General features: G+C 36.5%; 99 protein-coding genes, 1 tRNA gene and 1 pseudogene (2 of these 101 cut by a window edge). 53 read left to right on the top strand and 48 right to left on the bottom strand.

Features of this window, described 5'->3' with window-relative positions:
• On the bottom strand, positions 1 to 407 hold the 5' portion of the coding sequence (locus ACICP9_RS00775; RefSeq protein ID WP_395498059.1) for a riboflavin synthase subunit alpha. It extends 238 nt beyond the left edge of the window; the window shows 407 of its 645 coding nt (coding positions 1–407); the start codon lies at positions 405 to 407; its stop codon lies off the left edge, out of view.
• 7 nt (positions 408 to 414) lie between these two features.
• A complete protein-coding gene (waaA, locus tag ACICP9_RS00770) occupies positions 415 to 1683 on the bottom strand; it encodes a lipid IV(A) 3-deoxy-D-manno-octulosonic acid transferase (protein ID WP_395498057.1) in 1269 nt (422 codons plus the stop codon).
• 281 nt (positions 1684 to 1964) lie between these two features.
• Between waaA and djlA the strand changes: the two genes are divergently transcribed.
• The 5 genes from djlA to ACICP9_RS00745 all read left to right on the top strand — a co-directional run bounded on the left by djlA (position 1965) and on the right by ACICP9_RS00745 (position 7849).
• The gene (djlA, locus tag ACICP9_RS00765) at positions 1965 to 2789 is read left to right on the top strand and encodes a co-chaperone DjlA (protein ID WP_395498055.1); all 825 of its coding nucleotides are present in this window, start codon (positions 1965 to 1967) and stop codon (positions 2787 to 2789) included.
• Entirely contained in the window at positions 2789 to 3454 is a 666-nt protein-coding gene (gene rpe, locus ACICP9_RS00760) for a ribulose-phosphate 3-epimerase (protein WP_395498053.1), read from the top strand. Before djlA ends, rpe begins: the two co-directional genes overlap by 1 nt.
• 11 nt (positions 3455 to 3465) lie before the next feature.
• Positions 3466 to 3855 carry a hypothetical protein gene (locus ACICP9_RS00755; protein ID WP_395498051.1) on the top strand — a complete coding sequence of 130 codons (390 nt, stop codon included), beginning with the start codon at positions 3466 to 3468 and terminating at the stop codon, positions 3853 to 3855.
• A 232-nt stretch (positions 3856 to 4087) separates the two neighbouring features.
• Entirely contained in the window at positions 4088 to 6538 is a 2451-nt protein-coding gene (locus ACICP9_RS00750) for an LPS-assembly protein LptD (protein WP_395498049.1), read from the top strand.
• Between the two features lie 12 nt (positions 6539 to 6550).
• Entirely contained in the window at positions 6551 to 7849 is a 1299-nt protein-coding gene (locus ACICP9_RS00745) for a peptidylprolyl isomerase (protein ID WP_395498047.1), read from the top strand.
• A 59-nt stretch (positions 7850 to 7908) separates the two neighbouring features.
• Here ACICP9_RS00745 and ACICP9_RS00740 read toward each other — a convergent pair whose 3' ends face one another.
• The 3 genes from ACICP9_RS00740 to mnmG all read right to left on the bottom strand — a co-directional run bounded on the left by ACICP9_RS00740 (position 7909) and on the right by mnmG (position 14496).
• Positions 7909 to 8985 carry a hypothetical protein gene (locus tag ACICP9_RS00740; RefSeq protein WP_395498045.1) on the bottom strand — a complete coding sequence of 359 codons (1077 nt, stop codon included), beginning with the start codon at positions 8983 to 8985 and terminating at the stop codon, positions 7909 to 7911.
• A gap of 180 nt (positions 8986 to 9165) precedes the next feature.
• Positions 9166 to 12615, bottom strand: a complete 3450-nt coding sequence (gene mfd / locus ACICP9_RS00735) for a transcription-repair coupling factor (protein WP_395498043.1) — start codon at positions 12613 to 12615, stop codon at positions 9166 to 9168.
• Positions 12616 to 12630: 15 nt separating this feature from the next.
• Positions 12631 to 14496, bottom strand: coding sequence for a tRNA uridine-5-carboxymethylaminomethyl(34) synthesis enzyme MnmG (gene mnmG / locus ACICP9_RS00730; RefSeq protein ID WP_395498041.1), 1866 nt, complete (start codon positions 14494 to 14496; stop codon positions 12631 to 12633).
• 92 nt (positions 14497 to 14588) lie between these two features.
• Between mnmG and ACICP9_RS00725 the strand changes: the two genes are divergently transcribed.
• Positions 14589 to 15344, top strand: a complete 756-nt coding sequence (locus tag ACICP9_RS00725) for an FKBP-type peptidyl-prolyl cis-trans isomerase (protein WP_395498039.1) — start codon at positions 14589 to 14591, stop codon at positions 15342 to 15344.
• A gap of 212 nt (positions 15345 to 15556) precedes the next feature.
• Entirely contained in the window at positions 15557 to 15766 is a 210-nt protein-coding gene (locus ACICP9_RS00720; RefSeq protein WP_395498037.1) for a CsbD family protein, read from the top strand.
• 77 nt (positions 15767 to 15843) lie between these two features.
• On the opposite strand, the gene rsmA is transcribed toward ACICP9_RS00720, so the two are convergent.
• From rsmA to ACICP9_RS00675, 9 genes are all read right to left on the bottom strand, one after another.
• Positions 15844 to 16647, bottom strand: coding sequence for a 16S rRNA (adenine(1518)-N(6)/adenine(1519)-N(6))-dimethyltransferase RsmA (gene rsmA / locus ACICP9_RS00715; RefSeq protein ID WP_395498035.1), 804 nt, complete (start codon positions 16645 to 16647; stop codon positions 15844 to 15846).
• An 8-nt stretch (positions 16648 to 16655) separates the two neighbouring features.
• On the bottom strand, positions 16656 to 17816 hold the full coding sequence (locus ACICP9_RS00710; RefSeq protein ID WP_395498033.1) for a dihydrolipoamide acetyltransferase family protein: 1161 nt from the start codon (positions 17814 to 17816) through the stop codon (positions 16656 to 16658).
• The gene (locus ACICP9_RS00705; RefSeq protein WP_395498031.1) at positions 17813 to 18796 is read right to left on the bottom strand and encodes an alpha-ketoacid dehydrogenase subunit beta; all 984 of its coding nucleotides are present in this window, start codon (positions 18794 to 18796) and stop codon (positions 17813 to 17815) included. The genes ACICP9_RS00710 and ACICP9_RS00705 overlap by 4 nt, the downstream gene beginning before the upstream one ends.
• Positions 18789 to 19880, bottom strand: coding sequence for a pyruvate dehydrogenase (acetyl-transferring) E1 component subunit alpha (gene pdhA, locus ACICP9_RS00700; protein WP_395498029.1), 1092 nt, complete (start codon positions 19878 to 19880; stop codon positions 18789 to 18791). Before pdhA ends, ACICP9_RS00705 begins: the two co-directional genes overlap by 8 nt.
• Before the next feature lie 41 nt (positions 19881 to 19921).
• Positions 19922 to 20965, bottom strand: a complete 1044-nt coding sequence (locus tag ACICP9_RS00695) for a Leu/Phe/Val dehydrogenase (protein WP_395498955.1) — start codon at positions 20963 to 20965, stop codon at positions 19922 to 19924.
• A 118-nt stretch (positions 20966 to 21083) separates the two neighbouring features.
• On the bottom strand, positions 21084 to 22277 hold the full coding sequence (locus ACICP9_RS00690; protein WP_395498027.1) for a multifunctional CCA addition/repair protein: 1194 nt from the start codon (positions 22275 to 22277) through the stop codon (positions 21084 to 21086).
• A 220-nt stretch (positions 22278 to 22497) separates the two neighbouring features.
• A complete protein-coding gene (locus ACICP9_RS00685; protein WP_395498025.1) occupies positions 22498 to 24429 on the bottom strand; it encodes a hypothetical protein in 1932 nt (643 codons plus the stop codon).
• Positions 24430 to 24508: 79 nt separating this feature from the next.
• A complete protein-coding gene (locus ACICP9_RS00680; RefSeq protein WP_395498023.1) occupies positions 24509 to 26419 on the bottom strand; it encodes a glycoside hydrolase in 1911 nt (636 codons plus the stop codon).
• 137 nt (positions 26420 to 26556) lie between these two features.
• The gene (locus ACICP9_RS00675) at positions 26557 to 28137 is read right to left on the bottom strand and encodes an FAD-dependent monooxygenase (RefSeq protein ID WP_395498021.1); all 1581 of its coding nucleotides are present in this window, start codon (positions 28135 to 28137) and stop codon (positions 26557 to 26559) included.
• A gap of 91 nt (positions 28138 to 28228) precedes the next feature.
• Between ACICP9_RS00675 and asd the strand changes: the two genes are divergently transcribed.
• The 3 genes from asd to gloB all read left to right on the top strand — a co-directional run bounded on the left by asd (position 28229) and on the right by gloB (position 30479).
• Positions 28229 to 29065 carry an archaetidylserine decarboxylase gene (gene asd, locus ACICP9_RS00670; RefSeq protein WP_395498019.1) on the top strand — a complete coding sequence of 279 codons (837 nt, stop codon included), beginning with the start codon at positions 28229 to 28231 and terminating at the stop codon, positions 29063 to 29065.
• 66 nt (positions 29066 to 29131) lie between these two features.
• Positions 29132 to 29617 carry an acyl-CoA thioesterase gene (locus ACICP9_RS00665; protein WP_071662014.1) on the top strand — a complete coding sequence of 162 codons (486 nt, stop codon included), beginning with the start codon at positions 29132 to 29134 and terminating at the stop codon, positions 29615 to 29617.
• Between the two features lie 88 nt (positions 29618 to 29705).
• On the top strand, positions 29706 to 30479 hold the full coding sequence (gloB, locus tag ACICP9_RS00660) for a hydroxyacylglutathione hydrolase (RefSeq protein WP_395498017.1): 774 nt from the start codon (positions 29706 to 29708) through the stop codon (positions 30477 to 30479).
• A gap of 1 nt (position 30480) precedes the next feature.
• Here gloB and ACICP9_RS00655 read toward each other — a convergent pair whose 3' ends face one another.
• Positions 30481 to 30945 carry a PH domain-containing protein gene (locus tag ACICP9_RS00655; protein ID WP_395498015.1) on the bottom strand — a complete coding sequence of 155 codons (465 nt, stop codon included), beginning with the start codon at positions 30943 to 30945 and terminating at the stop codon, positions 30481 to 30483.
• A 93-nt stretch (positions 30946 to 31038) separates the two neighbouring features.
• Here ACICP9_RS00655 and ACICP9_RS00650 point away from each other — a divergent pair, with 93 nt between their 5' ends.
• The 3 genes from ACICP9_RS00650 to pssA all read left to right on the top strand — a co-directional run bounded on the left by ACICP9_RS00650 (position 31039) and on the right by pssA (position 35043).
• Positions 31039 to 31407, top strand: coding sequence for a dihydroneopterin aldolase (locus ACICP9_RS00650; protein WP_171910802.1), 369 nt, complete (start codon positions 31039 to 31041; stop codon positions 31405 to 31407).
• 212 nt (positions 31408 to 31619) lie between these two features.
• Positions 31620 to 34217 carry a DNA mismatch repair protein MutS gene (gene mutS / locus ACICP9_RS00645; protein ID WP_395498013.1) on the top strand — a complete coding sequence of 866 codons (2598 nt, stop codon included), beginning with the start codon at positions 31620 to 31622 and terminating at the stop codon, positions 34215 to 34217.
• Positions 34210 to 35043, top strand: coding sequence for a CDP-diacylglycerol--serine O-phosphatidyltransferase (gene pssA, locus ACICP9_RS00640; RefSeq protein WP_395498011.1), 834 nt, complete (start codon positions 34210 to 34212; stop codon positions 35041 to 35043). Before mutS ends, pssA begins: the two co-directional genes overlap by 8 nt.
• Positions 35044 to 35054: 11 nt before the next feature.
• Here the strand turns inward: pssA and ACICP9_RS00635 are convergent, their stop codons facing one another.
• The 8 genes from ACICP9_RS00635 to ACICP9_RS00600 all read right to left on the bottom strand — a co-directional run bounded on the left by ACICP9_RS00635 (position 35055) and on the right by ACICP9_RS00600 (position 45665).
• Complete coding sequence (locus ACICP9_RS00635) at positions 35055 to 36446, bottom strand: L-serine ammonia-lyase (RefSeq protein ID WP_395498009.1); 1392 nt, start codon at positions 36444 to 36446, stop codon at positions 35055 to 35057.
• Positions 36447 to 36520: 74 nt separating this feature from the next.
• Positions 36521 to 38590: a primosomal protein N' gene (locus tag ACICP9_RS00630; RefSeq protein ID WP_395498007.1), complete on the bottom strand. Its 2070-nt coding sequence runs from the start codon at positions 38588 to 38590 to the stop codon at positions 36521 to 36523.
• A gap of 93 nt (positions 38591 to 38683) precedes the next feature.
• Positions 38684 to 39637, bottom strand: coding sequence for a lipopolysaccharide heptosyltransferase I (gene waaC / locus ACICP9_RS00625; protein WP_395498005.1), 954 nt, complete (start codon positions 39635 to 39637; stop codon positions 38684 to 38686).
• A gap of 158 nt (positions 39638 to 39795) precedes the next feature.
• Positions 39796 to 40233: a transglycosylase SLT domain-containing protein gene (locus tag ACICP9_RS00620; protein WP_395498003.1), complete on the bottom strand. Its 438-nt coding sequence runs from the start codon at positions 40231 to 40233 to the stop codon at positions 39796 to 39798.
• A 27-nt stretch (positions 40234 to 40260) separates the two neighbouring features.
• Positions 40261 to 41688 carry an amino acid permease gene (locus ACICP9_RS00615; protein ID WP_395498001.1) on the bottom strand — a complete coding sequence of 476 codons (1428 nt, stop codon included), beginning with the start codon at positions 41686 to 41688 and terminating at the stop codon, positions 40261 to 40263.
• Positions 41688 to 42167 (bottom strand): signal peptidase II, encoded by a 480-nt coding sequence (gene lspA, locus ACICP9_RS00610; protein WP_071662006.1) that lies wholly within the window; start codon positions 42165 to 42167, stop codon positions 41688 to 41690. The genes ACICP9_RS00615 and lspA overlap by 1 nt, the downstream gene beginning before the upstream one ends.
• A 31-nt stretch (positions 42168 to 42198) precedes the next feature.
• On the bottom strand, positions 42199 to 45042 hold the full coding sequence (gene ileS / locus ACICP9_RS00605; RefSeq protein WP_395497999.1) for an isoleucine--tRNA ligase: 2844 nt from the start codon (positions 45040 to 45042) through the stop codon (positions 42199 to 42201).
• A gap of 173 nt (positions 45043 to 45215) precedes the next feature.
• Positions 45216 to 45665, bottom strand: coding sequence for a prepilin-type N-terminal cleavage/methylation domain-containing protein (locus ACICP9_RS00600; protein WP_071662004.1), 450 nt, complete (start codon positions 45663 to 45665; stop codon positions 45216 to 45218).
• Positions 45666 to 46072: 407 nt separating this feature from the next.
• On the opposite strand from ACICP9_RS00600, the gene ACICP9_RS00595 reads away from it, so the two are divergent.
• Both ACICP9_RS00595 and ACICP9_RS00590 read left to right on the top strand, forming a co-directional pair.
• Positions 46073 to 46148 (top strand) — tRNA-Thr (locus ACICP9_RS00595).
• A gap of 680 nt (positions 46149 to 46828) precedes the next feature.
• Positions 46829 to 47152 carry a hypothetical protein gene (locus tag ACICP9_RS00590; RefSeq protein ID WP_395497997.1) on the top strand — a complete coding sequence of 108 codons (324 nt, stop codon included), beginning with the start codon at positions 46829 to 46831 and terminating at the stop codon, positions 47150 to 47152.
• Positions 47153 to 47715: 563 nt separating this feature from the next.
• Here the strand turns inward: ACICP9_RS00590 and ACICP9_RS00585 are convergent.
• Both ACICP9_RS00585 and cdd read right to left on the bottom strand, forming a co-directional pair.
• Positions 47716 to 49818 (bottom strand): ATP-binding protein, encoded by a 2103-nt coding sequence (locus tag ACICP9_RS00585; RefSeq protein WP_395497995.1) that lies wholly within the window; start codon positions 49816 to 49818, stop codon positions 47716 to 47718.
• 41 nt (positions 49819 to 49859) lie between these two features.
• Positions 49860 to 50255: a cytidine deaminase gene (gene cdd, locus ACICP9_RS00580; RefSeq protein WP_071662001.1), complete on the bottom strand. Its 396-nt coding sequence runs from the start codon at positions 50253 to 50255 to the stop codon at positions 49860 to 49862.
• A 96-nt stretch (positions 50256 to 50351) separates the two neighbouring features.
• Here cdd and ACICP9_RS00575 point away from each other — a divergent pair, with 96 nt between their 5' ends.
• Positions 50352 to 51140 (top strand): class I SAM-dependent methyltransferase, encoded by a 789-nt coding sequence (locus ACICP9_RS00575; RefSeq protein WP_395497993.1) that lies wholly within the window; start codon positions 50352 to 50354, stop codon positions 51138 to 51140.
• A 20-nt stretch (positions 51141 to 51160) separates the two neighbouring features.
• Positions 51161 to 52174: an alpha/beta hydrolase fold domain-containing protein gene (locus tag ACICP9_RS00570; protein WP_395497991.1), complete on the top strand. Its 1014-nt coding sequence runs from the start codon at positions 51161 to 51163 to the stop codon at positions 52172 to 52174.
• 113 nt (positions 52175 to 52287) lie between these two features.
• Here ACICP9_RS00570 and ACICP9_RS00565 read toward each other — a convergent pair.
• From ACICP9_RS00565 to ACICP9_RS00550, 4 genes and pseudogenes are all read right to left on the bottom strand, one after another.
• A pseudogene (locus tag ACICP9_RS00565) lies at positions 52288 to 53168 on the bottom strand (bifunctional methionine sulfoxide reductase B/A protein).
• 140 nt (positions 53169 to 53308) lie between these two features.
• Positions 53309 to 53857 (bottom strand): peroxiredoxin, encoded by a 549-nt coding sequence (locus tag ACICP9_RS00560; RefSeq protein ID WP_395498953.1) that lies wholly within the window; start codon positions 53855 to 53857, stop codon positions 53309 to 53311.
• A gap of 176 nt (positions 53858 to 54033) precedes the next feature.
• Positions 54034 to 54906, bottom strand: a complete 873-nt coding sequence (locus ACICP9_RS00555; RefSeq protein WP_395497989.1) for a polyprenyl synthetase family protein — start codon at positions 54904 to 54906, stop codon at positions 54034 to 54036.
• The gene (locus ACICP9_RS00550; RefSeq protein WP_071661995.1) at positions 54906 to 55160 is read right to left on the bottom strand and encodes an exodeoxyribonuclease VII small subunit; all 255 of its coding nucleotides are present in this window, start codon (positions 55158 to 55160) and stop codon (positions 54906 to 54908) included. Before ACICP9_RS00550 ends, ACICP9_RS00555 begins: the two co-directional genes overlap by 1 nt.
• A 282-nt stretch (positions 55161 to 55442) precedes the next feature.
• Between ACICP9_RS00550 and ACICP9_RS00545 the strand changes: the two genes are divergently transcribed.
• Positions 55443 to 56816 carry a M16 family metallopeptidase gene (locus ACICP9_RS00545; protein WP_395497986.1) on the top strand — a complete coding sequence of 458 codons (1374 nt, stop codon included), beginning with the start codon at positions 55443 to 55445 and terminating at the stop codon, positions 56814 to 56816.
• Entirely contained in the window at positions 56806 to 58128 is a 1323-nt protein-coding gene (locus tag ACICP9_RS00540) for a M16 family metallopeptidase (RefSeq protein WP_395497984.1), read from the top strand. The genes ACICP9_RS00545 and ACICP9_RS00540 overlap by 11 nt, the downstream gene beginning before the upstream one ends.
• On the opposite strand, the gene ACICP9_RS00535 is transcribed toward ACICP9_RS00540, so the two are convergent.
• Positions 58129 to 61833 (bottom strand): hypothetical protein, encoded by a 3705-nt coding sequence (locus tag ACICP9_RS00535; RefSeq protein WP_395497982.1) that lies wholly within the window; start codon positions 61831 to 61833, stop codon positions 58129 to 58131.
• A gap of 134 nt (positions 61834 to 61967) precedes the next feature.
• A complete protein-coding gene (hemL, locus tag ACICP9_RS00530) occupies positions 61968 to 63272 on the bottom strand; it encodes a glutamate-1-semialdehyde 2,1-aminomutase (RefSeq protein WP_071661991.1) in 1305 nt (434 codons plus the stop codon).
• Between the two features lie 241 nt (positions 63273 to 63513).
• Between hemL and mrdA the strand changes: the two genes are divergently transcribed.
• Positions 63514 to 65613, top strand: coding sequence for a penicillin-binding protein 2 (gene mrdA / locus ACICP9_RS00525; protein ID WP_395497980.1), 2100 nt, complete (start codon positions 63514 to 63516; stop codon positions 65611 to 65613).
• Positions 65614 to 65738: 125 nt separating this feature from the next.
• Positions 65739 to 66017: a 30S ribosomal protein S20 gene (rpsT, locus tag ACICP9_RS00520; protein WP_071662027.1), complete on the top strand. Its 279-nt coding sequence runs from the start codon at positions 65739 to 65741 to the stop codon at positions 66015 to 66017.
• 9 nt (positions 66018 to 66026) lie between these two features.
• On the opposite strand, the gene ACICP9_RS00515 is transcribed toward rpsT, so the two are convergent.
• From ACICP9_RS00515 to coq7, 3 genes are read right to left on the bottom strand one after another with little or no spacing between them, the layout of a single operon-like run.
• Positions 66027 to 66890, bottom strand: a complete 864-nt coding sequence (locus tag ACICP9_RS00515) for a Rossmann-like and DUF2520 domain-containing protein (RefSeq protein WP_395497978.1) — start codon at positions 66888 to 66890, stop codon at positions 66027 to 66029.
• A gap of 18 nt (positions 66891 to 66908) precedes the next feature.
• Complete coding sequence (locus tag ACICP9_RS00510; RefSeq protein WP_395497976.1) at positions 66909 to 68030, bottom strand: mechanosensitive ion channel family protein; 1122 nt, start codon at positions 68028 to 68030, stop codon at positions 66909 to 66911.
• Positions 68031 to 68046: 16 nt separating this feature from the next.
• Entirely contained in the window at positions 68047 to 68688 is a 642-nt protein-coding gene (gene coq7 / locus ACICP9_RS00505; RefSeq protein ID WP_071661988.1) for a 2-polyprenyl-3-methyl-6-methoxy-1,4-benzoquinone monooxygenase, read from the bottom strand.
• 216 nt (positions 68689 to 68904) lie between these two features.
• Here coq7 and ACICP9_RS00500 point away from each other — a divergent pair, with 216 nt between their 5' ends.
• Positions 68905 to 70134, top strand: coding sequence for a Do family serine endopeptidase (locus ACICP9_RS00500; protein ID WP_395497974.1), 1230 nt, complete (start codon positions 68905 to 68907; stop codon positions 70132 to 70134).
• A 96-nt stretch (positions 70135 to 70230) separates the two neighbouring features.
• On the opposite strand, the gene tilS is transcribed toward ACICP9_RS00500, so the two are convergent.
• The 4 genes from tilS to ACICP9_RS00480 form a co-directional block, all read right to left on the bottom strand.
• Positions 70231 to 71568: a tRNA lysidine(34) synthetase TilS gene (tilS, locus tag ACICP9_RS00495; RefSeq protein ID WP_071661986.1), complete on the bottom strand. Its 1338-nt coding sequence runs from the start codon at positions 71566 to 71568 to the stop codon at positions 70231 to 70233.
• 91 nt (positions 71569 to 71659) lie between these two features.
• A complete protein-coding gene (gene pnuC, locus ACICP9_RS00490) occupies positions 71660 to 72259 on the bottom strand; it encodes a nicotinamide riboside transporter PnuC (RefSeq protein WP_395497971.1) in 600 nt (199 codons plus the stop codon).
• A 39-nt stretch (positions 72260 to 72298) separates the two neighbouring features.
• A complete protein-coding gene (locus ACICP9_RS00485) occupies positions 72299 to 73246 on the bottom strand; it encodes an acetyl-CoA carboxylase carboxyltransferase subunit alpha (protein ID WP_071661984.1) in 948 nt (315 codons plus the stop codon).
• A gap of 2 nt (positions 73247 to 73248) precedes the next feature.
• Positions 73249 to 73545 carry a PA3496 family putative envelope integrity protein gene (locus tag ACICP9_RS00480; protein ID WP_071661983.1) on the bottom strand — a complete coding sequence of 99 codons (297 nt, stop codon included), beginning with the start codon at positions 73543 to 73545 and terminating at the stop codon, positions 73249 to 73251.
• Between the two features lie 89 nt (positions 73546 to 73634).
• On the opposite strand from ACICP9_RS00480, the gene ACICP9_RS00475 reads away from it, so the two are divergent.
• On the top strand, positions 73635 to 74225 hold the full coding sequence (locus ACICP9_RS00475) for a uracil-DNA glycosylase family protein (protein WP_395497968.1): 591 nt from the start codon (positions 73635 to 73637) through the stop codon (positions 74223 to 74225).
• Positions 74226 to 74281: 56 nt separating this feature from the next.
• On the opposite strand, the gene ACICP9_RS00470 is transcribed toward ACICP9_RS00475, so the two are convergent.
• A complete protein-coding gene (locus tag ACICP9_RS00470) occupies positions 74282 to 74746 on the bottom strand; it encodes an Hsp20/alpha crystallin family protein (RefSeq protein ID WP_395497966.1) in 465 nt (154 codons plus the stop codon).
• Between the two features lie 192 nt (positions 74747 to 74938).
• On the opposite strand from ACICP9_RS00470, the gene ACICP9_RS00465 reads away from it, so the two are divergent.
• The 8 genes from ACICP9_RS00465 (at position 74939) to ACICP9_RS00430 (ending at position 84167) form a co-directional block, all read left to right on the top strand.
• Positions 74939 to 75241 (top strand): (2Fe-2S) ferredoxin domain-containing protein, encoded by a 303-nt coding sequence (locus tag ACICP9_RS00465; protein WP_395497964.1) that lies wholly within the window; start codon positions 74939 to 74941, stop codon positions 75239 to 75241.
• On the top strand, positions 75231 to 76139 hold the full coding sequence (lpxL, locus tag ACICP9_RS00460) for an LpxL/LpxP family Kdo(2)-lipid IV(A) lauroyl/palmitoleoyl acyltransferase (protein WP_395497962.1): 909 nt from the start codon (positions 75231 to 75233) through the stop codon (positions 76137 to 76139). The genes ACICP9_RS00465 and lpxL overlap by 11 nt, the downstream gene beginning before the upstream one ends.
• Before the next feature lie 8 nt (positions 76140 to 76147).
• Positions 76148 to 77344: an amino acid permease gene (locus tag ACICP9_RS00455; RefSeq protein ID WP_395497960.1), complete on the top strand. Its 1197-nt coding sequence runs from the start codon at positions 76148 to 76150 to the stop codon at positions 77342 to 77344.
• A gap of 7 nt (positions 77345 to 77351) precedes the next feature.
• Positions 77352 to 78539 (top strand): amino acid permease, encoded by a 1188-nt coding sequence (locus ACICP9_RS00450; protein WP_395497958.1) that lies wholly within the window; start codon positions 77352 to 77354, stop codon positions 78537 to 78539.
• A 57-nt stretch (positions 78540 to 78596) separates the two neighbouring features.
• On the top strand, positions 78597 to 80600 hold the full coding sequence (tkt, locus tag ACICP9_RS00445) for a transketolase (protein WP_395497956.1): 2004 nt from the start codon (positions 78597 to 78599) through the stop codon (positions 80598 to 80600).
• Positions 80601 to 80615: 15 nt separating this feature from the next.
• On the top strand, positions 80616 to 81632 hold the full coding sequence (gene gap, locus ACICP9_RS00440) for a type I glyceraldehyde-3-phosphate dehydrogenase (RefSeq protein WP_395497954.1): 1017 nt from the start codon (positions 80616 to 80618) through the stop codon (positions 81630 to 81632).
• Positions 81633 to 81791: 159 nt separating this feature from the next.
• Positions 81792 to 82031: a DNA-directed RNA polymerase subunit omega gene (rpoZ, locus tag ACICP9_RS00435; protein ID WP_071661975.1), complete on the top strand. Its 240-nt coding sequence runs from the start codon at positions 81792 to 81794 to the stop codon at positions 82029 to 82031.
• Between the two features lie 18 nt (positions 82032 to 82049).
• Positions 82050 to 84167 (top strand): RelA/SpoT family protein, encoded by a 2118-nt coding sequence (locus tag ACICP9_RS00430; protein ID WP_395497952.1) that lies wholly within the window; start codon positions 82050 to 82052, stop codon positions 84165 to 84167.
• Positions 84168 to 84183: 16 nt separating this feature from the next.
• Here the strand turns inward: ACICP9_RS00430 and panC are convergent, their stop codons facing one another.
• From panC to ACICP9_RS00395, 7 genes are all read right to left on the bottom strand, one after another.
• Entirely contained in the window at positions 84184 to 84948 is a 765-nt protein-coding gene (gene panC / locus ACICP9_RS00425) for a pantoate--beta-alanine ligase (protein WP_395497950.1), read from the bottom strand.
• A complete protein-coding gene (gene panB, locus ACICP9_RS00420) occupies positions 84926 to 85717 on the bottom strand; it encodes a 3-methyl-2-oxobutanoate hydroxymethyltransferase (protein ID WP_395497948.1) in 792 nt (263 codons plus the stop codon). The genes panC and panB overlap by 23 nt, the downstream gene beginning before the upstream one ends.
• A 191-nt stretch (positions 85718 to 85908) precedes the next feature.
• Positions 85909 to 87129, bottom strand: coding sequence for a bifunctional phosphopantothenoylcysteine decarboxylase/phosphopantothenate--cysteine ligase CoaBC (gene coaBC, locus ACICP9_RS00415; RefSeq protein WP_395497946.1), 1221 nt, complete (start codon positions 87127 to 87129; stop codon positions 85909 to 85911).
• A gap of 179 nt (positions 87130 to 87308) precedes the next feature.
• On the bottom strand, positions 87309 to 88826 hold the full coding sequence (locus tag ACICP9_RS00410) for an LbtU family siderophore porin (RefSeq protein WP_395497944.1): 1518 nt from the start codon (positions 88824 to 88826) through the stop codon (positions 87309 to 87311).
• A 138-nt stretch (positions 88827 to 88964) separates the two neighbouring features.
• Positions 88965 to 89693, bottom strand: coding sequence for a TerC family protein (locus ACICP9_RS00405; RefSeq protein ID WP_071661969.1), 729 nt, complete (start codon positions 89691 to 89693; stop codon positions 88965 to 88967).
• Between the two features lie 218 nt (positions 89694 to 89911).
• Positions 89912 to 91339 (bottom strand): LbtU family siderophore porin, encoded by a 1428-nt coding sequence (locus ACICP9_RS00400; RefSeq protein ID WP_395497942.1) that lies wholly within the window; start codon positions 91337 to 91339, stop codon positions 89912 to 89914.
• Positions 91340 to 91616: 277 nt separating this feature from the next.
• Entirely contained in the window at positions 91617 to 93044 is a 1428-nt protein-coding gene (locus ACICP9_RS00395; protein ID WP_395497940.1) for an LbtU family siderophore porin, read from the bottom strand.
• 423 nt (positions 93045 to 93467) lie between these two features.
• On the opposite strand from ACICP9_RS00395, the gene ACICP9_RS00390 reads away from it, so the two are divergent.
• The gene (locus tag ACICP9_RS00390; protein ID WP_395497938.1) at positions 93468 to 93635 is read left to right on the top strand and encodes a hypothetical protein; all 168 of its coding nucleotides are present in this window, start codon (positions 93468 to 93470) and stop codon (positions 93633 to 93635) included.
• An 18-nt stretch (positions 93636 to 93653) separates the two neighbouring features.
• On the opposite strand, the gene grxD is transcribed toward ACICP9_RS00390, so the two are convergent.
• Positions 93654 to 93962, bottom strand: a complete 309-nt coding sequence (gene grxD / locus ACICP9_RS00385) for a Grx4 family monothiol glutaredoxin (protein WP_395498950.1) — start codon at positions 93960 to 93962, stop codon at positions 93654 to 93656.
• A 227-nt stretch (positions 93963 to 94189) separates the two neighbouring features.
• Between grxD and ACICP9_RS00380 the strand changes: the two genes are divergently transcribed.
• The 11 genes from ACICP9_RS00380 (at position 94190) to ACICP9_RS00330 (ending at position 103710) form a co-directional block, all read left to right on the top strand.
• On the top strand, positions 94190 to 94777 hold the full coding sequence (locus ACICP9_RS00380) for a superoxide dismutase (RefSeq protein ID WP_395497936.1): 588 nt from the start codon (positions 94190 to 94192) through the stop codon (positions 94775 to 94777).
• 23 nt (positions 94778 to 94800) lie between these two features.
• Complete coding sequence (locus ACICP9_RS00375; RefSeq protein ID WP_395497934.1) at positions 94801 to 95994, top strand: aspartate aminotransferase family protein; 1194 nt, start codon at positions 94801 to 94803, stop codon at positions 95992 to 95994.
• Positions 95991 to 97160, top strand: a complete 1170-nt coding sequence (locus ACICP9_RS00370; protein ID WP_071662996.1) for a PLP-dependent aspartate aminotransferase family protein — start codon at positions 95991 to 95993, stop codon at positions 97158 to 97160. The genes ACICP9_RS00375 and ACICP9_RS00370 overlap by 4 nt, the downstream gene beginning before the upstream one ends.
• An 83-nt stretch (positions 97161 to 97243) precedes the next feature.
• Positions 97244 to 97528, top strand: coding sequence for a hypothetical protein (locus ACICP9_RS00365; protein ID WP_395497932.1), 285 nt, complete (start codon positions 97244 to 97246; stop codon positions 97526 to 97528).
• Between the two features lie 11 nt (positions 97529 to 97539).
• The gene (locus ACICP9_RS00360) at positions 97540 to 98580 is read left to right on the top strand and encodes a tRNA (5-methylaminomethyl-2-thiouridylate)-methyltransferase (RefSeq protein ID WP_395497930.1); all 1041 of its coding nucleotides are present in this window, start codon (positions 97540 to 97542) and stop codon (positions 98578 to 98580) included.
• A gap of 86 nt (positions 98581 to 98666) precedes the next feature.
• Positions 98667 to 98894, top strand: coding sequence for a sulfurtransferase TusA family protein (locus ACICP9_RS00355; protein WP_395497928.1), 228 nt, complete (start codon positions 98667 to 98669; stop codon positions 98892 to 98894).
• Entirely contained in the window at positions 98895 to 100019 is a 1125-nt protein-coding gene (locus ACICP9_RS00350; RefSeq protein WP_395497926.1) for a cation diffusion facilitator family transporter, read from the top strand.
• Entirely contained in the window at positions 100016 to 100801 is a 786-nt protein-coding gene (gene xth, locus ACICP9_RS00345) for an exodeoxyribonuclease III (protein ID WP_395497924.1), read from the top strand. The genes ACICP9_RS00350 and xth overlap by 4 nt, the downstream gene beginning before the upstream one ends.
• A gap of 10 nt (positions 100802 to 100811) precedes the next feature.
• Positions 100812 to 101132, top strand: a complete 321-nt coding sequence (gene hspQ, locus ACICP9_RS00340) for a heat shock protein HspQ (protein ID WP_395497922.1) — start codon at positions 100812 to 100814, stop codon at positions 101130 to 101132.
• A gap of 168 nt (positions 101133 to 101300) precedes the next feature.
• Positions 101301 to 101915 carry a SixA phosphatase family protein gene (locus ACICP9_RS00335; RefSeq protein ID WP_395497920.1) on the top strand — a complete coding sequence of 205 codons (615 nt, stop codon included), beginning with the start codon at positions 101301 to 101303 and terminating at the stop codon, positions 101913 to 101915.
• Complete coding sequence (locus ACICP9_RS00330) at positions 101908 to 103710, top strand: tetratricopeptide repeat protein (RefSeq protein WP_395497918.1); 1803 nt, start codon at positions 101908 to 101910, stop codon at positions 103708 to 103710. Before ACICP9_RS00335 ends, ACICP9_RS00330 begins: the two co-directional genes overlap by 8 nt.
• Positions 103711 to 103822: 112 nt before the next feature.
• On the opposite strand, the gene ACICP9_RS00325 is transcribed toward ACICP9_RS00330, so the two are convergent.
• Positions 103823 to 104446, bottom strand: coding sequence for a c-type cytochrome (locus ACICP9_RS00325; RefSeq protein WP_395497916.1), 624 nt, complete (start codon positions 104444 to 104446; stop codon positions 103823 to 103825).
• Positions 104447 to 104589: 143 nt separating this feature from the next.
• On the opposite strand from ACICP9_RS00325, the gene yihA reads away from it, so the two are divergent.
• The 10 genes from yihA to purB form a co-directional block, all read left to right on the top strand.
• The gene (gene yihA / locus ACICP9_RS00320; protein ID WP_395497914.1) at positions 104590 to 105189 is read left to right on the top strand and encodes a ribosome biogenesis GTP-binding protein YihA/YsxC; all 600 of its coding nucleotides are present in this window, start codon (positions 104590 to 104592) and stop codon (positions 105187 to 105189) included.
• Between the two features lie 118 nt (positions 105190 to 105307).
• The gene (locus ACICP9_RS00315) at positions 105308 to 107299 is read left to right on the top strand and encodes an OPT family oligopeptide transporter (protein WP_395497912.1); all 1992 of its coding nucleotides are present in this window, start codon (positions 105308 to 105310) and stop codon (positions 107297 to 107299) included.
• A gap of 324 nt (positions 107300 to 107623) precedes the next feature.
• Positions 107624 to 109360: an ABC transporter permease gene (locus ACICP9_RS00310; protein WP_395497910.1), complete on the top strand. Its 1737-nt coding sequence runs from the start codon at positions 107624 to 107626 to the stop codon at positions 109358 to 109360.
• 7 nt (positions 109361 to 109367) lie between these two features.
• Positions 109368 to 110681: an AAA-associated domain-containing protein gene (locus ACICP9_RS00305; RefSeq protein WP_395497908.1), complete on the top strand. Its 1314-nt coding sequence runs from the start codon at positions 109368 to 109370 to the stop codon at positions 110679 to 110681.
• A gap of 82 nt (positions 110682 to 110763) precedes the next feature.
• Positions 110764 to 111735, top strand: a complete 972-nt coding sequence (locus ACICP9_RS00300; RefSeq protein ID WP_395497906.1) for an SIS domain-containing protein — start codon at positions 110764 to 110766, stop codon at positions 111733 to 111735.
• Positions 111736 to 111814: 79 nt separating this feature from the next.
• Positions 111815 to 112384, top strand: a complete 570-nt coding sequence (gene lptC / locus ACICP9_RS00295; protein WP_395497904.1) for an LPS export ABC transporter periplasmic protein LptC — start codon at positions 111815 to 111817, stop codon at positions 112382 to 112384.
• Positions 112385 to 112396: 12 nt separating this feature from the next.
• Positions 112397 to 112942: a lipopolysaccharide transport periplasmic protein LptA gene (lptA, locus tag ACICP9_RS00290; RefSeq protein ID WP_395497902.1), complete on the top strand. Its 546-nt coding sequence runs from the start codon at positions 112397 to 112399 to the stop codon at positions 112940 to 112942.
• Positions 112939 to 113664, top strand: coding sequence for an LPS export ABC transporter ATP-binding protein (gene lptB / locus ACICP9_RS00285; RefSeq protein WP_071662980.1), 726 nt, complete (start codon positions 112939 to 112941; stop codon positions 113662 to 113664). The genes lptA and lptB overlap by 4 nt, the downstream gene beginning before the upstream one ends.
• A 177-nt stretch (positions 113665 to 113841) precedes the next feature.
• A complete protein-coding gene (gene hpf, locus ACICP9_RS00280; RefSeq protein ID WP_071662979.1) occupies positions 113842 to 114177 on the top strand; it encodes a ribosome hibernation-promoting factor, HPF/YfiA family in 336 nt (111 codons plus the stop codon).
• Between the two features lie 19 nt (positions 114178 to 114196).
• Positions 114197 to 115343 carry the 5' portion of an adenylosuccinate lyase gene (gene purB, locus ACICP9_RS00275; protein ID WP_395497900.1) on the top strand. 221 nt of this gene lie beyond the right edge of the window, so 1147 of the gene's 1368 nt are visible here — the first part of the coding sequence; it begins with the start codon at positions 114197 to 114199; its stop codon lies beyond the right edge, outside the window.

Genomic DNA, 115343 nt, shown 5'->3' with positions numbered 1-115343 from the left:
TTCGGTTTAACAAAAGCGAAACAAGCGACAGAACATCGAATAGACAAACATAAATTCTCTCCACTAATTTTTTTATCGATAACTTTTCCTGTCTCCAATACATGGCCACTCAGTTCATGTCCTCCTATTTCATCACCATAGACTAGACTCCTCTCCACACTGACTTTTCTTCCAACAAAAAGTTCATTTAAAGTAGTTTTGACTAAGGTTTCTTGCATTGCATCAAAACTGACTTCAATTCCATTCTTCGCAACGACGGTTTGACAAACGCCATCTATAGAAATACTCGCACCCGTTTTTAAATTTTTTACTAGTTCTTCATTTAATACGACACTATAATGGAATAATCCTGGTCGTTTAGTGAGTGACTTTACAACAAATAAACCTTGTGTAATTCCAGAGTACATAGAAAAATTAAATTATTAATAAACTTTCAATTAATTGCATTTGTTTTAACACCGATCCTTTATTTTCTTCCACAAACTTTTTAGCTTCCCGACCCATGTTCTGGCGTCGTACTGGATCAGACAACAAAGAAATAACCTGCTCTGCTAGCTCTGTCGCGTTATTTACCTGAATTGCTGCATTTCGCTGTTTCAGCTGTTCAGTAATGGTTGCAAAATTAAAAGTATAAGGGCCGGTTAATATAGGGAGGCCAACGGCAGCGGGCTCAAGAGGGTTTTGACCGCCTTTTTCAACGAGACTTCCACCCACAAAACCCAGATCCGCTGCCGCATAAAAAATAAGTAATTCACCCATCGTATCACCGATCAAAACATCGATATCGTTCAGATCGCGCTTATGATCGCTACGCTTGTTAATGTTATAGTTTTGACTGCGATATAGCTGTTCTAATTGAGAAGCTCGATGCACGTGTCGGGGTATCGAAACTAATAATAAGTCTGGGAAATAATGACGCACCTGCTTAAATACCTGAAGAATCAATTCTTCTTCACCAGGATGAGTGCTCGCCGCAATCCAAACAAGCCGATTTTCTCCCCAAATTTTCTGCCATTGCTGGGCCTGTTCCAGTAAATTTCTTGGCAACGTCACATCAAATTTAAGACTACCGGTAATGTGTATTCGCTCAGGCGAGAAACCAAGGTCAATAAAACGCTCCGCGTCAGCTTGAAACTGAGCTGAAATAACATTAATGCTCTTTAACATGGCTTGTGTTATCGGCAAAATACGCCGATAGGATAAAGCGGAGCGTTCAGATAAACGGGCATTGACAAGGGCTACCGGCACTTGATACAACTGACACGCGGCTAGAAGGTTGGGCCAAAGCTCCGTTTCTAACAAAATCAGTAATTTTGGTTGTAGTGCCTTAAAGAATTTCCTCAAGATTAAGGGTAAATCATAAGGAAAATAAAGCGGGGTTATACTGTTTCCCAATGCAACACGGATACGTTCGGCACCTGTTGCTGTCTCATTGGTCACAATAATAGGTAGCGATGGATAACGTTGCTGTATCCGCTTGATCAATGGTATGGCCGTCAAGGATTCGCCGACTGAAACGGCATGCACCCAAATCCCACCGGATGGCAAAGGATGTCGTAGGCCTAAGCCTAGACGCTCATGCCAAAATTGCAATCCATTAGGATTTTTACGATTTTTTATCCATAAACGCAATAAAATAAACGGCAAAAATAAATAAAAAATTATTGTATATAAGAATCGCATGACTTAATAAAATTATAATTAGTATTTAATGGTGAGCTTATCGCTTATTCAACTTTAAGACAAGATAATATCCTGTTAGTCTTATACCTCTTGGTAGAAGCATCCTATTGTTATTTTCCTTTATTCTTACCTATTTTCTCGAAATATGGAATCTCAGAGGAGATGAGGAATCACAAAAATGATGCCTTCTTGAAGTATCTACCTACGAGAAATATCTGGGTCATGGACAAAATTTAAGTAAAAAGACTATATAGTCGAATTTTTATGAGTTAGGTTTAATCATGAATATATGGGGCAAACTTGTTGGAGGTTTTTTTGGTTTTCTTTTTGCAGGACCATTTGGGCTTATATTAGGTGTCATTATTGGGCATCTCTTTGACCGTGGCCTTAGGGAAAACCAGGGCTGGACTTTTTCTTCTGTCAATCCAAACGTCGCACAACAAGTTTTTTTTAATAGCACGTTCTTGGTAATGGGACATATCGCAAAATTAGATGGGCGGATTTCTGAAGCAGAAATTCAAGCGGCTAGAGCCATCATGAATCGCTTAGGTCTTACCGAAACCATGCGTCAAAAGGCTATCGACCTTTTTAGTCAAGGTAAACAAGCCTCGTTTAATTTAGAAGAAACCTTAAAAAAGCTAGTCCAAGCCTGCCATCGCAATAAGGTATTACTTAAGCTTTTTGTAGAAATACAAATGCAAACGGCCCTGGCTGAAGGCCATCTCACAGCAGATAAGCAAAGAGTATTGCAGAAAATCTGTCAATATCTAGGGTTTGCGCCACTCAACTTTAGCTTTTTTGAGCATCTATTTAATTTTGAGCAAGCTTTCCGCCAACAATCTTCTGGTCAGAGACAACAAGGATACTATCAATCATCGCACTCATCTCATCAGCTGAATCTAAGAGATGCCTATGCTATCTTAGGTATCTCTGAACAAGCATCGCCCGCTGAAATAAAGAAAGCCTACCGAAAGCAAATGAGTCAACATCATCCTGATAAATTATTGGCGAAGGGTTTACCTGAAGAAATGATAAAAATAGCGACTGAGAAAACTCAAAATATCAAGGCTGCCTACGATCGTATCTGTGCGGCTAAGGGAATATAATGCGTAATTTAATTATTTCCGCCTCTATTTTATCTGCGGATATGGGTTGCTTAGCTAAGGAATCCTCTGCGGTATTGCAAGCGGGTGCCGATAGTTTGCATATTGATGTCATGGATAATCATTTCGTCCCTAATTTGACATTTGGACCCTTAGTCTGCGAGGCTTTACACAAACATCTACCTAAGACTTTTCTTGATGTACATTTAATGGTAAATCCAGTCGATCATTTAATTAATGCCTTTGCTAAAGCGGGTGCTGATCAAATCATCTTTCACCCTGAAGCCAGTAGCGATGTGCTTAAAAATTTAAAACAAATTCGTCATTTGGGTTGTAAAGCAGGATTAGCAATTAATCCTCAAACGTCATTAAATTGTTTAAATAACCTCTGGGATCACTTAGATTTTATATTAATGATGTCTGTTAATCCCGGTTTTGCTGAGCAACATTTTATTCCTGAGGTTTTAAACAAAATTTCCGCCACTAAACAGTTACTTTCCACACACAAACCTAGTATTCGTTTAGGTGTGGATGGCGGGATTAAAAAAAATAATATTAGGGAAATCGCTAAAATGGGTGCAGATACTTTTATTTTAGGATCGGGTATTTTTCATACCGAAAATTACGCCTTCACATTAACCGAACTACGATCACAATTAACTCTATAAGGAAAAATAATATGCGTCTTTTTTTAATGGGTTGTCTATTCTTTTTATTAAGTGCTTGTGCTAGCACAGCAAACTACCAAAAAAAAATTGATACATGGCAAGGAAAAAATATTCAAGCGCTCATTTCTAAATGGGGGGAACCTGACACAGGAATACAACTTCCCAATGGTCATAGAATCTATCAGTATACCCGAAAAACGATGTATTCTATCCCCGATCCTAAACGTTCTCCTTTGCGCACCGATAATGGAAATCTTTTCTCTAATTATGATGAGCCTTGGAATACACACCAAACTGTCATTCGTTCTTGTCAAACCTCATTTGAAACAACTGCTGACGGGCATATTATCCATATAAGCTTTAAAGGGAATAATTGTGTATCCAATAATTTTCTCCCTTAAGTTAGCCTATCAATTTGTATGAATAGTTTAGATTTTAATTTTCGAAAAATAGATCGTTTGCTTTCATAAAGACGAGATATTAGCTAAACCGCGCAAGAGAGCTAAAAAAATAATGATCCATAGAAAAAAAAGGAGCTCAATTCCTCAAAAAAAAGATTTCGTTATCATTCAATGGCTAATTTATTTTACTTTTTTGTGTTTTGTCTCACCGGGCTTGACGACAGAATTGACGATGGGACAACAACTTGGTTGGATACCTAGTCAACTGGGTATTTGCAAAGGACACTATTTAGATCCCTTACAAGCTTATTCTCAAACTTCTTTAAGTAAACTCAATCAAGCTTTTACTCATATTGATGCCGCACAATCTCATTTTTCATTTGAAGGGACTTCTACTTTAAGTGGTAATGTCGTTATTACTCAACCTGGCCGAATATTGTATGCCGATCAAGTTTATTTCTATCGTGATCCGAAAACAGGGAAAATCACTAATATGGATCTACTCGGTGGAATTAAACTTGAAGAGCCTAATCTTTTAATTAAAGCAAAAAAAGCCCATTTAAATTTAAACAATCAAAGCGGTTATCTTACGGATATTATTTATCGTATTTTATTAAGAAATAGCACGATATTAATGGGCACTAACAAAGGTATGCCGATTAATGCTTGGGGATCAGCCAGTGCGCTGGAACAGACTTACCCTGGATTAATGATTTTACATAATAGTACCTACTCGACTTGTTCACCCATTCATCCAACCTGGAAACTCTCCGCTAAAAAAATAATATTGAACCGTGATGATGGTCGCGGTAAAGCCTACAATACCTGGTTGGATTTTCGGGGAACACCTATTTTATACAGTCCTTATCTTGCTTTTCCTATTGATGATAGACGTGAATCAGGCTTCTTATTCCCAAACTTTGGAACTTCTTCACAATCGGGGATAAGTATTGGATTTCCTTATTATTGGAATATGGCTAGCAATTATGACTTTTTATTTACACCCACTATTTTAAGCAAGCGTGGCGTACAATTAGGTGGTCAATTTCGTTATTTAAGTCATGATAGTCAAGGAACGATCATTGCTAATTATCTTCCCTATGATCGAGCAGCGGCGCGGCTTGCTGATCAGATTCCTCTGCTTTACCCCAACACCAACCCACTGATTTATCCAAGCACTACTAGAAAATCTTTTACATGGCAAGAACAGCGTCTATGGGCTCCTCGTTGGACGAGCATAGTAAACTTTAATTGGGTTGGCGATGATTATTATTTGGAGGATTTTAACCAGCCCCCTACTATCGCTATTAATCAACTGGCACAACAAGCACAATTAAATTACACCGGTGATATTTGGAATTTTACGACGAGCATCAATCGCTATCAAACACTGCATCCTTTGAATCAAGCACCCGTGAATAACCCTTATAATAGTTTACCTGAGATTGATTTAAATAGTACCACACAAAATTTTCATGGATTTAAGGTTCAAATAAACAATCAATTGAGTTATTTTCAACGTTTAAATAACCCTGGTGAGTTAGTTAAACCGCCGCAAGCACTCCGACTTAATATTTTCCCTTCCATCAGTTATCCAATACGTAGTAAAGAAGCTTACCTCATTCCACGAGTTCAATTGAGTCTGACGCATTATAATATAATAAATCAAGTCAATGGTTATCAGCACGAAATCCAGCGCACGACGCCTCTGTTTAGTGTGGATAGTGGTTTGTATTTTGATCGGAAAACCCATTGGGGAGGACATTCTTTTTTACAAACTTTAGAGCCTCGACTATTTTATTTAAATGTTCCTTATCGTGATCAAAATAGTATTCCTATTTTTGATAGTGCACTTATTCCTTTTAGCTATGATAGTCTTTTTATGACTAACCGTTTTAGTGGTTTTGATCGTATCGGCGATGCCAATCAAATTAGTTTTGCGCTCACCACTCGATTATTGGATCAATTCACTGGCGAAGAAAAATTAAGAGCTAGTATCGGTGAAATCTATTATTTTAAAGATAGGCGCGTCTTTTTATGTAACCCATTAGAAAGGCAATTAAGTATACCCGGAACCTTGTGCGCCAACCCATTTACAATACCAGGCGCCACTTCGCCGACTGAAAAATTCTCTCCCATTGCCGGCCAGCTAAATTACAATATCAATCCACAATGGAGCACTACCGCGAATATTGCCTGGGATCCAACGAGTCACGACATTATTAATGCGGCTGCAAACATACAGTATCATCCACATCCTAATCAGCTGTTTAATATCAACTATGGGCGTATTCGTTTTGGCGATCTATTTGTCACAACACCTCCCACACCCCCCAATAGTCACCAAAATGATTTTAATCGGCTGGGCTTTTCTTTTGCAACGCCACTTAAGCATCAATGGAGCACAGTGGGCGGTTGGAATTATAATTTTAGTCATAATTACTCACAAAGCTTTTTCTATGGGTTGCAATATGATAGCTGTTGTTGGGCTTTTCGAATTGTGGCCGGGCGCACTTTTTTTGCCTTAAATCAAAATAGTAGCCCAATATTTAATAATGTTGTTTATTTCCAATTTCAACTCAAAGGCTTGAGTACCGTAGGCATCAGTGATATAACCAACTTTTTAACTAATAATATCCCTGGCTATACTGATAATTTTCAGTCTGGTGCAACCCATTTTTAGTAACGAGCGATTATGGACTTTCTTAAAAAAATCTTTCCATTTATTATTTTACTCACTAGCTTAGTATCTGCTAACCCCTTATATGCCGTTGAAACCTTGGATCGTATTGTTGCTGTGGTTAACAATAATGTCATTACGCAGCAACAGTTAAGTGAACAAATTGAAATAACGCGACAGCAATGGCTCTCTGAAAATAAACCTATCCCAGATGCAGCAATTTTTCGCAAACAAGTACTTAATAAGATGATAGACAATGAATTACAGCTTCAATTAGCGGCTAATTCAGGATTAAAAATTAACGAAGCCGCATTAGATAAAACCATTATGGGTATTGCGCAACGCAATGGTTTTACACTCGAGCAATTACGTGAAAAGTTGCAACAAGAAAATATACCTTATGCAAAATATCGACAACAAATCCGTCAACAACTGATTATAAATCGCCTACAACAAGATGAAGTCGCTGCAAAAATTACCGTAACAGATCAAGAAACGAAGGATATGTTAGCGCATATGCCTAAATCAACTCCGCAAAAAACAGCTTACCATGTTGAAGATTTACTTATCCCATTTCCAAATAATCCATCTACCGCTGATATTTCTCGCATAAAAGCTATTGCTTTATCCTTATTACAACAAGCAAAAAACGGATCTTCTTTTCAAAAATTGATAAGCCAAGCAAACAAATTTAACCCTCCATTAACGGGTGGGGATTTAGGTTGGCGTCCGCTTAATGATTTACCCGATATTTTTCAAATCCCTGTACAAAAACTTAAGCCAGGGGAAGTAACAGAACCCATCCAAGCTGGCAATGGTTTTCATCTCATTCGTCTTTTAGAAATACGGGGCGATAATTCAACCACAGCTCATTATGTGACATCCACACATACTCGACATATTTTAATTAAAACCTCTCCTTTGCTTAATAATACGCAAGCAGAAAGACGCCTTAACGAAATTCGCGCAGACATTCTGCGTGGTGGTGATTTTGCTACACTCGCTAAAAAGTACTCTCAGGATCCCGGCTCTGCCTATAAAGGAGGCGATCTCGGTTGGACTTTACCAGGCCTATTTGATCCCACTTTTGAAGCACAAATCAAAAAATTGGCCATCAATCAAATTAGCTTACCTTTCCAAACTCAGTTTGGCTGGCACATCGTACAAGTTTTAGGTCGAGCACAAAAATTACAAACGAAACAGAATGTTTCACGTGAACAAGCAGCGCAGCTAGTTTATCAACGTAAATTCCAGCAAGCATTAAAAAACTGGCTACGTCAAATACGTAACCAATCTTACGTAAAAATTATGTAGGCTTGTTAACTGTCCAGTTTACCTTCACTAATTTTGCAGGAAAACAGCTTCTTTTATTTTTATATACCAAAACGAAGAAAGGATGAAGCTTGATTCTTTAATTTTTCATCTTTTTTCGCAGCATTTTTTTCATGCTTTGCAGACTTAAATTCTGCTTGAGCTAATGATTCTTTAGGCTCACAAAATAATCTAGACTGTCCTAATCTGTGTGTCTCAGGCTTACTATACTGCGGCTCTTCTTCATATTCATTTTCTTCTTGTGTCCCAGAAGGATTATTATCCCTTTCCTCATAAGGAACATACTCTGGGTTTTCAAAATACTCTTCATATTGAGGTTCTTCGTATCCACTTACTGCTTGTGTCCCAGAAGGATTATTATCCCTTTCCTCATAAGGAACATACTCTGGGTTTTCAAAATACTCTTCTTGTTCATCATTGTAAGATTCCGGTTCCCCAAATTTAGATTCCGCTCCCGTATCCGTATGTCCTTTTTGTTTTACGAAGACATACGATGGATATCCAAGTTCAGCCGGTTCCCCAAATTCAGATTCTTCAGAATAATTTGCAACAGGAAAAGTAGATTTAGACTCTGCTTGAGCTAATGAGTTATCATGTCCATAAGAAAAATTGGGAAGGGAGCTATCAAAATTTTGCTGTGTCGCAGAAGTAGAAAAAGATTTGGAAAATGTAGGGTTAAGTGCAAAACAATCGCGAGTGCTTAGATTTTGCGTCTCGTTGCGCACTTTTAGCTTCATTGATTGCAACATTTCAGAAATTTTATCCGTTGGTAGTGGAGGTTTTTTAGGTTTTAAATGACGGTTAGGATTAGGTAAGCGAATATATCCAGGAGGAGTTGTTGATATTGCAGGTTTTTTAGGTTTTAAATGCCGTTTAGGATTAGGAGAGCGGGGAGACAGGGAAACAGAAGCTTCATGTTTAAGATTAGAAGAGCAAGGTACCGACGGAATTTGCCAATGTGATAAATTTCCTGTATTAATCACCTTCCCTGCATCAAGAGAACTTTGAGTTGGAAGCTTGTTCTCCTCTCGCCATTGATTAATTGATTCATTTTCTGAAATATTTTTTTCAAGTCCTGTAATTAATTTATTTTTTTTTATGTTTTTTTTATTTGGCATAATTTTTTTATCACATTTAAATTATTTAATTTCTATTATACTTTTCGTAATAAAAACATTCAAGACACTAAGTTTTAAAATTAAATTATTTAAAAAAAATATAACCCTAATAATTTTAAATGATTCATGAGTATAAATAAAGAAAGTATTTTATAAATCCTATAAAGATTACCGTGAATATCAAATAAATTTATGTAACACGCTATAAAGATTTTTTATTCTTAATTCAGGTGTGGGTTGTGCAAAGCTAAAGCGTAAGTGAGCAGGACCGTCAAGCTGATACAATGCCGGATTTTTCTGAATCAACTGAATGATAGCGGTGGGATTGATATTAGGCTTTTCATTGAATTCAATGCGACCTCCCTGAGGTCCAGACACAATCTTTGTAATACCAATTTTTTGCGCAAGTAATTTCAACTCGCTTAATTGAAATAGATTTTTCAGTGCCTGAGGCAATAAGCCAAAACGATCGATCATCTCTACCTGTAATTGCTCTAATTCTTGTTCATTTTTGGCATGGGCAATACGCTTATAAAGCACTAAACGAGTATGTACGTCAGGTAAATAGTTTTCTGGGATCAACGCGGAGATTTGCAAATCAATTTCGACAGCATGACTAACCGGTTTTAGTGCGGGCTCTTTACCCGATTTCAATGCAGCCACCGTTTGCTCGAGTAATTCCATATAGAGTGAAAATCCTATCGATTGCATATTACCACTCTGCTGTTCACCTAAAACTTCACCCGCACCTCGAATTTCTAAATCATGCATGGCTAAGGTAAAACCAGCGCCCAAATCTTCTAAAGAAGTAAAGACTTCTAAACGTTTCATCGCATCAGCCGTCATAATTTCTTTAGGAGGTGTCATTAAATACGCATAAGCTTGATGATGAGAACGTCCCACTCGGCCACGTAATTGATGTAGCTGTGCTAAACCAAACTTATCCGCTCGATCAATAATAATAGTATTAGCCGATGGCACATCAATACCGGTTTCGATGATGGTCGTACAAACCAATACATTAAAGCGTTGATGATAAAAATCTGCCATCACGCGTTCGAGTTGCGTTTCACGTAATTGGCCATGGGCCACCTGAACACGTGCTTCTGGTACTAATGTTTCTAATTCTCTTGCCGTTTTTTCAATGCTATCGACTTGATTATGTAAAAAATAAACCTGGCCCCCACGGAGTAATTCACGCAATATGGCTTCACGAATCAAACGGGCGTTACGCATCTGTACAAAGGTTTTGATCGATAACCGTCGTGCCGGTGGTGTAGCAATAATAGACAATTCACGTAAACCGGATAAAGCCATATTTAAGGTACGTGGGATAGGTGTTGCAGTTAAGCTTAAAATATCTACTTCAGCACGTAATGCTTTTAAACGTTCCTTTTGTTGTACACCAAAGCGGTGCTCTTCATCGATGATCAATAAACCCAACCGAGGAAATTGTAGCTCTTTACTTAATAATTTGTGTGTGCCTATCAAAATATCAATTTTCCCGATTTGCAAGCGTTCTAGAATTTTTTTCTGTAACGCAACACTTCGGAAACGTGAAATCATTTCAATCTGTATAGGCCATTCAGCAAAACGATCACTAAAATTTTGATAATGTTGTTGGGCTAATAAGGTGGTTGGAACAAGTATGGCGACTTGCTTATTGGATTGCACTGCTAAAAATGCAGCACGCATCGCAACTTCTGTTTTGCCAAAACCAACATCGCCACAAATTAATCTATCCATAGTGCGTTCTGAAATCATATCCTTAATAACTTGCTGGATAGCTTGTTCTTGATCCTGTGTTTCTGTAAAAGGAAATTGTGCAGCAAATACTTGATAATCATGCTCAGGCAGATGGAAAGCGTAACCCTTGTGCACAGCGCGTTGGGCATAAATATCGAGCAATTCAGCGGCCACATCCCGCATTTGTTCAGCCGCTTTACGCTTGGTTTTTTCCCATTGGTCAGAACCTAATTGATGCAAAGGCGCATGCTCACTATCATTCCCACTGTAACGACTAATTAAATTAAGCGAAGAAACCGGAACATATAATTTTGCTTTTGCAGCATACTCGACTATCAAAAATTCATTTTCCTGATCATCTATTTTTAAATGCTGTAAACCTCGATAACGTCCTACGCCATGATCAATATGAACAACTGGATTACCCTCGGTTAACTCCGCTAAATTTCGAATAATCGTACGTGCATCTACACTTTTAGTTTTAGTTTGACGTTTTTGAATAATCTGGTTACCAAATAACTGTGCTTCACTAATTAATGCCAAAGGGGGGTTCTCTAAATAGAAGCCTTCTTCTAATGGCGCAATAATGATATGAATAGGTTCAGGAGCATGCAGAAATTCTTGCCAAGTTTCACAGCGATGAGCGTGTATAGAAAATTTATTGAGTAAATCCAGCAACACTTCCCTACGACCTGCGCTTTCCACACAAAATAAAACACGCGCTTGTAAATTCATTAAAAATTCATTTAGAAATAAATTTAAATGTTCTAACGGTTGTTCAAGCTTATGATCAACCGTTAAATTAGGAAATTTCTTAACCAGCGAATGATAAGGATCAGCAGACTCTGCAGGGGCTTGTTGTAACAATATTCTTGGAAATTCTTTTAATCGCGTAAATAATGTATCGACTTCCACATAAAGTTGCTTGGGGGCTAAGATGGGTCGCTCTATATCATGTCTAAGTTGTTCATAACGTTCATTAATTTCCTTCCAAAAATTTTCTGCTGCTAACTGGGCATTATTAATTTGTAAAATTAAAGCTTTCTTTGGCAAATAATCAATCAATAATTGTGTTTTCGGAAAAAATAATGGGAGATAATATTCTATTCCGGCTGGAGCACGTCCCTCGCTCACAGCTTCATACAAAGGGCAATTTAAAGGATTACCGACAAAATTTTCACGCCACTGTTGGCGAAAAAAATTGATTGCAGATTCTGATAAAGGAAATTCACGTGCCGGAAGCAAATTTATTTTTTCTATTTTTTCTATAGAGCGCTGTGTATCGGGATCAAAATGGCGAATACTATCCACTTCATCATCAGAAAAATCAACACGAAAAGGTAAATCGCTACCCATGGGAAAAATATCTAAAATGGATCCGCGTACAGCAAATTCGCCACGGGTTAAAACTTGCGATACACCGTGATAACCTCCTAATTGTAAATTTTTTCGCAACTCCTCGATCGATCTTTTTTCACCACAAGTCATACTTAAGCTTGCCGCTTGGATATAACTCAGCGGAGCAATACGTTGCATTAAGGTGGTAATAGGAACCAACAATATAGCCCGCTTAACATCATATAATTGAGCTAAGGTCGAAAGTCGTTGCGAAATAATATCTTGATGGGGAGAAAAATGATCATAAGGTAATGTTTCCCAGTCAGGAAAGTTTATGACGGTTAACTGCGGAGAAAAAAACTTTAATGCCGCTTCTAGCCGATTTGCCATTAGGTTATCCGGTGTAACAATTAAAATTGTGCCTTCATAACTATCGGCTATCTGATTTAATGCTAAGGCAAGGCTATCTTGCTGTAGATTACTAAAGCGTAAACGCTGATTTGGCTCAGTGGGAATGGAAAAATTTAAAAATTTAGAAATAGACATAAAGCTTAGTTTATTTTACTTTTTTATGTAGACCAACAACAAGGAAATTGCCGCAGGAGTAATACCCGGAATACGTGACGCTTGTCCCAAATTTAATGGTTTGTGCTGAATTAATTTTTCTCTCACTTCATTAGAGAGACCTTTAACTCGGTTATAATCCAAAGTAAGGGGTAAAGTAATATTTTCATAACGTGCTTGTCGTTGAATTTCCACTAATTGCCGATCAATATAACCTTGGTATTTCGCTTGAATCTCAATTTGTTCTGAAATAGCTAGATCAGCAATTCCTGGACCCAAACCTTCAACCTTCATTAAATCGGCATAATTTAATTCTGGCCGAGTTAATAATTCAGAAACTCGATAATCACGTGTTAAAACTTGTCCTGTAAGTGCTTCTATTGCTGCACTTAAAGTCGTATTGGGCTTAATCGAAAATTGTTTTAATCGTTGTTGTTCTTGTTCTAAGGTAGCGCGCTTTTCATTGATGTATTTCCAACGAGTTTCATTGATTAGTCCTAATTTATAGGCTGACTCACTTAAACGCAAGTCGGCATTATCCTCGCGCAACAGTAAACGATATTCAGCTCGACTCGTAAACATCCGATACGGTTCAAGTGTTCCTTGTGTAATCAAATCATCAATTAATACACCAATATAAGCCTCATCGCGACGAGGACACCACGTTGATTTTTCTTGCGCTTTTAAAGCGGCATTTAAACCCGCAATAAGTCCCTGTGCAGCCGCTTCCTCATACCCGGTTGTTCCATTGATCTGCCCCGCAAAAAATAAATTTTCCAGTAATCTCGACTCTAAAGATGGAAAAAGATCACGTGGATCAAAAAAGTCATATTCGATGGCATAACCTGGACGTGTAATATGTGCCTGTTCTAAGCCCTTAATACTATGTATTAAGTCACACTGTATATCAAAGGGCAAACTGGTCGAAATACCATTTGGATACACTTCATGCGTATTAAGACCTTCAGGTTCAAGAAAAATCTGATGGGATAATTTGTCCGCAAAGCGCACTACTTTATCTTCTATAGAGGGGCAATAACGTGGGCCTACACCGTCTATTACGCCACTATAAATAGGGGAACGATCTAAACCTGAACGAATTATTGCATGAGTTTTTTCATTGGTATAAGTAATAAAACAACTTATTTGCGCAGGATGTTGTACTACTTTTCCTAAATACGAAAATACCGGCAAAGGATTATCGCTCGGCTGCTCTAATAAAATTTCACAATTAATCGTACGGCCATCTAAACGCGGAGGCGTTCCAGTTTTTAATCGCTTAATCCGAAAAGGTAATTGACGCAGTTTTTCAGCTAAAGAATTAGAGGCTGGGTCACCGGCACGCCCTCCTTGAGCTTGCTGCAAACCGATGTGAATTTTTCCAGCTAAAAATGTACCGGCTGTCAGCACGACAGTCTTTGCATAAAAACGCAATCCCATTTGCGTCATCACACCGACGATGCGATTAGACTGAAGGATTACATCATCAACACTCTGTTGAAAAATAAATAAATTAGCTTGATTCTCCAAAGCGTTACGAATCGCTTGTTTATATAAACACCGATCCATCTGTGCTCTTGTTGCGCGTACTGCAGGACCTTTACTAGCATTCAGTGTACGCCATTGTATTCCTGCCCGATCAGCCGCATAAGCCATAATGCCACCTAAAGCATCAATCTCTTTCACTAAATGGCTTTTTCCAATCCCCCCTATCGATGGATTACAAGAGAGTTGCCCTAAGGTTTCAATGTTATGTGTCAATAATAAAGTCGATGCGCCTACACGCGCGGCTGCTAAAGCCGCTTCGGTGCCGGCATGACCTCCACCGACTATAATGACATCATATTCTGTTAAAAATGGCATAATTTTTAAATTTTTGTTAATTAACTATAGTTTTCTAACGAAAGTTAGGGCAAACTATCGGTTTTTAATACCGTCTCTCAAGAGGAAATCCAATGACAAGATTACCTGTATTGACTGCCCTGGCTAGTTTACTCATCAGCTCAAACGTACTGGCTGCACAGAGTACCCCTCCAGTTACGGTTAATCAACTTAAACCCACCGTTACTTTCCCCAAAATAGTCACTAACTCTCCTTTACTAAAGACGATCAAAGGTCAAATAAGCTATAGTATTGGCGCTGATTTGGCTGAAAATTTTAAAGAGCAAGGCATTGATGTCGATCCAGTTGCATTAGAAAAAGGATTGGCCGATAGCGCTCACGGAAAACTTTTATTAACCCAAGCACAAATGGCGGATATTTTGAAAAACTTTCAACAAGAATTGATTAACAAAAAACAAGCTGAATTTAAAGGCATTAGTCTCAAAAATAAAGAACAAGGTGATTCCTTTTTAGCGGTTAACAAAACAAAACCCGGTGTTATCACTACCAAAAGTGGAATTCAATATAAAATATTACAACCTGGCAACGGTGAAAGCCCAACTGATACTTCTATGGTTAAAGTTGAATACACCGGAAGCTATATTAATGGTACCGTTTTTGAAAAATCAAAAGAACCGGTAACTTTTCCTCTAAATAATGTGATTCCTGGTTGGATAGAAATTTTAAAGATCATGAAACCAGGGGCAACCTACCAAGTCGTTATTCCACCACAACTTGCTTATGGAGAACATGGTGTTGATAAAGCGATTGGGCCTAATCAAACACTCGTATTTACTATTCATCTTATTGAAGTAAAGAAAAACGCATAAATTGAATTAAATCCATCCTATTGATGAAGCGGCAGTGTACAAATATCGTTATGATGGATTTAGAATAAAATGGATCGACATTCGCCAACTTGAATGTCTTTGAACTTAAGCTATACTGGATGAGATAAAAATTAACAGAAATAGTTTTTTAATATACACACAGAAAAAAAACTCAAGTGCAATAATTTTCATCTCAGTTTAAGGAGGAAGATATGAATCCAGAAGAGCTAAAGGGAAAATGGAATCAAATGAAAGGTAAGATTCGTGAAAAGTGGGCTAAATTAACCGATGATGATTGGGAACAATTACATGGTGATAAAGAAAAATTAGTCGGAAAAATTCAAGAGCGGTATGGTATTGGCAAGGAACAAGCGGAGAAAGAACTTCATGAATTTTTTAACAAACACAAAGACCATCATTAAACTTTTCATTTAAAACCAGTAAATTCTTAATCTAATCATCATCCCACATCAATTTATTGAAGTGGGATTGTGGTTAGCTAAATTTTTTTTAACTCATTTCTTTCAGCCACAAAATTAGCTAATTTAACATAATCACTAATAGTCAGTTGTTCTGCTCTCGATGTCGAATTAATTTTCAGCTGTGAAAATTCTTGCTCTTTTAACCAGTGCGCTAAATTATTACGTAGCATTTTTCGTCGATGATTAAATGCATTTTTGACTATTTCAGCAAATAGTAAGGGCGCATTGGCTTTATGAGGTAATACTTTATAAGGGATAAGTCGAATCACTGCCGAATCTACTTTTGGGGGTGGTTGAAAAGCTCCTGGCTTCACATTAAATAATTTTTCTACTTGGCAATAATATTGAATCATCACGCTTAAACGACCATAACTGGTTTGCCCTGGATGTGCGCTTATCCTATCGACTACTTCCTTCTGTAACATAAAATGCATATCTTGAATAATGTTGGCTTGCTCAAGACAATGAAACAATAAAGGTGTCGAAATATTGTAAGGAAGATTCCCCACTAAACGCCAAATCTGCTTAGTCTTACTCAAGGTATGAAAATCAATTTTTAAAACATCCCCTTGATAAACAGTTAACTTTCCGAGCACTGCACACTTTTCTTCTAATAAAGGAATGAGGTCTCTATCTAGCTCTATCACGGCTAAATTTTTAAGATGAGGTAATAATCGTTCAGTTAGCGCACCCAAACCTGGCCCAATCTCAATCATATGATCGTTTTTTTTAGGTGAAATCGCTTGCACGATTTTATCAATAATAAAACTTTCATGCAGGAAATGTTGGCCGAAGCGTTTACGTGCGGATAAAGATGGCATTATTTACATCACGCTGCTTGTAAATCAATCATTAAAGCCGATAAAAATCGTGCCGCTTCACCGCCGGTGATAACACGATGATCCACGGTTAAAGATAAAGGCAATTGTTTATGTACACTGATTTTCCCTTGTTCGGAAACAACTTTCTCATGAATTCGCCCAATAGCTAAAATCGCAACCATAGGCGGAATAATGATAGGTGTAGCATAACGACCCGCAAAAACCCCTACATTAGATAAGACAAAAGTCGCTCCTACTAAATCTTCTGGTGAAACACTACGATTTTTTACTTCTATTTTAAATTTATCGATAGCTTTCCTTAAATTGACTACACTTTCTTGGGCAATATTTTTTAACACCGGAACAAATAAACCTTCGGGTGCATCCATCGCTATACCTAAATCAATCTGACTATGTTGACATAACGCCAATTGTGACTCATTAAACCAAGCATTAAGTTTTGGTTCGCGCTGACAAGCCGCCATAACGGCACGAATGAGGCGTAAAGTAATATCTGTTTTTTCTGGCCAAGCATGAATATCCGCATCGTCAACCAGAGTTACTGGCACGATAGATAGTTGTGATTGTTGCATTGCGATTGCCATTGCACGGCGAACGCCGCGTAAAGGTTCATAACCTGCTGTAGATAAAAAATTTGATGGTGATGCAGACTCTTTACTGGATTTTTTCTGCATCATTTTTTCAATATCAGCGATGAGAATTTGTCCATCAGGGCCTGTTCCTCTACAATCATTTAAGTTAATTTGAAACTTTTTTGCTAATGCACGAATCGCCGGCGTTGCTTTAATCCCATTCTGATGCGGCATGGATTGTTGCTTAGGTTGGACTCCTAGCGGGGATTCTTCAATAATAGTGTCACCTAATTGCAAATTACCCACGACTGTGGCTTGGTCAGTGGTTTTCTTTATTGGATTTTCCCCTTCGATATCAATTAAAGGCTGACCCGTTTTAATGATATCACCCTTTTTACCGTAAATTTTAGTTACTTTCCCACTAAAAGGCGCAGGAATATCCACCAATGCTTTTGCGGTTTCCATCGCCACCATAGGCTGATCCACTGTAATAACGTCATTTAGCTGGACGTACCATTCTCGGATCTCAGCATCCGGCAAGCCTTCACCTAGGTCAGGCAAGTTAAATGTCGTCATGTAAACTCCAATGTTTGCTCAACTACATTGTAAATTCTGGTGACACTGGGTAAATATTGTTTTTCTAATTGCGCATAAGGAACCGTTACATCGTAACCGGTAACACGCTGTAGTGGTGCCTGTAAAAAAAGAAATGCTTTTTCACTCAATTGTGCGACAATTTCTGCCCCTACACCACAATAACGGGCGGCTTCATGGATAACGACGCACCGTCCAGTTTTTTCTACAGAAGTTAAAAGCGTATTAATATCTAAAGGTTTAATCGTAGCAACGTCAATGACTTCAGCATGCCTTCCTTTTTCTTGCAATAACTTATCCGCAACTAATAAAGTTTCATGCAACATCGCCCCCCAACTAATCAACGTGATATCGTTCCCTTCTCTTAAAATAAAACTTTGATCTAACGGCAAGGCTTCACCGGTGTCGATTACTTTTTGTTTGTTTAAACGATAAAGACGGGTGGGTTCTAAAAAAATAACTGGATCAGGATTACGGATCGAGGCCAGTAATAAACCATAAGCGCGTGCTGGTGATGAAGGAATCACCACACGTAAACCTGGAATGTGTGAAAAAAGCGCTTCGGTACTTTCAGAATGATGCTCAGGTGCGTGGATCCCTGCACCATAGGGCATACGAAACACTAAAGGGCAATGTAAACGTCCACGAGTACGATTACGAAAGCGCGCCGCATGATTGATAATTTGATCGAACGCTGGATAACTAAATCCCATAAATTGGAATTCAGCAATCGGTTTTAAGCCTTGTGTTGCCATGCCAATCGCAAGACCCGCTATCATAGACTCAGCTAAAGGAGTATCCAAAACACGATTGGCACCAAATTTTTTGAATAATTGAGTTGTTGCGCGAAATACACCCCCATTAATACCAATATCTTCACCCAGTAAAACAACTTCTTCATCAACAGACATTTCATAGGCTAATGCCTGTGTAATCGCTTCTATCAATGTTATTTCAACCATCGACGCGATCCTTGCTTAACATAAACAATGCCTCAGCTTCGATACGTTGTTCAATTAAATCATGTGGTAATTCTGCATAATGATAATCAAATATATCAGTGACTGCCGGTTTAGCTAAGGAAAGATACTCAGTTACAGCGATTTCGATCTTTTTTTCACATTCTTTTTTAAAATTTTCCTCTTCTTCATCCGACCAACTTTTCTGATTAATTAAATAATTTTTTAAACGTCTTAAGGGTTCTTCTTGCCATGCTTGCTGTAATTCTTCCTCACGACGATAGCGGCTCGCATCATCAGCAGTAGTATGATCACATAATCGATAGCTTAACGCTTCTATGAGACTCGGACCATGCCCATCACGTGCTTTGCTAAGCGCCTTATCCATTACAAATTTCATGGCAATCACATCATTTCCATCAACCTGTTCACCATGAATTCCTGCCGCAATGGCCTTTTGCGCTAAAGTTCGTGCATGAGATTGATGTTTACGCGGCACAGAAATTGCCCATTGATTATTATCAATGACAAATACTATGGGTAATTGCCAAACGCCAGCAATATTTAAGGCTTCATAAAAATCACCTTCAGAGGTAGCCCCATCTCCGCAGGTTGATACGGCAACTCTTGTTTGTTTGCGAAGTTTAAACGCCGTTGCAACACCTGCGGCATGTAAAAGCTGAGTCGCTATCGGTACACAAATAGGGAAATCTAAAGGACATTCACTAAAATGATTTCCCCATTCATTTCCTTTCCAATAACTAAGAATCTCACTCATTTTCACACCGCGCATCAATTGGGCAGCATAATCTCGGTAAAAAGGACACAAGACATCCTCTTTTTGCATGCTCGCACCTATCCCAACAGAAATGGCCTCTTGTCCAAGTGTCGAAGCATACGTATTGAGCATACCTGTTCTTTGTAAGGCTACCGCTTTGTAATCAAAAAGACGCGTGAACATCATTTGCTGATACAATTTTAACAATTCATGAAGATTATGCGTAAATGCTGGCAAATCTTGTTGAGCTTCGCCTTTAGGATCCAAAAAACGAGTATACTCAATAGAGAATCTCGCAACCTCGCTCATATTAACCTCTTTTTAAAAGTGCTACCTGATCGAAATATTTTTTAAATACTATTTAATCGTGATTCAGCCAAGCTATCAGCAACCCTACTGGGGGATTTATTTTCCTCATGTGCACACCTAAATATTTCTAAGAGTGTACTATAAATTGTCGATATGTGTTGCACCACATGTGCTCGATTCAAGCGATTTTGATATTCCGCATAAGCATAAATCAAGCCTCCCGAATTAATAACATAATCCGGAGCATATAAAATATTTTTTTTATGCAATAAATTCGCATGTCGGGGTTCGGCTAGTTGATTATTAGCGGCGCCTGCCACAATCGCCGTATTGAGTTGAGAAATTGATTCATCATTCAACACAGCTCCTAAAGCACAAGGAGAAAAAACATCACATTCAATGGCATAAATCTCATCTGGCTCCACAATGGTAGCCTTTAAATCTTTTGCGTAACGTTGCATTAACTCGGCATTATTATCACAAACAGTTAAGCGAGCACCCTTTTTTCGCAATGCATTGGCTAAAGCAATCCCCACATGTCCCAACCCTTGGATAGCAACATGCACACCTTCTAAATAATCAAGATGAAGTTTAAATTTAACCGCCGCCTCAATGCCATATAATACACTTAAAGCAGTATAAGGTGCAGGATTGCCTTTATGCTTAGAAGTGGTGACGACATAGGGAGTTTCGAGCGCAATACTATCCATATCCTCAATCACCACACCACTATCCATCGCTATAATATAACGTCCTTTAAATTCATTCACAAAACGACCCATTGCGCGAAAGTAGGCGCTTCGATCTGACAGTTCTTTAGGTCGCATTAACACCGTTTTGCCACCACCTAAAGGTAAATTGGCTAATGCTGCTTTGTAACTCATCCCCTGTGCTAAACGTAAGGCATCATGGATAGCGAGGTTTATGGATGTGTATTCAATAAAACGGCATCCCCCTAAGGCAGGACCTAAGCGTGTGCTATGTATCGCTACAATGGCACAAAGTTGATTAACCTGATCTATTTTAAAAAAAAGTTCGCCAAAGCCGAGTTTTTTTGCATAGCTGAGTAGTTCATCACTTAACATAAATAAAAGAGGATCATAAATGAGCCCACATTCTAAGAGACTCTGCTCATGCATGCAATGATTTCAATTGGAAAAAAAGAAGAGCACTAATGCTAGTTTTTTTTTAGCAGAAAATAGTTTATATTTTTTGTAAAAAATCTGATATAGCCTTAATACGATGTTCAACCAATTTTTTCCCCAATGCTGCGCCGGTTATACCCGATTTTTTTATCTTATTGGCAGATACTTTTTTAGCAGTAACGAACGCCGCCCATACTCTATCTTTTTGTAAATAAATTATGTGACCTAATCCAGAATAAGCTTGAAAGTCTGCTTCGCAAACTAATAAAAATTGATCTAAACGAGAAGATTGTCTAAATGCATCCGTTTTCTCCAGTAAAACATATAACGATTGTGCATCTAGATCTAATGCGCGATGACAAAGCAAGTGGTATGCAGCGGCTGTTGTTGCCAGAGAAGCATAAGCATGGGGTATGCGATAACGCTGGCATAATGTTTGTATCGTATGAATTCCCATTTGAGTTTCTTCTGCTACACCCTTACCTAAATCACAAAGTATTGCTGCAAAACGTACCTGAGGATCATCAGTCAAGGCCACTGCTTTTTCTAAAACGGATAAATAACTAGGTTGACCTTGCGACCTCGGGTCGGCTATACGTTCATATTTTATATATAATGCTTGCAGCTCAGGAAATAATACTGCTAACGCACCACACTCATATAAAGTTCTAATGAAAGCTTGTGGTGCAGGTTCAGTGAGCGCAATAGAAAATTCTTGCCAAACTCGTTCTGGCACCAGCGCTTTCACTTCACCAACAGATACCATGGCCTTCATTAACTCCATAGTTTCTTTAGCTACTCGAAAGCCTAATGGAGAAAATCGCGCCATAAAACGTGCAACGCGTAAAATACGTACGGGATCTTCATTAAAGGCGGGAGAAACATGGCGCAACCTCTTATTATCGATATCTTTTTGTCCTTGAAAAGGATCAATAATATGGCCACTGCTATTTTGTGCCATCGCATTAATGGTCAAATCCCTACGTAGCAAATCATCCTCGAGTGTAACATCCGGCGCTGCATAACAGGAGAAGCCTTTATAACCAGGACCAATTTTTCGCTCTGTGCGTGCTAATGCATATTCATCATGAGTTTTAGGATGAAGAAATACCGGAAAATCTTTCCCAATCAAGCGAAAACCTTGCTTTAACATTTCTTCAGGACTTGCGCCTACGACTACATAATCACGTTCCTTTATCGGATAACCCAATAATTGATCACGCACTGCTCCACCAACCAAATAAATTTCCAAAGCGCCTTCCTTCAAAGTTATTGCATAACCTAGCTAGAAACAAAATAATAAAATAGACTAAAGCAGCCTATTTGCCAAACTAGAAAGGTATGGATGTTCGTATCCTTATTTTTTCCTCTGTTTTTTATTGAGAATATTGCTTCGATATTTAAGCTAAACAAATATATTCTTTAGTTTAAAATAAGACAAGCATAAAAAAATAATTCTTAAAATAAGTCTTTTATATTTCAAATTTCAAATTTTGTAAATATTTATCATCGACGACGGTATCTATTTTTTGAGAGTTCTTTTTAAAAAAAGAAAAATGATCAGGTTTTTTTTTACAAGAAACATTTTTATTGACTAGTAATAAATCGGATTCTAAATCCGCAATCAAGTTAACCACTGGATCGGATGCATGTTTAAGCTCTAAGCTTAAAAGAGCTGCTAAAAATAAAAGTTTTTTATTAGTTTGTTCTAAACTTTCTAGTTTTATATCTAAATTCTTTGCCATTTCAAAACGATTTAGTTGTCTACTATGAAAATGATAGGTGATTAGATTAGCAATCCCATTGATAACAATTAGTGGAATGATGATCAGTACTATTGGCAATGTAAGCGTCTTAGAAAGAATATGAAGTCCTAACTTACTTTTCCATACGATTTGCTGGCTTAGATTATACCCATAAAAACCACCTCCAGAAAAAGCAAAAAAACGATTCAATAATTTTTTTACTATTTTGAAAGCAGAACTTGCTTTCCCTAATACTTTATCTTGCTCGCTAGAACAATAGACATTTTTTTTTAGTATCAAACTATTAAACACGCTATAAAATTTATCATGTAAATTATTTAAGTTATTTTTTTTAAAAAAAGTTTTAAATTCTAGCTGCAAATAACAAATATTATCTTGTAAATATTCAAATTTTTTCCATTTTTCTAATTGTATAACTTGTTGTTTACCTTGTTCATCCTTATAGTGATATTCACATTTTTCATCCATTCGATTTAAGATAGTCCGTTGATAAAAAACTTCTCTGGCAAGAAATTCGCAAAAATGATGAATTAAAAAAACCCCCGCTGCAATTAAAATCAAGCTACCCACTGCCACAGGAGAGGAAATTATGCCTGCCAAACAAACAGCCCCTAAAACTATCAAACAACTTTGAATAGCCCAAAGTAACAAATACGTATAAAGTATCACACTGATCAAATTCACCATTAGAGAAGCAATAAACTGTGTTTTCGGATACACTTCTGTTAAATATTGATAAAGTTTGGATTGTTTTATACCTAAACGTGTATAATAAATTGGGTCAAAATTTTTTTGAATAGCTGAAATTGAATTTAAAATCTCATGTAATTTTACTTTTTTTGAAAAATCAAAAACTATCTCATGAATCAATTTAAATTCATGCTTATTTTTTTCCTCATTAAATATTTCTATTTTTAAAGATTCTAGAATTTGTTCAGATTCTTCTGGGTTGATTTTCGGAAGGATTATTGAATTTTTTTTAACCAAAAAAACAAGCTGTACGATCAGATAGCTGACTAAAGATATGCCTAACATTAAAAAAATAACCGGATAGCTATAAAGCGACAAGGAAAATAATAAGAGTAAAAAACTAATCCAATTTAATAAATTAGCATGGCTAATAAAGCCAGACCAAAGTAAATAAAAAAATTGCATCGCTTTGTTTTTAATTATGAATTTATTAATTTTCTCCCAAATTGAAATCAATGAATAAAATCTGACAGAATCTTTTTCTTTTAAAAATTGAAATTTCGTCTCAAATTCCAAATAATTTTTTCTATTGAGCACGAGACAAATATCATTTCTATCGTCAATGATCCAAGGATTGATTTTATCCTTTGAGTAAAATAATAGACGTTCATTATATTTTTTTATTAAATAGGATCTTTCATAGATTGGATCTTCTTCAACTCGTTTCATCAATTCATTAGAATTCTTAAAGGCATGAATAGAAATTAAATAATCCCAACGATTACTTTTACATTTTCTATAATTCGCAGAAAAATTCTTGGAAAAATTTAAAACCCAAGGAAAAGCAGTGGTATCATTTAATTGACCCACTGCAGTCCTTTTATCCATAAAACTAAGAAATTTCTTTATTTCATTCCAAACTGAAATAAATTTTTTACGACAAGTCATCCCGTATTTTTTTATTATTTTGGTAAACTAAAGTGACTTAGATTAAATTAGATGACTAAAAATATCTAGTATAAAAACATTAATTTTTTGGACAAAATAAAGACGTACTACCATCTTCTTTCCATTCCGCTTGTATACAACGCGGCCCTATATTTTCATAGGCTCTATCGGAAAAATTTGCAGTTAGGATAAGTCGATTCCCAAATTGCGTTTGTTGAATTAAATGATCATCCGTTAGCCAATCAAACTTTGTGAGTGCTTCTATTCCAGCCATTTGATGAAGAGGGAAGAAAAAATTATAGTAATCTAGAAAATATTTTTTATTTTTTTGTAATGTTTTTTGATCTAACACCCAAATCGGAGGAACATTATAAAGATTTTGTAATAACGCTTTAATTTTTCTAATCGCTGGAATCTTTAATTCGTTCAATTCCCAACGATCAGTGGTAATCACTGAATCATGGAATACTGCTTCATACAGCGGCAATCTATAACGCGGATTATAGGATCCACGAATAAATTCATCGGGTGCATTATATGCTTGGAATAGAATTTTTGGAGCATAACCAGGCTGCCAAACTCCAAAATGCTTCTTATCTTGCAAAGCAGGCCAAAAAGTTTCTGGAAACGCCAAAAACGCACCATTATTATAAGCGATAGTTGGATTAGCCCAAGACAATCCCGTTTCTGAACCTAACACTATCTTCTGATCACTACCAACAAATCGCATCCGTTCCAAGCGATTACTTAAATCTTGTTCGCGTATCATAGGATGATGTTTTGAATAATCATCATAAAGTGGATAGGCTGCATCACAATCTAAGAAAATTGTATTGTCTCCTTTATTTAACATTTTTTCGATTTGATTTGCGATATTTTTCTCTTTAGATTCTCTTAAGCGAAGTGCCTCTGAGCTTAAATAACAGCCACGACTTGCAAATCCAGTTAAAATCGATCCATTGGGATTTCGAATACAAGCTTCTGGCCATAAATGATTAGGCCAAGTTGAGGTTATACTATCGGAAGTTTTTGGATTTTGGGCATTATCAAAACTATCATAAGGGCCTATTAAATAACCCATGCTTTTAGCATTATGAATATACTCTTTTTCAATGTTAAAACCATTCGGAATTGGATTCGCATCATAATTTATTAAAGCATGCTTAATACCTAATTTTTCCAGTTGATCTAACATTACTAAGCTTTTACCATCACCCCATACCCAAATGTGAAAAGCTCCTAATAATTTATTTACATTGGCATTTTCGAGTATCTTTTGCTTGAGAGACACAAACTTATTTTCATTGATCAGTAAATTACGATAATCCAGTGCTGGACTTATCGGCGAATCTCCTGTCAAATGGATTAATAGGGTATATTCTGAAAAATGGGATCGCTTTAGAAAGTGATGTTCGTTCATCACATAAAGTTGGGTTTGCTTTTCATGTACCTGCACATCAGTATCAACATCATGATCGTCCCAAATATAACTTACGTAATTGTCATCCGCGTATTCTATTGACCAGAATGGGATACTTAAAGATAAGCTAGGATATTTTTTAAATTCTTTAAGCCAAAAAAGATCGTGATTAGGAATATATAACCCTTCTCCATCTGGAAGAACTAAAGCTTTAGCTAGTGGTGTTAATCCCGATATAGGCCATTGGAAAGTTTGTTCTTTGCTTGTTTTAAAAGAAAATTTTAGGCCTTGTTCATCTGCTGCTACTTTAACTTGCATCTTAAGATGAGGGTAATACCATTGTGCCGTTTTATTATCCACTTTTAGATCTTTTACTTCATCAAATAAAGGGCCTTCTTGTGTCAAACTAATCGCTGCTGAATCCCCACTGGGATCAACTAAAATAGCCAACCTTGCTGGATCAATCGTAAATTCGCCCGCTCTAGTTTTTAAGATAACGTTTTCTTTAGCAGATACTAAAGAGCTAGTCAATAGTATGGCCAGAAAAAAAAACCCAAATTTTTTACACATCGTTTAAAATTCCAAGCAATTTAAAATTAGCTAACTAGAGATCCCACCAAGCAAATAGTCAAACTATTTACAACTTGTAAAGTTTCTAATTAGACTCAGGTTATTCTCATTAAAAATAAAAATCACTATTTGATTTTTTATTTAAAAAAATTCTTAAGATATTCCTCCAACCATAAATCTTTATCTGCATTCATTCGAAATCCTACATAGCCATCAGGTCGAATGACATAAATGGCAGAAGAAATTACGCCATATCGTTTAAAAAGTAATTTATTTTCTGGAGATAAAACAAAAGTGTGAACTTGCACCCAGTCTTTATAATTTTTTATAAGGGCATTTAATTTTCCTATTAACTGAGTTTGGTTCTTTTTAGTCTGAAAATAAAGTATATTAAAGGGTTTATACGTTAGCAATATAAATAAATTTGATGCATTAGCAGGCGCGTTCGGTGCTCGATATCCTGGCGATGGACCTCTTTTAAAAGCATGATGAGATTTTTCTCTGATCTCATAATTAAATTCATTTTGGGCGTAATGAATATTCAATTGTGATATAAACCAGAATAAACACTTTTCTAAATTTTTCTTTGAAAAAAGAAATGAAATAACAAAAGATAATAGCCAGTTTCGTAGCCTGGAAATAAAAAAACCTTTTGCTGTAAGTAAGGAGAAAAACTGATCCGTCGTTTTCAATAAAGTTTTTCCAACCGGATGTCGTTCTGCCTCATAGGTAGCTAATAATTTAACGTCAGTAGCTTTCTTCAATACTAACGCTAGCTTCCAAGCTAGATTAGTGGCATCTTGTATGCCGGTATTCATACCTTGGCCGCCTACTGGACTATGAATATGTGCCGCATCGCCGGCTAGAAAAGCCCGATTTTGATAATATTGGCTTACGCCACGATGATGTAAGCGAAATTGAGAGATCCAAATTGGATTAACTAGTTTCACAGAAACTTGAGTCAGCAAACTCGCTAAATTTTCTAAATCATTTAAGTTCGGTATATCTAGTTTTTCTTCTAAATGAGCCGAACGTTTTGCTAACATGACCCGACTTATTTTCTTTGTAAGTGGAATGTGCACAAATACACCCTCTTTCCCCAGAAAAAAAAGGAATTTGTTTCGCGAATAAGGCCATTCAATACGCGCATCAACTAAATTAAAGAGCTGAGGATAGGCATTTCCCTCAAACGAAAAATTAAGCATATGACGTACACTACTGTGAGCTCCATCGCAACCTATAATATAGGCACAAGCAATTTTTTCTGTGCTTCCTGTGCTATTGCTTTTAATAGTTGCCTGCACACCCTTAGTACCTTGGGTAAAAGTCATTAATTCTTTTTGACGCTCTATATAAATACCTTGTTTTTCTAAAAACTCAATAAAGATACATTCCGTTTCTGTTTGCGGAAGAAAATAAACCGAGGAAAAAGGCGTATCTTGATGCTGAAATTGCTGAAAATTGATTTCTATTTGTTTTTTACCATTAATAAAAAAAGCAAAATCCACGTTAGAACGTGCAAGTTTCAGAAATTCTTCAGCAAAACCTAAATTCTGAAATATTTCCATCGATTTTGCTTGAATAGCGAAAGCTCGCGATTCATGTACTTGATCCTTTTGTTTATCCAAAATTCTAAATTTAACACCATAACGCAGTAACTGACAGGCCATTATCAGTCCCGTGGGCCCAGCCCCAATAATCAATACTTCGGTGTCCATAAAAAAACTATAGTTCAGACTTTCACGAATTAAAATGACCGCGCTATAATGGTCAAATATTTCGCTTGATAAAATTCTTAAGGAGAATTATTTGCACACTCGTTATCAATCGTTACTACCCCAACATAGTCTCTCGCGTTTTGCTGGATGGATAGCCAACTGCAAACAGCCATGGATCAAAAATAGATTAATCCATGGGTTCATACGCCATTATCAGGTTGATATGACTTTAGCGCGGGAAGAAAATCCTAATCGTTATATTAATTTTAATCATTTTTTTACACGCTCTTTAAAAACCGAAATGCGCCCAATTTCTAGTGATACTAGAGATATTGTGTCGCCTGTAGATGGAACTATTAGTCAAATTGGCCATATCAAGAAAAATCAGCTTATCCAAGCCAAAAAAGTAAACTATAACTTACAAGCCTTATTAGGAGGCTCAGCCAAAATAGCCACACAATTTCAAGGAGGAGAATTTGCCACCTTTTATCTAGCCCCTCAAGATTATCATCGTGTCCATATTCCTTATAGCGGCGAATTGAAAGAAATGATTTATGTTCCAGGACGTTTATTTTCAGTAGATGATCAAACCACAAAAGAACTACCCAATTTATTTGTTCGAAATGAACGAGTTATTACGCTATTTTCTACATCTATAGGTCCCATGGCAGTCATTTTAGTCGGAGCGATGCTCGTTGGCAGCATCAGCATCACGTGGGAAGGAGTTATTGTACCTGCTTTGAAACGACATATTTATCATTGGCATTATCTAGATAACAAAATTTCCTTACTTAAAGGACAAGAGATAGGGCAATTTCAATTAGGTTCTACGGTTATTATTTTATTCGCCCCCAATCGTATGAAGTGGTTGACTGAATTATCTGGAAAAAAAATGAAATTTGGAGAATGTATTGGTCAAACAACATGAGGTGTGTTTGTAAATAATATTAAGTTATAATAGTTTTTTGATGATAAAAGAAAACTTAGGTGGCTAATGTCTATACCACAAGAAAAAACCGTTTCAGCCTCGGCTGTACATGACCATACTTATAAAATATTTCCTAATGATTTGAACTCGACAGAAACCGTGTTCGGTGGTTTAGTGATGTCCACTCTCGATAGAGTGGCTTCTGTTGTTGCCGAGAGACACAGTCAAAGGCCTTGTGTGACTGTTTCTGTCGATGCTATGCATTTTTTGCAGCCAGCAACTCGAGGAGATATTCTAATATTTCAAGCGGCTATTAACCGTAGTTGGACCAGTTCAATGGAAATCGGAGTACGGGTTCTTGCTGAAGATTATCGTACCGGAACACGACGTCATATAGTATCTGCCTATTTTACTTTTGTAGGTACTAATGAGCATGGTCATCCTGCACCCGTCCCTAAAGTTATTCCTGAAACAAACGATGAAATACGGCGTTATGAAGAAGCGGGTAAGCGACGTGAGCGCCGACATCAAGCATCAAGAAAAACAAACTGATACATAAATGCTAAATCAATAATTGAAATCCTCTCGAACTGTTTCAAGGATGTCGATTAAAAAAATAAAAGAATTTTGTGGAGAGATTATGACGATACAAATATTACCTATTTTAGGTTTTAAAGATAATTATATTTGGTGTCTTATCAATGAGAAAACAAAACATTGCATCATTGTCGATCCAGGTGAAGCAAAACCCGTCCTAACGCAATTAAAACAGTTAAACCTTAAACTCGATGCCATATTAATCACTCATCATCATTGGGATCATACGAATGGTATTCGTTCTATTCTAAAACACCATCATGTCCCTGTATTTGGACCAGCAAAAGAAAAAATAGCCGGTGTAAATAACCCTGTCGATGAGGGCGATAAAGTTGAATTAGTCAATTGGCCAATTTTTGAAGTCCTCGCTATTCCTGGCCATACCTTAGGGCATATTGCTTACCTTGGAAACTCTCTTTTATTCTGTGGAGATACCTTATTTACAGCAGGATGTGGTCGATTATTTGAAGGGACTCCCGAACAAATGTTGAATTCTTTGAATAAACTGGCTCAACTTCCCGATGAAGTGCAAATTTATTGCGGTCATGAGTATACGCTGGCTAACCTACATTTCGCTCAAGCAGTAGAGCCCCATAATATCCATATCAAAGAACGCTTAGAAAAAACTAGAGAATTACGTCAAAAAAATCTGCCCAGTGTACCCAGTCTCTTATCTGAAGAACGTTTAAGTAATCCTTTTTTACGTTGTGATAATCCCGAAATAAAGAGGCGTATAGAAAAAAGAACCGGTAAAAAACTTGCCACACCCGTTGAAATATTCACTTATCTTCGTCAATGGAAAAATAATTTCAAATAAGCTATTTAGTTTTTTTTTGCCGTTCAATTTCATCTAATACTTTATATCGAAATCTAAATGGATGGCAAACAGCAGAAAATAATTCATTGGTCCCACTTACCCCGCGAATACGAATTGATCCATAATCAAAAATACGGCCCATAATACTTTGGCTAATTTCTATCCCTTCAATGCGATCCAATGAATTTTCATAAGCATAGCGAGTAATCAATCCAGACTTCATGATGACCCGTTTATCTGTTATACCAAATTCAGAAGAGTAGTAAACAATCAATCCAGACAGGCAAGTAGCTAAACCTAATAAAGAAAAAAGACTGATGAGCAATAGAGTAAGCCAACCTCCGATCATCAAAAATCCAGCAATTAAAGTCAAACCCATTAGTGATCTAAAAATAATGATCCAGTGTGGGTGACTACAATAGATAACTTTTTCATCCGGCAAGAGCGTTTTATTGATATAATTCATTAAGGACCTCTTATTATTTTATTTAACTCACCGCTTTTGAGCAGAATCGGTTATAGTAGCCAAACTCACACTAGTTTGCTATGCTTTTCGCGTATGAACTCTCAATTGATACTAGAAAAACTTAACTTACTGGTTAAATTAGGCAATTCAGTCGAAGAACGACAATTACCTCAAAAAGTTTCCCTGCAAATAAAGCTTGGTTTTGATCGTTTACTTGACGCCTGTACTAATGATAATTTAATGAATACGATTTGTTACGCCAATCTAGCAGATAATTTGCAACAGTTTTGTGATGATCGTTCTTTTAAACTTATTGAAGCCTTAACTTATCAACTCTACCAATTTCTTAAAATAGAACTATCTGAAAAAATAAATGACAAAAAAATTAATGTTTTCTTATGTATTACCAAAAACCCTCAATTATCTAAACTAGAGCAAGCTAGCTTTTCAATCAGCGATTAGCAATAGACAAAAACTCAAGTGCGGAGAGTAGAGTATAATTAAATTTATATTTTAGTTACACTATCTTAATAAGTTACCAAAAAGGAATTTTTCTCAAGATATTTAATTTCTAGCTTTGTAAAGCGTTTACTTCTCGAATAATTAAAAATCTGAAAGTTAAAATTAATGAAACAACCAATAAGAAGCAAAGATTTTGAACGAGGTCTTGTCTTATGAAGAAGAATAGCACCGATTTATCCCAGCATACACCCATGATTCGTCAATATCTGCAACTAAAAGCTCAACACAGTGATAAATTATTGTTTTATCGCATGGGGGATTTTTATGAATTATTTTATGAAGATGCCATCAAAGCTGCAAAATTATTAAACATTACCTTAACCAAGAGAGGTCAATCCGCCAGCCAAGCTATTCCTATGGCCGGTGTACCCTTTCATAGCGTTGAAAACTATTTAGCAAAACTGGTTAAACTTGGCGAGTCAATTGCTATTTGCGAACAAATAGGTGATCCGAATCACTCCAAAGGTCCAATGGAAAGACAAGTAACACGTATTATTACGCCAGGCACACTCAGTGATGAAGCATTATTAGAAAAAAATCAAAGCCTATTACTTGCACTATATAACCACGAAGAACAATTTGGACTTTCTTATTTTGACATGGGGAGTGGCCAAATTTATATTTTACAAATTAATGGTAAAGAAGCACTTACCAGTGAATTAGCACGACTTAATCCCGCTGAACTATTAATTAGCGAAGAATATAAAGATGAAGATGTATTAACCTCTTATAAAACAATTCGACGCCGCCCGCCCTGGGAATTTGATTTCAACACTGCCACTCATTTATTAACCCAACAATTTCAAACACGCGATCTCAGTGGTTTTGGTTGTCAGGATTTACCCTTAGCCATACAAGCAACCGGTTGTTTATTAAATTATGTTAAAGACACGCAGCGTACCCAATTACACCATATTCAGCCGATTCGCATAGAGAGGCGAGAAGAAAGTATCGTATTAGATGCCACTACCCGACGTAATTTAGAGTTAACGCTTAATTTACAAGGCGAAAAAAGCAATACTCTAATGTCTATTTTAGATAAAACAGCCACGCCCATGGGAAGTCGTTTACTAAATCAATGGTTGCATCGGCCTTTACGTAAGGTATTTATCATAGAATCACGGCAAACCGCTATTATAAATTTATTAGCGACACAATCCTGTATAAGTTTACACTCGTTGTTAAAACAACTAGGTGATCTCGAACGTATTATTACACGAGTTGGATTAAAATCGGCGCGACCACGAGATTTAAGTCAATTACGATGGGGTCTTGCGATTTTGCCAGATATTCATAATAAACTTGGCCCTTGTTTAAAGACTCAAGCGCCTGATGAAAAATCAGAATTACTTATTTCATTAAGTCGACAGATAAAAGCCTTTCCAGAATTATTTTGTTTATTACAGCAAGCAATTGTTGAACATCCTCCTGCTGTTACTCGTGAAGGAGGGATGATCGCAAAAGGTTATCATGCTGAACTTGATGAATTAAAAAACCTAAGTGAACATACTGGGCAATATCTGATTGATTTAGAAAAACGTGAACGAACGCTTTCAGGCATTAGTACGTTGAAGGTTGGCTTTAATCGGATACATGGTTATCACATCGAAATAAGTCGAGGGCAATCCAAACACGTCCCACCACATTATATTCGTCGGCAAACTCTGACAAATGCCGAGCGCTTTATTACACCTGAGTTAAAAGAATTTGAGGATAAAGCTTTAAGCGCTCGTTCTAAAGCGTTAAGTTTGGAAAAAAAACTTTATGATGAATTACTCGATCAATTAGCTTTTTATCTAGCAGATTTACAAAAAACCGTCAATGCCATAGCCGAGTTAGACGTGCTAATATGCTTTGCAGAACGTGCAACAACACTCCATTTAACCTGTCCTCGATTAAGTAAAAATCCAGGTATCCATATTGAAGGAGGTCGACATTTAGTTATTGAACACTCCTTAGATACCCCTTTTGTCGCGAATAATTGTCATTTAGATCCTGAACAACGCTTATTAATCATTACTGGTCCGAACATGGGTGGAAAATCAACTTATATGCGCCAAACTGCTTTAATTTGTTTATTAGCAATGATAGGTTGTTTTGTTCCAGCAAAAAGCGCTACGATAGGCCCCATTGATCGTATTTTCACCCGAATCGGAGCAGCTGATGATCTTGCTAGTGGTCGTTCAACCTTTATGGTAGAAATGACAGAAACGGCCTCTATTTTGCATAATGCAACAAAGCAAAGTTTAATTATTATGGATGAAATTGGACGCGGCACCAGTACTTTTGATGGACTTGCTTTAGCTTTTTCTTGTGCTGAGTATTTAGCAAAGTATGTTAAAGCGTATACCTTATTTGCAACTCATTATTTTGAGTTGACAGGCTTGGCTGAAGAAAGCTCCGTCATAAAGAACTGTCATGTTGAGGCAAGAGAACATAACGATAGCATCGTATTTTTATATACTATCAAGGAAGGACCCGCGAATCAAAGTTATGGATTACAAGTAGCACAGTTAGCAGGCGTCCCTAAACCCGTTATTCAGCGCGCCAGAGAAAAACTCACCGCACTTGAGAAAAACTCCGTAGCTAACAACCACAACAAAGTAAACCCACTTGCCTTACAGAAACTCTCTGCTAACCCTGATATTATGGATCTACTCGACCAAGTAGATCCCGATCAATTAGCTCCCAAAAAAGCACTTGAGATCATTTATAGATTAAAATCCTTGCAAGGAATTCCTAATGAATAACCCAAATGACAAAAAACTTTTCGCCCAGCCTGTTGAAGAAAAATTGGCTAATTCTGATGAAAAAGGTAGTCACCATGGTGATCATGAAGACGGAGAAAGATTAGCTTACCGTCGCCGTGGAATTTATTTACTGCCAAATTTGTTTACCATCGCTGGTTTATTCGCAGGTTTTTATGCCATCGTCATTGCCATGGAAGGTTATTTTAATTATGCGGCGATTGCTATTTTTGTTGCGATGATTATGGATTTTTTTGATGGTCGTGTTGCACGCCTAACCAACACGCAAAGTGCTTTTGGAGCCGAATTAGATAGTTTATCAGACATGGTTTCTTTCGGTGTCGCTCCCGCTTTAGTTATTTATAGTTGGTCTTTAGAAGGATTAGGTAAATTAGGTTGGTTAGCCGCATTTATATTTGCAGCAGCAGGAGCATTACGTTTAGCGCGTTTTAATACACAAGTACTGATAGCTGATAAACGTTATTTTCAAGGACTCCCTATCCCTGCCGCAGCGGGTGTCTTAGCCAGTATGGTATGGTTGTGTGTTGATTCAGAAATTTTAGGTGATGGCGTTAGTATGATAACTGCCGTATTAGCGATACTCATTGCAATTCTAATGGTTAGTAATGTGCGTTATTACTCTTTCAAAGAAATTGATCTGAAAGGACGTGTGCCTTTTGTGGCTATTTTATTGGTAGTATTAGCTTTTGTGGGTATTTCACTCGACCCACCTAAAATATTATTTCTAATCTTTTTCTGCTATGCTCTTTCCGGACCTATTTTGACCTTACATGCACTGTATAAAGCGCGATCCTTAAAAAGAAAATAACAAAAAAGACTCTAACATTCGGGGATATTCACAGCAAGAGTTTTTGCCAAACCACCTAAAGAAGTTTCCTTGTAAATCGCCATCATATCTTTTCCGGTGGCAAACATAGTTTCGATAACTTTATCTAAAGATACTTTTTTGTTTTTCCCATCTTCCATTAAAGCTAAATGCGCCAATTTAATCGCTTTCTCCGCACCGACACCATTGCGTTCGATACAGGGAATTTGGACTAGCCCTGCAACTGGGTCACACGTTAAACCCAAATGATGTTCCATTGCCATTTCAGCGGCATTTTCTATTTGCTCTAAACTACCACCTAAAACTGCCGTTAATGCACCTGCCGCCATCGAGCAAGCAACACCGACTTCCCCCTGACAACCAACTTCTGCACCGGATATCGATGCATTCATTTTATAAAGTAAAGCAATAGCACCTGCCGTCAATAGAAAATCAGCGATGGAATGTTCACTCACTTCTTCATAAAACCGGCGATAATAGGTTAATACTGCGGGAATAATGCCTGCCGCACCATTCGTTGGCGCAGTCACCACGCGACCTCCCGCAGCATTTTCCTCATTAACCGCCATCGCGTAAATAGTTGGCCATAATAATGAGTCTGGACACGTCCCTACTTTCGATATGGTTTTATTATTCATTTTACTGAAAAGTTCCGGTGCGCGTCGTTTAACGCTCAGCTCACCAGGTAATATTCCCGGGGTGTGACAACCACTATCAACGCAGACTTGCATGATATCGGCTATTTTTAATAGATCAGTACGTAACTCTCTATCGGGTGCTAATTGCTGTTCATTAGCTAACATAAGTTCTGAAATCGTTAAGTTATTTTTTTTACAGGTATTAAACAACTCTATGGCGGTAGAAAAAGGATAAGGGACCGGAACAGCATCTTTATGCTGCTGACCAAACGCTTGTTCAGTAACGATAAAACCACCGCCGATGGAGTAATAAATTTGGCTGTTTAAAAGAACTCCTTGTGGATTAAAGGCACTAAAACGCATGCCATTAGTATGCAAGGGAAGTAACGCTTTTTGTAAAAATAATAGATCGGTCTGTTGAGAAAATGAAATACTTTTTTTTCCTGCTAGTTGAATTTTACAATGTTCAAAAATTGTCTTGGCTCGTGGAGTAACCTCATCGGGATTAACTGTTTCAGGAAGTTGCCCTTCCAGGCCATTTAAAACCGCAATATCTGTACCGTGACCTCGGCCAGTTAACGCTAGCGAGCCAAAGAGTTCAACCTGCAAACGATTTACTTCATTAAATAATTCGCGATCGAGTGCTAGCTTTTCGACAAAAGCATAAGCAGCTTTCATAGGACCTACGGTATGAGAGCTCGATGGACCTATGCCGACGGAGAACAAATCAAACACACTAATAGTCATAAACAAATTACTTTTTTAGTTCATTATTTGACAGTATTCTAGCGCTTTACTTCATGCAAAAGAAGCTTTTTTAATCAAAAAAGCTCGATGGGATCGACATCGAGTGACCAACGAACTCGTCGACTACTGGCAAGAAGGCTAATGGGTTTAATAATTTGCTCTAATAAACCCTGCAAAGCGTTACGCTGTTTTGCCTGTAACAATAATTGGCAACGATAATAACCCGCCCGACGAGGTAATAAAGAAGGAACTGGCCCTAATAGGCTAATTTCTTTCCCCACTAATTTAGCCTGATTTTTTACTTCATTTAAAAAATCAAATGGATAGGCTGAGCTTAAGGCTTCGGCATGTATCAGTGCCAAATAACTGTAGGGAGGTAATAGAGCAGCTCGTCTTTCTTGTAATAATATTTCGCTAAAACTAAGATAACCTTGTTCTAATAAATGGTTTAATAAAGGATGCTCTGGATGATAGGTTTGAATCCATACCTCTCCAGGTTTATCGGCCCGCCCGGCTCGACCTGCTACTTGCGTTAATAATTGGCCGGTACGTTCCAAGGCACGAAAATCTGCACTAAACAAACCACTGTCTGCTTCTAAAATACCCACTAAAGTCACATTTGGAAAATGATGCCCCTTCGCTAACATTTGTGTTCCAATCAAAATCTGACTTTCACCTTCATGTATATTTTTTAATAATTTACTTAAGCTTCCTTTACGTTGAGTATTATCACGATCAATCCGAACTATTCCAACATCAGGAAAATATTTTTGTAAGGTTTGTTCCAGACGTTGTGTACCTTGACCCAAAGCAAGTAATTGTTGACCTTGGCAGTCAGGACAGCGCGAATCTAAAGGACGCCGATAGCCGCAATAATGACATTGTAAGTGAGCCGGCTTTTGATGAAAATTCATTTTTTGTTCACAACGCTGGCAATTGGCTGTCCAACCGCAATCATGACAAATAGTAACTGGTGAATAGCCACGTCGATTCAAAAATAAAAGCACTTGACCTTGATTTTGCAAATGCTTTTCCATGGTTTGTAATAATGTGGGAGAAAACCCTTGATCAAGTTTTTGCTGACGTAAATCAATAAAATGAAAGCTAGGTTGAATAGCGAGTCCTGCTCTATCAGGTAAGTGCAATACTTGATAACGATTTTGCTTAGCATTAAAAATACTTTCTAAAGATGCCGTCGCTGAACCCAATACGACCGGGATGTTTTCTAAACGGCCGCGAACTAAGCCTAAATCTCGAGCGTGATAACGCAAACCTGTTTGCTGCTTAAAAGAACTATCATGTTCTTCATCAATGATAATAACGCCTGGATGTAATAACGGTGTAAATAAAGCTGAGCGTGTACCAATAATAATAGATGCTTTACCTGATTTAGAGAGTAACCAATTTTCTAAGCGCTGCTTATCGGTTAATTTAGAATGAAACAATACCAATGGAACTGAAAAGCGATTTCGAAATCTCGCTAACATTTGCGGTGTTAAACCAATTTCAGGAACTAAAACCAATGCTTGTTTACTTCGATCGAGGACGGCTTGTATCACTTCCAAATAGACTTCTGTTTTTCCACTTCCTGTCACGCCATTTAAAAGAAACGCTTGAAATTTATCTAATGAATTAACAATACTCTCAATAGACTGTCGCTGATGATTATTTAGTCGAATTTGATCCGATAAATTTAAATTATTCTCAGAATGATTCGTGAGCTCGTCTCTGTTAATTTCTTCAGTTCGTTTTTTAACGGAGTTTTTAAGTTTTTTAGCGTCTTTTCCTGTGCGCAATACCTGCGGCATAGCATTAGCAAAAACTTCACCGATAGGACAATGATAGTAGCGACTTGTCCATTCTAATAACTCTTGAATAGAATCCGGTAAAAGCGGAGTTTCATCAAGAATAGCAAGCGCTTGTTTAAGCTGAGATTTTGGCCAAACTGATTCTTCACTTATTTCCATTAAAAAACCAATTTTTTTCTGATTACCAAAAGGCACGAGTACACGTAAACCTTTTTTTAATAGCGTTAATGGAAAGCCAGCTGGGGCCAAGTATTCAAAATATTGATGTAAAGGTGCTGGAATAGCAATTTTTAGAATACGTTTCGCACTTGAATTTTTGTCTGTGTTACTGATCAACTCGCAATCCTCATGGTTGCATAAAATTAAAAACTGATCGCTTTATCGAAAAAAATAACACTTATAAATTAAAAATTATGTAGTCTAAGCTAATTAAAGTTTCAAAAATTGCTGCAAATTATCGGTTATTTTTTTTAAAACAATGGTATTATTATCTTGTTTACTACTCCCATTAACTGCCATTTTGATATGGCATTGTGAAGGACCTATGGTTCCTATCAATGAAGAGTTGGTTGGACCATATAGAACAATTGTAGGAATGCCTAAAGCTGCAGACAAATGACTTAACCCAGTGTCTACTGCAACGACTGCTTTAGCATTCGCTAAAACTGCTGCTAACTCATTGAGACTTAAGTAAGGTAATACCTGTGCTAGACGGTTTTTATTAGTCAATCGATTAGCATTTTTTCTTTCATTTTCATTCCCCCAAGGAATAAAAACGCTTACTTTCTGACGAGTCATTTCTTCTATGAGTAAAGACCAGGAATAATTGGGCCAATGTTTACTTGAACAACTCGTATTAGGTATAAATATCAGGTAATCTCTTGGTAATTGTATTTTAGTTTGGCTTAAATTTTCTTTATTAATACCATAATCAGGTCGAGTTTTTGGTAAAGGATATTTTAAGGCCTTAGCAAATAATTGACGTAAACGATCAATGGCATGTTGCTGCCAAGACACAGAAAAGGTTTGCTGATACGCCAGATAAGCTAAATTTTCCCGAACGGAATGCTTATCCATGCCTAGGCGACAACCTCGACTTAATCGCGTCGTAATCGCACTTTTGATAGATCCTTGCGCATCTAAAACAACATCATATTGCCGGGCACATAATTGTTTATAAAATTGTTTGGCTTCTCCATTTTGAACCGCTTGCCAGATATCTTTTCGCCATCGCCGTAATGCGATAGGAATGATTTGTTGGACTTGCTTGTGCCAATTTGGAATTTCTGCAAAAGACTCTTCCACTACCCAATCAAATTGAATATTCGAAATAGCCTGAGTCGCATCAGTAACTGCAGGTAATGTATGAATAATATCGCCCATTGAGGACATTTTTATGATTAAAACACGCATAAAAATAATAAATTATCAATAAGAAGGCATCTTTTTTTGATTTTTTCGATGGTTAGATTGCTTAGCAAAAAACAGCGATTAAAAAAAATTTGCATATCGATTCTAATCTAATATTAAAAATTTAAACCTTAAGCCACAGATAATATCGAGTTATTTGGATGAGACAAATAATTCGCTAAAAGCCGATAAACTTCAGAAACTTTGATTTGATAATTATGGTTTAATCGAGCAGTATGTGAATGATAACTGCCTACTCCTCGCCAAGGACTTGTATCATTTGCAATATGTTGGCTCAGTATCCAAGTACCCACCTTAACATTAATACAAGGATCATATTGCAACTGATACTGCGTATAACCATACTGTCGAATTTTTGATAACCAAACTGAATTAATTTGCATAGGACCATAATCGAAAGTCCCATTCCTATTAGGCGAAGCCGAACCTTTCCTCCCATTTTCTATCGCTAAAACAGAAAGAATTAAAGTCGCTGAAACATGGTAAGTTATTGCCGCTTGATTAATACATTCAATAGGTACGCCATGAATTTCTAATGCGCTTATCATCAGCAACCTCTTCTAATTATTAACAAATTAGTTATTATTCTCAGTCTTTTTTAAAGCTAAAGCCCATCCAGCGCAGATAATTGCTGGCAAGCAAAATAACAAAAGGCCGCCTAACAAAATCATATCAAATTTTAATAGATTACTCACTTCGATACCACTAGGAGGGAAAAATCCCAGTATAAATGTAATCAAACAGCCTACTAAACCCGCACCACAGACTATCCAAATCCCCCAATGGCCTCCTGGAATATGATAGGCACGATTTCTGATCACCTCTTTATATCGCAAACGTAATGCGGTCAAAAACAAAAAAATATAAAATAATACTGCCAATTGTGCCGTCATAACGCTTAATAACCAATAGGTCTCATTGACACTAGGAATCAGTATAAAAAGACTCGTTAATAGAGAAACTAGAACACCTTGAACTAGCAATAAGCTTATAGGTGCACCAAACCGATTAACTTTAAGCAACCAGTGCAAACCTGGAATTTGGCTCTCGAATGTAGCAATCAGCAAACCTCGCGTAGGACCTATGACCCAGGTAGAAATACTACATAAACTTCCTATGATAATTAAAGAAATAGTGATCGGTATAAAAAAGGACAAATGATAACTACTAAAAAAAGCAACATAAGCCTTCGTTAAACCCGACAATATACTAAGCTGATTTGCTGGAACAATAAGCGCTATGGCTAAAGAGCCCAATATCAAGCTTATCAATATTAAACTTGCTGACCAAAATAAAGCTCGTGGAAAATCTTTCTGTGGATTATGTACATCCCCGGCATGTACAGCAGACATTTCTAAGCCCATTAAACCAAAAATAATAGTTGTTAAAAAAGCCAAATTATTAAAATTACTCAGACTAGGAAAAAATGAATACGAGGAAAAATGTATCGCTAATGGACGTGAGCTTTTAATCCAAATGAGCGCTAACACAATCATAAAAAGCATTGGAATTAAAGTACCTACTAAAGCGCCGATACTACTAAGCCAACTCGAAACACGCAAACCTAAGCAACTTAAAGCCGTAACCAGCCACCAGATAATTAATATCGTACTTAAAAGATAGAGTTTATGTTGTACCAATTGTGGATCAATTAAATACGCAAAGGCCGCTATTACAAAAGACAATATCGTTGGATACCAAACAACGTTGTATATCCACTGCAGCCAAATCGCAAACCAACCCCATCGCACACCAAACGCAGTGCGAATCCATATATACGCACCCCCTGTGCTCGGCCAAGAAGTAGCTAATTCAGCAGTAACTAACGCTGTCGGAATAAAAAACAGCAATGCGGCAATTAAGTAAAAAAATATTAAGGCATAACCAAATTGAGCCGCGATAGGTAATGAACGTAAACTGTCAACCGCAATGACATTCATCATGGCTAAACTAAACACACCCAGTGGTTTTTTAATAAGCCTATTTTTAGTAGACCCTATCATTATTTTTTTCCGGATTTATAGCTAGCAATGATCCAGATAACGGCACCTATAGAAATGGCTGTATCAGCCAAATTAAAGGTAGCAAAATGCCAATGGCCAATACAAAAATCAATAAAATCTATGACGTAACCTAAACTTAGCCGATCGTATAAATTACCAATCGCCCCACCTAATATCAACGCAATCGCGCATGCTACCCAATTACTTAAACCTCCGCGATAAAGCAAGCGTACTAAGTAAATACTAACAATTCCACTAATTGCTGAAAAAAACCATCGTTGCCATCCATCCGCTTGACCTAAAAAACTAAATGCGGCACCAAAATTGTGCGTCAATATAAAGTTTAAGCAAGGAAATACTGGAATGACGCTAGCCTGATCTAACCAATGTGTCATCCACAACTTGCTTAAATAATCGAGAGCAATAATGAATGCACTTAACCAAAGCCATACTAACTGAGATATTTTTTTTTCTTGCATAAGTCAAATAGGTTGGGGGGGAAATTCGATTTTAAGCATAGCTTCGCTGTTCTCCTTTCCCTTCGGGAAGATTCTCAACACAGCGCAAACAGATCTCAGGATACTCGGGGGCTTTTCCTACATCGGAACGTCGATGCCAACAACGAGCACATTTTGTTTTTTTCCCTACCGTAGAAATAACATTTATTCCTAATTCTTCAGCATTGATAGTAAACAATAAAACCTGCTTGAGTGGCTTGGAAATCAATAGTTTTACATCAGAGGTTATCAATACAAATCTAAGCTCATCCTTTAGAGCAGAGAGTATTTTATAGAGTTGAGAATCTTCCTTGACATAAAGTTCAACTTCCGCTTCCAATGAAGAACCTAATTCACCACTGATACGTGATTTTTCAATCACTTTGTTAACTTCATTACGAACTTGGATGAGCTTATTCCAGTAAGTTTGTCGATCAGTTTGCTGATAAATTGTTTGTAATGGATCTTCTGCGAACGAAAAAGATAAGGAATACCATTCATTTAAAAATACACTATCTTCCCGTTTCCCTGGAAGATAGTGCCAAATTTCTTCTGCGGTAAAGCTTAAAATGGGCGCTAACCAACGCACCATTGCTTCAACAATATAAAAAAGTGCCGTTTGTGCAGAACGTCGTGCGACACTGTCTTTTTGTAACGTATATTGACGATCCTTGATAATATCTAAATAAAAGCCACCTAAATCGCTAATACAAAATTGTTGTAGCTTCTGATAAATGGTATGAAATTGAAAATTCTCATAAGCGTCGATGATCTCATGTTGTAATAATTTTGCCCGTTCTAAAATCCAAATATCTAAAGACAACATGTCGCTCGTTGGCACAGCATCCGCTGGATCAAAGTCATGTAAATTGGCTAATAAAAAACGAATCGTATTTCGAATTCGCCGATAAGCTTCTGCCGTACGTTTTAAAATTTCATCAGAAACAGCTATTTCTTTACGATAATCGGTTGAAGAAATCCATAAACGTAAAATATCCGCTCCTAAACTTTGTATAACCTTTTCTGGTGCAACCACATTCCCTAAGGATTTAGACATTTTGTGGCCTTTTACATCCACAGTAAATCCATGTGTTAAAACCGACTTATAAGGCGCTTGGACGTTCATCGCGACAGAAGTTAATAAAGAAGATTGAAACCAACCTCGATGCTGATCAGAACCTTCTAAATAAAGATCAGCAGGCCACGCCAAAGCAGGATTTTTCATTAAAACGGCATAATGACTGACGCCTGAGTCAAACCATACATCTAGACAATCGGTTAATTTTTCATAATCTTTTGCTTCATTACCTAATATTTCTTCTGGATTTAAATCATACCAGGCATCTATCCCTATCTCTGTCACACGATTTGCAATTTGTTCTAACAAGCTAAGACTATTAGGATGCAAATCACGAGAGTAACGATGTACAAATAAAGGAATAGGAACCCCCCAACTTCGTTGTCTAGAAATACACCAATCGGGCCGATTGCTAACCATGGATTCAATACGCGCTTCTCCCCATTGTGGAATCCAAGTAACTTGCTTGATAGCGGCTAAACTATCTTCCTTTAAGGCTTGTTGTTCCATACTAATAAACCATTGAGGTGTCGCACGAAAAATTAAAGGGGTCTTATGACGCCAACAATGTGGATAACTATGCTTAATATTTTCTTCTTTCAATAAATTTTTGGACTCTCTTAACTTATCGATCACTAAAGGGTTGACTTTAAACACATGCTCCCCTTCAAATAGAGCAGTACCCGGTAAAAAACAACCATTGCCACCAACTGGATTAATTAATGGCAATCCATAGTGTTGAGCAACATTATAATCTTCGACACCATGTGCGGGCGCAGTCTGTACCGCGCCCGTACCTGCTTCTGTAGTAACATGTTCACCTAAAATAACGGGTATTTGTCGATGATAAAAAGGATGTTGCAGTATAACTCCTTCAAAAACTTGTCCCGTCGCGCTACCTAAATGTTTATAATCCGTTACTTGGTAACGCTGTATACAGCTTACTAATAAAGACTCAGCAATTAATAAACGTTCACTCTCAGTTTGCACCAAAACATATTCAATATCTGGATTTAAAGTAACTGCTTCATTAGCGGGTAGAGCCCAAGGTGTTGTGGTCCATATGGGGATTACTATAGGTCCATAACCTGCGTCAGCAGGTATTCGACTTAAAAAATCACTCTCATCAATCACGCTAAACCGTACATCAATTGCAGGTGAAATTTTATCCGCATATTCGACCTCGGCCTCTGCCAAAGCGGATCCACAATTGACGCACCAATGCACGGGTTTAAATCCTTGTTGCAGATGCCCTCGGCTAATAATTTGGCCTAAAGCGCGAATAATATTCGCTTCGAATTGAAAGTTCATAGTTAAGTAAGGATGATCCCAATCGCCAAGCACACCTAACCGCTTAAATTCCTCGCGTTGAATCGATATTTGTTGGCTGGCATATTCACGACAAGCCTGCCGAAAAGCTTTTGCTGTTAATTTACTACCGACTTGGCCGACTTTTTTTTCAACGTTTAGCTCGATAGGTAGCCCATGACAATCCCAACCTGGAACAAAAGGCGCATCGAAACCACTCATGGTCTTTGCTTTCAGAACCATGTCTTTTAAAATTTTATTCACCGCATGCCCAATATGAATGTGGCCATTCGCATAAGGGGGACCATCATGAAGAATATATTTGGCCTTACCATGATTTTTTTCGCGTAATTTTTTATAAAGCGATAAAGATTTCCACTGCTTTAAAATAGCTGGCTCTGCCTGCGGCAAATTGGCCTTCATTGGAAATTTAGTGTGAGGAAGATTTAAGGTATTTTTATAGTCAGTCATGTTATCTAACCTCAATAGAGGCTCTGTTTAGTCTTAAATTTAAATAGGCTTAGAATAACATGCTTAAAGAACCTACAATATAGTCAAAACTGAAAAGAAACTAAACTCTAGGATTGTATAGCCTATTTGATTGATTATGAAGTCACTTACCCCTTATCAGAGTAAGCATCTAATTACTCTGCCTTACATAGGCCTGCCTGTATACAAGTTCCACTGACGTCCCAGCGTAATTGACCATCTGTTTGATCAATAGGTGTTAAAATATATGTAAAATGATCAATTTTATTAATACGAATTCTCTGAGAGGTAGCAATAATCTGTGCGCTCTTACCCACTTCAACCGTCGCAACATAGCCTTTAGTTTGATTTTCTGATTTAAAATTATCTGGAATTCCATTTTGACCGGGTGTGCCACAAGCAACTAAATTATCATGCTCATGCACGCAGGTAGTAATTGCCAACTTAAACGGCGCAGTCGCTTGAATAATTTCAGCAAACTTAGCTCGATTACTATAATTCTGATAACTGGGTATTGCTATTGCAGCTAAAATACCAATAATCGCAATAACTATCATGAGCTCAAGTAAAGTTAGACCCTTTTGCTTTCCTTTGATTAAATACATAAACTACGCCTTATAAAATAGATACTCTAGTTTAACAAGCCATACTTGTTTAAACCAGTGCCCACTCTATTAAAAAAGATTTAATTTATTGAGTCATTGGGAAAAATTAATCTGCCCCAAGATAAAAAGCTGAAATTCTTTTCATAACTCTCTTTAATCTAATTGATAGGTATTAAGATCACAAAGTTGATCATTGGACTCAGTTTTTTGCTTTCTTGAGGCACGCCAATCCTACAACACGGTCAATTATACGATTAGGAATCTTTAAAAAACTTCCTATAGATTCAATAGCTATACAGATCCTATGTCTAGAGAGAAATTTACTTTAGCAAATATTATGAATAGCTTAAAGATGAAATTGCTAATCACACTGAAATTGACTACAATTTGGCTTTTTTTAGAAGATTGCCAACGTAGCTCAGTCGGTAGAGCAACTGATTCGTAATCAGTAGGTCGGACGTTCGATTCGTCTCGTTGGCACCAATTAAATCAAAGACTTAGCCCCAATAACTTTTCTCTTTCTAAACAAAATACAGTCAATTGCGAAATAATTAATAATTTTTTTCAGTAGATTGGCTACGATACTAAATAATGCGGATTTTTTGAATTTTAGAACTTCAAAAATTTAAATTTATATATTAAATTTTCACCAACAATCAGAATAAAAAATAAGTAAATACTGACACAACTTCTTCCAAAAAGGTATCGACACCACCATCAGACTTCAGTAAATTAATTAACCAAGGCTTTCGTACTTAGAGCGTCTGAGTAACTATAAATAGGATCGTTAAATTAAAAAAGGAAATATAATAATGCAAATAAAAAAAATGGACATCCATCGCTTCATGATCAAAATGTATTAAATATCTCAAGTCATGAGATATTTAACCTAACTGCTAGAGAGCCTTTATTTCTTCATGGTGAAAGCAATGTATTCTATTCATCAGCCACTATCAAAAAAAATCATTTTAATAATAGTTTAATTCACAATCTCTTAAACTCACGCACTAAGCGAGCAGGCGATGATGAAACCCTTGGAAGTAGAGCAACAGTAAAAATAGTATAGCTATTGGTTAAGTCAAGAGCATATCGCTGAGATCTCTCGCTTAGAATATAACAATTATCATGGAGAGAGCAATGCTGAATTTGAAATATTAGGCTCCATGTCACAATTGAAAATTACATTAGAGTCATTTCAATTAAAAGTTAAAGCCAATCAATTCATTGAGTCTCGTGTTACTTTAATTATTAATTTAGAGAATTTACATTGGGTGACATTGGTTATTGCTTATAAAAATGATCAGTATGTGGGCTATTATTCGGATTCAAAAAATAATCCCATTCCATCAAGATATTTTCAATTGCTATTTAATCGATTTTTAATACAACCATTAATAAATTTAAGCCCTGGTTTTATTCAACAAAAAGATGACTCCAATTGCGGTTTATGGGCACTCGAAAATGCGGGATCTGAATCAGATGATTGATCAGAATCAATCCATACACTGAATAATTAATAATCTGAAGGCATTAACCAAACCCATCAAAAATCAGTTTCGAGCACCCAACTTTTTTAAACCAGAAGTCGCTAAGCTAAAGAAAACTTTTTTTAACGTTTCAAATTCGAATAAAAAGATAAATTTCTTAGTAACGCCTCAGTTAACTCATCAAGAAAACTTTAAACCGACTACAAAAGCAATATCACTATCTCCCTACCAACAAAATGAATCGAGAGCGAAAAAACCGAATCAGCACGTTCTTTCTTTGCCTATAGAACCACCGAATCTTCATAGCACACTTATGCTTTTTGATCTGATTGCTCGGAAATCTTTAAAAAACCCGGTTGTACCCTCTTCTTCTAATAAAAAATTAAATAAAACTATTCTAAAAGTTGAAAAACAACAAAAAATAATTAACTCTAAAACTTTTGGATTCCAAAAATTATAATCAACAAAAAATTTAGTAAAAAAAAGCAATATTTAAAATAAAATGCATGGTTTTTGATGATTTAACTTCATTGAATATAGAAGTGGGAAAAGTTCTAAAGTTTTTAGATAATCTTCTTATTTTTAAGATAATCCTTATAAACCGTTTTTGCAGCTTGCATTTCTTGAAGTAATTGTTGATACAGCGCATTAGCATGTTTAGCGGGACCATTTTCTCGTAAATAATCTACTATTTGTTTACAAGCTTGCTCCAAACGTTTAGCTCCACAATAACTAGCTCCACCTTGTAATTTATGTGCAATTTCTCGTATAGTGTGCCAATTAGCAACTTGATACAATTCAGGAAGTTTAACGAGTTCTTTTTCTAATCCATTGATTATTAAATTAATGCAATCCTTAATCAATCCTTCATTTTTTAAGAGTGCTTTCATTGCATCAACATCTAATACGGGACCACTCACTGGACGTATCTCAGTAAATAAGTATGATTGATTAATACACGTATCTGGCACAAAGGCTGCCAATAACTCGGATGCTGTTTCTTTTTTTAAAGGCTTTAATATAACCGTGTTCATACCCGCATCTAAACAGCGTTGTCTATTTTCAACATCAATATGAGCCGTTAGTCCAATAATTGGAGTAGTATCTGTTCGCTGCCATTGCTGTAGACGAATTCGATGAGTTAGTGTAATGCCATCCATATCAGGCAAGCCAATATCCATCAAAACAAGATGATAGTCTTGCTTTTGAATTCGTTGTAAAGCCATCTTCGCGTCATACGCTACATCAATAACACAATTTAATTCTAAGAAAATAATCTGTGCAATTTTAGCGGCTAATTTGTCATCTTCGACTAACAACACTTTCCTTTGATAAGAATTAAAATCTTGATTTATTAAGCTAATGTTTGGCACAATTTTTGCAATATGCTTATATATTCTACTTTCAATTGGCAAAGTAATATCTTCAACACCCATGTGATCCATAATCAATGGTTCTTTAAAAGGAAGGAGGCAAGTAAAGGTGGTTCCTTGCTTTAACTGACTTTCGACATAGATCTCCCCTTCCAGGTCATCAACAAATTGCTTTACAATAGATAATCCTAGCCCTAGCCCTTTGTAGATACCTTGATGAGAGGGAGTTAAACGCGTAAACCGTGTAAAAATATCCTCTTTTTTATCCGCCGGTATCCCAATACCAGTATCTGTGATTTTTATTTCAATAACAACTTGCTGTGCTTCGCGTTTGTTTATTTTTGCTTCAATATTGATAGTTCCTTGTTGTGTAAATCTTAGCGCATTAGTCATTAATTCTAATATAATTCGTTGTAATCGAATCGGATCTCCTATTAAATAAGGAGGGATTTTTTCATCAATCTCTAAAGTTAATTCCAGATTTTTTTTAGCAGCCAGTGACTTGTTTAAATTAAGAATAGCTTGAATATTTTTCTTAAAATCAAATTTCTTTTTTAAGAGTAACGTTTCTCCAGTAGCCACTTTAATCCCTTCTAAAATCCTATTAAGAAAATTCAACAAAGCTTCGCTAGATTGAATAAGATCTTCTGCATATTCTGATACTTTTTCTGGATCACTCGCTTGCGATTTAATAATTTGGGCGCAACCCACAATACCACTCAAGGGAGTACGAATATCATGTCGCATATTTTCTAAAAATTCAGTTTTAGCATGACTCGCTGCTTTTGCTTTATCCAGAGCAACTTGTAACGCCAACTCGGTTTTTTTTAATTTAGTAATATCAAGAGATATGCCTAGAATACCAACTATTTTTTTTGTTTTATCCAATAGAGGTATTTTTGAAGATAATTGAATCATTTCTGTAGAATCAGAAAAAGTAGTCACTTCTTCGACGATCAAATTTTTCCCTGATAAAACTTTTAAATCGGCTCTTTTAAAATCATCCGCTACTTCTTTTGGGAAAATATCGTAATCTGTTTTTCCAATAACGTCTGTTTCCAATCCAAGGACTTTCATTAACCGTTTAGCATAATCGTTATTTCCCAAATATAATCCATTTTTATTTTTCCAATAAATACTTCCGGGAAGATTTTGGACTATAAAATTTAAAGTAAAAATATCCTTTTCGTATTTAGCTTTTAGATTTTTTATTTCTTTTTTTTGTTTTGTAATGATATTAAATAATTCCTTCTCTTCAATAATAGATATTTTTTTTTGTTCTGGCGAAATCATTTTTTTTCCTAAAGAATCATGTACACCTATTCAGTCTAAGATTAAGGCCTCCAAGTAAATGCCTCTGGTAAAAGTTTATTTAACTTAATCGATTTAAGTAACAACCCATCCCTATTATATGAATAAAAGTTTGTTTCTTCATGAGAAAATTCAAGCAATCTCTGTCTACAAGCTCCACAAGGCGTACAAACAAATTTAGGAGTAACTAAAACAATTTCACTTATTTTTCTATAACCCGCTGTTAGCATCCCACTAAGCGCTGAGGTTTCTGCGCACTGACTAAGAGGAGTCGCCCTATTTTCCCAGTTACAACCGTGAAATAATTGGCCCTCATTAGTTCTAATGCAAGCACCCACTGAAAATTTGCATAAGGGCACATAAGCATTCATTGCTGCTTTTTTTCCTAGCGACACCATCTGAATAAGATAATCTTTCATTCTAAAAATCCAAATAAATACTAAAAATATACTAGCTATTTTAAAAGAATTTAATTAGTATAAAAAGATAATTATTAAATTAATATTAATTAAAAAATGTTACTTCCAAAAAATCTTTCCGATCTTTATTCAGGTACCGATTTAGATATTTTATTTAAAGGAAATTTTATTAATTTTGGCTATTGGGAAACGGTTCCTAATGTAATATCTAGCCTAGACATTATTGAAGCTAATAAACAACTGTATCATCAAGTCTTTAAACGTTTAAATCCTCAAGAACAGGATACTGTATTAGAATTAGGTTCTGGCCATGGTGGAGGGTGTGTACTTTTTTCAAATTTCTATGTTGTTCAATCTCTATTAGGTATAGATTATTTAAAAGAACATATTGATCATTCAATAAACACTCACTTTTCCCTTGTTGAAGAGAAAAAAATTCAATTCCTTCAAGGGGCGGCGGAATCAATCCCTTTGCCCGACGAGAGTATTAGTAAAATTTATACGGTAGAAGCTTTTCAACACTTTAATGCTTCGAATGCTGTCCCCGAATTAAAAAGAATTTTATGCCAAGGAGGCACGCTAGTCATTTCTACTTTTTTCGCAAAAAATAGCCTTTGCTTTGAGAACTTACTTAACTTGCTACCAAAACCTGCTATTTTAGCAGATAGCTGTAATGGAGAATTTGCTTCATTACCTGATATTTTACATTTACTAAAAAAAAATTCATTCATTAATGTAAAGCTAGAAAATATTAGTCAGTATGTTTGGCCAGGATACGATGTATGGGTCAGACAAAACGATCCTTGTATATGGGATACCAACTGGAAAATTGCCTATAGAAAAGGATTAATTGATTATTATATAATCACGGCCACTAAAGTATAAAAAATAAGTATCTTACAATAGTGCCATATAAAAACGATAAAAAAAGACTTACTGAGCATCGTGCTTTTATTTTACGTATGCAAGAAAGAGAAACAAGATCTCCTGCAAAAAATGTTAAAATAATAATTATACCTATGTCTGTTTTATTAAAAGAGACTAGCGATCTTTTTCTTGTTATTTACAGATCTGCTCAGTTAAAAAATCCACCCTATCCTACCTTACTTCATATTAGAGGCACTGGTTTTAACGCATCTGCAAGATACTATTCTTATATTACCTGTAGTCATATAGCAGAAAAATCAGGTTGCCAAGTCATTGATTTAGATCACCACTTAGCTCCAGAAAATCCTTTTCCACGACCATTTAATGATGTGTATGCTGCCTATAAATCAATGATTTTTCATGCTAATTTTATGCAAATTGATGTAAACAAAATTGCTATTTCTGGCTATAGCTCAGGAGGAAATTTAGCTGCTTTAATGACTATTCAAGCTAAAAAAGATAAACTTCCTGTTGCTTTGCAAATATTAATTTCTCCTATATTAGATTTATCACGAAGCTTGAAAAAATACGTTAAATTTGAAAATAAAGATAGCTTTCCAAATTCTTTAGTCGATTGGTTTATAGAACTTTACTTGCAAAATAATTTTAATACTTATTATGCCCCAGAAATATCCCCTTTTTGGTCAAATTGCCTTATTAGTTTGCCTCCAACTTATTTTTTATTTGGAGAATATGACCGCTTTAGAAGTGATAGCGAAGTTTTTTACGATAAATTAAATCAGCTTGGCTTATGGACATACAAATATAGTTTTAAAGAAGAAAACCATTCCTTATTTTGGCGAAATATGCAGGCTATAGAAACTATATCCACTCAATTAAAAATGGGATTTAATTTAATGAAAATACCAAGACTCTTGTTCTCAAATTTTTCAAATGAAGCTCCTTCCTTAAAATTTAAATTTTTTGCCAAAGAAAACAATGATAAATTTGAATTCTTTAGAAAAAAATCATCAATATGCCTTTCAAAATAAATTGATAAGAAATATAGTCTATTCAAAAAAGTGTGCAGAGTCCTTAATACTAAGCAAAAAAGATAATATGAAAATTCGAGACTTAACTACTTTTTTCGTTAAGTCAAAACTAACTATGAAAATTTTTTAACATAGGTATGGCAGTAAGGTTTTTTTTTAGTTTTCTCATAATAGTTTTGGTGATAATCTTCTGCTTTCCAGAATTTTGTTGCCGGTGTCACTTTAGTAACAATTTTAAAGCCCTTGTCTTTTAAAATACTAATCAGTTTTAAAGCAATTTCCTTTTGTTCAGGCGTCGTATAAAAAATTTCAGAACGATATTGCGGACCTTTATCGGGACCTTGTTGGTTTAATTGTTCGGGGTCATGAATTTCAAAAAACCGTTTAGCTAAAGTTTCATAACTTACTTTGCTAGGATCAAAAATAATTTCCACTGCCTCAACATGACCGGTATTTTCATTACACACTTCTTCATAAGTCGGGTTAGACGTATTACCGCCAATATATCCAGACGTTACTGAAATAGCTCCTGGGAGTTGTTTCATTAAATGTTCTACGCCCCAAAAACATCCTCCCGCAAAAATAGCTATTTCGGTCTTTGGGTTAGTTTTATCTTTCATTTTTTCTCCTTTTTACTTGCATTTTCAGGAATAAATTCTAAAGATATAGAGTTAACACAATGTCGAATATTTTTAGGTGTCAATCTTTCGCCAAGAAAAACATGGCCAAGATGCGCTCCACACTTCGCACAAGTAATTTCAGTACGATGACCATCAGAATCCGGTATCCGTTTAATTGCACCCGATATTTCATCATCAAAACTGGGCCAACCACATCCAGAATCAAATTTAGCTGATGAACGATAGAGCAATGTCCCACATTGTTTACAGGTGTAATCTCCTTTTTCATTAAATCGATAATATTTTCCTGAATACGGAGACTCAGTACCTTTTAATAAAATAACCCTCGCTTCTTCTGGAGTCAGTTTTTTCATACTATCTCAAAGAAATTTAAATAACACATTAGGTAGATTATAGGAGAAAGTCCATCATTTCACTATACCAATTACATCTATCTTTGACATAAAAAACCCGCTAATCAAGCGGGTTTATTTGTTAAACTAATTTTGTAAAATTAAGTAACTTCAGTAAGGTTAATAGTACGTTGACCTTTTTGCCAATTACAAGGACAGAGTCCTCCATCTTGTAAAGCATGAAGTATACGTAGCACTTCTTCAGGATTACGTCCAACGCTCAAATCTGTCACCATATTAAAACGAATAATACCTTCTGGATCGATAATAAACGTTGCTCGTTGTGCAACACCTGCATCTTTATCTAATATCCCTAAATTACTGCATAATTCACGTTTAATATCACTCAACATAGGGAATGAAAGATCCCGTAATTCATCGTTATACTGTCGCCAAGCACGGTGCACAAATTCATTATCCGTGCTACCCCCTAATAATACAGCATTACTCTCTTTAAATTTAGCATTGAGATCGTTAAATGCCACTATTTCAGTAGGGCATACAAAGGTGAAATCTTTAGGCCAGAAAAACAGTACTAGCCACTTACCAGGGTAAGAAGCATGAGTAATCTCAGTAAAAGCCTTGTTGATATCAATATCAACGGTAGCTGTGAGCTTAAATTCAGGTAATTTATCACCTACTTTCAGCATTGACATATCGTTATTTTCCTCTCATTTCATTTAGTGAGAATGCCTACAATTTAGTTTTCGCAAGCATCTAGTTGATAGCAGCTTCTAGGAAGAATTAGGTAAGCAATAAATCCGTTATTTACTGTGTACATCTAGCTATTTGAAGCTACTAGCCGATTATAACAGCCTCATCTCTATTAAAGAAATGATTTTTTTCTATCAAGTTGATAGTTATTGTCAATCGTTTTATCAATAAACAAAATCTTTATCAACTGTATAAGAGAGGAATTTTTTTCTCTGCAGGAAGGTAAAATAGAAACTAAATCAGCTAAAATTTGGTCTTTAAGTCCTTTTAGATGGTTTTCTCTCTCGAGAGGGTCCTTCCAAAAATGAATATTTTCATTATCGCAGATATCATCTTGAATTTGGAAAGCCAAACCTATTCTATTACCCACTTTCGTTAGGGTTAAATAATCATCCTGAGGCAGGTTAGCGATTATGGCGGGTAACTGAAAAGTGGCTCCGAATAATGCTCCCGTTTTTAAAGAATGAATGTTTTCAGCATCCGATTTATTGACACTGCTTGAGCCAGTAAAATCCATCGCTTGCCCAGCCACCATTCCCCATGATCCAATTGCTTTTGACAACACACTAAGCATTTTTACGATTTTAGGTGATTGGAATGGCGCCTTAAGAAGCACATCAAAAGCTAATGCTTGTAACGCATCGCCTGCCAACAAAGCCATAGCCTCACCAAATTGTTTATGGCAGCTAGGCTCTCCACGTCGCCAATCATCATTGTCCATACTAGGCAGATCATCATGAATTAATGAATAAGCATGAATCAATTCAATTGCACAAGCTGTATGATCTAAATCCTGCAACGATAATCCTAAAGCCATTCCTAACGTATAAACAAATAAAGGTCTTAAACGTTTCCCACCTTTTAAAACTCCATAATACATCGCATCGTATAAGGGTTTTGATAGTGGAGGAGGATTTGACAAACAATGCGTCAATAATCCATTAACCCGTTCCTGATAGCTTACAAAGTTAGGCTCTATGCTCACTAGACTAATTCTTCTGCTTGAAAAGGTAACAGTTCCTTTTTCTGGTTGGTATCTGTATTTACTAAAATTTGCACGCGTTGCTCAGCTTTTTTTAAAGTCAATTGACAGTCTTTTAATAAGCTCACCGCTCGGCTAAATTGCTCAAGAGAAGCTTCTAACGTCGAGTTACCGCACTCCATTTGTTCAACAATTTTTTCAAGCTCTTCTAAACCTTTTTCGAATTGAAAAACTGTATTTTTTTTTGTCTTTGACATAAAAGTAACCTCGTTTTACCTGCGATTAAATAGAAATCAGGCCCAGACTTTTTAAATTAAGAAATAATCTAATGATTATGAAAGCCCCATAAAGTGATGTCAAATAATGCTAATAATTGTTACCATATTTATTAAATTCAAACAAGCCGCTTGAAATACTTCGTCTTGTACGGATATTCTCAAGAGGAAACCACTCGTCCTCATGTTAGGTAAGCCCTATATAGCTTAGGCAGGCATGAAAATCAGGAACACGAGCAACATAGTTCTCTAGGAAATTAATCGATGTTTTTTAAAAAAATTTTAGTTTATTTAGGTTTAATATTTTTATCTCCGTTAAGCTTGGCAGAGGATGTACATGAATATCACTTAAAAAATGGAATAACTTTGCTAGTTAAAGAGGATCATCGAGCCCCTGTAGTTATTTCAGAGATCTGGTATAAAGTTGGAAGCAGTTATGAACCTAATGGAATAACTGGTATTTCACATGCTTTAGAACATATGATGTTTCGCGGAACCAAAAAATTTGGACCGGGTATGCTAGAAAAAATTGTCTCGGAAAATGGAGGAGAACAAAATGCCTTCACCGATTCAGATTTTACTGCATATTATCAAAAATTTTCTGCTGACAAATTAGCGATTAGTTTTGAATTAGAAGCCGATAGAATGCGCAATTTATCATTACGCCCACAAGATTTTCTTAAAGAAATTCAGGTTGTAATGGAAGAAAGACGTATGCGTGTCGATGATAATCCCCAAGAAATTTTATTAGAACGTCTTAATGCTGCCGCTTTTGTTGCAAGCTCTTATCATCATCCTGTCATCGGCTGGAAAAGCGATCTACAAAATATGACCGTTGAAGATTTACGAAAATGGTATGAAACCTGGTATGCACCTAATAATGCCATACTAGTTGTCGTAGGAGATGTAAAACCCAACCAAGTTTATCAATTAGCACAAACTTATTTTTCTAATTTAAAACCCCTCCCTCTCCCGAAAATAAAACCAGAAAAAGCTATTCCCCCATTAGGAGAAAAGCGCCTCATCATACAAACCCCTGCTCAGTTAGCTTGGCTGGTCATGGCTTATCCAGTGCCAGTCATTAAGGAAGGTTTAAATAGTCAAGATCCTTACGTTTTAGATCTTATTACAACCTTATTATCAGGTGGTAATAGTGCTCGTTTTGCGAAAAATCTTATTAGAGGGCAACAAATTGCTGCCAATGCTAACGCATTTTATAACCCTGTCAGTCGTCTAAATAATTTATTTTTGTTGCAAGCCACACCAACGACTGGACATACTTTATCTGAACTTGAATTAAGTTTATTAAAGCAAATCAAACAGTTACAAACTTTTAGTGTTAATAGTGAAGAATTGAAACGCGCAAAAGCCCAAATAGCTGCTGACAAAATATATCGAGAAGATTCTATAACTGCACAAGCGTATGAACTTGGAAGTTTAGCTGCAATTAACTTGCCCTGGCAAATAGAACGAGATTACTTAAAACATATTAACGCTATTACACCACGTCAAATACAAACTGTTGCCAATAAATATTTGCTCGCTTCTCATTTGACTATCGCTTACTTACTGCCTTTACCCATCAATTCAAGTAATCCCAATTCTTTATCAATGATAGGATCGATACATGCGCATTAAATTTTACTTTTATTTTTTGACTTTTTTATCGATATTTATTATTGGCACTACGCAAGCAGAAACCCCACACTTTATTCTAAAAATTGAACACTGGTCTACAAAAAATGGTATGCCGGTTTATTTCGTTGCTAAAAAAGAACTACCTATTATAGATATCGGTGTCTTATTTCATGCTGGCTCTGCTCAAGATCATGATTCACCAGGGATTGCTCAATTTACTGCACAAATGTTAGACCAGGGGACTCAAAATTTAAACGCTGATCAAATTGCTAACCGATTTGAAGCCGTCGGAGCTCATTATAATGCAGGTGTTAACCAAGATATGACCGTCTTAAATCTACGCTCACTCAGCGCTCCACAATTCTTCAACTCAGCATTAAGCACTTTTTCTGGCTTACTTAAGGATGCGACTTTCCCTAAAACGGCTATCAATAGGATTAAAAAACAAATTCTAATCTCTCTACAACAAGAAGCGCAAACACCGCGTGCAATTGCCGCTAAAATCTTCTACCAAGCTTTATATGGTCTTCATCCTTATGCCTCACCTATATTAGGAACTACAACAAATATTAAGCAAATATCCCAAGAAAAATTATTAAAATTTTACCATCGCCATTATGTTGCAAAAAATGGCGTCATCGCTATCGTAGGAAATGTAACTAAAGCAAAAGCAATGAATATTGCCGAACAACTTTCAGGTGCGTTGGCACAAGGAAAAGCCTCTATCCCTGTCAATGCACCTTTATCTCCTCACTTAAAAAGTCACATCATAAAAGTTCTTTATCCATCCAAACAAACAACTATTTTTTTAGGTCAAATCGGTATTGCTATAAAAGATCCTGACTATTTTCCACTGGTTGTAGGTAACCAAATTTTAGGTGGTGGCATACTTACCTCAAAACTTTTTAATGAGGTTAGAAATAAACGAGGTTTATGTTATGGCATAAATAGTGGATTCAAGCCATTACAAGCCGCTGGCCCTTTCTTAATTGTGCTACAAACACGCTGCGATCAAGCGGCTAAAGCACTTTCTTTGACTGAACAAACTTTAAAAAACTTTCTTGTTAAAGGTCCCACTTCGCAAAATTTGCAAGAAGCCAAACGAGCTCTTGTCGGCAGCTTTCCACTTTCGATCACTAGTAATGAAGGCATTTTAGCGGCTACAGAAAAGATAGGTTTTTATCAATTACCATTGAATTACTTAGACACCTACCAACAAAATATTAATTCTGTAAATTTAGGGCAAATTAAGCAGGCATTCCAAAGGATTAAACCAAAAAAAATGATTGTCATTACGCTAGGGAAGAAATAATTACATCGTGTAAAATATTTGACTGTATGACTGAGCTCCATCAATGGGACCAACAGCAGATGGAGGCAAATAATAAAATGTAGACGGACCACAACTTGCTATTGCAGGGAATTGTGGGGGAAACAAATCCGATCCTACAGTTTTTAAGCTGTCTGCATCGCATGGATCAATACGACTTAAATAAAACTTAACAATTTCAGGGCTTGCAATCAACGATAATTTCTCTTTGATTTTCTGTTTAGTTTCAAATTCTTGTTCTATTGCTAGTTTTAATTGATTGACCCTATCTAATTGTTTACTGAAGCCAGATAATACATTATCTTCTTCCATTTCATCAAGCGATCCTAGGCTAAGTATTTGTTTAATAAAATTTCGATTCAAATTATTTAATTCTTTTTCTTCATTAATTAAATTATCTCGAAACTTATTGTATTTATCAGTAGCCCCTAAATAAAAAGTTAATAAATTATTAAACTCTGCTCTATTGTTAGCGAAGGAACTAGGTAAACGAGGAGATTCTTGAATTTCAGGATTTTGCTCATTCTGCAAAATCAGTGTCCTACAAACGATAATCCGCTGAAAGATTTCGTCGAACCAGTTTAAGTATTGAGTCAAATAACTTATAAATAGTTTATTTTTAGCCGGATCGTTAAAAAAAGAACTTATTTGATTTTTACGTTTGTTTAGTTCGTCATTTTTTTCAATAAGATCATTCTGATGTAAAGACAAATATTTTAAAAATGCATTTGCGCTACTCATTAAAACTGTTTTCGAACAATTTTCAATAATATGAAAAAGCTTGTATAGTTGAGCATTTTTATCGTTTTTCCATTTTTCAAATTCAAAATTCCAAGCTTCATAGTCTTGTAGTAAAGTCATATCAGGCAAACCCGAATTATTAGAACGATTATTTAAAGAAGCATCAATGAAGATCTCTTCTTCTATCAATTTTTTTTCAACGTTTAATGGTTCTTGGTTGTTGAGCAAATCTTCATTAAGCTCGAGTTCTCTATTTCCATTAGCAGTATAATTAGATTCCACTTGCGCTTCACCCAAGCTTTCAATCGTTATTTCTTTAGTTGCATTCATTAACTGGCTCGGCTGAGGTAAGGCAACTTTTTTATCCGTATCCTCAGAACTTCTTTGTTTAACAACAGAAAGAATCTGTTTTGAATGGTTAAAAGTTTTGCTAGACAGTTTTTCAAAAAATTTATAGGTTCTTTGATAGTCATCGGCTTCTACGATGATGGCATATAATCTAATTGCTCGATCATCCATTTCGCACTTAATTAATCGAATTAATTTTACCAGACAATTTGATTGTTCTTTTAATTGTTTATATTCCTTAATATTACGTTTTACTTTTTTAATCATTGATTTAGACAAGAGTTTAAAATTTTTGTGATCATCGATAAAAGAAACAGGAAGCATACTTAAAAATTTTTTGGCTTCCGTATTTAAATTATGATATTTATTAATTATTGGGTTAACTTGATCAATAAGAAGTTCTGTCGATAAACATGACGTATTAAGCAACTCTTTTAATTGAAACAATTTCTTTTTATGGCCTCTACTTTTTGTTAAAGCTTCCTTAATTATAATTTCATCTATCAATTTTAATAGTTCAGGTAAACTTAGATCGGTTAAATGGTGTGTTTTATAAATATAATTCCACTTACCCATACTTAATATAAGCTTATTTATAGATGAGGAGAGTTGCCCCATAGCAGAAGAAAGTTTCTGGCAAAATTGATTTATATCTTGGAGGTTCTCTTTTATATTTATATTTTTTAAAATTTCCATCAAATTTCTAGACAAATAAATTAATGGTTCTGAAAAAAATTCAATCATTTTATTCTCTTCTACTCCCTTATCCTTCTCTGAATAAACTTCATTACTTTTTTTAATTATTTTTTTAGTTTTAGATTTATCAAAGAACAGGTGCTTTTCTATTTTTTGATACTCAGCTTCACAAGTTTTTTGTTTTTTTTCTAATTTTTTTAAAAAATTAATTAGCGTATTTGCTTCAGGCATCGGAATTAAATCTGACTCTAACTTGGGGATAAGAGCCGTTTCTAGCGATTTGGCATCAGACAAGATACTTTTAATATTTTGTATCATTTCTAAGTTTAATTTGATTTCTTCAAGAATATTTTCTTTATGATGAAAGTAGTTTTCTTTATTTTTAAAGTTTTTTTCTAAAAATTTACTTATTTTTTCATTTTTTCTTTTTTCTAATACTTCTAAGGATTCAAATTTAATATTGATAAACCTATTAAAAGCAACCATTTGAGCATAAAGCAATTTAGTGTTAGTTCCTTTCAAACGATCATTAAAATTCATATAAGCCAAAGTAAAAATATAATAAAAGCTAAATTCTATTAAGTCTTCCAACTCTATACTTTCAAGCACTGAAATATCGGCTTTGCAATAAGTTTCGGTCATTTGGTTAATAAATAAATTAACTCTTTTGCTTAATGGGATATAAAATTCATCTCTACAGATAGCATGAAATAAATGATTAAGCGCTTCTTTATTTGTCTCTATATTTTCTGATCCTTTTATTTCATTTAATAAAAAATCATTCCCTATTTTAATATTAAATACTTCTAAAAATTTAGGCAGGTAATTCTCATGCGTAATGATTACTAAAAGGTTACACATTTTATTCAACTTAGCATATTTATCTTGAATTAAATTTTTTGTTTTTGTATTAAGCAACTGAATGTCATCGACTATTATCTTAAAAAAAGCTAACGATTCATTAATGTCTGATTCATTATCTTCTGGTTTTTTTTTTAGAAAATTACTATATTTTTCTTCAATCTTGCTTAAAGATTCTTGCAAATTATATAACCCCATTATAAGCACCTTTTTGTTTTGTGATTTATAATTGATTATGTTTAATTCCAAACTAATCGATTTTTTCAAATTACTCAGATTATTTTTTACTAATTTTAACTTAAGATATTCTTTTACAATTTCATAGAAAAAAAAGCAGCGCAATGCAACTAACTCATAATTATGGTTTGGCAAAGCAACCGCGTGCGGTATATGGTTGGATAAAAAAATTTTGACATTAGTTAAATCAAATTGATCTACTCTAAAAGAAGCGCACATAGAAAACATGGCTTTTATGATTAAAAGCGCATTGACATAGCGATCACTGTAATTTGGGATATTACCAAAAAAATTTTTGGTATATTCCTGGAAATAACATTGATAAGATTCAAAAGATAAGACTTCTAATACTTTAGTAAAGCAATCTCCTTCAACATATTCATTATATAAATTCTGCTCTTCTTTTTTTAAGTCGTAAATTAATTTTAAAGAAATTTTCTTGGCACGCTGTTCAAAATTTAATTTTTCAATTGTCAGCGTATAAAATCTTCCGATAAAAATAAAGAATAAAGTAAAATCTTTTATAGAGCCAATAATAAATTTCAGTTTTTCAATTAAAGTAGTTAGTTCTGTTTTTTTCTCTTGAAATTTTCTTCTCTCTTTCTTTAATTTTAATATTAACGCTTGATCATTAACCTTAGCTAATAAGTTATTTCCTAATATAATTTTTTTTTCTAATAATAATAATTCAGCTGAATTATCATGTAATTCTTTTGATAAAGAATAAGAAATAGGCAAAGCCAGATTGTGAAGTACACTCCTATTTTCATCTTCGGTATTTGTGATAGCGTGCACTTCTTCCATTAGCATTTCTTATTTTCCAATAAATTTTGATTAATTTTTATGTCCAAACTCTAGCTAACTATAAATTATACTAGACAATGAAGAATAAGAGAATTTTTATAAAAAAACTTAAGTTAACTGAGTGGAATAGAAAATTAGGCGGGAATTAAATTTTGTTCTTTTAGCTTAGCAAATACTTTTTCTGCCGCTGCTAACGTAAAATTTATCTCCTGACTTCCATGTAGACTGGATATAAAACCTGATTCAAAAGCAGAGGGTGAAAAATAAATACCTTCAGCAAGCATTCTGTGGAAAAATTCTTTGAAAAGGAGCTGATTGGCTGATTTTACTTGTTGGTAATTATAGATTCCAATCTCTTGAGTAAAAAGAAACCCGAATAATCCTCCGACATGGTGGGCTTGAAAACAAATGTTGGCCTCTTTAGCAAGCGCTAATAATCCAGATACTAGTTTTTCGTTTATAAAATTTAATTCAGCATAGAATTCTGGTTGGCTGACTACTTCTAAAGTAGCAAGACCTGCTGCCACTGCAATTGGATTACCTGATAAAGTGCCAGCTTGATAAACTTTTCCTTGTGGAGCCAAACAATCCATAATTTCAGATCGACCGCCTAAGGCGCCCACTGGTAAACCACCGCCAATAATTTTACCTAGCGTAGTTAAATCGGGCTTCACTTGATAGATTGCTTGTGCACCACCTAAAGATACCCTAAAACCTGATATCACTTCATCAAAAATGAGTAAGCTTCCATAGTAATCACATAATTCACGTAATCCTTCTAAAAAACCAGACAGTGGTAAAACACAATTCATATTAGCTGCGATAGGCTCTACGATGACGGCAGCAATTTCCTTACCATAATGCATAAACATTTGTGTAACTTGCTCAAGATTATTAAAGTCAACACTCAAGGTTTGTTGCGCCACTTCTTTCGGTATACCCGCACTATCAGGTATACCAAAACTGGCTAATCCTGAACCTGCTTTTACCAACAGTGCATCCACATGGCCATGATAGCACCCATTAAATTTAAGGATTTTATCGCGACCAGTAAATCCTCGGGCAAGCCGTATCGCTGTCATGGTCGCTTCAGTACCTGAGTTCATTAAACGGACTTTTGCTAAATTAGGCATTAAATTGGAAATTTTTTCTGCTAAGTCAATCTCTCCGGGTGTTGGAGCACCGAAACTTAAACCTCGTCTAGCAGCTTGCTCTACAGCGGATACTATTTTTTCTGGAGCATGCCCAAGAATTAACGCGCCCCAGGACCCCACATAATCGATATAGGACTGACCTTGAACATCAAATAAGTAAGCACCTTTCCCATGTGAAAAGAATATCGGATCACCACCCACTGCACTAAACGAGCGCACCGGAGAATTAACCCCTCCTGGAATAAACTGCTTAGCCTTACTAAATAACTCATGTGAAGAAACCATATTTAACTTAGACCTGTCTTAAATCTTTACTTTTTTATATACTCAGAAAAATTAAATGTTAATAAAATTTTTTATACCGGGCAGCAATCTACTTGATTGTAAACGATAAACCAAAGCAAAAATGCCATCATAAGACTTACAAGCGTTTTAAATGGGTAATAACCAATTACGACCCATTTGAGTGTAACAGGGACAGGACCATGCTGTTACTCAGCATTTAACTAAGGCACAATCTAATATTATGCTTAAGTCAATTAATACATTTAAAAACACTCTTCAAGAGCATAAATTATTTAAGCGTAGAGCTATCGCTATTCTTATTGGGATATTGATTCTAAGCATCCTCTTGCTAAGCAGGTTAGTCTATTTACAAGTCTTTCAGCATAAACTTTATACCACCTTAGCCCGTCAAAATCAGCTTGGCCTAGTCTCAATAGAGCCCAATCGCGGCTTAATTTATGATAGAAAGGGTGTATTACTGGCAGAAAATAAACCTATTTTTAATCTTGTTATTACACCTGATTTGGTAAAAAATATAGATGCGACTATTCAACAATTAAGCTCTTTTATAAAAATAGACGCAGAGGATTTAAAACAGTTTAACCGTCAAAGGCATTTACATCATCGTTTTGAACCTGTACCCCTACGCTTAAAATTAAATGAAGAAGAAGTAGCTAAATTTTCTCTAGAAAGATATCGTTTTCCCGGTGTTGCGATACAAGCACAAATGATACGTTATTACCCTCAGGGAGCTCCTTTTGCGGCAATAGTGGGTTATATGGGGAGAATTAATGAAAAAGAATTACAAACCTTAGACCCGGTGAATTATAGTGCAAGTAATTTCATTGGAAAAACAGGCGTAGAGAAATATTATGAAGCACAGCTACATGGTGCAGTCGGTTACCAGCAAGTAGAAACGAATGTACACGGCCAAATCGTGCGTATATTAAAACAAACCCGACCCATTGCAGGAAGAAGTATTACCTTAACCATCGATAGTGGTTTGCAAAAATTAGCACAACATGTATTAGGCAGCCAAAAAGGAGCTATAGTCGCTTTGGATCCTCGTAATGGTGAAGTTTTAGCCTTTGTAAGCAATCCTACTTTTGACCCCAATCTATTTGTGAGCGGAATTCGACAACATGATTACGAATTATTACAAAATGAACCTGGAAATCCGCTCTATAACCGTGCCCTACGTGGGGCTTACCATCCCGGATCTACCATAAAACCTTTCATCAGTACGGGGGCTCTTCTAGAAAATGTGGTAACTCCCACCTTTACCATTCATGATGCTGGGGAGTTTCAAATTAATGGCAGAGGGCGGATTTATCATAATTTTCGTCGTCATGCTTATGGTGATGTCAATTTACTCAAAGCGCTGACTGTTTCTTCCGATATATATTTTTATAATCTGAGTCTACGTATGGGTATACGTCGGATTTATACTAGCCTAAAACGATTTGGATTCGGAGCTCTAACTGATATTGATCTTCCTGATGAAGGGAGTGGAGTTTTACCTAATCCTGAATGGAAAGAAAAATTCTATCACACTCCCTGGTATGCTGGAGATACATTAAATTGCGGCATAGGCCAAGGTTATCTATTAGTAACACCGCTACAGCTTGCCTTCGCAGTCAGTGCTCTCGCTGAATGGGGAGATCGTTGGAAACCTCATGTCGTATTAAGCTGGCGCAAGGGGGACGGAACAATCACCTTAACTAAACCACAACATTTAGAACCAATCAATTTACCTCAAGATATTTTAGGCTTTATCCGTACAGCTATGCAACATGTTGTGAATGCGCCAGGTGGAACAGCCGAACGTTTCTTTCCGGGTGTTCCCTATACCTTGGCAGGTAAAACAGGAACAGCGCAAGTATATAGTTTAAAAAACGATGAGCGTTATGATACCAAAACAATCGCTGCTAAGCTGCGCGATAACTCATTATTTATTGCTTTTGCTCCCGTTGAAAAACCTACTATTGCTCTTGCTATTGTTATCCAGAATAGCGTTACTCCAGCTCCTCAAATCGCACGCAAACTTTTAGACTATTATTTAATACTCCCTTCACCCATACCAACTATTACTTCTCAACAAGCTCTTCCGATTATTGTTCCTGAAAAAAAACCAAAGAATAATCAATTAGATGAGCCGTCTAAAAATCTATCGAATTCCCCAGAGGCTTCTGATACTCTAAAGCAACCTAATACCAATAAATTGGAAGCCGAAGAGGATGAAGATAACAACGAAATGGAAGAAGACACTCTCTCCACTCAGTCTGATAAACACCAAGATATTCAAGATAGAGAGGATCATGATAACTCAATAGAAGAGTAATCCATTAAATTCACTCTTGATTGACAAATAGCCTCTATAAGGGCATGATTGGCCCCTATTTATTCAGGCTTACGCTAAATTTATTAATTGTAAGTTCGTTTGTTGTTATTTCAGGAGGTTGTCCATTGGCCAATACAAAACAAGCAAAAAAACGGGTTCGACAAGCAGAAAAACACCGCCAGCATAATACCGGCTATCGCTCCATGATGCGGACCTATATTAAACGTGTTGTTGTCGCTATTGAGAATGGAAAAGCAATGGAAGCCGATGAGGCCTACCGAGTCGCTTCACCCATTATTGATCGCATGGCTGATAAAGGTTTCATCCACAAAAACAAAGCCGCAAGACATAAGAGTCGTTTGTTAGCTAGAATTCGCAAATTAACAAATACTGTTACTGCCTAAAATCCTCATTCAGATATCAGATATAAAAAGCTGCGTTAATGATTTTTTTAGGTTTTTGTCATGCCTAGTTAATGCTAATGTAGCTTTTCCCAAACTTTTATAAATATATTTTAATTCAGGAAAAGATTTCAGCGCAGATAGATGTTCTTTTAAAGTCACTATATCTCCTCGTTGCAGAGGCCCTGTCAGTGCTTGTTTAGGCTTTAGTCTTTGTGCTTTGTCTAAGGCCTGAGACATCAGCGCTAGCGTAAGATTTTCAGCAAGTTTATCCGGTAATCCGGCTCTGGAATAACAATCCTTTGCCATAGCCAATAAGGTAACTAGATAGTTAGAGGAAAATACGCTGGCAGCATGATAAATCGGCTTATTTTTTTTTTCAATTGCGAATACCTTTCCTTCTATGGCGCTAAGTAATGGTAGCAGCCGATCAAATGCCTCTTTACTCCCTTCAAATGCAAAATACGTTCCTCTAAAGTTTTTTACATCTATTACTGGATCAGAAAAACTAAAAATTGGGTGCAAGCTCGCTGTGTAACAACCTAAACGAGCTGCAGAATACAAGGATTCAGAAGAGACCAAACCACTGCAATGAAAAACCACATCACCTTGTTTTAATATATTTTGCTGAGTTATTTGCTGCGCTATAAATTCAATACAATCATCAGGTGTAGCAATTAAATAAATATCAGCGGGTTTAAGTTGCTTTAGGGTATGACAAATTCTACCCTCCCCTAAAAAAGCAACTGCCTTTTTACTACTAGCGATACTGAAATTAATGATATCTTGAATAGAAACAAGCTCTGTCTTAAGGAACAAGGTAGCCAAAGTTTTTCCTAGGCGACCACAACCGATGATACTAAGTTTTAATTTCATTTAGCCAAATAACTTAGTTTAATTGTTTTTATCATTTTGACTTTGAGAACTAAGCAACTGATTACCTTCTTTGTTTAAATAAACATTATGACTAGGAAAAGACCATTCAGCGCCGTGCTGCTGAATACAGGCTAACAATTCTAAAAATAATGCTTGTTGAAGCTTTAAAAAATCTGCGCCACTAACAATATCGGTATAGGCTATCACTACTAAATTAAGAGAAGTATTACCCAATTCACTAAGGTTTACGGTAATGGACTTATTTTTATCAATAGATGTATTGTCTTTTAATATTGACTGCATATCCTCTAAAATAGCTGGAACTTTCATTAAATCCTGGTAACGTAAGCTAATTCGACAATAAAATCTTCTAAATTTCATTCTTGATCGATTTTCGACCACTAAATTTAAAAATAAAGCATTTGGAATATACACAGGCCGACAATCAGGGGTTCGTAACCTGCAAACTCGCCAACCTATTTCTTCGACGGCGCCTTCCACTTTAAGTGCCGGTAAGCTGATTTGATCGCCTATCACAAAAGGCCTATCTAAAAACAACATAAAACTACCAAATAAGTTGGCCAAAAGATCTTTAGCGGCAAATCCTATGACGACTCCTCCCATACCACCAAAAGCTAAGATCCCCGCCATACTAAAGCCAAAAATTTGAAATACAGATAAAGCAGTTAAAATAATAATGGATAGCTTCGCAATCTGACTCAAGCCATGAACTAGGGTTTTATCAATGGCTTTATTCGGAGTTTTATTTTTATAAGTTTGCAGAAAAGCTTCTTTTGCAACAGAAACAAAACGCCATAAAAACCATGCAAATAAACCTGTGAAAGTTAAATTTCGAATTAAATGTAATTGCTCAACACTCAACCCTTTCCAAGCGATACACAGTGATTCCAACGCATAGATTATGCCCATAATAGCAATCAATACCATTAAGGGTTTATAAATAGACTCTAGTAATGCAACGCTTAAAATAGGTGATTTACTGTTTAAACGTCGCTCGTATCTTTGATAGAAAATAGGCAGTAAGAAACAAAGAATAGCTGTTACTACAAGAATAATTAATGCTTTCAGTATACAAAATTGTAATAAAGCTCTAAAGAGTGTTTGCAGAAAATTCACCATTTTTCCGAAGTTAGAATCAAATTCGATACGCGATTATAGACATAAATTTAGCCAACCCTTGCATACTCCATTGAATTACAATCGGTAAGGGAATAGCTCCAGCATACTCAGCTGTCAGGGCATGTTCTAGTTCCTCTTTGCGCATTTGCTCGACAATAATCCGACTTTTTTTATCCTGTAATGGCAGTTTCTGTAAATGCTTATACAAATGCCTTTCTACTTGATGTTCTGTTTCAGCTAAAAACCCCAAGCTTACCCTATCGCCCCACAAGCCGGCAATCAAACCCATTAACAAAGCACTGATATACCAAAATGGATTCAAATAACTAACATGGGTATCTAATTCATGGATACGCTGCCGGCACCAATTGAGGTGATCGACCTCCTCTCCGGCCGCTTTTTTTAATTTTTGTTTAATGATTTTGGAACGGGCAGTCAATGCTTGCCCGGTATAGAGCGCTTGGGCACAAACTTCACCTACATGATTTATCCGCATCAAGCTGCCTGAAAGTTGATTTTCTTTTTTACTTAAAACATTATCTTGTATCAATAAATTTTCAGCCGGATTAGGCCGAGTAGCCGCAGAGAGCAGTGGTATGGATCCTAAAGCTTCATCAAACTGTAAAATTAATTGATCCCAAAAAGAATAATCGCGCATTAAATAACCTTTAGAGTGTATAATAATCGATAATTGCAACAAAACCAAAAAATACGTTAAGCTTAGCGGCTACTCATTTGACATCGCAAATCTATGAAGAAATTATTATACCAATTATTATTCAGTTCTTTACTTATAATTGGCTTTTGCCCCTTAAGCTACGCAGGCTGGCCCTTTAGCTTAGCTCATCAAATGAACAAGAATAGCATCTCTCAGATGTTACAACCTATACTCCCAGCAGTCGTGAATGTTTCTGTTCAAGGAGATATTCCTCCTAATCAATTACCCCCTCCTGTACCAGGGCGTCCTTATCCACGGCATTTTGAAAGCATGGGTTCAGGCGTTATTGTAGACGCAAAAGCAGGCTATATTTTAACTAATGCACATGTTATTCGCGAGGCTAAAACCATCACCGTTACTTTAAGTGATGGTCGCGTTTTTAAAGCAACACTTAAAGGATCAGATCCTGCTTCTGATATCGCTTTACTTACCATCACCCCTGATCATCTAACGGCTATTCCTCTAGGAAATTCTGATAATTTAAAAGTAGGTGATTTTGTAGCCGCTATTGGTAATCCTTTCGGCCTCAATCAAACAGTCACTTCAGGTATAGTTAGCGCATTACAGCGCACAGGATTAGGAATAGAGGGTTATGAGAATTTTATCCAGACGGATGCTCCCATTAATCCAGGAAACTCGGGTGGTGCTTTAATTAACTTACAAGGCCAATTAATGGGTATTAATACGGCCATATTGGCGCCAGGCTCAAATCCAGGAAATATTGGGATTGGTTTTGCTATACCTATTAACATGGCGCATGGCGTTATGAAACAATTAGCTGAATATGGTTCGGTAAAACGAGGCTTAATGGGTGTTCTAGTACAAGATTTAACACCCGCATTAGCTACCGCATTGCATATTTCGCCTGACACCAACGGTGCATTAGTCTCTCAAGTTCCTAATTACTCACCCGCTGAAAAAGCAGGCATTCAAACCGGTGATATCATTCAATCAATTAACGGTACACCCATCCATAACGGTGGACAAGTAAAAAATATCGTCGGGATGCTCAGAGTTGGAGATAAAATTACTATCAAGCTATTGCGCAAAGGAAAAACTATCAATACAGTAGTAAACTTGACTGATCCTAAAGATTCTAAAAAAGTCGCTGAACATAATAACCCCTTTCTCTATGGATTAGTATTACGTGACTTAAATCAAACGATTACAGGTCAAGGTCATTTGATCGGTGTAGAAGTCGTTGATACCGATGAAAATAGTATGGCCTGGCATGCCGGTATCCGTCCTGGAAACGTCATAACCTCGGCTAATCAAATAGCTGTAACTAATGTTGCTCAACTACAAGATATCGCTAAGCAAAGTAAACACGAACTTTTAGTTAACGTATTATCCAGCGGTGGCTTTAGATTTGTAGTGATTAAATAAGAAGCTTTTAGTTCAAATTGATTATTTTAATCACTGATCAATTCATTAGAAGTATAGAATACTTGTTGCTTTGTTTACGCCTTTAGACAATTTTGGTCATGCTGTGTCAGAAGATTTTGGAATCAGTTCAATAACGAAACCCAACTCATTTTGCTTTGCTGCAAAATGAGGGTTTATACCATATCCAGCCACAGCAATTAATTCCTTTCGATAGTAAATTAAAGGCACCCTATTACGCTCCCAAGGAGGAACTCCCCATTCTTGAAATAATTTTTTCAACGGATGGGAACCTTGACGATTGCTTGCATAGAACCGTTCTCCTCCTTGCCGAAAAGTCACATCGACTTGTCCTTCTATGAGTAAAGAATAGTTCAATCCTACCCCTAAAACTTGCCTTGTAGTTAGTTGATCTAATGTTGGTAATATCAGTGTCTGACTCAACTCCCATGGAGTAACACCTTGAAAAATAAAATTTTTTTCGTTTTCTAGTAAAGTTAAGACATATAAACTATCACGGTATCGACGTAACTGAATATTTTTCCAATTAACTTGAGGAGATGCATCCACTCTACTTTTTAGTAAAATATCAATTTGTTTTAATTGCTTTTGGCTAGGTAAAGAAAAATGTAACTGCTGCAACCAATAACGCAAAAGATTACTTCGACGTATAGCACTTAACTTCATCAAACTAGAAATAATTAATACATTAGGTGCAGACCCTTGAACCATACTCCAATCTTGGTGGGCTACCTCATCAAGCAGAGAATGCGCTTCTGCCAAATTTGCAGCGGCTCTTGCGATAGTTTTGTCTGCTTGAGGCCAACGTTGCTGAATAACTGGTAGCACTTGATGACGAATAAAATTACGATTAAAACGTAAATCTCTATTGCTATCATCTTCTATCCAAGTTAAATGATGCTTTTGAGCGTACTCATAAAGTTCTGTACGGGTAAAATCTAGCAAAGGTCGTATTAGATAACCTTTTGCAAACCTCTGACAAAATGGCATACTCACTAAACCTTTAAGACCTGAGCCACGAACTAATTGTAATAATAAAGTTTCTGCTTGATCATTACGGTGATGAGCCGTCAATAAAAAGTCTCCTGGTCGAATTCTTTTTGCTATAGCACTATAGCGAACTTCTCGGGCGTATGCCTCTGGGCTTTCACCTGATTTAGGATGCGTATCCACAGGGATGATTTCACAATAAACACCTAGTTTTTCACAAGTATGCCGGCAAACATTCGCCCATTTTATTGAGTCAACATGCCAACCATGATTGATATGAATAACTCGTAAACGTTTTGTGGGTAATAAGCGATTTAATGCATAGAGTAAAACTTGCGAATCCAAGCCGCCGCTATAGGCTATCCAAAAACAAATAGATGCAGGGTATTGTTTTAATAAAAATTGGAGTTTTTCGTGCGTAAACATAAGTTAACCTTACAAAATTTGCCTAGGATCTGTAAAGTCTAAGTTCGAAAATAATTAAACCAATATGAAAAAAGTGGGCTCAAGGATGATTTTAGCCAGATTTAACCGCGATGGAATTAGGCAATATCGAGTTAATTAAAGTTTCTCTCCATCGATAATAGCCCTTGATACACAGCAGAAGAAATACTGAATAAAGTAGGGAGGTTAAATATAAGTTTTTGCTGATATACAAACCTATAGAAATAAAATCAATCACTATCCATAAAACCCAATGATGTAAATATTTCTTACTCATCATCCATTGAGCAATCAAGCTTAACGTAGTAATCGTGGTATCGGCATAAATAGTCGTAGAATCGGTATTGTGTTTTAGAATAAAACTAATACTGACAAATAAAACAATCGCGGCTAGCACTAAAGACAAACCCTTAGAATAATGCATTATTTGCATCGCTATGGGTTTCTTTCCACGATTACCATAACACCATTGATAAAGTCCATAAAACTGAAAAATTAAAAAAACTCCCTGTAGACCCATATCGGCATACAACTTGGTACGAAAAAAAATGATGGCATATAAAGAAACCGTAATGATTCCGAAAAACCAATTCCATAAACTACAGCGAGTTAAAAGATAAATATTGACTATACCCGATAGAAACGCTATTACTTCAATATATAAAAGTTTCATTATTTTAATCAATTAATAGAAACTAGATTTATCTCAGAGCTAAGTACCTACAGCTAAAATTTTGCTAAAACGCAGTTCGAGTAATTTTTCCATAGAAAAATACTGGAGCTGTGTTAGTTGTTTAACAAGTTCATCCTTTAGTCGATTAGCCATCTCATCAAAATCAGTATGAGCGCCACCTAAAGGTTCTTGAATCACTGCATCTATCAGTTTGAGTTCATATAAACGATCGGCATTCATAGCCATCGCTTCCGCCGCCTCAGAAGCTTTTTCAGCACTTTTCCATAGAATAGAAGCACATCCCTCTGGTGAAATAACTGAATAAACACTGTATTGCAACATTAAAATTCGATCGGCGACTCCAATAGCTAAAGCCCCGCCTGACCCACCTTCTCCAATTATGGTAGAAATAATAGGCGTCTTCAGCTGAGACATCCGCTGTAAGTTTTGTGCAATTGCACCACTTTGGTTACGTTCTTCGGCGTCAATTCCAGGATAAGCTCCTGGGGTATCAATAAAGGTCAAAATAGGTAATTTAAATCGCTCCGCTAATTCCATTAACCGCATTGTTTTACGATAACCTTCTGGCTTAGGCATTCCAAAATTACGTTGGACTTTTTCATTCGTGGAGCGACCCTTCTGTTGACCAATAATAACGACGGGTTGTTCCGCTAAATTAGCCACGCCACCGATAATTGAAGAATCATCTGAAAACTCTCTATCTCCATGTAGCTCATCAAAATCAGAAAAAATTCTATTGACGTAATCCGAAAAATAGGGTCTTTGTGGATGTCGCGCTAACTGAACTATTTGCCAGGCATTTAATGACTGAAAAATAGACTCGGTTAATTCTATTTTTTTTTGCTCTAAGCGTTTAATTTCTTCATTGACATTAAGCTCGGCATCGTTACCTAACTTACGTAGCTCTTCTATTTTGGCTCCGAGCTCTGCGATAGGCTGTTCAAAATCCAAAAACTTAAAGTGCATAGCTACTCACTTTTTGTTGCATCTGAAGTTTCTGATGAAGGTTCATTTTCAAACTCATAATCGAATTCTTCACGTAATCGTCGTTGCTCTAAATAATCTTCAATAGCTCGGCGCTTTTCAAGTGAAAACCGAACGGGCGAGACTTTTGTTTTCTTATTCAATGCATCTAAGGCCAATTCTTCAGGCCATGTATCTAATTCTTCATCTTCAATGTCTAAGATGTCAGGTGATAATTCAGTATCACTACTTCCATCACCATCATCTTCTTCTAATAAAGCCTCTGTTTCTTTATACTCCATAGATCCTACCTATTAAATAAAGCAGCCTATTTCAGCGCTTACTTTAGTGGGTGTAATACCCATTTGGCAAGTAGAACCTCCATCCTGTTATGAATAAACTTTTACCTCTAATCAAAAACATTCGTGAATGTCGACTCTGTGCCAATCACTTACCTTTAAACCCCAGACCTGTATTACAAGCACATCATCTAAGTCGTTTACTTATCGTTGGTCAAGCACCAGGAATTCGCGTACATAACACGGGAATTCCTTGGAACGATCCTAGCGGGGATCGTTTACGGCATTGGACAAATCTCGATAAAAAAACATTTTATGATATTAATCAAATTGCCATCATTCCCATGGGTTTCTGTTATCCTGGGACGGGCCCTTCAGGCGATTTACCTCCGCGAAAAGAATGTGCAAGCTTATGGTTAGCTAAACTTTTAGCTGGTCTGCCGAACATTCAACTGACCTTACTAATTGGCCAGTATGCACAACAACATTATTTAGGTAAACAGGCTAAAACAAATTTAACCCAAACCGTCGCTTCTTTCGCAGATTATTTACCCACCTATTTTCCACTACCACATCCATCACCACGCAATAATATTTGGTTAAAAAGAAATCCATGGTTTGAGAAATTCATTCTCCCCGCCTTACGTATAACATGTTCTACAATATTAAGTATAACTCCCTAAGAGATTATTAGCTTATACACGAATTCTTTACCTAATTCATAGTTGGCGATAAAAAATTAATCTTTTTTATCCTCCACCTTTATTTTTTTAGCCGCTGCCTTTTCACTTTTAGGGATAATGATTCTAAGTACGCCCTGTTTTCCTTCAGCAGTTATCTTATCGGCGTCTGCAGTATCAGGCAAAGCAAAGCGGCGGTAAAAACTACCTTTTGATCGCTCAATTCGTGTATATCCTTCCTTCTCTTCGGGATGAGTCGCTACTCTTTCACCCTTAATTGTCAAAATACCACTTTCCATAGAAATTTCTATATCTTTTGGATCAACTCCTGGAATATCTGCAAAGAGCACAAAACGAGCAGGTTCTTCTTTGATATCCACGGCAGGCGCCCAACGGCTGGTTTCAACCATGGAACTATCTTCAATGAGTTGATGACTGGGGTCAAAGAGTTGATCCCACTCTTGTGACAAGCGGTGTAATTGGTGTAATAAAGAAGGTGATCGGTGCCGTATAATATTTGACATAAGTTACTCCCTTCCTATTTTTAAACTATTAGTTTAACTCAAAAAGACGCATTTGATCAGTTTTATGATTTCACTCCCGCTTTTTAAGCTTGAGCCCCTTATCTTTAATGTCTGTAAATCAGCTGCTTAATAGAGATACTTATTTTTTTCTGGTAGAGTAAAAACTTTCTTATTTTTGCTACAAAAAAATTTATGTCCTATTATCAACATCATATCTTTTTATGCACTAATCTACGAGAAAATAATAAGGATTGTTGTGCGAAACGTGGGGCTAAACCCTTATTAGACTATTTAAAAGCAAACCTAAAACTACTGATAAAAAATCAACCGCAAAAAAGATGCCTAGGTCGTTGTAGTTTGGGCCCTGTATTGGTGATTTATCCTGAAAGCACCTGGTATCACTACGAAACACAACATGATATTAACGAAATTATTCAACAACATTTAATAAAAAAACAAATAATAAATCGATTATTATTATCTAATGAAAAATAAATTTTTAGATCTGTTACACCCTCGCTATTGGCCTACGTGGTTAAGTTTAGGAATTTTATATCTCATCACAAAACTATCTTACCGATTACAACTACAATTTGGTAAAAATTTAGGGCGTATCTCCTATTATTTATTGAAAAGATTTCGGCATATCGGAGAAATTAATCTGAAACTTTGCTTTCCTGAGTTATCTAACAAAGAACGAACAAACTTACTTAAAAAACAATTTCAATCTTTAGGAATGGGGCTCATCGAATCGGCTATGGCTTGGTGGATGCCTGATCACAAAATTGATTCGCTCATTCATGTAGATGGCTTAGAACATCTGCAAGAAGCTATATCCAGAAAAAAAGGGGTGCTTATTTTAAGTGGTCATTTTACATCGCTGGATATTTGTGGCCGCCTGTTTTCTAGTATTTTTCCAATGTATGTGGTTTATCGCGAACAAAAAAATCAAGTCATCGATAGATTACTAAAACAACATCGTCAATTTAAATGGATGCAGCCTATACATCGTCATGCAATTCGCCAAATTATTAAAACTTTGAAACAAAACAAAGCAATTTGGTATGCGGCTGATCAAGATTATGGTCCTACACACAGCATTTTTTCGCCATTTTTCAACATTTCTACTGCAACCATCTCAACCCCTAGTCGCTATGCAAGTCGAACTGGCGCAACTGTTGTCACTTTATTTTATCATCGTCTTCCAAAAGGTGAAGGCTATCAAATTAATATCGGACCCATTTTAGAAAATTTTGCCCAAGGCAATGATTACCAAGATATGCTGTGTTTTAATCAATTGCTAGAACAAGCTGTCCGTGCTCATCCAGAACAGTATCTCTGGATACATCGGCGGTTTAAAACAAGGCCGCAAGGTGAACCTTATCTCTATTAAAAATAAACATGCATAAACTTATCGGCGGAATATTACTTATCGTAGGCACTAGTATCGGTGGAGGCATGTTAGCTCTACCTATTGCTACTGCACAATTAGGTTTTATCAATGCCCTATTTTTTTTAGTGACGTGCTGGGCAATAATGACCGCTGCTGCATTGCTTATTTTAGAAGTTAATCTTTGGCATAGTGTAAATAGCAATTTAATTAGTATGGCTAAAACAACTTTAGGTAGATTTGGCCAGATCGTCGCATGGTTTAGCTATCTTTTATTGCTCTATGCTTTATTAGCCGCTTATATTGCCGGTGGTAGTGATTTCTTACAACATCTTTTATTAACGTTTCATATCAACCTACCAGCAAAACTTTCCGCTCTTTTATTTGCAGGATTATTAAGCCTCATCGTTTACAAAGGATTAGGCTCAGTGGATTATGTTAATAGGAGTTTAATGTTTAGTAAGTTATTAACCTTTATTTTGTTAGTGATTTGTATTTTTCCATTTATTTCTATTCATTACTTATTAAGCTTGGAAAATACTTATCAGCTTAGCATTATTTTAGGCAGCACAACGGTCATTATGACCTCATTTGGTTTTGCGATAATAGTCCCCAGTTTACGTAGCTATTTTACTAATGATTTGTTTATGTTACGCAAAGCTATTCTCATTGGTAGCTTAATTCCCTTACTCTGTTACATTTTATGGGAATTAACCATTATGGGCTCCATCCCCGCACATGGGGACTCAGGTTTAATATTCATGTATCATTCAGGCCATTCCACTAGCAATTTAATGGCTGCCTTAAGTCATTTACTTGATAACAAATTAATTAATTTTTTAGCAAAAATATTTACATCAATATGTTTTGCTACCTCTTTTTTAGGTGTCGCTTTAAGCTTATTTGATTTTTTCAGTGATGGATTGCAAATTGAAAAAAAAGGTTTAAAAAAGTTACTTCTTTATGCCGTCACTTTTTTTCCTCCCTTACTCATTGCCAACCGTTATCCTCATGCTTTCATCATGGCTTTATCTTATGCAGGGGTACTTTGTGCCATTCTATTAATTCTGCTTCCTGCTATGATGGTCTGGAGTGGACGATATATCAAAAAATGTGCTTCAGGCTATCAAGTTACTGGAGGAAAGCCTTTATTAATTAGTTTAATAATAATTGCCTTATTTATTATTATTTTAAGCCTCATTAACTAAGTATCCTATGAATATTAAACAATTGGGTGGTATTTTATTAATTACTGGTAATGCAATAGGCGGTGGAATGTTAGCTGTTCCTCTTGCCACCGCCCAAGCTGGCTTTTTAAATTCATCGCTTTTTTTGATTGCTTGTTGGGGTATCATGCTAGCCGGTGGTTTGCTTATTTTAGAAGTAAACCTTTGGTTCCCCCCTAATAGCCATTTAATTTCCATGGCACGAGCTACTTTAGGAGCTCCAGGCGAGGTCATAGCCTGGTTATGTTATTTATTATTACTCTATACTTTACTAGCCGCTTATATCGCTGGAGGTTCAGATTTTTTACAAGGCATCTTACAAAAAATTGATATTCAGTTTTCTGTATTCGCTACAGCCATCTTATTTGTACTTATCTTAGGCCCTATTGTTTATAAAGGCATGCGTTCAGTTGATTTAATGAATCGCATTCTAATGGGAGGAAAATTACTTATCTTTTTTCTCCTAATATTATTTCTATTTCCTTTTATATCCGCCAAGCAGCTAGGACAGGGAAATATACATTATTTACCCAATAGCCTTACTATCCTCATTACATCATTTGGCTTTGCCGCGATTATCCCAAGTTTACGCAGTTATTTCCATAGTAACGTTAAACAATTACGTCGCGTCATTATTCTAGGTAGTTTAATTCCGCTTATCTGTTATATTTTTTGGAATGCAGCCATTATGGGAGTTATCCCTATCAATAAGCTTTTTACTATTGCACAATCTAGCCAATCCACTAGTTATTTAACCAATACATTGAGTCATTTATTAAACAAAAAAAGCATTACTTTATTTGCTTGGATTTTCACATCCATTTGTTTAGCAACTTCTTTTTTAGGTGTAGGTATTAGTTTATCTGATTTTTTAATGGATGGTTTAAGCTTAACCCATACTGAAAAAAATAAATTTATTGTCTATCTACTTACTTTTTTACCTCCTTTAATGATTGTTTTATTTTACCCTGCTTCATTTATGTTGGCATTAAATTATGCTGGCATATGGTGTGCCGTCTTATTAGCTTTGCTTCCGGCATTGATGGCTTGGTCTGGACGATATTGTCAACAAATCGATGGACGATATCGAGTAACGGGCGGAAAAAGTTTATTAAGTTTGCTGATCCTGTCCTCCTCTATTATTATTGCGCATGCAATCGTGAGTGATGTTTTTTAATTTATTTGAATCGAATTTTTAAATATTCCTGATTATGGGTAAATAGGAAAACCTTTGATGTCTTACCAAAAAAAATATGCGGATGCCATTCGATTTTTAAGCATGGATGCCGTAGAAAAAGCCAATTCAGGCCATCCTGGCATGCCTATGGGAATGGCAGATATTGCAACTGTCCTATGGAGAGAATTTTTAGTTCATAATCCCGACAACCCAAACTGGAGTAATCGAGATCGTTTTATTTTATCTAATGGCCATGGATCGATGTTGCATTATGCATTACTTCATTTAACCGGCTATGATCTTCCATTAGCTGAAATTAAAAGATTTCGCCAATTACATTCTAAAACACCAGGACATCCTGAAGTCGGTTTAACTCCCGGCATAGAAACTACAACGGGTCCTCTCGGTCAAGGATTCGCAAATGCTGTCGGTATGGCCTTAGCGGAAAAAAATTTAGCCGCTCGTTTTAATCGTCCTTCTCACTCCGTTATCGATCATTTTACGTATGTATTCTTAGGTGATGGTTGTTTAATGGAAGGTATTTCTCACGAAGTTGCTTCTTTGGCAGGATGTTTAGGTTTAGGTAAATTAATTGCCTTTTGGGATGACAATAACATTTCTATTGATGGTGATGTTTCAGACTGGTTTAAAGACAATACGCCTGAACGTTTTAAAGCGTATCATTGGCATGTTATTCCTGATATTGATGGTCACGATCCACAACAAATTAAATTATCTATTGAAAAAGCTCGTGCTATTACCGATAAACCCAGCTTACTTTGTTGTAAAACCAAAATTGCATGCGGTGCTCCTAATTTAATGGGCAGCCACCAAGCGCATGGTGCAGCATTAGGTGAAAAAGAAATAGCTGCCACCCGACTTGCACTACATTGGGACTATCCGCCTTTCGAAATACCAGAGGATATTTATCAAGCTTGGGATGCTCGTTCTAAAGGAAATGCTTTAGAAAAAGCTTGGGAAGAAAAATGGAGTGCGTATCAATCAGAATTTTCTGAACTCGCCAAAGAGTATGAACGCAGAATTAATAAAAAACTCCCTTTAAATTGGGAAGGAAAAACTAAAAAAATTCTAGAAAAAATTTATCAAAATCTTCCAGAAAAAATAGCCACGCGTAAGGCTTCACAAAATACATTAAATGCCTTTGCACCTCTTTTACCGGAGTTGTTAGGTGGATCGGCCGATCTGACTGAATCTAATTCAACTTTTTGGAAAGGATCTCAAGTTTTAACGAAAGAAAATCCAGCCGGTAATTATCTACATTATGGCGTACGTGAATTTGGTATGTCCGCCATGATGAATGGCATAGCATTACATGGAGGATTCATCCCTTATGGAGGAACTTTTTTGGTCTTTAGCGATTATGCACGTAATGCTGTCCGCTTATCTGCACTAATGAAGCAGCATGTTATTTTTATTTATACACACGATTCTATTGGACTAGGAGAAGACGGTCCGACTCATCAACCTATAGAACACATTAATAGCTTACGACTTATTCCCAACCTTTCTGTTTGGCGACCTTGCGATGCATTAGAAACCGCCGTTGCCTGGCAACAAGCGATACAACATTTAGGGCCTACTTGTTTATTACTCACCCGACAAGCTATCCCTCCACAAACACACAGCCAAGAAACTTTACAATCTATCCATCGAGGAGCTTATATTCTTCTCGATAGCCCCTCCACAACACCTGAAGCCATCATCATAGCAACAGGCTCTGAGGTTAATTTAGCCATCAGTGCTGCACAGTCTTTAAATCAACAGGGTAGGGAAATCCGTGTCGTCTCTATGCCTTCCGCTGATCGCTTTGAACAACAAGATTTTTCCTATAAAGCCAAAATTTTGCCTAACTCGATTACATTGCGCATTGCTATAGAAGCGGGAAATAAAGATTTTTGGTATCGATATGTAGGTAGTAAGGGAAAAGTAATCGGAGTTAGTCAATTTGGCGAATCTGCACCCGGATCAGATGTTTTTAAAAATTTTGGATTTACTGTAGAAAACATTATTAAAATACTAAACCCACTATTAGCCGATTAAGCTAGGAGAATTACTATGACAACACGTATCGCTATCAATGGCTATGGTCGCATTGGCCGTAATATTTTAAGAGCTTTTTTTGAAAATCCTAAGCAGCATGATATAGCGATTGTTGCTATAAATGACTTAGGAAATATCGATATTAATGCTCATCTGACACGTTATGATACCACTCACGGAAAATTTTCAGGGACCATAACCGTTGATAAAGATTATTTAGTTATCAATGATCAGCGGATAAAGATCCTCTCGGAACGTGATCCAGAAAATTTACCTTGGAAAAAACTAGATATTGATGTCGTTCACGAATGTACAGGCCTGTTCACTTCCCCAGAAAAAGCGAGAAAACATATTAATGCAGGTGCAAAAAAAGTCATTATCTCCGCTCCCGCTGGTAAAGGAGTGGATGCAACTATTGTTTATGGTGTTAATCACCTTACCTTAAAAAGTAGCTATTCCATTATTTCTAATGCTTCCTGTACTACCAATTGCCTAGCTCCCTTAGCCAAAGTTTTACATGAAAATCTAGGTATAATTCATGGTTTAATGACCACAATTCATGCTTATACGAATGATCAAGTACTTATCGACACTTATCACTCTGATATGTATCGTTCACGTTCAGCCACTCATTCGTTGATTCCTACAAAAACAGGCGCCGCTTCAGCACTCGGTTTGGTGTATCCTGAATTAGATGGAAAACTCGATGGTTTAGCAATACGCGTTCCTACAATAAACGTTTCTTTAGTTGATTTAAGTTTTCAGTCTAAACGCGAAACAACCGCTCAAGAAGTGAATGAAATCTTAAAAAAGGCCTCTAAAACTAGTGCACTGAAAGGTCTGCTTAATTATAGTGAAGAGCCTTTAGTTTCCATCGATTATAATCACAGTCCAGCTTCTTCTACAGTTGATGCGCTGCAAACACGCGTTATAGGAGACTTTGTTAAGGTACTTGCGTGGTATGACAATGAATGGGGGTTTTCCAATAGAATGCTGGATGTTACTGTCGCATTGATGAATGCAGCTAACTAAAGTCAATTCTCTTAAAAAGCGACTATTTAGTTAGCATCGCTTAGACTTAAGCCCAAAAAATAGCGTAAAAGCTATATTTTCACCAGAAATATAGTATAGATATAGTTAAATAATGTTATAGTATTAGGTTCAATTTCGCTCAATAAACAGAGAATTCATATGGCACGAGTTACAGTTGAAGATTGTTTAAAGAAGGTTAAAAATCATTTCGAGTTAGTTATTATAGCCTCAAAACGAGCCCGGCAAATTGCTAAAGGTGGCATGGCCATGGTTGATCCCGAAAACGATAAACCTACCGTAATCGCCTTAAGAGAAATCGCGGGTGGCAGACTCAATGAAGCTGAAGAAAAATCAGTGCAAGAAAGCGGCATAAGTGGGTCACAATCTACGGGCTTGTAAAAAATCGGAGGCGCTTGCATGCACATGTTTAGTGACCTCAAACAAGAACTACAAATCTATTTATCTCCTGAGCAAATAAAGCAGGTTTATAACGCCTATCAATTTGCTGCTAGGGCCCATTCTGGTCAAAAACGCCATAGTGGGGATCCTTATATTAGCCATCCTATAGCCGTCGCTAAAATTCTTGCTCAAATGCGCATGGATGTTCAAACGCTAATCGTCGCCATTTTACATGATGTTATTGAAGACACTCCCATTGAAAAAACGGTGTTAACTGCGACATTTGGCAGTGAAATAGCAGAACTTGTCGATGGGATGAGTAAACTGACACAAATTCAATTTCAAAGCCGCGCTGAAGCTCAAGCAGAAAATTTTCGCAAAATGCTGCTGGCTATGGCAAAAGATATCCGCATCATCATCATAAAACTAGCCGATCGTTTACATAACATGCGCACCTTATCTGCCGTTTCTGTAGAGAAACGGCACCGTATTGCTAAAGAAACCTTGGATATATATGCACCTATTGCGCAGCGATTAGGTATGCATCTGCTGCGCATAGAGTTAGAAGATCTCTGTTTTTTAAACCTTTATCCCTGGCGATATCGTATATTACAAGAAACTGTACAAAAAAATCGACGCAAACATAAAGCCAGTATCCATAAAATAGAATCTGCTTTAAAAGAGTGCTTGGATAAACATCATTTACCTTTCCATGCCATTTGGCATAAAAAAAAGCACCTCTACCAAATTTACAAAAAAATGTGCGAGAATCACTTATCTTTCAATGAAATCATTGATATCCCCATTTTTTGTATTATTGTAGATAATATAGATAGTTGTTATCGCGTACTAGGTGCTGTACATAATCTTTATAAGCCCCTACCTGATCATTTCCATGACTATATCGCTCTACCCAAAGCGAATGGTTACCAAGCATTACATACGACTTTATTCGCCCCTGAAGCCACTTCAATCCACATACAAATCCGTACAACTACCATGGATAATGGTGCTGATCATGGTATTGTCAGTTACTGGTTAGAAGAAAAAACGAAGGTTAACGAGTTACGCCCACATTTAAGAGCTCGAGAATGGCTTAAACGCTTACTGGATATCCAACAAACAACTCCTAGTTCACTCGAATTTATGGAGACAGTGAAGATTGATCTTTTCCCCACAGATATTTATATTTTTACACCTAAAGGCGACATCATTGAGCTTCCCTATAAAGCCACTCTTATCGATTTTGCTTACGCCATTCATTCTGATATCGGTAACCACTGCATTGCAGCCAGAATAGATAAACATTTAGTTCCGCTCAGTACGCACTTGCAAAGTGGTCAAACGGTAGAAATCATTACTGATTCGAAAACTTTTCCTGATTCACGCTGGTTAGAGTTTGTAGCAACTGGACGTGCGCGCAGCCATATTAGACAATTTTTCAAAAATAAGCAGCATAATGAAGCGGTTCAATTAGGCCAACGCCTGCTGGATAACCATTTAACGCCTTTAGGGCAAGACAGTACACATATCAACCCTAAAAATCTAAATAAGGCATTGCAAAAATTTCAATCCCAATCATTAGAAGATCTACTCGAAGCCATTGGGCTCGGTTATATACATCCTGCTTTAGTCGCTTATTCCTTATGTAGTTTAAAATCTAGTTTTAAAAATCAAATTAACTCCTTACCCTTGTTTCTTAAAAATGCAGATAATAGCTTAATCAAATTTGCCGAATGTTGCCGACCTATTCCGGGCGATGAAATTATAGGGTTACTCAATGCTGGACATGGTCTTACTGTGCATTTACAACGTTGTAAGTACGCCGCACGACTTATTAAAAAAAATCCTGAACGGGCCATTTCGATACAATGGGAAAAACAAACCAATGGTTTTTTTAAAACAGATATTTATATTGAAACTATCGATCAACATGGTGTGTTAGCATTATTAACACATAATATTGCTAAAGCAGATGCAAATATTGAAAATATTAAAGTTGAAAGTCGTGATAGAAAACATAGTATTATTCACTTTACTTTATCCGTTCTAAATCGCAAGCACTTAGCAAAAGTCATTCGTTTTTTGCGTACGATTCAATATACAATAAAAATTACACGTCATCTTTCTTTATAAAATCTGATGAATCTATTTACGCAGAAATAGGCAAAGCATCGATTAATCTTACCTCTCCCACGTAAACAGCGGCTAAACGTTTTCCCCAATGATCCGTAACGTAATCAACCCTAAACCCTAAAGTTTTTAATTGCTGCATAGCTTCTTCAGAGCTTGAGGCTCTCTGTAAAATAGTAGGGAAATGACCAGCCTTAGCGCGTTGTTCTAAGTTCAAACGAGTATTCCTAGAGCTTAAAGCCAAACCATCTGCGGCACGAATCGTTGGGCAACCAATGATTTCTGTTTCTAAAAAAAGTGCTTGCGCCATTTTTTTGATAAGTAATAATTGTTGGAAGTCTTTTTCGCCATAATAGGAGCGTGTAGGCTTTACAATATTCAAGTACTTTAATACTACGGTCAACATCCCCGTAAAATGTCCTGGGCGAAACTTTGCTTCTAATTCTTTACTCAAATCACTTATATCGTGAATCTGAATTTGATAATTATCACCATAAATAATGGCAGCATCTAACAATAATAAATAATCAACTTTTTGTTTCCGTAACAAAGCTTTATCCTCTTCAAGCGTGCGAGGATAATGATCAAAATCCTCTATCTGATTGAATTGTGTCGCATTTACAAAAATGGCTAGCACAGTCAAATCATTCTCTGCTTGCGAACGAGCACAAAGACTTAAATGTCCCGCATGCAAATGACCCATCGTATGCACAAAACCTATGTTTTTATTATTATTTTTTTTTCTGATGACTTGCCAATCATCAAGTTGGGTAACTATGTTCATAGCGAGGAAATTCTTTATATTTAACAGAATGACTATATTGATTAACGGCTTTTAAAAATAATTGACTACCATCAAGAAAGTGATTAACAAATTTTGGTTTAAAATCTAGATTGAGCCCTAATAAATCCTGTATGACTAAAACCTGTCCGTCGGTATCAACACCCGCTCCTATACCAATTGTTGCAATTTTTAAAGAAGCCGTTATTTCTTTTGCAAGCAGTGATGGAACACATTCTAGGACTATAGCAAAACAACCTGCTTGCTCTAGAGCTAAGGCGTCTTGTTTAAGTCGCTCTGCTTGAGCAGGAGTTTTCCCCTGGACTTTATATCCACCTAAGCTATGGATGAATTGCGGAGTTAAACCTATATGACCCATAACTGGAATACCTGACTCAACTAAATAGGCTATCAAGGAAAGATTGCCTGCGGCACCTTCTAACTTAATAGCCTGTGCACCTGCTTGCATAAGCTTTTGCGCAGCAATAACACTGCGACTAACAGATTGACGATAACTTAAAAAAGGGAGATCACTAATAATAAATTTAGAAGGGGCGCCTCGAGACACCGCCGCAGTATGAAGCTCCATCATAAGCAATGTAGCCATAACCGTATCTTTAAAGCCATGCATAGTCATGGCAAGACTATCGCCAATCAATAAGGCATCTAAAGAAGATTCATTAAGAATTTTTGCGGTACTGTAATCATAACATGTTAAGATTACGATTTTTTCTTTAGTTATTTTTTTTTCAGAAAACTTTAAAACGTTCATACGCTATTTACCCGTAAAGAATGGTAATAGCAAAGAACACTAGGTACCTGTCGCATGATCAAGTCCTCATCGGTATACTTTCTTCGCACTTAAATTTTTGTCTCTGCCACAAAGGCTAGGAGCATGCTTAGTTTAAAGAGCAAATGTCCCATTATCAAGCGATCTGACTATTTATTCCTACTTCATTCGCTCTAAAGAGGCGTTTTATCATTTTTTTTTGCCATGCTAAGTATACGATTCGCCACAATATGTAATAATTGTTGGGCTATTGATTGCTTAGTTGCACATACAAGATGTATAGGCACATCTGAAGACAATACCGTTACTTCATTTTTATCACTATCAAAACCAATATCCGATTGACTTACATCGTTAACTACCATTAAGTCTATGTTTTTATTTCTTCGCTTCTCTTCGGCAAATTTTAAGATATATTCAGTTTCAGCAGCAAATCCAACCAGTAAAGGTTTAGGTTGTAAATTCATTTGACTAACGGAGGCTAAAATATCAATTGTGGGTTTTAATTGCAAAGTGAGCAACGCATTGGATTTTTTAATTTTTTGTAATGCTGGATTTACTATTTGATAATCTGCCACCGCAGCAGTACTTATAAAAATTGTCTGATGACTAATTTCCTTCTGAACAGCTACTAGCATTTCAGTAGCTGTCTTCACCGATATAAACTTCAATTTTTTGGGGGGAATTAAAGCGACAGGTCCACTAATGAGTGTCACTTCAGCACCTGCCTCAATAGCCGCCTGCGCTAAAGCAAATCCCATTTTACCCGAACTACGATTTGATAAGTAGCGCACGGGATCAATACCTTCCTGAGTGGGACCTGCGGTAATTAAAATTCTCTGCTCTTGTAAATAAGGTTTAATAAATACTTTTGATAGTGCCTCAACTATCTCTAGCGGCTCTAGCATGCGACCAAGACCAAACTCACCACAAGCTTGACTTCCTTCCCCAGGCCCTAAAAACAAGCAATCTCTTTCTTTGAGTTTATTTATATTATCTTGGGTTGCCTGATTTGACCACATCGCTTGATTCATGGCCGGCACAATAATTAAACGTGCGTTGGCAGCTAAACATAAAGTACTCAATAAATCATCCGCAAAACCATGCGCTAATTTAGCAATCAGATGGGCTGTAGCGGGGGCTATCAAAATGCAATCAGGCCATCGTGCAAGCTCAATATGACTCATTGCCGCTTCAACTTCAACATCTATAAGTTCATCATATATTTTATGCTGTGAAACTGCTTGTAATGTCAAAGGAGTTACAAAAGCTTTGCCACAGGAAGTTAAAACAACTCTAATGTCATAATGTTGTTCTTTGAATTTTCTAATGAGTTCAGGTGTTTTATAAGCAGCAATACTACCTGTAATACCCAACAAAATACGCTTGTTCATCGGCTTAGAATAACAAAAAGGGGCATCAAAGTATGGTCCTCTATATAAATTTTCTTAAATTTATACTCACAGCAATTGGATTTTTTGGCAAGGCGGCGCGAAGTAACCGGACTGTACCTACACATGAGGATTACGAGTTGAGCAGCAACAATAAAAAATAAAGTGCAAAGAGTATATTTTTAGAAATATAAGCCAACTTGTAAAGTAATTGTATTACCACTTTTTCCTGTTCCATTAATAGGATTAAACCCTAAACCCGATTGGCCTTGAGCAACATCTGTTGCACTATAGTCAATATCGTGGCGAAACTCTAAACTTTCGATGGTATATTTCCAAATAGATGCACTAACGGTTGCTATATAGCGCTTCTTAGGAATGAGTAAACCCAAGGCATCTTTGGATTGGTCATATCCAATAATAACTGCACTAGGTTTTTCTAACACATTAAATTTATAGTCTGCCTCTACATGAAAAGCTGAAGGCTTAGCACCCTGCCCGTTAAATGATAATACTGTTTGTGAAAATGAACGGCTAGCCGTAACATATTCACCCGTAACACTAAATGCTTCGATGCTCAACGTTCCGCGAGCATCTAAACCCGACACAGGATTAAGAATTTCAGTATTATTGTTAGTAGCAAATCCTTCAAAATTATTAGTTCCATCGTTATTATTATGCTGCATTCCAATGGAATCCGCGATACTACGAATATAGCTTCCTGCTATATCAATATTCCATTTAGGTTTAGTAAAAATATACTCCGCATTAGCTCCATAATTCCGTAGACCATTATTGTCTATACTGGTTCGGCTTGGTCCTCTAAAAGCAAAAGTCGATAAATTTAAATTATTTTCATCATTAAATTGTTTTGAAAAAGCTAACTCCAAGGCCCTCGCTTTGGTCCTGCCTAAGATTTTAGTAAATGGATCGCTAATCATTGAAGATGAGTACTGACCAAATGGCACGTAAAATTGACCCATGGTCGCATACAGAGGAAACTTAGCTAAATTTCCTATGGTTAAAAACCCCCGCTCTAAAAAAACATGCGAATTATCAATGCGTCTTGGCGACATATCAGGAGGAGTATTATCATAAACAAACGCGATAAGACCTGTTACCCACTGATTCACTAAAATTTCAGTATCTAACTCAATACCCGTCAAATTAATATCTGTTGCTGAGTTATTTTGAAAAGTACCGAAATGGCTAGTATGGTAGATCTGGGACTCTACTTTTCCACTCAGATTAACAACCGGTGTCGCTGGAAAAGAATGCCCATTTTCTATTAAATAATTGTAAATCCGTTTTCGCTGCTGTAGTAAATAGAGATCCTCATTCACATAAGGCTGATTAACGATTAAGTCAGAAGCATTAAATTCGGAGTTTATCCCAATATACGGTGAGCTAACGACAGGCGTGCCAATAATAAAAAAAGGGTGCAGAGAAGTAACTAAACTTTGATGATTAGCAATTTCTGTAGGAGAAAGATGATCTGGGTTTGATTGCCTACGTAAAGTAGCCACTTGATTTTGCACGCGTTGCAATTCGGACTCTAAAATTTGAGTTTTTTGTGCCAGTCTTCTGATTTCACCATCATTTGATGGTGAAATCTCATCCGCTAAAGCAACATTGCCGAGTAAGCTTAACCAACAAAAACCAGCCATTATCACGGTTAATTTATACTTGTTAATTAGCATGAGGGAACACCTTATTATTGGAAATAAGCTAGCCCCCTATTTATCAAAAAAGAGTGGATAATGCAAGCATATTTTTCTTTATGGACTCTCTAGGCTTTAACCTGGGGGAATATACCCCCTAGATTTTTAAAAAAGTCTCTAATTCGAATTTTTTTTCTGTCGCCATCGACTAGCCAGAATATTTAACCATTCTACAAATACTGAGAAAGCAATAGCAAAATAGAGATAGGCTCTAGGCACATGTAAACCAAAGCCATCCGCTACTAAGACTAAGCCAATTAACAATAAAAAACTTAAACCGAGAATCTTTAAGTTCGGGTAGGTACTAATAAAATGACTGATGGGTCCACTGGCCCAAATCATCAGTACGATTGCAATAATAATAGCTAAGGCCATAATGATAAATTCCTGAGCCATTCCTACTGCGGTGATCACACTATCTAATGAAAAAATAATATCTAGTAACATAATCTGAATGATAACCATTGAAAATCGTGAGTATCGATGCAGACTACTTTTATTTTCTGCGGTAATAGTTACATTAAAATGAAGTTCACTGGTCCCTTTTGCAAGTAAAAATAATCCTCCTACGATGAGTATCAAATCTCTTCCTGAAAAAACATGACCCACTAAGGTAAAAAGAGGTTGTGTGAACTTAGTTATCCAAGCTAAGGTTGCCAGTAAAAGCAAGCGCGTCAAACAAGCGAGTAATAAACCAAATTGGCGTGCTGAATGTTGCTGAGTTTTAGGAAGTCTATTGGTTACTATAGAAATGAAAACTAAGTTATCAATTCCCAAAATAATTTCTAATGCGGTTAAGGTAAGTAAACTAATCCAAGCTTCAGCAGAAAAAAATAATTCAAACATAACCACTTTTCTAAAATTGTTTAAAAAAATATTCAGTTAGATAATAATCTAATCACCATTCAAACTTTTCATTTCAATCTCTATATAAAATTTTTATATATTAGCAATTTTTTTAGCTATCTTAACAAAATAAGATAAATTTATGTTAAACCATTATAAAAAAGCCCGCTGATGCGGGCTTAATGTGTTATCTAAATTTATTATGTCGTAATCGTAATTTAAGCAAATTTAATACTGGCACGTAATTGACCGGTCGTTGACCTATTACCCGTTGCACCTTGATGTATTATGGTGCCGATAGCTGGTAATCCATCACCATTTGCCGCAGTACTGGTAATAGCCCCTTCGCCAATGTTGTAATCTCTGTCTTGGAATACTGCTATTCCTAGATCAAACCATTTCGCAAAGTTAACCATATAGTCCGCGTAGATACGACGTTGCGGTAAGAAGGTCGCTAAATGTGTCGTCCGTTGATATCCAATCGCTACGCGTGATTGATGCGCCATGACAGGGAAGGTTAATCCAGCTTCCAAGCCCCAAACATCAGGTTTACCCAATTGCGCAGGTGGATTAGTTAATACTGGAAAGCCCGGGCTAGAATTACCACTTAAAAAGATAGGGTTCGCTAAACTCCGTGTGGTCTGAATATAGTGACCGTTCGCATCAAAGGGCCCAAACGTAACATCCGCATTGAAGTTCCATGCAGGCACTTTTTCATTAGGCAATCCTGGAACTGTCGTCCCTTCAACAATTGAATTGAGGTAATAAGAAGACAAGAAGTTTGAATCCGCTATATTCGAAATATAACCCGCGTTTATATTGAATTTGCTATTAAACCAACTAAATCCCCATCCTAAATCGGCGCCACCGTTTTGAATACGGCGTGTTGAGCCACCATCTGTGATCTTAGGATTACCTGCAAACGTATATAACGAACCATATATACCGTTCGGTGCAATAAATCCTAATTGGGCTGCAGTTGCTGTAATCTCAGTAAATAATTGGGTTGGATTTTCTTGCGTTACAAATCCATACGGATCATACGCACCAAATGGGATATATTCTTTACCCACTCTAAAATAGATCGGTGACGCTTGGAAATTACCGATAGTCGCATATGCGGTGTCTATCGCCGTTCGATTCAGGGGATGATAAACAAAGAGTGAATTAGCTATATTATAAGGCCCTGTCGAACCTGGAAGGCCTGACATGGAAGTATAAACCACCGACATATTCGCCGTTACCCAGTTATTCACTCGTGCATCGACAAATAAATTCGCATTATTCAACACCAAATCACTCGCACGGCCTGTTGTTGGAAGAGTTAAAACATTAGGTGGAGTTGATGCTGGATCAATAGGAAGCGTTGGATTAAATGCGGGATTAGGCGCCCAAAAAACGGGTGGCTTACTCGCTAAGTAAGCATCGGTATTCATCCAACCACTGATATTGATCCGACAAGTCCAACCACAAGGCTGATCAAACCCACCGGGTTGATTTCGGTCGAGAATCATATCGAGTTTATTAACTTGATAACGCATCACATCCATTTGATAAGATGTATCCATCCTATATGGCTGCATCGCCAATACTGGACCGCTAAGCCCTAGTGTTACGAGTGAAGCAACTATCGCTTTGAGTTTCATACTCATCCATCTCCTTGTAGAATTAGCTAACTCTGTCTCTATCGTTTTTTTATCAAATTTAAGAAAAATAAGCATTTATTAAATAAAATATTTTTCCCAGATTTATTTTCTATCTATGAAACCTATTAATAGACAAAAAAGATAAAACCGAGTTTATCTTAGCAGTACTTTATAACTATCTCAACAAGATAAATTTATTTATATTGAGTCATCATAAAAAAAGCCCGCTGATGCGGGCTTAATGTGTTATCTAAATTTATTATGTCGTAATCGTAATTTAAGCAAATTTAATACTGGCACGTAATTGACCGGTCGTTGACCTATTACCCGTTGCACCTTGATGTATTATGGTGCCGATAGCTGGTAATCCATCACCATTTGCCGCAGTACTGGTAATAGCCCCTTCGCCAATGTTGTAATCTCTGTCTTGGAATACTGCTATTCCTAGATCAAACCATTTCGCAAAGTTAACCATATAGTCCGCGTAGATACGACGTTGCGGTAAGAAGGTCGCTAAATGTGTCGTCCGTTGATATCCAATCGCTACGCGTGATTGATGCGCCATGACAGGGAAGGTTAATCCAGCTTCCAAGCCCCAAACATCAGGTTTACCCAATTGCGCAGGTGGATTAGTTAATACTGGAAAGCCCGGGCTAGAATTACCACTTAAAAAGATAGGGTTCGCTAAACTCCGTGTGGTCTGAATATAGTGACCGTTCGCATCAAAGGGCCCAAACGTAACATCCGCATTGAAGTTCCATGCAGGCACTTTTTCATTAGGCAATCCTGGAACTGTCGTCCCTTCAACAATTGAATTGAGGTAATAAGAAGACAAGAAGTTTGAATCCGCTATATTCGAAATATAACCCGCGTTTATATTGAATTTGCTATTAAACCAACTAAATCCCCATCCTAAATCGGCGCCACCGTTTTGAATACGGCGTGTTGAGCCACCATCTGTGATCTTAGGATTACCTGCAAACGTATATAACGAACCATATATACCGTTCGGTGCAATAAATCCTAATTGGGCTGCAGTTGCTGTAATCTCAGTAAATAATTGGGTTGGATTTTCTTGCGTTACAAATCCATACGGATCATACGCACCAAATGGGATATATTCTTTACCCACTCTAAAATAGATCGGTGACGCTTGGAAATTACCGATAGTCGCATATGCGGTGTCTATCGCCGTTCGATTCAGGGGATGATAAACAAAGAGTGAATTAGCTATATTATAAGGCCCTGTCGAACCTGGAAGGCCTGACATGGAAGTATAAACCACCGACATATTCGCCGTTACCCAGTTATTCACTCGTGCATCGACAAATAAATTCGCATTATTCAACACCAAATCACTCGCACGGCCTGTTGTTGGAAGAGTTAAAACATTAGGTGGAGTTGATGCTGGATCAATAGGAAGCGTTGGATTAAATGCGGGATTAGGCGCCCAAAAAACGGGTGGCTTACTCGCTAAGTAAGCATCGGTATTCATCCAACCACTGATATTGATCCGACAAGTCCAACCACAAGGCTGATCAAACCCACCGGGTTGATTTCGGTCGAGAATCATATCGAGTTTATTAACTTGATAACGCATCACATCCATTTGATAAGATGTATCCATCATATACGGCTGCATCGCCAATACCGGACCGCTAAGCCCTAGTGTTACGAGTGAAGCAACTATCGCTTTGAGTTTCATACTCATCCATCTCCTTAATAGGTTGTTAACTCAACATTAGATTGTTTGAAAGCTAAATTTTTTGCTCTCTATTACCGGCAAACTAGTTTGCCGACTCAAACAAAAAATTAGTTTTACAAAAATCTAGTACTTCTTTAATTCTACGCTCGTAACACACCGATAAAAGTTGGAATATGCTACGCTCATAAAAATAATTCAAAAAACAATTTACTTATATTTATCCCTTGTTATTTCCTACCAAGGCTGTTTAATTTCCATTCCTGCTTAAAAGCGATATCGGCGAAAATTAAACAACCCTGGTCTTGGCACCGCTGTAAATTTACAATTTACAGTTTCGCAAACTCTAAAACGGAGACTTGCTTAGCGGTTTACCAGAACCGTTTTACAGATATTATATTTGTTTTTTTAGATTTTCAGCGATTTATGAAGGTACAAGACTTTGTTATTAGTGCTGAAAATAGCTTACCTTGTAAAGACTCGATAGCTATTGCATTTTATACCGAACACCATGACTTATGTCAATGGTTTCATTATAGAATACGCTATACTACCTTAGCCTACAAAGAACACTTACCAATTAAAGGAAAATAGATGCTAAATCAATTTAAATCAAGTTTCTGATAATTTTTTTTGTAGCTCACCTGTTTTGTAAAGTTGCTCAATGATATCGCATCCCCCTATTAACTCCCCTTTGTAATAAAGCTGTGGAAAAGTTGGCCAGTTAGAATAGAGAGGGAGTTCACGGCGTATATCACTCTTTTCCAGTACATTGACATGTGCAAATTTTACATGACATGCTTTTAATACTTGTACTACTCGAGCAGAAAAACCACAACAAGGCTTTTCTGGGGACCCTTTCATATAGAGAATCAGTGGATATTTTGTAATTTGTTGCTTGATTGTTTCTAATGTATTCATTTCAGTAATAGACATTTATTTTCCTCGCTTAAAAATTGGTAAATTTTTTACCTTTATTATTACAGTTAAGTCGTTTTTATTTTCAATCTAGACGCTCAGATTTCCTATGCAAAAAACTACACAAAACAAAATTTACAGTCACCCTATTTAAATGCTTGCCTTATTATTAGCTGGATTTTAAACTGGTGCTAGCAATTTTAGCAAATCGATAAAAATAGGATACTCCCATGAAGCACGAGTTACCCCCCTTACCCTACGCCTTAGACGCCCTGGCGCCCATTATTTCGAAGGAAACCTTAGAATATCATTATGGAAAACACCATAAAGCCTATGTTGATAAACTTAATGAATTAATTCTCGGTACAGAATTTGAAGATCTATCCTTGGAACATATTATTAAAAAAGCGCCTCAGGGTCCCATTTTTAATAATGCTGCTCAAGTCTGGAATCATACCTTTTATTGGCATTGTATGACACCAGATGCATCTAAAAACAAATTAAAAGGACCTTTAGAAGAAGCTATTAAACTATCCTTTGGATCGGTCGACAAATTTAAAGAGGCTTTTGTTAAGGCCGCTATTGCTCAATTTGGCTCAGGATGGGCTTGGCTAATCAAAGATGATGCACAAGGTTTAAAGATAGAAACCACCGCTAATGCTTTAACCCCGATGAGTGAGCATAAATCCTGCTTATTTACGTGCGATGTATGGGAGCACGCTTATTATATCGACTATCGCAACGCACGACCAAAATATCTTGAGAAATTTTGGGAAGTAGTGAATTGGGGTTTTATTGCTGAAAATTTCGAAAAATAATTAAGACAACAGAGAAAATAGCTATGTCATCTGCCTTGATGCCTATTTACCCAAATCGACTGCCTATTGCCTTTGAAAAAGGCTCAGGAATTTGGCTTACCGATACTCAAGGAGTAAGGTATTTAGATGCTTTAGCAGGTATCGCGGTATGTGGCTTAGGCCATGCCCATCCAGCCATCACTGAAACGCTTTGCAATCAAGCTGCAAAGTTAATTCACACATCTAATACTTACCATATTCCTGAACAAGAAATATTAGCTTCTGAATTGGCACGTGTATCGGGAATGGATCAAGTTTTTTTTTCGAATTCAGGTGCAGAATCTAACGAAGCAGCCATCAAAATGACGCGCCTTTATGCACGAAAAAAAGGGATCGAACAACCCATCATTTTAGCCATGAAAAATGCTTTTCATGGTAGAACCATGGCAACTCTCAGCCTATCGGGTAGTGAGCGTTTACAAATTGGTTTTGAACCTTTATTAGAGCGCTTTATTCATATCCCATTTAATGATGTAGCTGCATTAGAAAATACTATAAAGCAACATAAAAAAAATATAATTGCTATTATGTTAGAGCCGATTCAAGGAGATGGTGGGATTACAGCAGCAACACCACGTTTTTTACAAGCTATTCGAAATTATTGTGACCAATATGATTGGCTTATGATACTCGACGAAATACAAACCGGCCTTTGTCGTACCGGACCTTGGTTTGCCTATCAATCGTACCATATTTTTCCTGATATCGTTACGATTGCTAAAACCTTAGGTAATGGCTTTCCAATTGGCGCTTATTGTTCTCGTGGAAAAGCAAATAATATTTTTCCCATTGGAAAACATGGTTCTACATTTGCCGGTAGTGCCTTAGCCTGTGCCGTCGCCATCACTGTTATTAAAACTTTAGAAAAAGAAAATATGTCTGCACATGTAAAAAAAATGGGGTCTTATTTGATAAAAAAATTACAACATTGTTTTGCTAAACATCTACATGTCGTTGCTATAAAGGGACAAGGACTCATGATAGGCATTGAACTCGATATTGAATGTCGTAATATTCCTAGAATTGGATTAAAACATCGTTTGCTTTTTAACGTTGTTTCTAATAATACGATCCGTCTTTTACCTGCTTTAATTCTACAAGAAACTGATGCGGATGAAATCTGTCAACGCTTAGTTAAAACTATCGATGAATTTTATCATTCATCAACAAAATTATGAAAAAAGTAAAGAAAACACTAGATTTTGCTACGCGCTGCATCCATGCTGGACAAATACCCGATCCAAGTACAGGTGCTTTAATAGCGCCGATTTACGCAACCTCGACCTACGCGCAAAAAAGTCCGGGCGTACACCAAGGCTTTGAATATTCTAGAACGCAAAACCCTACACGATTTGCTTACGAACGTTGTATTGCTGATTTAGAAAATGGTCGTGCTGGATTTGCTTTTGCCTCTGGAATGGCAGCTATTAATACGTTACTAGAACTATTAAATCCTGGTGATCATATCATCGGCATGGATGATTTGTATGGTGGAACAGTACGTTTATTTAATCAAATTAAGCAACGATCATCCGGATTAAATTTTTCATATGTCGATATGACTGATTTAAATAATCTAAACCAACACATCAAACCCGAAACTAAATTGTTATGGATGGAATCCCCAACTAATCCCTTATTAAAATTAGTTGATATCGCACAAGCTGTTAAAATTGCTCGACAATATAAAATAATTACTGTACTTGATAATACGTTTGCTACTCCTTGGATCCAGCAACCTTTATCATTAGGCTGTGATCTCGTTGTCCATTCTGCCACTAAATATTTAAATGGACATTCCGATATGATCGGAGGCATCGTAGTAGTAGGTGACAATCCTGAATTAATTGAAAAAATAAGCTATTTACAAAATGCGATGGGTGCCATACAAGGTCCTTTTGATAGTTTTCTTGCCTTGCGAGGCTTACATACTCTAGCCTTACGCATGCAAAGACATAGTGAAAACGCATTAAAAATTGCTCAGTTTCTAGAACAACACCATAAGGTCGAAAAAGTCTTTTATCCTGGTTTAACAAATCATCCCCAACATAAATTAGCTAAAAAACAAATGCTTAACGGCTTCGGCGGAATTGTTAGTTTTGTGTTGAAAGGTAGCTTTGAAGAAACACAGCACTTCCTTCAACGTTGCCGTTTATTTACGCTGGCAGAAAGTTTAGGTTGCGTAGAAAGTCTTGTGGATCATCCGGCCATTATGACTCACGCTGCTTTGCCGTTAGAAACTCGTGAACGTCTCGGCATTACCGAGAATCTGCTGCGTTTATCTGTAGGGATAGAAGCGGTGCAAGACCTTATTGATGATCTTGAGCAAGCATTAACATCCTAAAAAACATTTTTTAATAGGCCTGATTAAAATTGCTTGAAAGCTAGTAGTTAAAACTACTATATTGATTATTCTTAGGAGAGTAAATGAATAAAAGTAAATTTTTATTACTTTTTTCTTCATTATTTTTGTCAGCTTGTCATTCAAGTTTAGACGCAGATAGAGTAGCACCCTTAAATAGCGAGCCATTTACGTTTAAATTTACTCCTGGAAAAGCCAAAACTCCTTCGAGTATAATGCCCACCGGGTTTGGCCCTATCAGAGGACCCTCCATAAACTCATCCAATGAAGAAAATTCCATTACCAAAGATTTAGGCCGATGTGGAAATAACCTACTCAATCAACAATTACATTTTGAATTTAATTTTTGAATGGTTCGATTATGAAAAAAGCAGTTGCTCTGATTTCTGGTGGCTTAGATTCTATGCTTGCTGTGAGGGTTATTCAAGAACAAGGTATTTATGTAGAGGGCATTAATTTTTATACGGGATTTTGTATTGAAGGACACACACAAGCCATTCGTAATTCTCAGCATAAAAAACCTAAACGTAACCAAGCTTTATGGGTTGCGGAACTTCTAGGAATTAAATTACATATCATTGATATTATTCAGGAATATAAAAAAATAGTCTTGAATCCTAAATATGGTTACGGTGCACATCTCAATCCTTGTCTCGATTGTAAAATTTTTATGGTGAATCGAGCTAAGCAATGGATGGAGCAACATCAATTCGATTTTATTATTACCGGAGAAGTGATTGGTCAAAGACCAAAATCTCAACTTAAAAAAAATATGCCTATTGTGGCACATGAATCTAAAGCCGATGATATTTTATTGCGGCCACTTTGTGCCAAACAATTAGCGCCGACTTTAGTAGAGCGTGAAGGCTGGGTTGAGCGTGATAAACTCTATGGATTTTCGGGTCGTAGCCGTAGCCCACAATTCGATTTAGCAAAAAAATTCAATTTTCAAGAATATGCTCAACCAGCCGGCGGTTGTTGTTTTTTAACAAATGGTCATTACACACAAAAACTCAAAGATCTTTGGAAACACCGCGGGAAGAAAGACTATGAATTTGAGGATGTTATCTTACTGAAGGTAGGTCGGCATCTACGACCCCATCCTGATTTTAAGCTCATTATTGGTCGAGACGAAGGTGAAAATCATTTTCTTGAAACCTATCAACATCAATATACCTCAATAAAACCTATTAGCCACTTAGGCCCTTTAAGCTTAATTGATGGTAAAACTACTGCTGAATACATTCATTTTGCAGCACAAATCTCTGCTCGCTTTACCGACGCTAAATCCAATGATAAGGTAACTTTAGAAATTAACACATTGAGTGGTTCAGTCCAAACCGTTACAGTTAACCCTTTTACTGCAGATCAAATCCCTAAGAAGTGGTATATTTCAGGTTAGCGGGTATTTTCTGAATAAACTATTTTTTTAAATAAAGTCTGTTAATTTTATAAAATAACTTTAGATACAGCAAAAACTAAATCATTATGACTCACCAATTAGATGCTCGACGTTTGCTCTGTCCTTTGCCTGTTATTAAAGTACAAGCCCGCGTAAAAACATTAAAGCCCGGAGATATTTTAGAGATTGTCTGCACTGATAAAGGAAGTCTGTCTGATATTTCAGCGTGGTGTCGTGTCCATGGCCATTATTTACTATCCAGCAGTACACAATGTCGAGAAATTTTCATGACTATACAAATAGGTAGTTGTTAAATGCATACTTCCCGCTATGAACAAACTCGCTCTATTGCTCTATGGGGAGGATTAAAAAATATCCTATTAGCTGGGCTAAAAATAATCTTTGGTATTATTGGTCATTCTCATGGTTTACTAGCAGATGGAGTTCATTCTCTATCTGATTTAATTGTTGATAGCGTCGTTATCATTGCCGCAAAATTTGGTAATAAAGCAGCTGATGAAGATCATCCTTATGGACATGGTCGCATCGAAACAGCGGCTACCGTTTTATTAGCGTTAATATTAGCTATTGCGGCATTTGCGATTATTATTAATGCTTTTATTACTATCGCTGCTATCCATGCCATTATCATACCGTCTCAAATTGTTTTATGGATTGCACTGAGTTCAGTTTTACTCAATGAGATACTTTATTTCTGGACAAAACACATCGCGACTCGAATTAAATCTAAATTGTTAATGACCAATGCTTGGCATCATCGGAGTGATTCAGCCACATCTATAGCGGTTGCTATAGGTGTGATTGGAGCTTGGCTAGGATTCCCTAAATTGGATGCGGTTGCGGCTATTATAGTCGGTTTAATGATTTTAAAAATAGCTTGGGGTTTTGGCTGGCATAGTATTCGCGAATTAGTGGATACTGCGCTTAGTATTGAAGAAACTGAAAAAATTAAATTATTTATAAAAGAAATTCCTGGTGTAAAAGCCATTCATCAATTACGAACGCGCTCAATTGCAGGTTCTATCTTTTGTGATGTGCACGTTTTAGTTGATCCATCCATTAGTGTTTCGGAAGGGCATTATATCGGCCAAGAAGTCGACAAGCGTCTGATTGAATCATTCCCAGATATTACTGATGTTACCGTTCATATTGATACAGAAGACGATGAATTAATTAATCCCTCTTATAATTTACCTGATCGGAATACCCTACAAAAAATTTTACAGAAACATTGGCACGATTTACTTCCCGAAACAGCCATTAAAACGGTAGTTTTTCATTATTTAGACGGTAAAATCACTATTGACTTGAAATTACCTCTCGTTTTGAGTAACCAAGTTGATTTAGAAGCTCGGTTAAAAAAAATAGTAGAGAGAGAAAAATTTATCACAGACGTTAAAATTTTTTATTATAAATGAACAAATTATTTAAAATTGCAACTTGGAATGTTAATTCATTACGCGTACGCTTAGAACATGTTTTAGCTTGGCTGAATTCACATCAACCTCACTTACTTGCTGTACAAGAAACAAAAGTTGAAAATCACCATTTCCCTGAAGAACCATTCAAAAAAGCAGGTTACCATGTCTTATATAATGGTCAAAAAACTTATAATGGTGTTGCTTTCATTAGTCGTATTCCCATGCAAAATGAAGTCACTTTCTTACCGGATTTTGATGACACTCAACGACGTATATTAGTAGTCAACATAGGAGCCTTGCGTATTGTCAATATTTATGTGCCTAATGGTTCAAATTTAGATTCTGAAAAATTTATTTATAAATTACAATGGCTAAAACAATTAAAAATTTACTTACAACAAGAATTAATCCACCATCCCTATTTAATCGTACTAGGTGATTTTAATATCGCCCCGGAAGATAAAGATATCCATGACCCACAAATGTGGCAAGGTAACGTGTTAGTTAGCCCCGAGGAACGTCAAGCTTTAAAAGCGATATTGGCTTTAGGATTTAAAGACAGTTTTCGATTATTTAATAATGCGCCAGGTCATTACACATGGTGGGATTACCGAGCCGGAGCTTTTCGGCAAAATCATGGTTTACGTATTGATCACATATTAAGTAGCAATGCCTTAACTCCCCAATGTATTGCTTGTGAAATTGATAAGGAAATAAGACGGTGGGAAAAACCGTCGGATCATGTCCCCGTCATAGCAACTTATCAAAATATCAGCTAGGATTTAAGTTATGATGGAGCCTATAAAAGCACGTTTCGGAATCGGAGAAATTGTCCAGCATAGTTTATTTGGCTATCGTGGTGTCATTGTTGACGCCGATGCTGGCTTTCAAGGAGATGATGCTTGGTATAGCAAAAACGCTCCTGGAAATCCTCCTAAAAACCAACCTTGGTACCACATTTTAGTTCATGGTTCTGTTCATCATGCTTATGCAGCCGAAATGAATCTAACTAAGGATGATACACTGGATCCTGTTGAACATCCTGAATTAGATTATTTTTTTGATAACTTTAAAAATGGTGTCTATCATCGCCGTCGTTATAGCAATTGAATGGATAACGCTACTTTAGGGATATGTCATTATTCAGCGGAGATGACTCAGAAAGCGTGGTTTTTCGAGTATCGTAAGGGAACATACTGATCACGAAACGCAGAAAATACCGCAATTTATGGCCAGCATCGTGCCAAATAACGACATCTCCTCGTAAAAACTGAACCTATGAAAAACTTAACACTCATTCGACATGCTGCAACCCATCCACAACACGTTTTTGAAAGTGATAAAGATCGTTTGCTTACTCAAATAGGTTTTCATCAAGTTGAAAGTATCGTAAAACAATTAAAAGAAAAAAAAAGTTTGCAAGATTATTTATACTCACAACAATTGGATTTTTGGCAAAACGGCACGAAAACGAAGCAACCAGAGTGTATTAACCTACATGAAGATTGTAAGTTAAACGGCAACACAGATAAAAACTTACGTACGAAGAGTATACTGTGTAGTCCCGCTAAACGTGCGCTACAAACAGCTCAGCTTCTTTGCAAAAAGCTAGAAATAAATCCAAAACTCATTAATCTTAGCCCCATACTTTACTCTGGCGATACGGAAACTATTTTAAAATCAATTTCTTCACAGAGTTTATCTAACCACGTTTTCATAATAGGCCATAATCCTACATTGAGTTGCTTAGCCCATAAGCTATGTCCGAGTACACACTCTATTATTTTACCTACCGCAGGTGTCATTTCATTAAGTTTTGATATCATCAATTGGGATGATTTATTAACTCAACAAGGAAAGCTACTCTTTTTTATTGAACCCAAACATGAATGAAAACAACGCGCGCGGCGATCAAAATTCTCTATTAAACTCAAACCAGATCTTGATATCTGGCAATGAAATGAAACAACCCCCTCAGCCTGAAGAAGAACTCTCCGCTGAGGTATTGTTTCAACAAGCTTTAGAGGCTCATGCATTGGGCGATATAAAATATGCTAAAGATAGTTATGAATATATATTAAGTAAACAACCCGACCATGTAGAAACTATTCATGCTTTAGGGTTGCTTGCTACTGAGCTACAACAATGGGAGGTCGCGATCGCTTGGATACAAAAAGCTTTATCTCTCCAACCTAATTCTGCATGTTTTCATCTTCATTTAGCAAATGCTTTTAAAAAAACTAATCAATTTGAATTTGCTTTAACACATTATCAAGCTGCTTTGCATTTAAACCCAGAATATGCTGAAGCTCATAATAATTTAGCCGGCTTATTTTATAAACAAAATCAATTAAATACCGCATGTCAACATTATAAACAAGCTGTCGTTCTAAAACCGGATTACTTGGAAGCACATTTTAATCTAGGCTTAGTATTTTTAGCTCAACAAGAAAAAAAGCCGGCATTAACACAATTCAAAAATGTATTGAGCTTACATCCAAATTCTATTCCGGCACATTGGCAACTCGCGAATATTTACTGGCAGGATCAAGATTTAGAAAAGGTCCACTATCATTATGAAAAAATCCTCGTTCTGGATCCAAACTCAGTAGAACTATTAAATAATTTTGCTGCCTTAATGTTAAAAAAAGAGTGGCCAGACGTAGCGATTGATTATTTTAAACGTGCATTGGTTATCGATCCTAAACACAAAACAGCCAGAAATAATCTTGCAGCCACTTTACTCCAAGCTAATCAATTCAAAGAAGCTATATGGCATTATTCTTTATATCTAAATTTAGAGCCATTAGATGTTGAAGCACTTTTTAACCGCGCCCATAGCTTAATGTTAACTGGTCATTTAAATGAAGCCATAATCGATTTAAAAAAAATTTTGACTATAGATGATCAACAAATAGATGCCTATTGTAATCTTGCGGCCATTTATCTAAAGCTAAATGATCGTATTGCTGCTTTAACTCATTATCAAACTATTTTAAATTTGACCCATAAACACGCCATTGCCAATTATATGGTCAGTGCCCTCACCCAACAATCTATACCGGACAGTGCCCCCTTAGAATATATTAAAAATTTATTTGATAACTATGCCTTTCAATTTGATGCGCATTTACAAAATATTTTACTCTATAAAACACCTAAATTATTGCGAGAGCAGTTAAATCCTTTCTTGAAGAATAAACAATATAACTTACTCGATCTAGGTTGTGGCACGGGCCTTAGTGGACAGTCCTTTATTGATATTGCAAAAAAAATAACCGGTATAGATATTTCACGTAATATGCTCAATAAAGCTAAAGAAAAAGACTGTTATGATATTTTGATAGAAAACGATATCTTAAATGGCGTAGCTGAATTAAAAGACTATTTTGATCTTATCTTGTGTATAGATACCTTAGTATATTTTGGCAATCTTAATGAGTTTTTCGCTAAAATAATGCCTCGTTTAGCGACTAATGGCCTCTTCGCCTTTTCTATTGAGCTTGCCGATGGAATTATTTCTTCATACACTTTGCAAACAAACGGCCGTTATCAACACGCTGAAATTTATGTCAGAGAATTAGCTAAAAAAAATGGATTAACGCTATTAAAATATACTAATGTAGTAGGGCGCCAACAAGACAACCAGGCAATTAACACAGGCTTATTCATTTTTCATAAAAAATAATAATATCGATCGCAAAAAGTCCTATTACTCGAGATTTTCGGTGCTCCTGTGCAACTCTTATGGAATGTGTCTGTTGATAACTACGGAGCATGAAAATATTACCCAATAACTGTTAAGAATATAAACCTGAAATATAATTTGATACGGCGATAATTTCTGTGTCATTCATTTTTTTGGTAATTATTGACATCATCTGATGCTTATCATTATTGCGCTTACCGTCACGAAATGCTTTTAATTGCGTAACAATATATCGAGCATGTTGTCCGCTTAAACGAGGAAATCCGGCCGGAGGATTTCCTAAGCCCGCAGGTCCATGACAAGCTAAGCAAGCGGGTATTTCTTTATTTGAATCTCCGCCACGATAAATTCTCTGCCCTAAAGAAAGTAAATGGACCTGTGCAGTATCAATAGTTCCTAACAAACGTGCATAATAGTTCGCTATTTTGATTTTTTCTTTTTCCGACAATGCAACAATTAATGAATTCATTATTGGATTATCACGCCCAAGTTTCACATTGGGTTGAAAATCTCGCATTTGCTTCATTAAATAATTAACATTCTGACCCGCCAATTTTGGCCAATTTTCATTGACCGTGGAATTTCCTTGGATACCGTGACATAGCTCGCATCCAGCAATAATGTCATTAAACGGTTTTTCAACGATTTTGGCACCACTCGGCGAAACCCCTAATAAAAAAAAGAATATAAAGATAAAATTTTTGTAATCAAGCATAACTTTTTATGGTGTTTTGGGAAAAAATAATTGATATTGCTAATATCAATTAGATAGTTTATAGTTTTGGCAGGCTTTAACAAACTATAAAAATAACATCAAGGCCAGGGAATTTTTCTTTTTTAATTAAGCGGAAGATAACCTTGAGATCCCATGTCTTTCCACTTACTGTCTTTTTAAAAAGCGTAGCTCAATTAGACCAACTACCTACAGACCAAGGCGTAGAAGTTGCATTTATTGGCCGTTCCAATTCTGGAAAATCTACAGCTATTAACTCAATTACTGGAAAAAAAGGCTTAGCCAAAACCAGTAAAATCCCAGGACGCACTCAATTATTAAATTTTTTTCAAATCAATGAACAACTACGTTTAGTCGATCTTCCTGGCTATGGATTTGCCAACGTCCCTAACGATAAAAAAACAGATTGGGAGAAAACTATTGCCACCTATCTAAAAACCAGAAAATCTTTAAAAGGACTTGTTATCACTATGGATATCCGTCACCCCCTAAAGGACCGGGATCAAGCCATGCTAACCTGGGCCTCTCATTATCAAATACCGGTATATATCCTTTTGACTAAAGCAGATAAACTGACACGAAATCAAGCGGAAAATGTCTTGAAGTTAACAACCCAGCAACTAGCTACTCTTAATCAGCCGTATGAAATACAAATCTTTTCAGCTACTAAATCGATAGGTTTAACAAACGTCCGCCATAGAATATTAAATTGGTTACATTCCTAATAGACCCAAATTTCTCCCAATTCTTATTCCCAAGCTTCCCTTTTTCTTACAAAAATTTTTTGACCTCTACCACACAATGTGATAAATAAAATGTTTACTAAAAAAAACTTCGGATTTCATGTCGTCACAACCCTCTGAAATAAGCTTTCGTGCCATCCTATTGGCCATTCTACTTGCTGTCATTTTAGCTGCAGCAAATGCTTATTTAGGCCTAAAGGTCGGCTTAACTATTTCCGCATCTATACCCGCCGCTATTCTTTCTATGGGTATTCTACGTTTTTTTAAAAACTCCTCCATACTTGAAAGTAATATTGTCCAAACTGGCGCATCTGCGGGTGAAGCACTAGTCGCAGGAACCGCATTTATTCTCCCCGCCTTAATAATCCTTCACTATTGGCAACATTTTGATTATTGGCAAACTGTAATAATTTCTCTAACCGGTGGAATTTTAGGAGTCCTATTTTCAATCCCTTTACGGAGAGTTTTATTAGCCGATCCGACTTTACGCTTTCCAGAAGGTACCGCCATAGGCCAAGTTTTGAAAGTCAGTCAAAAAGGGAAAGGAAATCTTAAAGAGCTCATCCAAGGCGGATTTTTAGGGGCTTTTGTGGCGCTCTTTCAATCAGGTTTTCAAATTATAGCAAGTAATTTTCCATTATGGTTTAAGGCAGATAATAAATTTATTTATGGATTTTCTTTTGGTTTTGAACCTGCATTATTAGCGGCAGGTTATATTGTTGGTATTGGCGTTGGGCTGAGCACATTACTCGGAGTCACCATCGGATGGGTCATTGGAATTCCTATTTTTAGCTATTTACATCCTCTCGCAATAGCTACTAGTCAATCTGCAGGCAGCTTAGCCACTAGCATTTGGCAATCCAGTATACGTCCAATTGGTGTAGGTACTATGTTAGTAGGTGGTTTATGGACGATGGTTCTGCTCATTAAACCTATTATTAAGGGAGTACATTCCTCTTTTGTCTCATTAAAAACCATTAAAGAAAGTGGTTATACCTCCTTACCTACGCACGAACGTGATATCCCCATACACTATACTTTAACCTTATTAGGTATTTTAATATTACCATTAGGGTATATTTTATTTGGCTTTATAAATCATCCTGCTCTTGGATTAACTAGCACTATACAAATAATAACCTTAATTATCGGCGTTGTTTTTATCTTAATCACTGGTTTCTTTTTTTCCTCGCTGTGTGGTTACTTTGCAGGGCTTATCGGAAGTAGTCAAAGTCCCATTTCCGGTGTTTCTCTTTCGGTACTATTGTTCGCTTCACTTACGTTACTGGCTATTTTTAGATGGGCTCCTGGCTTCACTCACGACAGTAAGCATTTTCTTGAAGGGGAAGGCTTGGCAATCATCATAGGAACACTGGTCAGTAGTAGCTGTGCTATTACCAATGACACGATTCAAGACCTAAAAGCCGGTCAAATTGTTGGTGCAACTCCATGGAAGCAACAAGTGATATTAATTTTAGGTGTCGTCGTTTCCGCTTTAATTTTAGCACCCACATTAGAACTATTATTTAATGCTTATGGAATTGGTGGTATTTCTCCTCCTGGACGACATATGGATCCCTCTCAAATGTTATCTGCGCCCCAAGCTACACTGATGGCAAGTTTAGTTTCCGGCGCATTTAAGCATAACTTACCCTGGAACTTAATAAGCATTGGTTTTGTTGTAGCTATTTTTTGCATCATCATTGACCACATATTACAAAGACGCGGTATGCGCTTGCCTGTATTAGCCGTTGGTATCGGTATCTATCTTCCCTTAAGCACCTCATCTGGATTAATTTTGGGTGGGCTCGCTTCCTATTTCGTAGAAAGGACATTAATTAAACATCACCCTATTCAAACAGAAAAATCGGCCGACAATGTTGCGAGGCAACGAGGGCTTACTTTAGCTTGTGGGTTAGTCGCTGGAGCTTGTTTAATGGGTGTGATATTAGCGATTCCTTTTACTTTAGCAAAATCTACCGATATATTGCGTCTTATGCCTGAGCATCTTACCTTACTCGCTAGTCTATTTGGCGTGCTATCAACACTGGGTATTTTGGGATGGATCTATCGTTCAGTCTGCAAAAATTAAATCTAATAAATTACATATTGACAAAATAAAAAAATCGAACTACGCTCCCGCTAAATTTCAGGGGGTAAATATATGCCTCCCCTAGCTTAGCTTATTCACAGTATGAGTTTTTGATCAGACAAAAAATCAAACGTGAAAAGTTCTTACTCACAGTAATGGGATTTTTGACAAGACGCCACGAAGATGAGCAACCGGAGTGTATATAACACACATGAGAATTGCGAATTGAGTGACAACACAGTCAAAGATTCAAGTGTGAAGAGTATAATAAACTAAACTAGTGGGGGCAAATATCTACCTCCCCAAACTAAATGGGGTAGGTGCATGTCAACATTCTACAATCGATTTTCCTTTAGAAATTCCTTTAAGATCCTTCCGAATGGCTGGGATTTGGTTGCCTTTATTATTGTGCTAGGGATGCTTGCTGCCTTTGTTTGGGCAGGCAAACAAATGACTGCTCCCTATCAAGTCGGGCAACCCTTAGCTTTATCTTTAGATCCTCATCAGTTACCTAAATATGCTTTGTTTACCGTATTACGCTTATTTACAGCCATGGCGTTTTCCTTATTATTTACGTTTACTGTAGGAACTTTAGCCGCTAAAAATAAACGTGCCGCTAGTATTATTATCCCTTGTATTGATATCCTGCAGTCCGTACCGGTTATTGGTCTGTTATCCATTACCATAGTTGGATTTATTGCTTTATTTCATGGCAGTCGACTAGGTCCTGAAGTTGCCGCTATTTTTGCAGTTTTCACTGCTCAAGTATGGAATATCACACTCAGCTTCTATCAAAGTCTACGCTCGGTACCTACTGAATTGAAAGAAGCCGCCGATATGTTCCATTTATCTTCCTGGCAACGTTTTTGGCGCATTGATGTTCCTTTTAGTATGCCTGGTCTTCTATGGAATATGATGATATCTATGTCAGGCAGTTGGATCTTCCTAATTGCATCGGAAAGTATATCTGTCAATAATCAAACGATAGTATTGCCTGGCGTCGGTTCTTATCTCGGGCTTGCGATTAGTCAAGCCAGTATTTCAGGCGTGATTTACACCATCCTTACTATGTTCATTGTAATTTTACTTTATGATCAACTCCTTTTCAGACCTTTATTAAATTGGTCAAAAAAATTCACCTTTGAACAAGTTAGTCCAGAGTATATTTCTCGTTCCTGGATTACTGTGCTATTACAACAAACCACTATTTTAAAATATTTAGGCCATTTTTTTGGAAAATTAGGTGATGCTTTCGTCAACATTTCTTTTTCAAAGGATATAAAAAAGGAAGTTATAAATAAAAAATCTAACCCTAATATACTGATCGAAATTATTTGGTATAGCAGCATTACACTAATGGTGGTTACATCACTTTGGCTACTATTACATTTCATTTTAAAGCATATTTCATCACACGAATTAATTCACGTATTATTTTTAGGATTCGTAACCGCATTACGAATCATCACTATTATTCTGATAGCCAGTATCATTTGGATTCCTATTGGAGTTTTTATAGGATTAAATCGTCGTATTGCGGAGTGGGTACAACCCATTGCACAATTTTTAGCAGCATTTCCAGCCAATGTATTATTTCCTGTCGCAGTTATTTTAATTTTAAGATACCACTTAAATATCGACATATGGTCAACGCCATTATTATTACTCGGCACACAATGGTATATTTTATTTAATGTTATTGCAGGTACTGCTGCCTTACCAGAAGATCTTAAAGAAGCAACCAGCAATTTTGGTGTTAAAGGTTGGCAATGGTGGCGTCGTTTAATTTTACCTGGAATTTTTCCGCATTGGATCACAGGTACCATTACTGCAATTGGTGGGGGTTGGAATATGACTATCTTAACGGAAGTAATCAGTTGGGGTTGTACTACACTCACTGCCACTGGACTAGGTGCTTATATTGCAAAATCGACTGATGCCGGAGATTTTCCTCGCGTAGCGCTTGGAATGGCGATGATGAGTGTGTTTGTATTAGTCATGAACCATTTAGTTTGGCGTCCACTATACAATTTAGCTCAATCACGTTACCGATTAGACTAGGAATATCATGAACAAAAAACCTATATTTACAGTAAAAGATATCAGCAAATCCTTTAAAAAAGCTGAACAACAAGAATTACTAGTTCTAGATAAAGTTAATTTTCAACTCTATGAAGATGAGATTGTTGCTCTATTAGGAAAATCCGGCTCAGGGAAATCGACACTATTACGTATCATTTCTGGCCTTTCTAACCCGAGCAGTGGCACAGTAACTTACCGAGAAAAAGTGGTAAATGGGCCTGTAAGAGGCATGGCGATGGTTTTTCAAAACTTTGCTTTGTTACCTTGGTTAACCGTTTTAGAAAATGTTGAATTGGGTCTCGAAGCACTACGAGTTCCTCGCGATGAACGTAGAACCCGATCTTTAAAAGCTATCGATATTATCGGCCTCGATGGATTCGAATCTGCTTATCCAAAAGAATTATCCGGTGGTATGCGTCAACGTGTAGGTTTTGCCCGCGCTCTTGTCATTAATCCCGATGTTCTATTAATGGATGAACCTTTTTCAGCCTTAGATGTGCTCACCGCAGATAATCTTAAAAGTGATCTGCTTGATTTATGGGAGGCAAAACAAACAGGGACTCGTGGCATTTTATTCGTAACGCACAATATTGAAGAAGCCGTTTTACTCGCTAACCGTGTCATCGTATTTGATAGCGATCCGGGTTGCATTCGATCAGAATTAAACATTGATCTCCCTTACCCACGAATTGAGCAAAATTCTGAATTTAGAAAATATGTTGATCAAATATATTCTTTAATTACTCGTCAAATGGATGAGCGTAAGAAACTGTTACTCAAAGAACAGCTACCACGTATCACCGATATTGGTTACCGTCTTCCTGATGCAGATATTTCTGAACTAACAGGTTTACTTGAGACGCTCGATCAGTCTGAATATCAAGGCCATGTTAGTTTACCTGAACTGACTGAATCACTCCACTTAGATGTCGATGACTTATTTCCATTGACTGAAGTATTAGATATTTTAGGTTTTGCTCACGTCAACAATGGAGAACTAATCTTAACAGAAGCTGGAAGATTATTTGCAAATGCTGATATCTTAGAGCGAAAAAAAATATTTGCTGCTCATTTACTACGTTATGTCCCTTTAGCGAAGCATATACGACAGGTCCTAGAAGAAAGACGCACTACCGGTCAACGTGCTTCCAGAGAACGTTTTTTGAATGAATTAGAAGATTACTTGAGTGAAAAGGAAGCTGAACGGGTTCTTCGTACTGTAATTGATTGGGGTCGTTACGCAGAACTATTCGCTTATGCTAACAATACGGGGATGCTTAGCTTAGAAAATCCAAATTAAGCAAACAGACTCTTCGTCCTCTAATTTTTAAACTGTGTTGCCACTAATGTCTTTCTAACTCTAAGTTATATGGCTAAAATTTATGACTATTAAAAAATTTTCCGAATCAGCTCGACAAGTAATTGAGACAGAAGGAAAAACTATTTTAAGTTTATTAAAAAAAATTGATTCGACTTTTGATCAAGCCTGCGAATTACTTTTAAGCTGCGAAGGTCATATTGTTGTGATTGGAATTGGCAAATCGGGACATATTGGTAATAAAATCGCTGCTACTTTAGCAAGCACAGGGAGTCCTGCCTTTTTTATTCATGCGGCAGAAGCGAATCATGGTGATCTAGGCATGATTAACTCCAAAGATGTGCTCATTGCCATCTCACATTCTGGAGAAACGAATGAACTCATCAGTATTCTTCCCACACTTAAGCTACTCAATATTCCTTTTATACTGATGACTGGAAATGCCCAATCTACTTTAGCGCAACAAGCAACTGTTATCATCCACATCCCTATAGAACAAGAAGCATGCCCTTTGGGATTAGCCCCTACTTCCAGTAGTACAGCCGCATTAGTCATGGGGGATGCCATCGCTATCTCTTTGCTCAATAGGCGTGGTTTTAGCAGTGATGATTTCGCAAAAGTTCATCCGAAAGGTCAATTAGGTCGACGTTTATTGTTAAAAGTAGCTGATATTATGCACTCTGGAAGCGCTATTCCAAACGTAAGAACTGGCACAGCTTTAATTGAAGCCCTCTATGAAGTTTCACAAAAAAGGCTTGGAATAACCATAATTACTGATAAAAACCAACATCTACTCGGTATTTTTACAGATGGTGATCTCAGGCGAACAATAGACCAAGGCTTAAATCTTCAAACTACTCTAGTTGATCAAGTCATGACGTCTAATTGTAAAACCATAAATAAAGATAAACTTGCCGCGGAAGCTTTACGAATAATGGAAGACAACAAGATCACTACTTTAATTATTGTGGACAAAGAAAAAAAGCCTCTCGGAGTGGTGCATATTCATGATATCCTGAGTCAAAGAATCACTTAATATACTCTCCGCACTTGAATTTCATTGCTGTGAGTATACATTTAGTTAAAGCGACTTATTTAAGCTTACATTCAATAGTATGTTTTCTAAAACACTATTCATCAATCTTATTCTTATTTCACTTATTTTATTGGGTACTTGGTATACATGGTTACAGTTGACTAGACCTGCAAACTCAACTATTACAGGAAACCAACCTGATGCCTACGCAACTAAGGTTATAATCTATCATATTGATAAATCAGGTGATCTTTATGATCAATTAAACACGCCTTTATCAGTCCATTACCCCTCAGATGATAGTATTTCACTTACGACACCTATTTTTACTTTATTTTTAAAAAATAAAGAATCATGGCAACTTTCAGCTCGTTATGGCAAACTTAAAGAGGACAACGAGCTTCTACAACTTTGGAATAATGTCAAACTTGAGCAAAAACAAGGTTCAGATAACAAAACTGTCTCGACTTTAACGACATCAACTTTAGATATTCACCTTAAAGAAAAAACAGCTGAAACATCCGCACCAGTCACAATAACTCAGCTAAATCAAGAGATACATGCTGTAGGATTATATGCTAATTTTAATACGAAAACGATCCGACTTTTATCTCAAGTAAAGGGCCAACTCAAACCTGCAAAAAAGTAAATGAGGTTTAAGATGTGGATTCAACTTCACTTGAAAAAAAAATCACTTAAAACAATTAAAAATTATTTATTATCTATAGCCTTATTAATAATGAATACTCTATCTATCTCTGCCTATGCGCATCCAAAAAATCTCACAGAACCTATCTATTTTGAATCTGATACCTTGCTCTATAATAATGAAACAAAACAAGGAATCTATCAGGGACATGTTAAATTGACTCAAGGGTCTGGAGTTCTCACCGCAGACTATGCTACCAGTTATTCCGACCAAAAAGGTCAGATCATTAAGGTAGTCGCTACCGGTAATCCAGCGCGTTATCGCGCACTTGTATTTCCTAATCGTCCTGACTTAATTGCTACTGGAAATACGATCTATTATTATCCACAGAAAGATTGGCTAGAAGCCATAGGTAATGCTGAAATTGTGCAAGGACAGAATCATGTCAAAGGCCCTCAAATTAACTATGATTTTAAAAATAAAACCGTTGGTTCCCCTATCTCAAAAGAAGGGCATACTCAAATTATAATCCCTCCATTGCAACCTGTACTGTCATGAGTAAATTACACGCTATCAATTTGACCAAACGCTATCATTCTCGCGTTGTTGTCAAAAATGTTTCTATCGAACTAGAAACTGGAGAAGTAGTGGGCTTATTAGGCCCTAATGGAGCAGGAAAAACCACGAGCTTTTATTTAATCGTAGGTTTAGTTGCCAGTGCACAAGGAAAGATTTTATTAGATAACCATAATATTACCCATTTACCGATGCACGCCCGTGCTAAAGCAGGTATTGGTTATTTACCCCAAGAACCTTCGATATTTCGTAAATTATCTGTTGCTGATAATATCCTCGCTATTCTCCAATTACGCAAAGATCTTTCAAAAGAACAACGCAAACAACATCTTGAAAATCTACTTCATGAGTTCCATATTACTCATATCCGCGATACATTAGGAATTAGCTTATCAGGGGGCGAACGTCGTCGTGTAGAAATTGCGCGGGCTTTGGCTATGGAACCAAAGTTCATGCTATTAGATGAGCCTTTTGCTGGAATCGATCCTATTTCTGTCGTTGATATTAAGCGCATGATTATTCACCTTAGTCAACGCGGCATCGGAGTTTTGATTACCGATCATAATGTTAGAGAAACCCTGACGATTTGCACGCGTGCTTATATAGTAAGCGAGGGAGAAACCATCTACGTGGGCACTCCAAAAGAAGTATTAAATAACCAACGTGTCAGGGAGGTCTATTTGGGTCATGAATTTGACCTATAGTCAGAGACTGTCTTAAATTATGCACAAACTGTCCATAAAACAAATTTAAATTACACTTTCGTTTAAAAAATAACCTAATAAAATCGTTTTCACTCTACTTTACTGTTCAACCTAAGGTATAATCACTGTTTTTTTCGAATAATATTAAAGACAATAGAATATAAAGTAGAGGGTCTAATGCAAATTACTATTACAGATGATGGCATTAAAGTTACGGATGCTTTAAAACAATATATACTCGATAAATTTAAACGCCTGGAACGTATAACCCATAAAACCACAACAATACACATCACCTTAAGTCTTGAAAACTTAGATCAAGTCGCTAAAGCTCTCGTGCATACCCATGGTACTGAATTTTACGCGAGTGCTGAAAATGAAAGTCTATATCCTGCTATTGATACTTTAATTGATAGAATAGAGCAACAAATCAATAAACATAAACAAAAAATCAAAGAAAAACGACATGATCGATCAGAAAAATATGGTCCAGAGGAATCCAAAGAGCTGTAAATAACTAATCGAGGCCCTTGTGCTACTTAATCCTTTAACCGCAATTTCTCCCATTGATGGTCGTTATTCAGATAAAACCGACATTTTACGTCCCTTATGCAGTGAATATGGTTTATTTTATTTTAGAGTACTCATTGAGATACGTTGGCTACAAGCCCTTGCTGCTCATTCTGGCATCCAGGAAATTTCTAAATTTTCTCCAACTACCCAACAACAATTAAATGATATTATTAAAAACTTTAGCTTGGAAGATGCTGAAAGAATTAAATTCTTAGAGAAGACTACCCGACACGATATTAAAGCAGTTGAGTATTTTTTAAAGGAGAAACTAGCTAATAATCCACAGTTAAAATCTATTCGTGAATTTATACACTTCGGTTGCACTTCCGATGACATTAATAATTTAGCTTATGCTTTAATGCTTAAAGAAGTACGCGCTCAACACTTATTACCCGCCATTCAACAATTTATCGTTTATTTAAAAAATTATTCACATCAATATTCTACGAATCCGATGCTGGGTCGTACTCATGGACAAGCGGCTGTACCCACCACGATGGGTAAAGAATTTGCTAATTTTACTCATCGTTTAATAGAGCAGGAAAAACTATTTGCTGCAGTAAAAATAGTCGGCAAATTTAATGGCGCTATTGGTAATTACAACGCCCATCGTATTGCTTATCCTGATATTAATTGGCCTGAACTTAATGAAAAATTTGTAAGTAGTCTAGATTTAGATTGGAATGCTTATACTACACAGATTGAACCTCATGACTATATCGCAGCCTATTGTGATTGTTTAAATCGAATTAATAATATATTAATTAATTTAGCGGCTGATTGTTGGGGTTATATTTCTTTAGGTTATTTCAAACAAAAAACTAAGATAGGTGAAGTAGGCTCATCTACCATGCCACATAAAATTAATCCCATCGATTTTGAAAACGCAGAAGGAAATTTTAGCTTAGCTAATAGCTTATACCAACATTTTTCTAAAACATTGCCTATCTCTCGTTGGCAACGAGATTTAAGAGATTCAACCTTGCTACGTAATCTTGGAGTAGCTTTTGCATACAACTTAGTCGCCTTAAAAAGCTTATATTCTGGGTTAGAAAAAATTTCTATCGATGATAGTAAATTACTGGAAGATCTTAATCAACATTGGG

The sequence above is a fragment of the Rickettsiella endosymbiont of Litargus connexus genome (genome assembly GCF_964277335.1).
GTDB lineage: Bacteria > Pseudomonadota > Gammaproteobacteria > Diplorickettsiales > Diplorickettsiaceae > Aquirickettsiella > Aquirickettsiella isopodorum.
Note: the sequence above shows the minus strand (reverse complement) of the source record. Positions and strands in the feature narration are given on the sequence as shown.

Bases quoted from the DNA above. Each gene is read 5' to 3' on its own strand.
- ACICP9_RS00600 (WP_071662004.1), bottom strand. From the start codon at position 45,665: ATGTATTTAATCAAAGGAAAGCAAAAGGGTCTAACTTTACTTGAGCTC.
- mrdA (WP_395497980.1), top strand. From the start codon at position 63,514: ATGCTTAAGTCAATTAATACATTTAAAAACACTCTTCAAGAGCATAAA.
- lptA (WP_395497902.1), top strand. From the start codon at position 112,397: ATGTGGATTCAACTTCACTTGAAAAAAAAATCACTTAAAACAATTAAA.
- ACICP9_RS00655 (WP_395498015.1), bottom strand. From the start codon at position 30,945: ATGAATTATATCAATAAAACGCTCTTGCCGGATGAAAAAGTTATCTAT.
- gap (WP_395497954.1), top strand. From the start codon at position 80,616: ATGACAACACGTATCGCTATCAATGGCTATGGTCGCATTGGCCGTAAT.
- waaA (WP_395498057.1), bottom strand. From the start codon at position 1,683: ATGCGATTCTTATATACAATAATTTTTTATTTATTTTTGCCGTTTATT.
- ACICP9_RS00380 (WP_395497936.1), top strand. From the start codon at position 94,190: ATGAAGCACGAGTTACCCCCCTTACCCTACGCCTTAGACGCCCTGGCG.
- ACICP9_RS00615 (WP_395498001.1), bottom strand. From the start codon at position 41,688: ATGATAGGGTCTACTAAAAATAGGCTTATTAAAAAACCACTGGGTGTG.
- ACICP9_RS00300 (WP_395497906.1), top strand. From the start codon at position 110,764: ATGACTATTAAAAAATTTTCCGAATCAGCTCGACAAGTAATTGAGACA.
- tilS (WP_071661986.1), bottom strand. From the start codon at position 71,568: ATGTTTACGCACGAAAAACTCCAATTTTTATTAAAACAATACCCTGCA.
- cdd (WP_071662001.1), bottom strand. From the start codon at position 50,255: ATGAAAGATTATCTTATTCAGATGGTGTCGCTAGGAAAAAAAGCAGCA.
- pnuC (WP_395497971.1), bottom strand. From the start codon at position 72,259: ATGAAACTTTTATATATTGAAGTAATAGCGTTTCTATCGGGTATAGTC.
- ACICP9_RS00745 (WP_395498047.1), top strand. From the start codon at position 6,551: ATGGACTTTCTTAAAAAAATCTTTCCATTTATTATTTTACTCACTAGC.
- ACICP9_RS00635 (WP_395498009.1), bottom strand. From the start codon at position 36,446: ATGACTATTAGTGTGTTTGATTTGTTCTCCGTCGGCATAGGTCCATCG.
- mnmG (WP_395498041.1), bottom strand. From the start codon at position 14,496: ATGCCATTTTTAACAGAATATGATGTCATTATAGTCGGTGGAGGTCAT.
- gloB (WP_395498017.1), top strand. From the start codon at position 29,706: ATGACGATACAAATATTACCTATTTTAGGTTTTAAAGATAATTATATT.
- ACICP9_RS00500 (WP_395497974.1), top strand. From the start codon at position 68,905: ATGTTACAACCTATACTCCCAGCAGTCGTGAATGTTTCTGTTCAAGGA.
- ACICP9_RS00400 (WP_395497942.1), bottom strand. From the start codon at position 91,339: ATGAAACTCAAAGCGATAGTTGCTTCACTCGTAACACTAGGGCTTAGC.
- ACICP9_RS00720 (WP_395498037.1), top strand. From the start codon at position 15,557: ATGAATCCAGAAGAGCTAAAGGGAAAATGGAATCAAATGAAAGGTAAG.
- ACICP9_RS00540 (WP_395497984.1), top strand. From the start codon at position 56,806: ATGCGCATTAAATTTTACTTTTATTTTTTGACTTTTTTATCGATATTT.
- ACICP9_RS00350 (WP_395497926.1), top strand. From the start codon at position 98,895: ATGCATACTTCCCGCTATGAACAAACTCGCTCTATTGCTCTATGGGGA.
- mutS (WP_395498013.1), top strand. From the start codon at position 31,620: ATGAAGAAGAATAGCACCGATTTATCCCAGCATACACCCATGATTCGT.
- pdhA (WP_395498029.1), bottom strand. From the start codon at position 19,880: ATGAGCGAGGTTGCGAGATTCTCTATTGAGTATACTCGTTTTTTGGAT.
- ACICP9_RS00620 (WP_395498003.1), bottom strand. From the start codon at position 40,233: ATGATAAGCGCATTAGAAATTCATGGCGTACCTATTGAATGTATTAAT.
- mfd (WP_395498043.1), bottom strand. From the start codon at position 12,615: ATGTCTATTTCTAAATTTTTAAATTTTTCCATTCCCACTGAGCCAAAT.
- ACICP9_RS00695 (WP_395498955.1), bottom strand. From the start codon at position 20,965: ATGTTAAGTGATGAACTACTCAGCTATGCAAAAAAACTCGGCTTTGGC.
- djlA (WP_395498055.1), top strand. From the start codon at position 1,965: ATGAATATATGGGGCAAACTTGTTGGAGGTTTTTTTGGTTTTCTTTTT.
- ACICP9_RS00725 (WP_395498039.1), top strand. From the start codon at position 14,589: ATGACAAGATTACCTGTATTGACTGCCCTGGCTAGTTTACTCATCAGC.
- ACICP9_RS00390 (WP_395497938.1), top strand. From the start codon at position 93,468: ATGAAGGTACAAGACTTTGTTATTAGTGCTGAAAATAGCTTACCTTGT.
- hemL (WP_071661991.1), bottom strand. From the start codon at position 63,272: ATGGTTTCTTCACATGAGTTATTTAGTAAGGCTAAGCAGTTTATTCCA.
- ACICP9_RS00375 (WP_395497934.1), top strand. From the start codon at position 94,801: ATGTCATCTGCCTTGATGCCTATTTACCCAAATCGACTGCCTATTGCC.
- ACICP9_RS00305 (WP_395497908.1), top strand. From the start codon at position 109,368: ATGAACAAAAAACCTATATTTACAGTAAAAGATATCAGCAAATCCTTT.
- ACICP9_RS00510 (WP_395497976.1), bottom strand. From the start codon at position 68,030: ATGGTGAATTTTCTGCAAACACTCTTTAGAGCTTTATTACAATTTTGT.
- ACICP9_RS00315 (WP_395497912.1), top strand. From the start codon at position 105,308: ATGTCGTCACAACCCTCTGAAATAAGCTTTCGTGCCATCCTATTGGCC.
- ACICP9_RS00705 (WP_395498031.1), bottom strand. From the start codon at position 18,796: ATGGTTGAAATAACATTGATAGAAGCGATTACACAGGCATTAGCCTAT.
- lptB (WP_071662980.1), top strand. From the start codon at position 112,939: ATGAGTAAATTACACGCTATCAATTTGACCAAACGCTATCATTCTCGC.
- hspQ (WP_395497922.1), top strand. From the start codon at position 100,812: ATGATGGAGCCTATAAAAGCACGTTTCGGAATCGGAGAAATTGTCCAG.
- ACICP9_RS00395 (WP_395497940.1), bottom strand. From the start codon at position 93,044: ATGAAACTCAAAGCGATAGTTGCTTCACTCGTAACACTAGGGCTTAGC.
- ACICP9_RS00360 (WP_395497930.1), top strand. From the start codon at position 97,540: ATGAAAAAAGCAGTTGCTCTGATTTCTGGTGGCTTAGATTCTATGCTT.
- ACICP9_RS00410 (WP_395497944.1), bottom strand. From the start codon at position 88,826: ATGCTAATTAACAAGTATAAATTAACCGTGATAATGGCTGGTTTTTGT.
- rpoZ (WP_071661975.1), top strand. From the start codon at position 81,792: ATGGCACGAGTTACAGTTGAAGATTGTTTAAAGAAGGTTAAAAATCAT.
- grxD (WP_395498950.1), bottom strand. From the start codon at position 93,962: ATGAATACATTAGAAACAATCAAGCAACAAATTACAAAATATCCACTG.
- ACICP9_RS00450 (WP_395497958.1), top strand. From the start codon at position 77,352: ATGAATATTAAACAATTGGGTGGTATTTTATTAATTACTGGTAATGCA.
- ACICP9_RS00560 (WP_395498953.1), bottom strand. From the start codon at position 53,857: ATGCTGAAAGTAGGTGATAAATTACCTGAATTTAAGCTCACAGCTACC.
- ACICP9_RS00590 (WP_395497997.1), top strand. From the start codon at position 46,829: ATGTCACAATTGAAAATTACATTAGAGTCATTTCAATTAAAAGTTAAA.
- ACICP9_RS00650 (WP_171910802.1), top strand. From the start codon at position 31,039: ATGAACTCTCAATTGATACTAGAAAAACTTAACTTACTGGTTAAATTA.
- ACICP9_RS00465 (WP_395497964.1), top strand. From the start codon at position 74,939: ATGTCCTATTATCAACATCATATCTTTTTATGCACTAATCTACGAGAA.
- ACICP9_RS00475 (WP_395497968.1), top strand. From the start codon at position 73,635: ATGAATAAACTTTTACCTCTAATCAAAAACATTCGTGAATGTCGACTC.
- ACICP9_RS00710 (WP_395498033.1), bottom strand. From the start codon at position 17,816: ATGACGACATTTAACTTGCCTGACCTAGGTGAAGGCTTGCCGGATGCT.
- ACICP9_RS00365 (WP_395497932.1), top strand. From the start codon at position 97,244: ATGAATAAAAGTAAATTTTTATTACTTTTTTCTTCATTATTTTTGTCA.
- ACICP9_RS00325 (WP_395497916.1), bottom strand. From the start codon at position 104,446: ATGCTTGATTACAAAAATTTTATCTTTATATTCTTTTTTTTATTAGGG.
- ACICP9_RS00485 (WP_071661984.1), bottom strand. From the start codon at position 73,246: ATGCACTTTAAGTTTTTGGATTTTGAACAGCCTATCGCAGAGCTCGGA.
- xth (WP_395497924.1), top strand. From the start codon at position 100,016: ATGAACAAATTATTTAAAATTGCAACTTGGAATGTTAATTCATTACGC.
- ACICP9_RS00370 (WP_071662996.1), top strand. From the start codon at position 95,991: ATGAAAAAAGTAAAGAAAACACTAGATTTTGCTACGCGCTGCATCCAT.
- ACICP9_RS00740 (WP_395498045.1), bottom strand. From the start codon at position 8,985: ATGCCAAATAAAAAAAACATAAAAAAAAATAAATTAATTACAGGACTT.
- coaBC (WP_395497946.1), bottom strand. From the start codon at position 87,129: ATGAACAAGCGTATTTTGTTGGGTATTACAGGTAGTATTGCTGCTTAT.
- ACICP9_RS00675 (WP_395498021.1), bottom strand. From the start codon at position 28,137: ATGGACACCGAAGTATTGATTATTGGGGCTGGGCCCACGGGACTGATA.
- rpe (WP_395498053.1), top strand. From the start codon at position 2,789: ATGCGTAATTTAATTATTTCCGCCTCTATTTTATCTGCGGATATGGGT.
- panC (WP_395497950.1), bottom strand. From the start codon at position 84,948: ATGAACATAGTTACCCAACTTGATGATTGGCAAGTCATCAGAAAAAAA.
- lpxL (WP_395497962.1), top strand. From the start codon at position 75,231: ATGAAAAATAAATTTTTAGATCTGTTACACCCTCGCTATTGGCCTACG.
- lptC (WP_395497904.1), top strand. From the start codon at position 111,815: ATGTTTTCTAAAACACTATTCATCAATCTTATTCTTATTTCACTTATT.
- ileS (WP_395497999.1), bottom strand. From the start codon at position 45,042: ATGACTGACTATAAAAATACCTTAAATCTTCCTCACACTAAATTTCCA.
- ACICP9_RS00550 (WP_071661995.1), bottom strand. From the start codon at position 55,160: ATGTCAAAGACAAAAAAAAATACAGTTTTTCAATTCGAAAAAGGTTTA.
- ACICP9_RS00755 (WP_395498051.1), top strand. From the start codon at position 3,466: ATGCGTCTTTTTTTAATGGGTTGTCTATTCTTTTTATTAAGTGCTTGT.
- ACICP9_RS00405 (WP_071661969.1), bottom strand. From the start codon at position 89,693: ATGTTTGAATTATTTTTTTCTGCTGAAGCTTGGATTAGTTTACTTACC.
- ACICP9_RS00480 (WP_071661983.1), bottom strand. From the start codon at position 73,545: ATGGAGTATAAAGAAACAGAGGCTTTATTAGAAGAAGATGATGGTGAT.
- ACICP9_RS00680 (WP_395498023.1), bottom strand. From the start codon at position 26,419: ATGTGTAAAAAATTTGGGTTTTTTTTTCTGGCCATACTATTGACTAGC.
- ACICP9_RS00310 (WP_395497910.1), top strand. From the start codon at position 107,624: ATGTCAACATTCTACAATCGATTTTCCTTTAGAAATTCCTTTAAGATC.
- ACICP9_RS00545 (WP_395497986.1), top strand. From the start codon at position 55,443: ATGTTTTTTAAAAAAATTTTAGTTTATTTAGGTTTAATATTTTTATCT.
- ACICP9_RS00335 (WP_395497920.1), top strand. From the start codon at position 101,301: ATGAAAAACTTAACACTCATTCGACATGCTGCAACCCATCCACAACAC.
- rsmA (WP_395498035.1), bottom strand. From the start codon at position 16,647: ATGCCATCTTTATCCGCACGTAAACGCTTCGGCCAACATTTCCTGCAT.
- ACICP9_RS00535 (WP_395497982.1), bottom strand. From the start codon at position 61,833: ATGGAAGAAGTGCACGCTATCACAAATACCGAAGATGAAAATAGGAGT.
- waaC (WP_395498005.1), bottom strand. From the start codon at position 39,637: ATGGGCGATATTATTCATACATTACCTGCAGTTACTGATGCGACTCAG.
- ACICP9_RS00355 (WP_395497928.1), top strand. From the start codon at position 98,667: ATGACTCACCAATTAGATGCTCGACGTTTGCTCTGTCCTTTGCCTGTT.
- pssA (WP_395498011.1), top strand. From the start codon at position 34,210: ATGAATAACCCAAATGACAAAAAACTTTTCGCCCAGCCTGTTGAAGAA.
- tkt (WP_395497956.1), top strand. From the start codon at position 78,597: ATGTCTTACCAAAAAAAATATGCGGATGCCATTCGATTTTTAAGCATG.
- ACICP9_RS00750 (WP_395498049.1), top strand. From the start codon at position 4,088: ATGGGACAACAACTTGGTTGGATACCTAGTCAACTGGGTATTTGCAAA.
- ACICP9_RS00430 (WP_395497952.1), top strand. From the start codon at position 82,050: ATGCACATGTTTAGTGACCTCAAACAAGAACTACAAATCTATTTATCT.
- ACICP9_RS00685 (WP_395498025.1), bottom strand. From the start codon at position 24,429: ATGACTTGTCGTAAAAAATTTATTTCAGTTTGGAATGAAATAAAGAAA.
- ACICP9_RS00665 (WP_071662014.1), top strand. From the start codon at position 29,132: ATGTCTATACCACAAGAAAAAACCGTTTCAGCCTCGGCTGTACATGAC.
- lspA (WP_071662006.1), bottom strand. From the start codon at position 42,167: ATGCAAGAAAAAAAAATATCTCAGTTAGTATGGCTTTGGTTAAGTGCA.
- panB (WP_395497948.1), bottom strand. From the start codon at position 85,717: ATGAACGTTTTAAAGTTTTCTGAAAAAAAAATAACTAAAGAAAAAATC.
- ACICP9_RS00470 (WP_395497966.1), bottom strand. From the start codon at position 74,746: ATGTCAAATATTATACGGCACCGATCACCTTCTTTATTACACCAATTA.
- ACICP9_RS00455 (WP_395497960.1), top strand. From the start codon at position 76,148: ATGCATAAACTTATCGGCGGAATATTACTTATCGTAGGCACTAGTATC.
- ACICP9_RS00575 (WP_395497993.1), top strand. From the start codon at position 50,352: ATGTTACTTCCAAAAAATCTTTCCGATCTTTATTCAGGTACCGATTTA.
- ACICP9_RS00515 (WP_395497978.1), bottom strand. From the start codon at position 66,890: ATGAAATTAAAACTTAGTATCATCGGTTGTGGTCGCCTAGGAAAAACT.
- hpf (WP_071662979.1), top strand. From the start codon at position 113,842: ATGCAAATTACTATTACAGATGATGGCATTAAAGTTACGGATGCTTTA.
- ACICP9_RS00330 (WP_395497918.1), top strand. From the start codon at position 101,908: ATGAATGAAAACAACGCGCGCGGCGATCAAAATTCTCTATTAAACTCA.
- coq7 (WP_071661988.1), bottom strand. From the start codon at position 68,688: ATGCGCGATTATTCTTTTTGGGATCAATTAATTTTACAGTTTGATGAA.
- ACICP9_RS00585 (WP_395497995.1), bottom strand. From the start codon at position 49,818: ATGATTTCGCCAGAACAAAAAAAAATATCTATTATTGAAGAGAAGGAA.